Source organism: Streptomyces sp. NPDC040405 (genome assembly GCF_055595765.1).
Genome location: NZ_JBVIVI010000004.1, coordinates 115,344 through 228,988, shown reverse-complemented (window position 1 = coordinate 228,988; position 113,645 = coordinate 115,344). Strand labels below are relative to the sequence as shown.

Below are 113,645 nucleotides of genomic sequence, written 5' to 3'. Positions count from 1 at the left end.
CCCTCGCCGCCGCCTGGGGGCAAGAGCCGCTTGCCGAGGCTTCCGGCTGACGGAAGACCTGGAACCGCCCTCTTGCCGGAGGTGTATCCACACCACATTCTGTGGGCCGCACCGCGCTCCGAGCCGGAACACCCAACGCCCAAAGGGGGCGCCCGAAGTGACGACCGAGGACACCGCCGCGCGGGAGCCGACGGCCCGGCGCACCGGCTGGCAGCCGTACCACACGCTGTGGGCCATGCTGCTGGGCGGCTGGCTCTTCTCCTACGCCGACCGCACCCTCACCGGCCCGGTGGTCACCTGGCTGATCGAGAACGACCACGGCATGCTGGGTTCCGCCAGCCATCCGCATGCCCTCGGCGGGCTGATCGGCAGCCTGTTCTTCGCGGGCTACATGCTCACCCAGTTCCCCGGCGGCTATCTCGGGGACCGCTTCGGACACCGCACGATGCTCGCCGTGTCGCTGGTGTGGGCCGGGGTGGCGACCCTGGCCAGCGGAGTGGTGAGCGGGCTGATCGCGTTCGTCGTCCTGCGGGTGCTGACCGGGCTGGGCGAGGGCGTCTTCTACTCCAACGACCGCGCGCTGATCGCCCAGCGCACCCCGCCCGCGAAGACCAGCTTCGGCATGGGCGTCGCCATCACCGGGCTGTCGATCGGGCTGACGGTCGCGACCATCAGCACGCCCTATCTCATCGACTGGGGCGCCCAGGTGTTCGGCCACGAGGACGCCTGGCGGATGCCGTTCCTGGTGCTGGGCGGTGCCACGCTCGCGTTCGGCTGGATCACCACGGTCTATATGCGCCGCATCGGCGGCCCGCTGAAGGCCACCGGCTCCACGCTGCGGCTGCTGGGCATCTCGGCGGTGCTGTGCGCGGCCGTCATGGCGGTCTATCTGATCGCCGACGGCGCGGGGATGCCGAGCTGGGGCGTGGCCGTCCTGGAGTGCGTGCTCGCGTTCGTGCTGATCGGGGCGATCTTCGCCCGGCGCGGGTCGCGGCTCGGCGCCATCTCCCGCAACCGCAATGTGCTGCTGCTCAGCTTCGCCTTCATCGCGGTCATGTGGAACCTGTGGTTCTTCAGCTTCTGGTCGGTGTCGATCGTCGCCGACGCCGCCCACAGCTCCTTCCAGAACGCGGCGCTGGTCGCGACGTTCAACGCGGGCGCGGGCATCCTCGGCTTCCCCGTGGGCGGCCGGCTGTCGGACGTGGCGAAGGACCGGGGGTGGGGGCGGCGGCCGCTGCTGATCGCGTTCACCGTGGTCCAGGGCGTGCTGGTGCTGGTCTTCGCGGCCTATCTCCAGGCCCAGGAGAAGCCGTCCCTGCTGGTGATGTCCGTCCTGCTCTTCGTCACCAGCCTGTTCTTCAACGCCCTCCAGCCGATGGCGCACGCCCTGCTGAACGATGTGGTCGACGCGTCCGAGCGCGGCGCCGCCTTCGGCCTGTTCAACCTGGTCGGGGAGATAGGCGCGGTGATCAGCCCGGCGCTCAGCGGCACCCTCTTCGACCACTACGGCAGCTGGACGCTCGCCGTCTACATCGACGGCGCGCTGATGCTCACGAGTGCTGTTCTGTACGTCCTGGTACGCGAAACCACCGCCCGCTCATAGCCTGACCCCTGACGGAGCGGGACATACGGCGGCGAAGGGGCGGATCCGATGGCGGCAGCGCGGCGGATGGTGGTCATCGGGGGCGATGCGGCGGGGATGTCCGCCGCGTCCCGGGCGCGCAGGCTCAGCAAGCGGGGCGAGCTGGAGATCCTGGCCTTCGAGCGCGGCCACTTCACGTCGTACTCGGCCTGCGGCATCCCGTACTGGGCCGGGGGCCTGGTGAACGGGCCCGACGACCTCGTCGCCCGCACCCCGGAGGCACACCGCGGGCGCGGCATCGACGTCCGCCTCCGCAGCGAGGTCACCGAGATCGACCTCGCCGGGCAGCGGGTCCGGGTCCGGGAGCTGGACGCGACCGGCGGCGCCGAGCACTGGCACGGCTTCGACGAGCTGGTCATCGCCACCGGCGCCCGCCCGCGCCGCCCCGCCATGCCCGGCATCGACGCGCCCGGGGTGCACGGGGTGCAGACCCTGGACGACGGGCGGGCGCTGCTGGAGACCCTGGAGGGCCGGACGGTCGAGCGGGCGGTCGTGGTCGGCGCCGGATACATCGGGGTGGAGATGGCCGAGGCGCTGACCCGCCGCGGCTGCCGGGTCACCGTGCTGGAGCGCGGCGAACAGCCGATGGCCACGCTCGACCCCGACATGGGTCGGCTGGTGCGGGAGGCGATGACCGGGCTCGGCATCGACACCGTGACCGGGGCGGAGGTCGCCGAGGTGCTGACCGGCGAGGACGGCCGGGTGCGCGGGGTGGCCACCAAAGTCAGCGAATACCCCGCCGAGCTGGTCGTGCTGGGCCTCGGGGTGATCCCCGAGACAGGGCTCGCCCGGGACGCGGGGCTGCCGCTGGGCGATTCGGGCGGGCTGCTCACCGACCTGGCCATGCGGGTGCGCGGGCACGCCAACATCTGGGCGGGCGGTGACTGCGTCGAGGTGCTGGACCTGGTGTCCGGCCGCACCCGGCACATCCCGCTGGGCACCCATGCCAACAAGCAGGGCCAGGTCATCGGGACCAACATCGGTGGCGGCTATGCCACGTTCCCCGGTGTGGTCGGCACCGCGGTCAGCAAGGTCTGCGATCTGGAGATCTCCCGCACCGGGCTGCTGGAGGCCCAGGCGGAGGCGGTGGGGCTGCGCTTTCACTCCGTCACCGCCGAATCGACCAGCCGCGCCGGGTACTACCCCGAGGCCCGCCCGATGACAGTGAAGATGCTCGCCGAGCGCCGCACCGGGCGGCTGCTCGGCGTGCAGATCGTCGGCCGGGAGGGCGCGGGCAAGCGCGTGGACAGCGCGGCGGTCGCGCTGACCGCCGGGATGACGGTCGAGCAGGTGGCGTCGCTCGACCTGGGGTACGCCCCGCCGTTCTCCCCGGTGTGGGACCCGGTGCAGGTGGCGGCGCGCAAGGCGGCCGCCGTCGTACGGGAGGCGGCAGACCGGTAGGGCGACCGCCGCCCGGGGGTCAGCGCGCGGTGCGGGTGTGGACGTACTCGACGAGCCGGGTCAGGGCGTCCGGGTCGGTGGTGGGCAGCACCCCGTGGCCGAGGTTGAAGATGTGCCCCTCCAGACCCCGGGCCGCGTCCAGCACCTCGGCCGCCTTGGTCTCCACGGCCTCGCGCGGCGCGAACAGCACGGCGGGGTCGAGGTTGCCCTGCAGCGCCTTGCCGGGGCCCACCCGCCGGGCGGCCTCGTCCAGCGGCACCCGCCAGTCGGCGCCGACGACGTCCGCGCCCGCCTCGCCGAGCAGGCCGAGGAGTTCACCGGTGCCGACGCCGAAGTGGATGCGCGGCACCCCGTACCCGGCGACGGACTCGAAGACCTTCGTGGAGGCGGGCATCACGCTGCGGCGGTAGTCGGCCGGGGCCAGGGCGCCGACCCAGGAGTCGAAGAGCTGCACCGCCGAGGCGCCCGCCTCGATCTGCACCTTCAGGAAGGTGGAGGTGATGTCCGCGAGCCGGTCGAGCAGGTCCGCCCACAGCTCCGGGTCGCCGTACATGAGCGCCTTGGTGTGCTCGTGGTTGCGCGACGGGCCGCCCTCGACCAGATAGCTGGCGAGCGTGAAGGGCGCGCCCGCGAAGCCGATGAGGGGGGTGGCGCCCAGCTCGCCGACGAGCGACCCGACGGCCTCGGTGACGTACTTCACATCGTCGGGATCGAGCGGACGCAGCCGCTCCAGATCCGCCCGGCTGCGAATGGGACGCTCCACGACGGGGCCGACACCGGGTTTGATGTCGAGGTCCAGCCCGATCGCCTTGAGCGGCACCACGATGTCGCTGAAGTAGATCGCGGCGTCCACCCGGTGACGGCGCACCGGCTGCAGCGTGATCTCCGTGACCAGGTCGGGCCGCATGCAGGACTCCAGCATGGCGGTGCCCTCACGGACCTTCTTGTACTCCGGCAGCGAGCGCCCAGCCTGCCGCATGAACCACACCGGGGTATGCGGCACCGGCTCGCGCCGACAGGCCCGGAGGAAGGCCGAATCGGCGCACGGGTTCGCCGCCGGACGGCCGGTCTGGTGCTGGCCCGAGGGCCGCTCTGTGGCGCTCATGCACCAAATCTTCGCACGGGCCGAACGAGTGACCCGCCAACCCGGGTGTTCCTCCCCGGTTGGAGCCCTCACTGCGCCTAGTCTTCCGGGCATGGCAGCGGTTCAAGGACACCTCTCGAACGGTGCTGACGGTGCTGACGGCCCGGACGCGGGCGGGGAGGGCGCCCCGCTCGCCTTCCGGCGTGCGGTCGCCGGTCTGCGCGCGGTACGGGTGCGGCCCGAGGTGGAGCTCGACCCGACCCCACCGCCACGTCGGCTGGCACCGTTCTCGTACGCACTGGAAGCGGTGGTCGCGGACACCACCGCCGACGACGACGAGGAGCTGGCCGAGGGCCGGCTCATCCTGCTGCACGATCCGGCGGGCCACGACGCCTGGCGCGGCACCTTCCGGCTGGTCACGCTGATCCACGCCGACCTGGAGCCGGAGATCGCGGCGGATCCCCTGCTGCCGGAGGTGTGCTGGTCGTGGCTGACCGGCGCGCTGGACGCGCGCGGGCTCGGCTGCTCGGAGGCCAGCGGCACGGTGACGCGCGCCAGCTCGCACTACTTCGGCGGGATCGGCGAGCGGGAGCCCTCGACGCGGATCGAGATCCGCGCCTCCTGGACGCCGTCGGACCATCCGCCCCCCGAGCCGGCCCACCCGGAGCGGGCGGACGAGGCGGCGGCGGAGCCGCTGGGCGGACCGGACACCGGGGCGCACCTGGCGGCCTGGTGCGATCTGCTGTGCCAGATCGCCGGACTGCCCCCGGCCGGGACGACGGAGGCCGGTGTGGTCTCCCTCCCCCAGCGCCGCGGCCCCCAGCCCCGCTGAGCCGTCCCCGCTCCCGCTTAGCCGTCCCCGGCCCCGCCGACTGGTCCCCGGCGCACGGTCCCGCTGTGCGCTTCGGCCGCTCGGAGAACCCCGTCTGACCGAGATTGCCCGAATTGTTACTCACCAAATCGTGATCATTCCCTAAAGCTGGACCGTATCGGTGCCGAAGGAGTGGTGACCCGTCCCACCACTTCCCAGGAGGCCTGGTGTCTGTTCTCCTCGAGCAACCGTCCAGCCTGGTCGCCTATCGCCCGAACAAGCCGACGGCCATGGTCGTCGTCGCCGACCCCCGCGTTCGTTCCACCGTCACCCGTCACCTGTGGGCCCTCGGAGTGCGCGACGTCATCGAGGCGTCGTCCGTCGCGGAGGCCCGCCCCCGTATCGGCAACCCGCGCGACATCTGCGTCGCCGACGTCCACCTCCCCGACGGCTCCGGCCTCACCCTGCTGTCCGAGACCCGCGCCGCGGGCTGGCCGAACGGCCTGGCCCTCTCCGCCGCCGACGACATCGGCGCCGTGCGCAACGCACTGGCCGGCGGCGTCAAGGGCTACGTCGTCACCGGCACCCGCACCAACCTGGGCATCCCGGGCCGTCCCGGCGCCGCCCCCATCGGCGCCGCCGCCGCCCGGATGCACCGCCGCCCGCCGGGCGCCCCCGGTCACCCGGGCGGCTACCGGGAGCTGTCGGGACGCGAGGTCGAGGTGCTGAGGCTGGTTGCGGAGGGCCAGTCCAACAAGGCCATCGGCGTCTCGATGGGCCTGTCCGCACTCACCGTCAAGAGTCACCTCGCCCGGATCGCCCGCAAGCTCGGCACCGGCGACCGCGCCGGCATGGTCGCGGTCGCGCTGCGTACCGGCATCATCCACTGAACCGTAGGGCGGAGATCACCCGCCCCGCACCGCCCCGGCGCCCGTCGACGGAACGTTCCGTCGACGGGCGCCCTGTGTACCCCCCGTACACAGCTACCCTTGACAGGTGACCGACGCCCAAGAGACCGCAGCAGAGACGACACTGCGAACCACCGGGGGCGCTCCTCCGGACGACCTCCCCCCGGCGCCGGTCCCCTTGCTGGAGCCACGTGAGGGCATTCCGCCCGTCACCGCCGACCCGGACGCGCTCGCCGACGTCGTCGCGGCCTTCGCCGCGGGCCACGGCGCCGTCGCCGTCGACGCCGAGCGCGCCTCCGGCTACCGCTACGGACAGCGGGCCTATCTGGTCCAGCTGCGCCGGGCCGGAGCGGGGACCGCACTGATCGACCCCGTCGGCTGCCCCGACCTGTCGGGTCTGGGAGCCGCCATCGCCGACGCCGAGTGGGTGCTGCACGCCGCGACCCAGGATCTGCCCTGTCTGCGTGACATAGGCATGGTCCCGGACCGGCTCTTCGACACCGAACTCGCGGGCCGGCTAGCCGGGTTCGCCCGGGTGGGGCTCGGAGCCATGGTCGAGAACATCCTCGGCTATGCGCTGGAGAAGGGACATTCGGCCGTCGACTGGTCGACCCGCCCGCTCCCCGAGCCGTGGCTGCACTACGCCGCGCTCGACGTGGAGCTGCTGGTCGACCTGCGGGACGCGCTGGAGGAGGAGCTGACCCGGCAGGGGAAGCTGGAGTGGGCCCACCAGGAGTTCGCGGCCATCGCCGCGGCCCCGCCCGCCCCGCCCCGCAAGGACCCCTGGCGACGTACGTCGGGGATGCACAAGGTCAGACGACGACGGCAGATGGCCGTGGTGCGCGAGCTGTGGACGGCCCGGGACCGGATCGCCCAGCGCCGCGACGTGTCGCCCGGCAAGGTGCTGGGCGACGGGGCGATCGTGGAGGCCGCGCTGGCGCTGCCGGTGAACGCCCGGGCGCTGTCCGCGCTCAGCGGCTTCGGCCACCGGATGAGCCGCCGCCAGCTGGAGCAGTGGCAGGCCGCGGTGGACCGGGCCCGGGCGCTGCCGGAGGCCGAACTTCCGCAGCCCGGCCAGCCGGTGGCCGGTCCGCCCCCGCCGCGCGCGTGGGCCGACAAGGATCCGGCCGCGGCGGCCCGGCTCTCGGCGGCCCGCACGGCGGTGACCACGCTCGCCGAACGGCTGAATCTGCCGCAGGAGAACCTGATCGCCCCGGATACGGTCCGGCGGCTGTGCTGGGAGCCCCCGGCGGAGCCGACGACGGACGCGGTGGCGGACGTGCTCGCCGGTCATGGCGCCCGTCCCTGGCAGATCGACCAGGTGACGCCGGTCCTGACCGGCGCCCTGCGGGCGGCGGAGGGATGACCTCCGGCGCGATGTGACGCGCGTGGACCGGCGGCCTCGGCCGCCGGTCCGTTCCCACGCGGTTCCCCGCTGCGAACCTGTGACCTTCGACGCTACGGCGGCGAAGACTGGGCAGCATGGTTACTCATAAGTAGCATGAGGGTGTGGAGGCGCGCCGATGGCGTGCCCGCAGCAGTGCCATCCCGCACCTGGAGGAGAGCCAACGTGCCTCGTACCGCTAGGGACGTCGTCTTCGTCGACGGCGTCCGTACCCCGTTCGGCAAGGCGGGCCCGAAGGGCATTTACCACGAGACCCGCGCCGACGACCTGGTCGTCAAGTGCATCCGGGAGCTGCTGCGCCGCAACCCGGATCTGCCGCCGGAGCGCATCGACGAGGTCGCCGTCGCCGCGACCACCCAGATCGGGGACCAGGGCCTGACCATCGGCCGCACCGCGGGCATCCTGGCCGGGCTGCCGCAGTCCGTCCCCGGCTACTCGATCGACCGGATGTGCGCCGGTGCGATGACCGCCGTCACCGCCACCGCGGGCTCCATCGCCTTCGGCGCGTACGACGCGGTCGTCGCGGGCGGCGTGGAGCACATGGGCCGCCACCCGATGGGCGAGGGCGTCGACCCGAACCCGCGGTTCGTCTCCGAGAAGCTGGTCGACGAGTCGGCCCTCTTCATGGGCATGACGGCGGAGAACCTGCACGACCGGCTGCCGCACCTCACCAAGCAGCGCGCCGACGAGTTCGCGGTGCGCAGCCAGGAGAAGGCCGCCAAGGCGTACGCCAACGGCAAGATCCAGCAGGACCTGGTGCCGGTCTCGGTGCGCCGCACCACCCCCGAGGGCGGGGAGACCGGCTGGGGGCTCGCGACCGCCGACGAGCCGATGCGCCCGGGCACCACGCTGGCGAACCTGGCCACGCTGAAGACCCCGTTCCGGCCGCACGGCCGGGTCACCGCGGGCAACTCCGCGGGGCTCAACGACGGCGCCACCGCCTCCCTGATCGCCTCCGAGGAGTTCGCCCAGGAGCTGGGCCTGCCGGTCAGGATGCGCCTGGTGTCGTTCGCCTTCGCGGGCGTCGAGCCCGAGGTGATGGGCTACGGCCCGGTCCCGGCGACGAAGAAGGCCCTGTCCAAGGCCGGGCTGACGATCGATGACATCGGCCTCTTCGAGATCAACGAGGCGTTCGCCGTCCAGGTCCTGTCGTTCCTGGACCACTACGGCATCGCGGACGACGACCCGCGCGTCAACCAGTACGGCGGCGCGATCGCCTACGGCCACCCGCTCGCCTCCTCCGGCGTCCGTCTGATGACGCAGCTGGCACGGCAGTTCGAGGAGCAGCCGGAGGTCCGCTACGGCATCACCACCATGTGCATCGGCTTCGGCATGGGTGGCACCGTGATCTGGGAGAACCCGCACTTCGAGGGGAACAAGTGACTACCACCGCAGAGCTTCTCAAGGGAGCGGCCGAGCTGTTCCCGGACGAGGTCGTGACGCAGGCGCACGTCCGCCACCTCGACCTCCCCCAGGACGCGGGCCGCTTCGCGCTCATCACCCTGGACAACGGTCTTGACCACACCAAGCCCACCACCTTCGGCCCGGCCTCGCTCGCCCAGCTGGACGCGGCGATCGACCAGGTGGAGAAGGAGGCCGCGGACGGCGAGATCACCGGCGTCGGGGTCACCGGCAAGCCGTTCATCTTCGCCGTCGGCGCCGACCTCAAGGGCGTGGAGCTGCTGAAGCGCCACGAGGACGCGCTCGCCATCGGCAAGGGCGGCCACGACGTCTTCAAGCGGCTGTCCCAGCTCGCCGTGCCCACCTTCGCCTACTACAACGGCGCGGCGATGGGCGGCGGCGTCGAGGTCGGCCTGCACTGCGCCTACCGCACGGTCTCGGCCGCGCTGCCCGCGTTCTCGCTGCCCGAGGTCTTCCTGGGCCTGGTCCCCGGCTGGGGCGGCTGCACCCTGCTGCCGAACCTGATCGGCCCGGACCGCGCTGTCTCGGTGATCATCGAGAACTCGCTCAACCAGAACAAGCAGCTGAAGGGCAAGCAGGTCTACGAGCTGGGGATCGCGGACGCGATCTTCGAGGGCGCGGACTTCCTGGAGCAGTCGCTGATCTGGACCGCGTCCGTCCTCAAGGGCGAGATCGAGATCGTACGGCCCGAGATCGACCGCGGCGACGCCTGGCACGAGGCCGTGGTGCGCGGCCGCGCCATCGCCGACGGCAAGGTGCACGGGGCGGCCCCGGCCGCGTACCGCGCGCTGGAGATCATCGACGCGGCCCGCAACGGCGACCTGGCCCGCGGCTACGAGGCCGAGGAGAAGGCGCTCGCCGACCTCATCATGGGCAGTGAGCTGCGCAGCGGCATCTACGCCTTCAACCTGGTGCAGAAGCGCGCCAAGCGCCCGGCCGGTGCCCCGGACAAGTCGCTCGCCCGCCCGGTCTCCAAGGTCGGCGTGGTGGGCGCGGGGCTCATGGCCTCGCAGCTGGCACTGCTGTTCGCGCGCCGTCTGGAGGTGCCGGTCGTGCTGACCGACATCGACCAGGAGCGCGTCGACAAGGGCGTCGGCTACGTCCACGGCGAGATCGACAAGCTGCTGCTCAAGGGCCGTATCAACCAGGACAAGGCCAACCGGCTCAAGGCCGCGGTGACCGGCTCGCTGGACAAGGCCGCCGCCTTCGGGGACGCCGACTTCGTCATCGAGGCCGTCTTCGAGGAGATGGGCGTCAAGCAGCAGGTGTTCGCCGAGGTCGAGGCGGTCGTGCCGGAGCACGCCATCCTCGCCACCAACACCTCCTCGCTGTCGATCAGCGAGATGGCGTCCAAGCTCAAGCACCCCGAGCGGGTCGTCGGCTTCCACTTCTTCAACCCGGTCGCGATCCTGCCGCTGCTGGAGATCGTCCGCGGCGCGAAGACCGATGACGCGTCGCTGGCCACGGCCTTCGGGGTGGCCAAGAAGCTGAAGAAGACCGCCGTACTGGTCAAGGACGCCCCGGCGTTCGTCGTCAACCGGATCCTGACCCGCTTCATGGGCGAGATCCAGAACGTCATCGACGAGGGCACCCCGGTCGACGTCGCGGAGCGCGCGGTGGAGCCGCTCGGGCTGCCGATGTCCCCGCTGGTGCTGCTGGAGCTGGTCGGCCCGGCCATCGGCCTGCACGTCTCCGAGACGCTGCACGGCGCCTTCCCGGACCGCTTCACGGTCTCGGAGAACCTCAAGCGCGTGGTCGAGGCGGGCAAGCGCGGCTTCTACGTCTACGACTCCGGGAAGCCGGAGCTGGACCCGGAGGTCGCCGCGCTGCTCCAGCAGGGCGACGCGGTCCTGACGGAGGAGCAGGTGCGCGCCCGGGTGCTGGACGCCGTCGCGCAGGAGATCGGCCTGATGCTGGACGAGGGCGTCGTCGCCGAGGCGCAGGACATCGACCTGTGTCTGATCACCGGCGCCGGGTGGCCCTTCCACCTGGGCGGCCTCACGCCGTATCTGGACCGTGAGGGCGTCTCGGAGCGGGTGAACGGGAAGCGGTTCCTGGCCCCGGGGGTCGCGAGCGTCCCGGCGTAACGCCGTACGCCGCGCCGTTCATGGGCGCCGGGCGGGCCGATGGTCCGCCCGGCGCCCGTGCCGTTCCGCGCCCGTGCCGTTCCGCGCCCGTGCCGTTCCGCGCCCGTGCCGTTCCCGCGGCTACTTCCCGACCCGGGACCAGGCGCGCAGGGCCAGGCCCCGCTCGTCCGTCTTCTGACGCGCCACCAGCAGCCCGCCGTCCGGGGCGATCGCGGCCAGGACCACCAGCCCGCGCCCGTCGAGGGCCAGCGCCGGATGCTGGGCGCCGGGGTCGCCGGACGGGGTCCACCACACGCCCGCCGCCTCGTCCTGGGCCGGATACGCGGCGACGGCCAGACGGCCGCTGTCGGCGTCGCTGTGCGCCAGTACGGTGCAGTCGTGGCCGTCCACCGGGGCGCGCAGCGCCGCGACCGGCCCGGCGCCCGTCAGCCCGCCCAGCGGCGCGGGGGCCGGGGCGTCCGGCCGCCAGGCCAGGACCTCACCGCTGCGGACGTCACGCCAGTAGTGGGTGACGGTACCGGGGCTGGTCTCCACCGCGGACGCCGAATCCGGCTGGGCGTCGGCGGGGACGTCCTCGGCCCGCTTCGGGGCGGCGCCGGGCGTCGGCTGGTGCCAGCGCAGCGCGACGCCCTTCCAGGACGGTGCGAACAGTTCGAGACGGCCGTCGACCGTCACGGCCGCCGACAGACCGTCCAGCACGTGCGTGCCCTTCCAGTCGGTCCAGCGGTCCCACGTCCCCTTCTTGGGGTCCTGCCGCCGCGCGCACACCCCGCCCCCGGCGTTGCGGACGAAGACGCGGAGGGAGCCCGTGGAGTCCACCGCCGCGGCCGGTGCCCCGATCCGCGCCGCCTTGTCGCGGTCCTTGGGGTGCGGTGTGCCCAGGGAGTGCCATGCGGTGAGCACACGGCCGGTCTGGAACTGGGTGGCGTGGACGATGTCGGTCAGCGGGCCGTCCTTGCCGTCCCTGCGCCGCAGCCCCACCAGATGGGCGTACCCGTCGGCCCCCTGAGCGACCGTCACCCGGGACAGCCCGGGGACGGGTATCAGCCAGGGACCGGTCCAGTCCGGTCCGCCCGGCCGTTCCTCGGTCCACCGGGCGACACCCCCCGCCACCAGTCCATAGGCCGTGAGCCTGCCGTCCTTGCCGCGGAGCAACCGCAACGCCATGGCCCGCCGCCAACCTTCCCGCGTCGATCTTCCTGATCCCCGCCGCCCATAGTATTTTGCCTGGTCTATGAGTGATCTCGTCGGGCTCGTCGTCGTGGACGCAGCGAACGTGGTCGGCTCGGTACCGGACGGCTGGTGGCGCGACCGGCACGGGGCCGCCGAGCGGCTGCGCGACCGGCTCGGCGCGGTCGCGGTGAGCGGCGTCCCGGAGCGCCCGGGCGTCCCCGAATGGGCCCGTCAACCGCCCCTGGACATCGTCCTGGTGGTGGAGGGCGCGGCGCGCGCGGTGGAGCCGGTGGAGGGCGTACGGGTGGATGCCGCGCCCGGGAGCGCGGACGACCTGATCGTGGAGCTGGTGGCCGGGCGCGCGGCGGGGCGGCCCTGTCTGGTGGTCACGGCCGACCGGGAGCTGCGGGAGCGGGTGACGGCGCTGGGCGCGGAGGTCGTGGGCCCGCGCAGCGTCCGGGGGTAGACGGGGCGTCAGCGGCGGGTGCCCGCCTCGGTCACCCGGCTGTGCCCGCGCCCGTACAGGACGTAGATGACGACGCCCAGCGCCATCCACACCGCGAACCGCAGCCAGGTCTCGGCGGGCAGATTGAGCATCAGCCACAGCGACGCCGCCACGGACACGGCGGGCAGCACCGGAACCCACGGCGTGCGAAAGGCGCGCGGCAGGTCGGGGCGGGTGCGGCGGAGGACGACGACACCGAGCGCGACGACGACGAACGCGAAGAGGGTGCCGATGTTCACCAGGGCCGCCAGTTGCTTGATGCTGGTGAACCCGGCGACCACGGCGATGAGGACGCCCAGCAGGATCGTCGAGCGGTACGGCGTGCCGAACCGCGGATGCACCTTGGCGAAAACCCGGGGCAGCAGCCCGTCGCGGCTCATCGCGAAGAAGACCCGGGTCTGGCCCAGCAGCAGGATCATGCACACGGTGGTGAGCCCGACCGCCGCGCCGAAGCTGATGAGGCCCGCGTAGAAGGGGTGTCCGGTCGCCTTGAAGGCGTCGGCGAGCGGGGCGTCGATCGACAGCCGGGTGTACTTCTCCATGCCGGTGACCACGATGGACACCGCGACGTAGAGCGTGGTGCAGATGAGGAGCGAGCCGAGGATGCCGCGCGGCATGTCGTGCTGCGGGTTCCTGGTCTCCTCCGCGGCGGTGGCCACGACGTCGAAGCCGATGAAGGCGAAGAAGACCACGGCGGCGGCGGTGAAGATCCCGGCGACGCCGAAGGTCGTCGGGTGGTAACCGGCCATCAGCTGGATCAGCGGCGCCCGCAGCCCGGAGGCGGAGGGCGCGGCCTGGGGCTCGGGGATGAAGGGGCGGTAGTTGTCGGCGTCGATGAAGAAGGCGCCCGCGACGATGACGAGCAGCACGACGGTCACCTTCACCGCGACCACGACGGAGGTGACGCGCGCGGACAGCTTCATGCCGAGGACCAGGATCGCGGTCAGCACCAGCACCAGGGCGGCGGCGAGGACGTCGAAGGTGAAGCCGCTCGCCACGTCGGGGCCGGAGAGCACGTCGGGCAGCCGCCACCCGGCGTTGTCCATGAGCGAGCGTACGTAACCGGCCCAGCCGACCGCGACCACGGCGGTGCCGAGCGCGAACTCCAGCACCAGGTCCCAGCCGATGATCCAGGCGGGCAGCTCGCCGAGCGAGGCGTACGAGAAGGTGTACGCGGACCCGGCCACCGGCAAGGTCGAGGCGAACTCGGCGTAGCACAGCGCGGCCAGCGCGCACACCACGCCCGCGACCACGAAGGCCAGCGCGGTCGCGGGGCCCGCCTCCTGCTTGGCGACGGCCCCGGTGAGCACGAAGATGCCGGTGCCGATGATGACGCCGACGCCGAACACGGTGAGATCCAGCGCGGACAGCGACCGGGTGAGGGCGTACTCGGGCTCCTCGGTGTCCTGGATGGACTGCTCGATCGTCTTCGTCCGCAGAAAGGCGGGCCGGGCCTTGCCCCGGGGACCGCTCCGGCCTCCGTCGCCGCCTGGTTCCTCATCGCTCACCGGTGACACCTCCACGCCTGCCCCTGCGCGTCATGGTGTTGCCAACGACCCGGGAGCGAAGCGCCCACGCTCGGCGCCCTCGCCGATTCACCCGATGGGGGCTTTACGGGCGGGACGGGGCTGGGCCGGTCGGAGCAGGAAGCCGGTCGGGAGCGGACAGGGCCCCGGCCCGGACCTTCGTGGTCCGGGCCGGGGCCCTGTCACGCGGAAGCCGTCAGTCGCGCACCGGCTCGGCGGGGGTCGCCGGGCGCGTCGCGACGCCCTGCTCCTCCGTACCGGCCGACTCCTCGTAGCCGCCGCCGAGCCGCGACACCAGGCCGGTGATCTGGCGGGCGACGTCCGGTGCGGTCAGCCCGATCTCGGCCATGACCTCCTTGCGGGAGGCGTGCTCCAGGAAGCGCGGCGGGATGCCGAAGTCGCGGACCGGCATGTCGACGCCGGAGTCCCGCAGCGCCTGGGCGATGGCGGAGCCCACACCGCCGACCCGGCTGTTGTCCTCGACCGTGACGACGACGCGGTGGCGCTCGGCGAGCGCGGGAAGCTCCTCGTCCACCGGCTTGACCCAGCGCGGGTCGACGACAGTCGCCGAAATGCCCTGCTTGTCCAGAAGGTCCGCGATCTCCAGGCACATCGGGGCCAGCGCGCCGACCGAGACCAGCAGCACGTCCGGGGCGTCCCCCGCGCTCTCCGCGGGCTCGCGCAGCACGTCCATGCCGCCGATCCGGCCGACGGCGGCGACCTCCGGGCCGACCGCGCCCTTGGAGTACCGCACCACCGTCGGCGCGTCGTCCACCTCCACGGCCTCCCGCAGCTGGGCGCGGACCTGGCCCGCGTCGCGCGGGGCGGCGATCCGCAGCCCGGGGACGACCTGGAGCAGAGACATGTCCCACATGCCGTTGTGCGAGGGCCCGTCCGAACCGGTGATCCCGGCGCGGTCGAGGACGAAGGTGACGCCGCATTTGTGCAGCGCCACATCCATCAGCACCTGGTCGAAGGCGCGGTTGAGGAACGTGGCGTAGACCGCGAAGACCGGATGCAGCCCGCCGGTGGCCAGCCCCGCCGCCGAGACGGCGCCGTGCTGCTCGGCGATGCCCACGTCGAAGACCCGCTCGGGGAACCGTTTCGCGAACTCGGTGAGGCCCACCGGGTGCAGCATCGCCGCCGTGATCGCGACGATGTCCTCCCGCTCCTCGCCGAGCTTGACCATCTCCTCGCCGAAGACCGAGGTCCAGTCGGCGCCGCCCGCCGAGATCGGGAGCCCGGTGTCGGGGTGGATCGGGCCGATGCCGTGGAAACGGTCGGTCTCGTCCTGCTCGGCCGGGGTGTAGCCGCGGCCCTTCTCCGTGAGGCAGTGCACGATGACCGGGCCGCCGAAACGCTTCGCCCGCTGCAGCGCGGACTCCAGCGCCTCGATGTCATGGCCGTCGATCGGGCCGACGTACTTCAGCCCCAGGTCCTCGAACATGCCCTGCGGGGCGATGAAGTCCTTCAGCCCCTTCTTCGCGCCGTGCAGCGTCTCGTACAGCGGCCGCCCGACGACCGGGGTGCGCTCCAGGAGGTCCTTGCCGCGGGCCAGGAAGCGCTCGTAGCCGTCGGTGGTGCGCAGCGTGGCGAGGTGGTTCGCGAGACCGCCGATGGTCGGCGAGTACGACCACTCGTTGTCGTTCACGACGATGACGAGCGGGCGGTTCTTCGCGGCGGCGATGTTGTTCAGCGCCTCCCAGGCCATCCCGCCGGTCAGCGCGCCGTCCCCGATGACCGCGACCACATGGTCGCCGTTGCCGCGCAGCTCGTTCGCCTTGGCGATGCCCTCGGCCCAGCCGAGGACGGCGGAGGCGTGGCTGTTCTCGATGACGTCGTGCTCGGACTCGGCGCGCGACGGGTAACCCGAGAGCCCGCCCTTCTTCTTGAGCCGCGAGAAGTCCTGGCGCCCGGTGAGCAGCTTGTGGACGTAGGACTGGTGCCCGGTGTCCAGCAGCACCTTGTCCTTCGGCGACTCGAAGACCCGGTGCAGGGCGATGGTCAGCTCGACCACGCCCAGATTGGGTCCGAGGTGCCCCCCGGTCTTGGACACGGCGTCGACGAGAAAGGTGCGAATCTCCGCGGCCAGCTGGTTCAGCTGCTCCGGGGCGAGCCGGTCCAGATCGCGCGGTCCCCTGATGCCGGTCAGCAGCACCCGTGCCTCCTTGCTGTCGAGCGTCTCCATCGAGCCTTGCGAGTAGCCCCCGAGAGTCTAATGCTGCCCTACGGTAGGGCCCGGTTCGCCTCCGGGGCGGTTGGCCGGTGTCGGCCCTCCCCGCCCCGGAAGACGTCCCCGGAGAGGAGACGGTTTATCCCCGTCCCGCCGAGCGCTGTGTTCTCCGCGACACCGAGTCGATGACCACGGCGGCCAGCAGCACCGCGCCGGTGATCATGTACTGCAGGGAGTTCGCGACACCCAGCAGGTTCATACCGGATGAAATCGACCCGATGACCAGCATGCCGAGCATCGCCGACCACACCGAGCCGCGCCCGCCGAAGAGGCTGGTGCCGCCGATGACCGCGGCCGCGATGGCCTCCATGAGCAGGTTGCCGGTACCGGCCTGCTGGCTCGCGGAGCCGATCCGGGACGCGATCATGAGACCGCCGAACGCGGCCATGAGCCCGGACAGCGCGAACACCGAGATCCGCACGGCGACCACGTTGATGCCCGCGCGGCGGGCGGCCTCGACGCTGCCGCCCAGCGCGATCACCTTGCGTCCGTACGGGGTACGGCGCACCACGAAGTCGAGCACGACCAGCACCACCACGAAGATCACCAGGGCGAGCGGCAGGCCCATGTACTCGTTGAGCCGCCAGGCCGCCGCGTAGGCGATCACCGCGAGCACGGCGGTGCGCACCAGGATCTCGCTCAGCGGCCGGGAGGGCACGCCGACGGCCTTGCGGCGCCTGCTGTCCAGGAACTGGGCGAGAAAGAATCCGGCCACGGCGACGGTCGCCGCGCCGTAGGCGGCGACGAGCTGGGTGAAGTAGTGGTCGGTGAGCGTGCGCACGAAGCTGTCGTCGGCGATGCCGATGGTGCCGGTGGTGCCGAGCACCTGGAGCATCAGTCCGTTCCAGGCCAGCAGACCGGCCAGGGTGACGACGAACGCCGGGACGCCGATCCTGGCGAAGAAGAAGCCGTGCACCGCGCCCAGGGCGGCACCGGCGGCCAGCGCCGCGACCACCGCGATGCCCTCGGGCACGCCGTGGCGCACGTTGAGCACCGCGAGCGTGGCCGCCGCCAGACCGCTGAGCGAGCCCACCGACAGGTCGATCTCGCCGAGCAGCAGCACGAAGACGATCCCGACCGAGATCATGCCGGTGCCGCCGATGAGGATCGACAGGTCGGAGAGGTTCTTGGGCGAGAGGAAGGCGCTGTCCTTGTACTGGAAGACCGCCCAGATGATGGCGATGCCGACGATCACCGGCATCGCGCCGAGGTCGCCGCTGCGCATCTTGCGGACGAACTCGTTCAGGTAGCCCTTGAAGCCCTCCTGGCGCACCAGCAGCCGCGGGTCGACCACGGTGACGGCGTCCTTGGCGACCGGGCTGGCGTCGGCCGGTCCGGCCGGGGCCTTGTTGTCGGCCCCGTCCCCGCCGCCGGTGTCATGCGTCTTGTCGAGACGGGTGCTCACTTGGCGGCCTCCCCGCTGCGCGCCTTGCGGCGGGTCACGGCGTTGTCCGTGGCGCCGGTGATGGCGGAAATGATCTCTTCTTGAGAGGTGGTACGGACGTCGAACGTGCCGTTGTTGCGGCCCAGCCGCAGCACCGCGACCCGGTCCGCGACCGCCTTCACGTCGGCCATGTTGTGGCTGATGAGGATCACGGCGAGGCCGCGCTCGCGCAGCCGCTCGACCAGGTCGAGGACCTGTGCGGTCTGCTCGACGCCGAGGGCGGCGGTCGGCTCGTCCAGGATGACCAGCTTCGGTTCGCCCAGCATCGAGCGGGCGATGGCGACGGTCTGCCGCTGGCCGCCGGAGAGCGAGGCGATCGGGATCCGCACGCTGGGGATGCGGATCGACAGGGTGCTGAGCAGTTCGCGGGCGCGGCGCTCCATCTCGACCTCGTCCAGCACCCCGGCGCGCAGGACCTCGCGGCCGAGGAAGAGGTTGCCGACGACGTCGATGTTGTCGCACAGGGCGAGGTCCTGATACACCGTCGCGATGCCCAGGTCCTGGGCGTCGTGCGGGCGGGCGATCTCGACGGGCCTGCCCTGCCATTCGAGGACGCCCTCGTCGGCGGGGCCGACTCCGGCGATCGCCTTGACGAGGGTCGACTTTCCGGCGCCGTTGTCGCCCACCAGGGCGACGACTTCACCGGCGCGGACCTCCAGGTCGATGTCGGTGAGCGCCTGGACGGCGCCGAACCGCTTGGAGATCCCGCGCAACGCCAGCACGGGTTCGGATCCCACGATGGCCATCTCCGTTCCGGGCAGGGGCGATCCCTGCTGTGAGACGGAGGGGAGAGAACTCTCCCCTCGGGGGGTGTGAGAGGGGGCGACGGGCGGGCCGCCGGACACGTCACGGCGGCCCGCTCCGGTCCGGCAGGGGCTACTTGAGCCCGGCCGCGGCGCAGGCGGCCTTCAGCTTCGCCGTGCAGATCTGACCGACCGAGTACAGACCGTCCTTGACGACGGTGCTCTTGATCTTGTCCTTGGTCAGCGAGACCGGGGGGATGAGCGTGGCCGGGATGTCCTTGGTGGTCGGGCTGTCGACCGTGCTGGTCCCGGCGGCCTTCTCACCGCGGCCGAGGGCGATGGCCATCTTCGCGGCCGCGGTCGCCTCCTCCACGTAGGACTTGTAGACGCTCATGTACTGCTCGCCGCTCACCACCCGCTGCACACCGGCGAGTTCGGCGTCCTGGCCGGTGACCGGGGGCAGCGGCTTGACGCCGCCGCTCTTGAGCGCGGTGATCGCGCCGCCCGCCATGCTGTCGTTGGCCGAGTAGACGCCGATGATGTTGTTCTTGCCGACGGACGAAATGGCGCCCGTCATGGCCTTGTTGGCCTCCTCGGCCAGCCAGCGGTCGATGTCGTACGACTTGGCGATGTCCACCTTGCCCTTGAGGACCGACATCGCGCCCTTCTTGAACATGGCGGCGTTGGGGTCGGCCTCCCAGCCGTTGAGCATGACGACCTTGCCGTCCTTGGCCTTCTTCCCCAGTGCCTCCAGCAGCGCCTTGCCCTGGACCTTGCCGACCGTCTCGTTGTCGAACGACGTGTACGCGGAGACCGGGCCCTCGGCCAGCCGGTCGTAGGCGACGACCGGGATGTGCGCCTCGGCGGCCTTCTTCACCGAACCGCCGATGGACTTGGAGTCCACCGAATCCAGAATGATGACGTCGACCTTTTTGGTGATCATGGAGTCGACCTGCTGCTGCTGGACCGCGGGGTCCGACTTGGCGTTGGCGTAGTGAATCTCGCAGTCGGCGCAGTCGGCCAGGATCTTCTTCTTGAGCAGCGGCCGGTCGAAGTTCTCGTATCTCGCCGTCTGGTCCTCGGGCAGCAGGAGTCCGATGTTCAGCGGACCCGACTTCTTCTTCTTATCGCCCTTGTCATCGGCTTCCTTCGCCGAACCACAGGCGGCGAGCGAGGCGGCCATCGATACGACGGCGGTGGCAATGGCGACGCGACGCATCGTTGCGTTCATAACGGGGGTGACCTCCCTGACGAGGCCGCGTCATTGCGGCCGAGGTGGCGTGAAGTCAACTCCGGCCCCGTCATGACGTCAAGAAGTAAATCCTTAACGAGATGGCAACGGTGCCATTCGTTATCTGAGTGAACGCATCGGAGAGTTGCCCGAACGGGCAGGGAAATGCCCCCGAGAACAGGGAAACGGTCCTCGGGGGCACGAAGGGTGTCGGGGCGTCAGGGCTTACGGCGGCCCCGCGCCGGACGTACGGCGCGGGGCTCAGGCGAGCGCCGGGGTGCCCGCCGCCAGCGCGCCCTCCAGCAGCGTCGAGTCGCCCATCTCGCTCAGCACCAGCGCGAGGGCGCCCAGCACCTCGGCCCGGCCGCCGAGCGCTCCGGGCATCACGGCCAGCTGACGGGCGGCGCTCGGGATCGCGTACCGCGCGACCGACTCGCGGATCGGGCCCAGCACCAGCTCCCCCGCCTCGGCGAGGTGGCCGCCCAGCACCATGCGGCTGGGGTTGATCAGATTGCACAGGTTCGCCACGCCGCTGCCGATGTGGCGGCCGACGTCCGCGATCACCCGGCGGCAGCCGGGGTCGCCGTCCCGGGCGAGCTGCACCATGCGCTCGACGGTGAGGTCCGCGCCGTGGGCGGAGTGCAGCAGCGGCAGGATGTAGCGGGCCGCGGCGAAGGTCTCCAGACAGCCGCGGTTGCCGCAGCGGCACACCGGGCCCGACTCGTCGAGGGTGATGTGGCCGATCTCGCCCGCCGTGCCGCCCGGGCCGCGGTAGATCTGGCCGCTGATCACCAGCCCCGCGCCGACGCCGTCGGCGACCTTGATGTACGCGAGGTCGGCGACCCCGCGCCCGGAGCCCCACACCAGCTCGCCGAGCGCGCCCAGGTTGGCGTCGTTGTCCACGTGCACCGGCACCCCGAGCCGCTGGGCCAGGTCGTCGCGCGGGTTGGTGCCCGCCCAGCCCGGCAGGATCGCGGTCGAGCCGAGCGTGCCGGTCTCCACGTCTATCGGGGCCGGGACGCCGAGGCCGACGCCGACGACCTTGTCCTGGCTCAGCCCGGTGCCCGCGATCAGCCTGCTGACCAGCTGCTCCGCCCGGTCGAGGCCCTGCGCGGAGGAGGCGTCCACATCCAGCGGCTCCGCCTCCTCGGCCAGCACCTGATGGGCGAGGTTGCCGACCGCGACCCGGAGGTGCGTATGGCCGAAATCCACGCCCACGACGATGCCCGCGTCCCCGCTGAGCGAGACGCTGCGCGCCCGGCGGCCGCCCGCCGAGGTGGGCGTGACCTCGACCGTTCCGCCGTCCTTCAGCTCGCGGACGATGTTGGAGACGGTGGCCGCGGACAGCCCGGTGGACCGGGCGATCTCCGCCTGGGTCAGCGAGCCCGCCATGCGCACCGCACGGACCACCCGTTCGAGGTTGGCCCGGTGCAGCGACGACTGCGATCCCGGAGTCTCCACGCCCATCCACTCCCGCCTTGTCTCCAACATGTGAACTCTAAGCTGAGCCGTCCCGCTTGTGCCACGTCAAGACCTTGACATGACATTCGTTGCGTTCACATAAAAGACAGTATGCGGAATTTTATTTGAGTGCTCCCGCGGTCAGCCCGGTCTGGACCTGGCGCTGGAAGACGATGTAGGCCGCGAGCACCGGAAGCATCGCCAGCACCAGCCCGGCGAACAGCGCCGACCAGTCGCCCTTGTATTGCTGGCTGGCCGCGAGCTGCACCAGCCCCTGGGTGAGCACCCGCTTGTCCTCGTCCGTGTTGAGGACCGTGGGCAGCATGTACTGGTTCCACTGGCCGAGGAAATTGAAGATGCCGACGCTGATCATCCCGGGCTTCGCCATCGGCAGCATGACCTGGAAGAACGTCCGGGTGTGGGACGCGCCGTCGATCAGTGCCGCCTCCGCCACCGAGGTGGGCAGGGTCCTGAAGAAGGACGTGAGGAAGAAGACGGTGAACGGCAGCGAATAGGCGATATAGACCAGAATCAGCCCGTGGAAGGTGTTGAGCAGGCTCATGTTCTTCATGACGAAGAACAGCGGCACCAGCGCCAGGATGATGGGAAAGCTCATCCCGCCGACGAACATGAAGTAGATGACGCGCTTCCCGGGGAATTCGAACCGGGCCAGCACATACGCCGCCATCGCCCCCAGCAGCATCGTGCCGAGCAGTGAACAGCCCACCACCAGAACGGTGTTGAGGAAGAAATCGCCGATGTTCGACTTCCCCCAGGCGCGCGACCAGTTGTCGAAGTGCAGCGCGGAGGGCAGCCCCCAGGGCGAGGTGAAGATCTCCTTGTCGGTCTTGAGAGAGCTCATCAGCGCCCACAGCAGCGGCATGGTGACGAGCACTCCCCAGATCACCAGGATGCCGTGGGAGAAGACGTTGAGGACCTTGCCCTCACTGCCGAGCCGCCCCTCGGGGGTGAAGCGCGGCGGCCGCTCGGCGACGGGCGCGGCGAGCGGCGGCTCGTCGTCCTTGGTGACGCCGGGGAGTTCCGAGGGCTCTGCTTGCGAGGTCACTGTGGTCCCCCCAGGTCGGCGGTCGAGCGGTGGTGCGCGGTCACGGTCGCGGGCCCCGGCATCAGTACTCCAGCCGTTCGCGACGGCCGAGCCTGCCCACGACGACCGCGAAGATCAGGGTGACGATCAGCATCGCGACGCCGATCGTGGTCGCGCGTCCGGCCTGCCCGTCGTGGAAGGTCTTGGTGTACACGTAGTAGCCCAGAACCTGGGTGGAGTCGGCGGGTCCGCCCGGCCCCACCGTCATGATCTGCACGACGGCGAACGCGTCGAGGGCGATGATGCCCATGTAGATCCAGCCGGTCTGGACGGTGTCCCACAGCAGTGGCACGGTGATCCGGAAGAACGTATTCACGCGGTTGGCCCCGTCGAGCAGCGCGGCCTCGTAGTAGTCCTTCGGGATGGAGCTCATCCCGGCGGAGAAGAGGACGACGTAGAAGCCGACGTTGCTCCAGACCATCACGGCCATGAGGCACCACAGCGCGAGCTTCGGGTCGGCCAGCCACTGCTGCTGGAGCGCGTCCAGGCCGATTCCCCCGAGGAAGGCGTTGAGCGCGCCGTTGCGCGGGTTGTAGGTGAACTGGAACAGCAGGGCGACGATCGCGATCGACAGCACCTGCGGAAAGAAATAGATCACCTTGTAGACGCTCGAACCGCGCACCCCCGTGACGGCCGCGTTCTTTCGACTGCGGCCGCCCACGTTGAGCATGAAGGCGAAGAAGAGTCCGAGCCCGAGCGTCACCAGCGGCACGACAAGCAGCAGCAGGACATTGTGCCCGACCGCTTTCCAGAAGAGGTCGTCATGCAGCAGCCAGTCGTAGTTCTTGAATCCGACCATCTTGAAGTCGGAACTCAGGCCGGTCCAGTCCGTGAAGGAATAGTAGATGGCCTGAACGAACGGCGAGATCACGAAGACCGCGTAAAGGATCACCGGCAGGGCCAGGAACCCCGCGATGAACCGGTATTTACCATGCTGCATTTCTACCGACCTCGGACTTCCTCACGGATAATGCCGCCGGTGACGCATCGAAACCCATCAGATGTGCCTCGGTCAGACGTGCTTGTACTTCTTGACGGCGTCGTCCTTCGCCGTGGCGTCGGCGAACTTCTGGCACTTCTGCATCGCCTCGGCCGGAGTCATCCGGCCCGCCATCATCTCGCCCAGCACGCCCACGCCGATCTGCTGCTTCTGCAGCGTCACGTACCAGTCCTGGAGGCGCGGGTTGACGACGTTCTTGCCCGCCTTCTCCAGCACCTGCTGCGCGGACGACAGCCCCGACGGCAGGGTCAAGCCCTCGGTGCCGCCGTTGAGCGAGGAGAGTGAGGAGACCTGCTTGACGAAGTTCTTGGTCGACTTCTCGCCGAGCATGATCCGCAGCAGCTCCATGCCGCCCTGGGGGTTCTTGGCCGCCTTCGGCACGATGAAGGGCTCACCGCCGGAGGCCCAGAGGGTGCCGAACGGCATCTTGTCGCTCTTGTCGAGGCTGGAGGGCGCGCCCACCGCCATCTGGAAGTCCTTCGGCGTGGTCTTCTTCGCCTCGTTCTCCACCCAGGAGCCGTTCGGGATGAACAGCGCCTTCCCCTCGTTCCAGGCGGTCTGCGACTCGATGTGGGTCAGCCCCGGGGTGCCCTTGAGGATGTACCCCTTCTTGTACAGCTCGTAGTACGCCTCGAAGGCGGCCTTCACGGCCGGGTTCTTCCAGGCGTTCGGCTCCAGGTTGTCGATCGAGTCCAGGACGTCCCTGCCGCCGATCTTGGCGATGAAGGGGTACAGGCTGAACGGCAGGTAGTACGGGAACTTGCCCGGGTAGGTCCAGCCCGCGACGCCCTTCTTCTTCGCCTTCTCGCAGAGCTTGAGCATGTCGTCCCAGGTCTCCGGGTACTCCGCGTCGAGCTTCGCGAGGTTGGTCTTGGAGTACCAGACGCCGTAGACGGTGTACGCGTAGTAGAGGATCCAGACCGGCTTGCCGTCGAACTGGCCCATCTCCACGACGCCGGGGCGCAGCGTCTCGCGCACCGTCTTCTCCGGGTCGTCGAGGGAGGGCGAGTCGAGCAGCGGGGTGAGGTCGGTCAGCTGGTTCTTGCCGACCAGGGTGCCGAAGTCCATCTGCTCGGCACCGGAGTTGTCGACCAGGTCCGGCGGGGTGCCGCCGTTGAACCGCGGCTGGAGCACGGTCTGGATCTTCTGGGTCGCCGAGTGCTTGACCTTGCCCGCGGTCTTCGGGAACGCCTTGCTGTACTCCGCCTCGGCGTCCTTGGCGTACTGCTGGCCGAAGCCGCCGTCGAAGATGACGACGTCGAGCGGCGCGCTCGCGTTGACGGCGAGCGGGTTCTTGGCGCTCTTCTTGCCCTTGTCGACCTTCTTCTCACTGTCGCCGCCGCCACTGGCACAGGCGGAGAGCACACTCATCGCCGGCACGGTGATCAGTCCGAGGGCCGCCGACCGTTTGATCAGGTCACGCCGTCCGAAATCTGAGATGGATCCCATGCTCAAGTCCTCGCCTTCGTCAGGACTCAGGCGGTGTAACGGTTTCCCGTACATGCTCGCCTCCGGGCGAGGGGCCCGACACCGCGGGTCAGTTGAAGCGTGAAGCGGAATTGCTGGGTGTGCGCCGAGAGGGCTCAGAACCGCCGAGGCCAGCTCGGCACGGCCGCGGCACGGCCTTCCCCCTAAGGCGAAAGGTATAGTCCACTGGGCATCGAGAGGGCAAGATCGAGAGGTCATCGGGGTGGCATCTTTCCCGAGTTGAGACCTGTCCGACATACCGTGGGGGGCCCAGCCCGTACGGCATTCAGCCGTGCGCGCGCCCCATGAGAGGCGGTCCTCGTGCCCCGGAAGCAGCTCCCCCTCGCCACCAGTGTTGTCGTGGCCGCGACACTCGCGCTCTCCGCGGGCTGCGGGGCGGACAGAGGCGGCTCTCCGGCCGGGGACACCAAGGGCGGCTCCGCGATCGGCAAGGGCATGGCCCGGCTCCCGGTGGAACCGACGGAGGAGCCCACCGAGGAACCGACCGAGGACCCCACCGACGACCCGTCGGATACGCCGACCGGCGGCTCCGGCCTGATATCGGCGGACGCCAAGATGGGCACATGCGGCTGGAGCCCGGACGGCAAGCCGTACGCCAATGTGAAGATCAGCAACTCCAGCTCCTCCACGGCCTACTACTTCCTCCTCGTCGGGTTCGTGGACAGCACCGACGAGGTCGTGACCACGGGCACCGAGTCCGACGCCTCGGTGGCGGGGAACTCCGACAAGACCGTCAAGGTCTCCGGCCTCCAGGCGGACTCCTCCAAGAAGGCGAAGAAGTGCCGTCTGTCGATGGCCACCAAGTCCGACTCTCCCGGCTGATGGCTCGCTGATGGATTATTGACCGGCCGTCATGGACTGGGGCCGCATCCCGGCGCGGGTGCGGCCCGCGTCGCGCGGTCGCCACCCCAAGATCACTCGCATGGAGTGATCAATGGATTGATCATTGGAGTGATCACCCGCAGGGGGTGTGCACGGCAGTCACCTTGACACCACCCTCCCCTCAGCGCCCTACTTATCCTTGCCCCACCCAATCGACAACGTTGTCAGACTCGTTGAGAGGTCGAGTATGCGACAGAGACGGCTCAGACGCAGACCTCCGTTACGTCGAGCGGCCGCCCTGGTGGCGGCCGTTCTGCTGGCGGCGACCGCCCAGGGCGCGGCGACCGCGGTTCCCCGCGGACCCGCGGCGGCCGCGGACCGGGCCTCGGCCGCTTCGGAGTTTTCCTCGTCCTTCGAAGCGGCCGATCCGCGGCCCGACTGGCGCAACACCGTCGAGACCACCCCGGACGGCGCGAAGAAGGCCGACGGGGTCGACGGCGGCTACACCTCCGGCATCCCGGGGAACGTGACCGACAAGGTGACCGAGGTCCGGGCGAGCGGCGAGTACGCCGACGCGGGCGAGACCAAGGAGAACCTGGTCGACGGCGAGGTCACCACCAAGTGGCTCACGTTCGAGAGGACCCCGTGGCTCGAATTCGACCTCTCCGAGCCCGTCGACGTCGTCCGCTACGCCCTCACCTCCGCCAACGACGCCCCGGAGCGCGACCCGGCCGACTGGACGCTCAAGGGCTCCGCCGACGGCTCCGGCTGGACCATGCTGGACACCCGCACGGACGAGGTCTTCGGCAAGCGCCAGCAGACCCGGGAGTTCTCCGTCGAGGGCGCCGCCGCCTATCGCCACTTCCGGCTGGAGATCACCCGCAACAAGGGGGCGGACGCCACCCAGCTCGCCGAGACGCAGCTGGCGAACGGGGACACCACCCCGCCCGCCCCCGCCGACATGCGCAGTCTGGTCGACCGGGGCCCGTCCGGCTCCCCCACCGCCAAGGGGAACGCGGGCTTCACCGGCACCCACGCCCTGCGCTACGCGGGCACCCACAAGCCGGACGGCCGGGCGTACTCGTACAACAAGGTCTTCGACGTGAACACGGCCGTCACCCGCGACACCCTGTTCTCGTACCGGATCTTCCCGTCGATGACCGAGACCGATCTGAGCTACCCCGCCACCCATGTGTCGGTCGACCTCGCCTTCACCGACGGCACCTACTTGAGTGAGCTGCCCCGCGCGGTGGACCAGCACGGCGCCCGGATGAGCCCCCAGGGGCAGGCGGCGTCCAAGACGCTGTACGTCAATCAGTGGAACCACAAGGAGTCCCGGATCGGGTCCGTCGCGGCGGGCAAGACCGTCGACCGGATCCTCGTCGCGTACGACTCCCCGGGCGGCCCGGCGAAGTTCCGCGGCTGGGTGGACGACATCTCGCTCGCCCCCAAGGCGCCCGAGAAGCCGCTGAAGCACCTCTCCGACTACGCGGTGACCACGCGCGGCACGCACTCCAGCGGCAGCTTCTCGCGCGGCAACAACTTCCCCGCGACCGCCGTCCCGGGCGGCTTCAACTTCTGGACGCCGGTGACCAACGCGGGCTCCACCAGCTGGCTCTACGAGTACGCCCGCGCCAACAACGACGACAACCTGCCCACCCTCCAGGCGTTCGGCGCGAGCCATGAGCCGAGCCCGTGGATGGGCGACCGGCAGACGTTCCAGGTGATGCCGTCCGTCGCGGGCGGCACCCCGGACGCCTCCCGCACCGCCCGCGCGCTCCCCTTCCGCCACGACAAGGAGACCGCCCGGCCCTACGGCTACGGCGTGACGTTCGAGAACGGCCTCAAGGCCGAGATCGCGCCCACCGACCACGCGGCGGTCATGCGCTTCACCTATCCGGGCGAGGACGCGAGCGTCATCTTCGACAACGTCAACAACAACGGCGGGCTCACCCTCGACCCCGAGCACGGCGTCGTCACCGGCTACTCCGACGTCAAGAGCGGCCTGTCCACCGGCGCCACCCGGATGTTCGTCTACGGCGTCTTCGACAGCCCCGTCAGCGCGAGCGGCAAGCTACCCGGAGGCGGCGGACAGGACGTCACCGGCTACTTCCGCTTCCGCCCGGGTGCGGACCGCGCCGTCACCCTCCGGATCGCCACCTCCCTCATCGGCGTCGACCAGGCGAAGACGAACCTGGAGCGCGAAATCCCCGCCTCGACGTCGTTCGAGCAGGTCGAGCGGCGTGCCCAGAGCGCCTGGGACGACATCCTGGGCCGTATCGAGGTCGAGGGAGCGAGCCGCGACCAGCTCACCACGCTCTACTCCAGCCTCTACCGGCTGTACCTCTATCCCAATTCCGCTTACGAGAACACCGGGACCACGCGGAAGCCGCGCCACCAGTACGCGAGCGCCTTCTCGCCCGCCGCCGGGGAGAACACCCCGACCCGCACCGGCGCGAAGATCGTCGATGGTGAGGTGTACGTCAACAACGGCTTCTGGGACACCTACCGCACCACCTGGCCCGCCTACTCGCTGCTGACCCCGAAGCGCGCCGGGAAGATGGTCGACGGCTTCGTCCAGCAGTACAAGGACGGCGGCTGGATCTCCCGCTGGTCCTCCCCCGGCTACGCCGACCTCATGACCGGCACCAGCTCGGACGTGGCCTTCGCCGACGCGTACCTCAAGGGCGTCCGCTTCGACGCCGAGGCCGCGTACGAGGCGGCGCTGAAGAACGCCACCGCCGTGCCGCCTTCACCGGGTGTGGGGAGGAAGGGCATGTCCACCTCGCCCTTCCTCGGCTACACCAGCACCGAGACCCACGAGGGCCTGTCCTGGGCGCTGGAGGGCTACCTCAACGACTTCGGCCTGGCGAAGATGGGCCGCGCCCTGTACTCGAAGACCAAGAAGCCCCGCTACAAGGAAGAGTCCGACTACTTCCTGCACCGCGCCCAGAACTACGTCACGCTCTTCGACGACAAGGCGGGCTTCTTCCAGGGCCGGGACGCAGCGGGAAAGTGGCGCGTGCCGTCCGAGAAGTACGATCCGCGGATCTGGGGCTACGACTACACCGAGACCAACGGCTGGGGCTACGCCTTCACCGCCCCGCAGGACAGCCGGGGCCTGGCCAACCTCTACGGGGGCCGGTCGGGGCTGGCGAAGAAGCTCGACACCTACTTCTCCACCCCGGAGACCGCCTCGCCCGACTTCAAGGGCTCGTACAGCGGCGTCATCCACGAGATGACCGAGGCGCGCGATGTCCGGATGGGCATGTACGGCCACAGCAACCAGGTCGCCCACCACGCCACCTATATGTACGACGCGGCCGGACAGCCCTGGAAGACCCAGGAGAAGGTCCGCGAGGTGCTGGCCCGCCTCTACACCGGCAGCGAGATAGGGCAGGGCTACCACGGCGACGAGGACAACGGCGAGCAGTCCGCGTGGTACATCTTCAGCGCGCTCGGCTTCTACCCCCTGGTGATGGGCGGCTCCGAATACGCGATCGGCTCGCCGCTGTTCACCAAGGCCACGGTGCACCTGGAGAACGGCCGCGACCTGGTCATCAAGGCCCCGCGCAACAGCGCGCGGAATGTGTACGTCCAGTCCCTGCAGGTCAACGACAAGCCCTGGAACTCCACCGCCCTCCCCCACTCGGTCCTCGCCAGGGGCGGCACGCTGGAGTTCACGATGGGCGCCAAGCCGTCGAAGTGGGGCACGGGGGCGAAGGACGCCCCGTCCTCCATCACCCAGAACGACAAGGTGCCCACCCCGCGCCGCGATCTGACGGTGCCGAGCGGCGGCACGGCGCTGCTGGACGACACGTCGGGCACGGAGGCGGCGTTCGAGTCGGTGAACCTACCGGTCGGCGAGGCGGGCCGCGCGGTCCAATACACCCTCACCTCCGCCGACCGCACGAAGGCCCCCACGGGATGGGTCCTCCAGGGCTCGCCCGACGGCGAGAAGTGGCGAGATCTGGACCGGCGGTCGGCTGAGTCCTTCGCCTGGGACAAGCAAACCCGCGTCTTCTCCGTCCACACACCAGGCAGCTATGCGCACTACCGCCTGGTGCCGGACGACAAGTCGACACTGGCCGAGGTCGAACTGCTCGGCTGAGCCGTGGGGTGGGCCGGGTCCGGCGTCCGGACCCGGCCTGCCCGCAATCATTCGGTCGTCACGCGCTCACGTCGCGTCGTCCACCCAGAGCTGCCACTTACCGCTGCTGCTCTGTTTGCAGTCCCAGTCGGCGTAGGCGGAGTTCTGCCCGTCCCGGTAGCACGCCAGGTGGGTGGGGTAGGTGCCGACGTAGATCCACTTGGTGGCGCCGGGTACGACGGCCGTTGTCGTGGCGGAGGACGCGGGCGCCGCCTGCACGGTGGCGATGGTACCTCCGGTCAGGAGGGCGGCCCCCATCGCGGCGCCGGCGAGGACAAGTCGAGTTCGCATGTTTCCCCTTTTTCGTCGGAATCTTGCGGTCGGCATGAGCCTGGGGCAGGGCGGGACGCGAGGACAACAGGGATCGGGCGTCCTAGACACTCTTGGACTGTCCCGGACAGCCCGCTTGGTGTCCGCGCTGATCAGCGGCCTGTCCCGCGACCTTCTCGCGGTCGGCCGAAGCCGTGGCTCGTCGCGGGGAGCCGCGTACTCATGGCCATCGTGATTGGCGGGCTTCGTCACTGACGACTCATGAGTGGGACGCGACGCTCAAGTGCATGGAGAAACAAGGGTTGGGAACTTGGCGAGGCGGGTCGAGCAGTGGCTCCAGGCTCGGGAGCGAGGAGATTCGCGGGCGGACCGGAGTGCGTGTCCACGCCTTCCGGCGCCGGGTCGGCGCTGCTGAGCGGCCGCCCGGTCACGGCCCCCGATCTCTGCTTGACCGACGGACGAGTGCTCGACCGCCGGTACACCCCCTTGGTGGCCGTTCAGCGGCCGTGTGCCGAGGCGGCACCGCAGGCCACCAAACTGGAACCGATGGGCGGGGACACGTACCGGATCCAATGGCACCACCCCGACTACGGCAAGGGCTGTCTCGAAGCGCTCGCAAGAGTCCTCGTACAGCCGAGAGGGATCGGCCTGCCTCTACGTCGCCGCTCCCGCCCCCCACCACCATCGCGCTGCGGGAGAGCGACGAGCCGGACGTCATCCTCACCACCACGCCCGCCATGCTAGGCACCTTCATACGCGCGGCGAAGGTCGGGGCGTTCGACGGGCTCACCCAGGACCGATAGGGCGCCGTGCGCCCCAGAGTGCCAGGATGGACCGCATGGCTACCGTCCTGGCATTCCATGCCCACCCCGACGACGAAGCGCTGCTGACCGGCGGCACGCTCGCCCGGCTGGCCCACGAGGGGCACCGAGTGGTGGTCGTGGTCGCCACGGACGGTCTGATCGACGCCGCCCCGACGGAGGCCGAATCCCCGCGCCTGCACGAACTGCGCACCAGCGCGGCCGTGTTGGGCGTCGACCGCGTCGTCCACCTCGGCTACGCGGACAGCGGCCACGGCCCGATCCTCTACCCCGACCCGCCGGACCGCGCCCGCTTCGTCCGCGCGGACACGGAGGAGGCCGCCGAGCGGCTGGCCACGATCCTCCGCGACGAGGACGCGTCGATGCTGCTCCACTACGACCCCCACGGCGGCTACGGCCACCGCGACCACATCAAGGTCCACCAGGTCGGCCGCCGCGCCGCCGAACTGGCCAAGACCCCGAGGGTGCTGGAGGCGACGATGCCCCGCGACGCCGCCGAACGCCTGGTCCGCCTGGCCCACCGCCTGCGGATCCCCCTCGGGTTCGCCCCCGAGGAGCTGAGCACCCGCTTCAGCCCCCGGTCGGACATCACCCACCGCCTGAACGTCCGCCGCTACGCCCGCCAGAAGCAGGCGGCCCTGGCGGCCCACCGCTCCCAGATCAACGGCACGGGCCGCATGAGCGCCGTCATGCGGAAGATGATCCACCTACCGCCCCCACTCTTCGGCCTCCTGCTGGGCCGAGAGTGGTACATCGATGTCTCCCCCGTCCGACGGCCCCAGCCCTAACCCTCGGCGAACAGCTCCTCGGCGCGGGAGGCGGTCACGGCGCGGTCCAGCCAGACACCGAGGACGTCCAGATCTCTGCACGCCTCGATGCGCTGACGCGTCTCTCCGGTGACTTCAAGTCCCCGTTGGCCAAGGATCCGCACGATGTCCTCGGCGCGGCTCTCAATCCGGACATCGGTGAAGGCCCGCTGGCCAAGGTCGGAGCGGAAGAAAATGTTGGGCTCCACGTCGAGCATGTGGCACAGGTCCGTCACGGAAGACACCGTCAGAGCACCATCCAGCCAGTCCCCGAGCAACTCCAAGTCGGTACACAACTGAATGCGTTCCCGAGCCATGCCGACGACCTCAAAGCCCCGTCGGTCGAGGACCCGCAGAACATGTTCGCCGCGGCTCTCGGCCCGAACCTTGGCGAAGGCTACCTGCGAATGCTCGGAGCAGAAGAAGTTGAGCAGCGCGGACATCAGTCGAACAGATCCTCTACACAAGAGACGGTCCCGGCGCGGTCCAGCCAGGTGCCGAGGACGTCCATGTCCTTGCACGACTCGATGCGCTTACGTGTCTCGTCAGTGACCTCGAGCCCCCGAGCCGTGAGGACTCGAAGCAGAGCATCGGCGCGCACCTCTGCGAAGGCGTGCTGGGCTTGCTGGGAACGGAAGAAATTCATCAGCACGGGCATCAGGTCTCTCCAGATCTCTCGCGCCGGGGTGTTTCCGAGACCGGCCTCAACGAGTTCGGCGTACATGAACCCCTGAACGGGGTCGAGGCTGCTGAGTGTGGTCGCAAGCACTTTCAGTATGTCATCGATGCCTTCGCTTCTACTGTGCGTAATCGCAGAGAAGGCAGCGATCGGGATATCCCGGGCCACTTCTTTCGCATCCGTGACGACCGGAACGTTGCCAGGCCCGAGGACGAGTGGACGAACAGTCAGCGACGGGTGGCTCGGTAAGCCGAGGTTGATCGGCCGGGCGGCCCAGCGGGCCGTGGACTCGTCGGGGCAGAGCACGATCAGCACCGGCTGGTGCCGGAACTTCGCGTGCATGTACGAGAGGTAGTAAGCCCAGGCGGACGGCTTGTCGGGGTCCCTTCTGCTCTGCGACTCGATGGCGAACAGATACGTGCCGTGCTTCTCGGTCTCGACCTGGAGCAAGGTGTCCACACGTCTCTCGACGGGGGCGACCTCGGTGAGGTCGGGGCTGACGATGAACGCTCTGCTGGTATCCGGGAAGGGAACGCCAAGGAGTTTCCGGAGGGCCCGGACCATGGCCCCGGTGTCCTCCTGGAAAATTCTATGGAGGGCTTCATGCGAGGAACTGACCATGCGTGGAACACTAAAGACGCGAGGGCAAGTGCCAACGGCATTTGCCCTCGCGTCACCCGAACGAATGCAGCCGCTAATGACGTTGACGCTGGGCGGCCAGCACCGCCGCCTCCCTCTCCGGCGCAAGGCCCACCGCCGAGCGCTCCGCACGCTGCGGCGCCCGGCCGCCCAAGCCCCGCAGCCAGGCCCACGTATCGCTCACCGTCTCCCCGACGGGACGGCACCGCAGACCGGCCGCTACCGCCTTCGAGACGTCGGCGGCGTGCAGCGTGTCGTACAGCTCGCCCGGGGGGATCCAGATCGGGAGGTCGGTCCAGGGGGCGATGTCGGCGGCCAGGATGCGGTCCGGGTCGGTCCAGCGGAGTTCGGCGGGCGCGCCGGTGGTGCGTACGCAGGTCTCCAGCAGTTCGCCCATCGTGGTGTGGCCCTGCGGGCTGACCGTGTTGTACGGGCCGCCGAGGCCGCGTTCGGTGGCGTCCAGGAGCCAGGTGGCCAGGTCGCGGGCGTCGATGTACTGCAAGGGCAGGTCGCGCGGGCCGGGGGCGAGGACCGGGCCGCCGCGGGCGATGCGGGTCAGCCACCAGGGCAGGCGGCCGACGTTCTCGTACGGGCCGATGATCAGCCCGGCGCGGGCCAGCAGCGCGCGGTCGCCGAAGGCGGAGAGCGCGGCGAGTTCGCCGCCCCGCTTGGCGCGGGCGTAGTCGGTGTCATCGGTGTCGTCGGGGGACGCCTCCACCACCGGGCCGTCCTCGGCGAGTCCGGCGGGCGCCGGGTAGGCGTAGACGGAGCGGGTGGAGACGTAGGCATACGAACGGACGCGGTCGGCGAGGAGGCGGGCCATGTCGCGTACGGCGGACGGGGCACCGAACCAGGTGTCCACGACGGCGTCCCATACGCCGTGTTCGAGGGCGGCGAGCCCGCCGGGCGCGGTGCGGTCGCCGCGCAGCACGGTGACCCCCGGCGGCGGGGCGTGCCGACCGCGGTGGAACACCGTGACCTGCCAGCCGCGGGCCACGGCCGCCTCGGTGACCGCACGCCCTACGAACTCCGTTCCGCCCAGCATCAGAAGCCTCATGACGGAGAGTCTGCCCGCCCAGCACCGGATGGGCCCGGCGGGTCGGCTCTCAGCAGATTCCGCGCCATGATGGAACGCATGATCCTCCGCCAGCTACGTGACACCGAGGAGGACGCCGAGGCGGTCTGGGAAGTGGCCGCTGCCGCCTTCGGCGACTCCGATGCCCTCGCGGGTGAGGCCGACAGCTTGTTGGCTCCGCAGTATGTGACCGCCGTGCGCAGCCGTTACCGCCATCTGGCCGCCACCGACCCCGGCGGCTGCTGGATCGCCGTGGACGACGGGGGCATGCCGGTCGGGGCGGTGCTGTCCTCGCGGCGCGAGGGGACGTGGGGGCTGTCGATGTTCGCGGTGCTGCCCCGGGCGCAGGGGCGGGGCGTGGGCAAGGAACTGCTGGCGGCGGCGCTCGCCTATGGGCGGGCGTGTCTGCGCGGGATCATCGTCGGGTCGGAGAACACGCGTGCCGCGGCCACGTACCGGCAAGCCGGGTTCACCCTGCACCCGGCGATGCGGTTGCGCGGGACCATCGACCGCGACACCAAGGCACGCCTCTCGCCGCCCGACGGCGCCGTGCACGAGGGACTTGCCCGGCACCGGGACTTGATGGACTCCGTGGACCGCCGTCTCAGGGGCGGGGCGCACGGGCCGGATCACGAGCTGCTCTGCCGCCAGCGGCATCTCCTGGTCGTGGACGACCTGGCGGGCAGCGGGTACTGCTACGTGGCCGAGGACGGCAAGGTCGAGTTGGTGGCCGCCACCTCGCGGCGGCTGGCGAAGCGGCTGCTGACCGCCGCGCTGCTGTGCCTGCCGGAGGGCACCGACGTGCGCGTACCGAGCCTGACGGCCGAGCAGCAGTGGGCGGTGGACGTCGGCCTCGAGGCGGGTCTTGAGGTGTCCACCGGGGGCTATGTGTGCTTGCGCGGGATGCGGCCGCCGGAGCCGTACGTCCCGTCCAGCTCGTTCCTCTGAAGGCGTCGCGGAGCCGATACGGCGGACGGGCCGCACCCCTTGCGCGGGGGTGCGGCCCGTCCGTGACGTGCGAGCGTCCTACTTGCGGATCAGCGACCGCAGCACGAACTGCAGGATGCCGCCGTTGCGGTAGTAGTCCGCCTCGCCGGGGGTGTCGATGCGCAGCTTGGCGTCGAACTCGACGTCGCCCGCAGTGACCTTGACGGTCTCGGGGATGCCGCCGTCGTTCAGGCCGGTGACGCCGGTGACCGAGAAGGTCTCCTCACCGGTCAGACCAAGCGACGCGGCCGAGGCGCCCTCGGGGAACTGCAGCGGCAGAACGCCCATGCCGATGAGGTTCGAGCGGTGGATGCGCTCGTACGACTCGGCGATGACGGCCTTGACGCCGAGCAGCGCGGTGCCCTTGGCCGCCCAGTCGCGGGACGAGCCGGAGCCGTACTCCTTGCCCGCCAGGATGACCAGCGGGGTCCCGGCCGCCTGGTAGTTCTGCGACGCGTCGTAGATGAAGGAGACCGGCCCGCCGTCCTGGGTGAAGTCGCGGGTGAAGCCGCCCTCGGTGCCCGGCGCGATCTGGTTGCGCAGGCGGATGTTGGCGAAGGTGCCGCGGATCATGACCTCGTGGTTACCACGGCGCGAGCCGTAGGAGTTGAAGTCGCGACGCTCGACGCCGTGCTCGGTGAGGTACTTACCGGCCGGGGTGTCGGCCTTGATCGCACCGGCCGGGGAGATGTGGTCGGTGGTGACCGAGTCGCCCAGCTTGGCCAGGACGCGGGCGCCGGCGACGTCCTCGACCGGGGCCGGGTCCATGGTCATGCCCTCGAAGTACGGGGGCTTGCGCACGTAGGTGGACTCGCCGTCCCACTCGAAGGTGTTGCCGGTGGGGATCGGCAGCGCCTGCCACTGGGCGTCACCGGCGAAGACGTCCTGGTAGGACTTGTTGAACATGTCCTCGCCGATGGCGTTGGCCACGACGTCGTTGACCTCGGCCTCGGTCGGCCAGATGTCCTCGAGGAAGACCGGCTTGCCGTCCTGGTCGGTGCCCAGCGCGTCCGTGGTGATGTTCACCTTCATCGAACCGGCGATGGCGTACGCGACGACCAGCGGCGGGGACGCCAGGTAGTTCATCTTGACGTCGGGGTTGATCCGGCCCTCGAAGTTCCGGTTGCCGGAGAGCACCGAGGTGACGGCGAGGTCAGCCTCGTTGACGGCCTTGGAGACCTCGTCCGGCAGCGGGCCGGAGTTGCCGATGCAGGTGGTGCAGCCGTAGCCGACGAGGTTGAAGCCGACCTTGTCGAGGTAGGGGGTCAGACCCGCCTTGTCGAAGTAGTCGGTGACGACCTTCGAGCCCGGGGCCAGCGTGGTCTTGACCCACGGCTTGCGGGTCAGGCCCCGCTCGACCGCCTTCTTGGCCACCAGGGCGGCGGCGACCATGACGTACGGGTTCGAGGTGTTGGTGCAGGAGGTGATCGCGGCGACGGTCACGGCGCCGTGGTCGATCTCGTACGTCGAACCGTCGGGGGCGGTGACCAGGGTCGGCTTGGTCGGCACGCCGTTGGAGACGGCCGGGGCGTCGGAGGCCGGGAAGGACTCCTTGCCCGCCTCGTCCTCCTCCGCGTCGGCGACGTAGTTACGGACGTCCTGGGCGAACTGCTGCGCCGCCTCGGCGAGCACGATGCGGTCCTGGGGCCGCTTGGGACCGGCGATCGAGGGGACGACCGTCGCGAGGTCCAGCTCCAGCTTCTCGGAGAAGTCGGGCTCGGCCGCCGGGTCGAGCCAGAGGCCCTGCTCCTTGGCGTACGCCTCGACGAGCGCGACCTGCTGCTCGCTGCGGCCGGTGAGCTTGAGGTAGTTCAGGGTCTCGTCGTCGATCGGGAAGATCGCGGCGGTGGAGCCGAACTCCGGCGACATGTTGCCGATGGTGGCGCGGTTGGCGAGGCTCGTGGCCGCCACACCCTCGCCGTAGAACTCGACGAACTTGCCGACGACACCGTGCTTGCGCAGCATCTCGGTGATCGTCAGGACGAGGTCGGTGGCGGTGGTGCCGGGCTTCAGCTCACCGGTCAGCTTGAAGCCGACGACCCGCGGGATGAGCATCGAGACCGGCTGGCCGAGCATCGCGGCCTCGGCCTCGATGCCGCCGACGCCCCAGCCGAGCACGCCGAGGCCGTTGACCATGGTGGTGTGCGAGTCGGTGCCGACGAGGGTGTCCGGGTATGCCTGGCCATTGCGGACCATGACCGTGCGGGCCAGGTGCTCGATGTTGACCTGGTGGACGATGCCGGTGCCGGGCGGGACGACCTTGAACTCGTCGAACGCGGTCTGGCCCCAGCGCAGGAACTGGTAGCGCTCCTTGTTGCGCCCGTACTCCAGCTCCACGTTCTGGCTGAAGGCGTCGTTGGTGCCGAACTTGTCGGCGATCACGGAGTGGTCGATGACCAGCTCGGCCGGGGCCAGCGGGTTGATCTTCGCCGGGTCGCCGCCCAGCTCCTTGACGGCCTCGCGCATGGTGGCGAGGTCGACCACGCACGGCACACCGGTGAAGTCCTGCATGATCACACGGGCCGGCGTGAACTGGATCTCCTGGCTCGGCTGGGCCTGTGAGTCCCAGCCGCCGAGCGCTCGGATGTGGTCGGCGGTGATGTTGGCGCCGTCCTCCGTGCGGAGCAGGTTCTCCAGCAGGACCTTCAGGCTGTAGGGGAGGCGGGCGGCCCCCTCCACCTTGTCCAGCCTGAAGATCTCGTACGACTCGTCGCCCACCTGCAGGGTGCTGCGGGCATCGAAGCTGTTCGCCGACACGACAGTCTCCTTCATGCATGAATTACGCGCGTACCACCGCAATGCTGCCGCGACATGCCCGCGCCGATCCGCTAAGGTAGGGCTAAGTTAGGTAACCCTTACCGGTGCGGCGCGACGGTGCGCCCGTCGACAGATATCTCGATGTCGAGATAACTCTAATACATGGGCCTCGCGGCGGTCAGGTCAGCCCTGCCACCGGGGCACCGTCATGCCGTGACGATTCGGACATCACGGTGCCCGTCGTGATGTCCGGACCTCGCGAACCGGCCCTGCCGAGCCGCGATACTTGTCCCCATGGATCCGCATCTGCTCCGCACCTTCGTCTCCGTGGCCCACTGCGGCTCCTTCACCGACGCCGCCCACCAGCTCGGTTCCACGCAGTCGGCCGTCTCCCAGCAGATCGCGACCCTCGAAGCCGATCTGCGCACCCCGCTGCTGACCCGGCGGCCGGTGACGCTCACCACTGCCGGGGCGCGGCTGCTGGAGCACGCGGGTCCGCTGCTGCGGCGGCTGGAGGCGGCCCGGGCGGACGTCGAGCGGCTGGCCGGACCCGCCGCCGCGGGACTGGTCCTCGGCGCCGCACCGCTGGCCATGACGCTTAACGTCGCGGCGGCCCTGGACGAGACGCGCCGCGCCTGCCCGGACGCGGGCACCGCCGTACGGATCCTCGGCCGCCGGGAGATCCCGGCGGCCGTCGCGGCCGGGGCGCTGGACCTGGGGCTACTCGACGGCCCGGCCGCCCCCGGCGACCCGCTTCCGCTGCCCGCCGCCGGACCGCTGCCTGCTGGCGGGACGCAAACCGATGGCGGGCCGCAGGCCGATGGCGGGACGCAGGCCGATGGCGGGACGCTCACCACGGTCGCGGTCGCGGAGACACCGCTGGTCGTGGTCCTGCCGCACGGCCACCCGCTGGCCCGGCGGCTCGGCCTGCGGCTGACCGACCTCGCCGACGCCCGCTGGCTGGACGCCCCGGACGTCGCGGTGCCGCTCGGCGCCCTGCGCGCCGCGAGCGGCACCGGCGGCTTCCGCGCCTCGCTGACGTACGCGGGGACGGACGTACGCGCCCTCCTCGCCCTGGCCGCGGCCGGACACGGCCTGGCGCTGCTCCCGCACACGGCCGCCGAGGATGCCCCCGGCATCGCCTCGATCCCGCTGACCGCACCCCGCCTGGTCCACCGCACCGAACTCCTCCACGGCCCCGCCGTGGACGGCCCGGCCCGCACGCTGGCGGCGGTGCTGACGGGAGACGGTCACCGGTACGGGTAGGACACCGCCGCACACCCTTGACGCGCCCGCCGCCAACGGCTCAGTCGCCCGCCAGCCGGGCGCGCACCAGGGACAGGACCTCCTCGTCCGACAGGCCGAGCGCCCGGGCCTCCTCCACCAGATGCTGGACGCCCTCCAAGAGCCGCGCCCGGGCGGTGGGCTGTTCGCCGGTGACCACGGCGCCGCGGCCGCGGCGCAGGTCGATCAGGTCCTCCTCGCGGAGGCGCTGGTACCCGCGGAGCACCGTGTGGACGTTGACGCCGAGGGAGTCGGCCAGGGTGCGGGCGGCGGGCAGGCGCTCGCCGGGGCGGAGGGTGCCGTCGGCGATGGCACCGCGGACAGAGGCGGCGATCTGGTCCCCCAGGGGGACCGGCGAGCCGAGGTCGACACGGAAGAGCATGGTCAGCCCCGCGCTCCGGTCGCGGCCGGGCCGCGCTCGACCAGGGTATTGAGCAGGGCGGCCGCGGTGGCGGCGTCGTCCACCGTCACCACGAACTCCTTGCCGGTGACCAGCCGCAGGAACAGCGCGTCGCCCGAGCGCAGCACCAGGGCCCTGCGCCCCGGCTGGATGCGGTAGCCCCAGCCGCCCAGGCCGAGGGCCCGGGCCTCACGGCTGGTCGCCTTCGCGATCCGCTCCAGCGGTATCCGCAGCCGCGGGCGCGGGGCGAACCACGGCGCGATGAAGAGGCCGCGCCGGTCGACGGTGACCCGGCAGCGGGACAGCGCCGCGGAAATCAGTCCGACGACGATCAGCGCCGCTTGCGCCCTCGCGTCCGTGGTCAGGATGAGCACCACGCCCAGCAGGGTGGTGCCCGCTCCCACGACGGCCAGCACCGGCGATCCGACGCTGCGCGTCCAGACGGCGGCCTCGCCCTCGGCGAGCGGCAACCGGGGTGATCCGGCCGCCGCGTCGGGCTCGTCGTCGGGGGCGGCGCCCCGGCCCGCCAGCAGCCACGCCGCCCAGCCGACGGCCCCGGCGGCGGCGAAGGACACGGCCAGGTGCCACAGGGAGAAGGTCACGTCGGCGGCGCGGGCGGCCGAGGCGTTGGCGCTCAGCAGCGCGACGAAGTCGTAGCCGAGCATCGCGGCCGTCCCGTACGCCAGGGCGACCAGCATCCGCTGGGCGCTGAGCGGCATCGGCGCGCGGTGCGCGACGACGCCCACGACGAGGCCGAACAGCAGCAGAAGGGTGGTCGCCACCGGGAGGAAGGCACCCAGACCGGTGAATCCGTCGGCCTGCCCGCCGGAGCCGATATGCGTGGCCATCGGATCCGGCAGCCGGTCCCGCAGCACGAGGAAGGCGGCCAGAACCGCAGCCCAGGCCAGCACAAAGGGCAGAGCGACGACGACCGCGCGCCGCCAGGGACGGTTCACATCAACCTCCATTGTTCGCGTACTACTAGAACAATACCCGAGTGGACAGCCCGTACACCTCCCCTCACTGCGGTCGCGTGCGCATCTCATATCTGAGATAGCCTCTACTTCATGACTGACGACTACCTCTCCCGCATCGGCAAGCTCATCCGTGACGCCCGACAGCACCGTGGCTGGACCCAGTCACAGCTCGCGGAAGCGCTCGGCACCAGCCAGAGTGCCGTCAATCGCATTGAGCGCGGGAATCAGAACATCAGCCTTGAGATGATCGCCCGTATCGGTGAGGCGCTGGACAGCGAAATCGTCTCCCTCGGTTACGCGGGCCCGATGCATCTGCGCGTGGTCGGCGGCCGTCGGCTGTCCGGCGCCATCGACGTGAAGACGAGCAAGAACGCGTGCGTGGCGCTGCTGTGCGCCACCCTGCTCAACGCGGGCCGCACCACGCTGCGGAGGGTCGCCAGGATCGAGGAGGTCTACCGCATCCTCGAGGTGCTGGGCAGCATCGGCGTCCGCGCCCGCTGGATCAACGACGGGAACGACCTGGAGATCGTGCCGCCCGCCGAGCTGGACCTCGGCTCCATGGACACCGAGGCCGCCCGCCGCACGCGCAGCGTCATCATGTTCCTCGGTCCGCTCCTGCACCGGATGGACCGCTTCCGGATCCCCTACGCGGGCGGCTGCGACCTCGGCACCCGCACCGTGCAGCCGCACATGACCGCGCTGCGCCCCTTCGGCCTCGAAGTGACCGCCACCGACGGCATGTACCACGCCCGTGTGGACCGCTCGGTCTCCCCCGGCCGCGCGATCGTACTGACCGAGCGCGGCGACACCGTCACCGAGAACGCGCTGCTCGCGGCCGCCCGGCACGACGGCGTCACGGTGATCCGCAACGCCTCCTCCAACTACATGGTCCAGGATCTGTGCTTCTTCCTGGAGGAGTTGGGCGTCAAGGTCGAGGGCGTGGGCACCACGACGCTGACCGTCCACGGCGTCACCCATATCGACCGCGACGTCGACTACGCGCCCTCCGAGGACCCGGTGGAGGCGATGAGCCTGCTCGCCGCCGCCGTCGTCACCGAGTCGGAGCTGACGATCCGCCGGGTGCCGGTCGAGTTCCTGGAGATCGAGCTGGCCGTCCTGGAGGAGATGGGACTCGACCACGAGCGCAGCGCGGAGTACGCGGCGGACAACGGCCGCACCCGGCTGATCGATCTGACGGTCCGGCCGTCCAAGCTCCAGGCGCCCATCGACAAGATCCACCCGATGCCGTTCCCCGGCGTCAACATCGACAACGTGCCCTTCTTCGCCGCCATCGCGGCCGCCGCCCAGGGCTCGACGCTGATCCACGACTGGGTCTACGACAACCGCGCCATCTATCTGACGGAGCTGAACCGCCTCGGCGCCCACGTCAAACTCCTCGACCCGCACCGGGTCCTGGTCGAGGGCCCCACCCGCTGGCGCTCCTCCGAGATGATGTGCCCGCCCGCCCTGCGCCCCGCCGTGGTCGTCCTCCTGGCGATGATGGCCGCGCCCGGCACCTCGGTCCTGCGCAACGTGTACGTGATCAACCGGGGTTACGAGGACCTGGCCGAGCGGCTGAACTCGATCGGCGCGCAGATCGAGACGTTCCGCGACATCTGAGCCGAGCCGGACGGGGGGCGCAGCGGCACCGCGCGCCCCCCGCCTCAGGACTCAGGGCTCAGGACTCAGTGCTCAAGACTCAGGCCGCGGCGTCGAGGTCGTCGAGCAGGCCGGTGGTGAGCGGGTCGACCGGCAGGGTCTCGGTGCTGAAGGTGTTCGTCATCATCACCACCGCCGTTCCGCTCTTCCGCCGGAACGCCGCACAGGTGGTGAAGCCGCCGGTGCCGCCGTTGTGCCAGGTCATGGTGCGGCCGCTGGGCATCGGGCTGAGGTGCCAGGCGAGGCCGACCCGCAGGTCGCGGCCGGCGGTGAAGCGGGGGCGCTGGGTCAGTTCGATGGCGGCCCGCAACGGGGAGCGCTCGGGGTGGAGTTGGGCGGCCAGGTACCGCAGCATGTCGTCGGCCGTGCTGTACATGGAGGAGCCCGCGGCGCTGAGCACGTGGTCGTGCCAGTCGGGCACCGGCTTGCCCTCGTAGTGGCCCACGGCCTTGCGGAGCAGCATGTCAGGGCGCAGGGTCGTCGTGGTGTCGGTCAGCCGCAGCGGCGCGGCCACCCGGTGCCGCAGCATCTCGTCCACGCGGTCGAAGGCCAGGGCCTGGCCGAGGAGTCCGAAGCCGAGGTTGGAGTAGGCGTACGTGCTGCCCGGCTCGGTGGCCAGGGTGGTCTTGCCGAGCCCGGTGGCCAGGTCGTCCAGCGTGTAGTGCGCGTACGGGTCGTACGGGTCCGCGCCGTCGAGGAGGCCCTCCGGCAGCCGGGGCAGGCCGGAGGAGTGGGTCGCGAGGTCGGCGAGGGTGATGCGGCGGGGGCCCTTGCGGGGGATGGGGAAGCGGGCGGGCAGGGTGAGCGGTGCGTCGAGGCGGGTCTCGCCCGCGGTGACGGCGCGGGCGAGGGCGGTGGCGGTGAGCGTCTTGCCGATCGAGCCGAGCTGGAAGACGGTCCGGCCGTTCGGCGTCCGCTTCCCCTTTGCGGCCGCGCCCGCCACGTACGTCCGGCCGCCCCGGATGACGCCGCACACCGCGCTCGGCGCCCCGGCGGCCAGCAACTGGTCCAGGGCGTGCCGCACCTGTGCGGGCAGGGTGTCGTCGGCCGCGGCGGCGGTGCCGGTGCCGGTGCCGGTGCCGGTGAGCAGGGAGGCTCCCGTCGCCGCGGTCGCCATGGTCAGGAACTTACGTCGGTTCATGCGTCATTCCCCCGTTGTCGGATTGCCTGGTGGCACCACCGCGGACAGCAGCACGAGCAGCGGTACGACCCGGCCCGCGGGCACCTGGTAGTGGCCGCGGCCCTCGGCCTGGAGCCAGCCGGTCGCCGTGAGCTGCTTGAGGTGGTGGTAGAGCTGGCCGGTGGTGTTCAGCCCGGCGGTCTCCTGGAGTTCGGCCGCGGAGCGGGTGCCGCCCAGCACGGCGCGCAGCAGGGTGAGCCGCACCGGGTGGCCCAGCGCGGCGTAGGGCGCGGCGTGTTCGGACCAGTCGGCGTCCAGCAGCCCGTCGGTCGTGGCGCCCTGCTGCCATTCGTAGTGCTTGCCGGTGGGCAGCTCGACCGCACCGGTGAACAGCACCTGCCCGTGTCCCGCGCTCCGTCGGCGCAGCCCCTCCAGGGCCCAGAACACCTCGTTGCGCGGGGTGTCGGGCGCCGCGGACTCCAGTCGCGCCACTCGTTCTTCGAGCGCGGCGACGCGTTCGGGCAGGGACTCGTCGGCCATGGCCCGGAGATTACGTTATTCCGGAATAACGGAGCAAGCCCCGAAGTCTTACGGCAGCACCGCGATGCCGTCCAGTTCGACCAGCGCCTCCTCGTCCCACAGCCGGACGACGCCGATGACCGCCATCGCCGGATAGTCGCGACCGGCCATCTCCCGCCAGATCCGGCCGAGTTCGGGGGCGCACTCGCGGTAGGCGGGGACGTCGGTGGCGTAGACGGTCAGCCGGGCGATGTCGGCGGGGCTGCCACCGGCGGACCCCAGGGCGGTGAGCAGATTGGTGAGCGCCCGGCGGAACTGGGCGGGAAGGGTGTCCCCGACGACCTTGCCGTCCTGGTCCAGCGCCGTCTGACCGGCCAGGAAGACCAGTTGCCCGCCGGTTGCGGTGACGGCGTGGCTGAATCCGGTGGGCGGGGACAGTTCGGCGGGGTTGATCCGCTGCAGGGGTTCGGTCATCGGTACAGCTCCTTCGCGATGATCGTGCGCTGGACCTCGGTGGCGCCCTCGTAGATCCGGGGCGCGCGTACCTCACGGTAGAGGTGTTCCAGCGGATGGCCACGGCGCAGGGCGCGGGCGCCGTGGATCTGGACGGCCGCGTCCACGACGTACTGCGCGGTCTCGGTGGCCAGCAGCTTGGCCATGGCCGAGCTGCGGGCGATGCCGGGTTCGCCGTCGTCGTACGCCGCGGCCGCCGCGTACACCAGCAGCCGGGCGGCCTGGGTGCGGGTGGCCATCTCGGCGAGCTGATGCGAGACGGACTGGAGGTCCTTGAGCGGCCCGCCGAAGGCGGTACGGCTTCCGGCGTGCGCCAGCGAGGCGTCCAGCGCCGCCTGCGCCATGCCGACGGCGAACGCGCCCACGCTCGGCCGCAGCAGGTTGAGGGTGCGCATGGCGACGCGGAAGCCCGCGTCGGGCACGCCCAGCACGTCGTCGGCGGTGACCGGGACCCCGTCGAAGACGAGGCGGCCGATGGGGTGCGGGCTGAGCATCTCCAGGGGTTCGCCGCCGAGTCCGGGGCGGTCGGCGGGTACCAGGAAGGCGGTGACGCCGCGTGAGCCCGCGCCCGGGGTGGTGCGGGCGAAGACGGTGGTGACGTCGGCCTCGGGCGCGTTGGAGATCCAGCACTTCTCGCCGGTCAGCCGCCAGCCCCCGGCCCCGTCCGGGTCGGCCCGCAGAGTGAGCGCGGCCGCGTCCGACCCGGCGTCCGGCTCGCTCAGCGCGAAGGCGGTGACGGTGCGGCCCGCGCGGATTCCGGGCATCCAGCGCTCGTACAGCTTCTCGCCGCCGGACAGCACGATCGGGTACCCGCCGAGCCCCTGGAGGGCGAGCGCGGTCTCGGCCTCGGTGCACTCCATGGCCAGCGACTCGCGCAGCAGGCACAGATCGAGCGCCCGGACCGGCCCGTCCTCCGGGAACAGCCGCTCCAGCAGGCCCAGTTCGCCCAAGCAGGCGGTCAACGGCCGGTTGATCCGCCCCGGCGTACCGGCGTCCGCGAGCGGGCGCAGCCGGTCGCGGGCCAGCGTGCGCAGCCGCGCGCACCAGCGCCGCTGCTCCGGATCCAGTGCGAATGACGGCATCGGGGCCCCTCCCTCGACACAACCCTTATCGCGGCATATTGACTGTCGTCACCATCACGTTACGCTGACAATGCGGCTTCAGACAGCCATCCGGCAGGCACATCGGGCAGGCAGGGGGCGCATCCTCGATGGAGCTCAGGCCGTCGGCACACGTCGACACCTTCGCCCGTGACCATCTCCCGCCCGCCGACCAGTGGCCCGGGCTCCTCCTCGACCTGCCGGGGCCCCGCCGCCCCGACCGGCTCAACTGCGGGGCGGAGCTGCTGGACCGGACCATGGAGCGCTACGGCCCGGAGCGGACCGCCGTGCGCGACGGCTCCGGCGCGGTGTGGACGTACGCCGAATTGCGCGCGCACGTCGACCGCATCGCGCACACCCTCACCACCACGCTCGGCGTCGTCCCCGGCAACCGGGTGCTGCTGCGCGGCCCCACCTCCCCCTGGCTGGCCGCCTGCTGGCTCGCCGTCATGAAGGCGGGCGCGGTCGCGGTGACCGTCCTGGCCGCCCAGCGCTCCCGCGAACTGGCCACGATCTGCGACATCGCCCGGGTCGGGCACGCGCTGTGCGACGCGCGGTGCGCGGAGGATTTACTCAAGGCCGGGGTGCCGGGGCTGCGCACCCTCACCTACGGCGGTGACGCGCCCGACGACCTGCTGCGGCTCGCGGCCCGCGCGCCCGCGTCGTACGAGGCCGTGCCGACCTCCGCCGACGACGTCGCCCTCATCGCCTTCACCTCGGGAACCACCGGTCGGCCCAAGGGGTGCATGCACTTCCACCGCGATGTGCTCGCCATCGCCGACACCTTCTCGGCCCAGGTGCTGCGGCCCGCCCCCGACGACGTGTTCGCGGGCAGCCCGCCGCTCGGCTTCACCTTCGGTCTCGGCGGTCTCGTCGTCTTCCCGCTGCGCGCCGGGGCGTCGGCGCTGCTGACCGACCGGGGCGGGCCGGAGCGGCTGCTCGGCGACATCGCACGGCACCGGGTGTCCGTGCTGTTCACCGCCCCGACCGCCTACCGGGCGATGCTGAACCGGCTGCGCACCGACCCCGGGGCGTACGACGTCTCCTCGCTGCGCCGCTGCGTCTCCGCCGGGGAGAACCTGCCCGCCGCCACCTGGCACGACTGGCACGAGACCACCGGGCTGCGCATCATCAACGGCATCGGCGCCACCGAACTGCTGCACATCTTCCTGTCCGCCGCCGACGACGCGATCCGCCCGGGCACCACGGGCGTTCCGGTGCCCGGCTTCGAGGCCCGGGTGGTCGACGCCGACCTGCGCCCCGTCCCCGACGGCGAACCGGGCCTGCTCGCCGTGCGCGGCCCGACCGGCTGCCGCTATCTGGCGGACGAGCGCCAGCGCGGCTACGTACGCGACGGCTGGAACCTCACCGGCGACACCTACATCCGCGACCCGGACGGCTACTTCCGCTATGTGGCCCGCGCCGACGACATGATCATCTCGTCCGGGTACAACATCGCGGGCCCCGAGGTCGAGGACGCCCTGCTGCGCCACCCCGATGTGGTCGAGGCCGCGGTCACCGGAGCGCCGGACGCGGAGCGCGGCACGATCGTCGTCGCCCATGTGGTGCTGCGCGCGGGCGTCCCGCGCACCGAGGAGACCGTGGCCGCCCTGAAGACCCACACCACCGCCGAGCTCACCCCCTACAAGTGCCCGCGCCGCTTCGTCTTCCTCGACGAACTCCCCCGCACCGCCACCGGCAAGCTCCAGCGCTACCGTCTCCGCGACGGCGCTCTGCAGTGACCGCCTTACAGTGACCTCGTGAACGGCCAGCACACCCCGCGCTCCCTCATCGTCACCCACTACGGCGCCCACGGGCGCGGCACCCCCGGCCGCCCGGCCGGGCCGGTGCCCGTCGCCGCCCTCATCCGGCTGCTGGGCGCGGTCGGCGTCGACCCGCCCTCGGTGCGCTCCGCCGTCTCCCGGCTCAAGCGGCGCGGCCTGCTGGTCGCCGACCGCACCGCCACCGGCGCAGCCGGGTACGCCCTGTCCGCCGACGCCCGCCAGCTCCTCGACGACGGCGACCACCGCATCTACCCCCGCCCCGCACCCGCACCCGACCGGTGGCTGCTCGCCGTCTTCTCCGTCCCCGAACAGGAGCGCAACAAGCGCCATCTGCTCCGCTCCCGCCTGGCCCGCCTCGGCTTCGGTACCGCCGCCCCCGGCGTCTGGATCGCCCCGGACCGCCTGTACGACGAGACCCGCCACACCCTGCAGCGCCTCGGCCTCGCCTCCTACGTCGACCTCTTCCGGGGCGACCACGCGGGCTTCACCCCCACCGCCGAGGCGGTCCGCCGCTGGTGGGACCTGGACGAACTGGCCGCCCTCCACCACGACTTCCTCACCGCCCACGCCCCCGTCCTCGCCCACTGGACGCACCACATCCCCACCCCCGAAGCGGCCTACCGCGACTACCTCCTGGCCCTCGACTCCTGGCGCCACCTCCCCTACGCCGACCCCGGCCTCCCCCCATCGCTCCTCCCCGCCGACTGGCCCGGCGCCCGCTCCGCCGAGGTCTTCACGGCGCTGCACGAGCGGTTGCGCGACGCGGCCGCGGACTACGCGGAGGCCGCCCTGCACGGGGCGGCGGTGAGACCGGCCTGATGGCACTCGCAGCCCTGGGGTTCGCCCTCATGCCGTGGTTATGGCCCTCGCCGCCACCGTCCCCTTCCGCCAGACCCGAACCGGCCTGCTCTGGGCCCTCCTCCACCTGTCCGCCACCGGTGCCCTCCTGCTGTGGCTACGCGCTCACGCGGGCGGGGAGACGGCAGCTCTGGCGAAGCTCCTCGCCCCGCCGCTGCTCGCCGGCGGCGCGAGGCTCGCGTACGAGATCCACCACCACCTCACCATCGTCCTCTTCATCCTTCTCGGCGGCCTCTTCGTGCTCGGGCTGTGACCGTCCCGGCGCGGCGGACCTGCTCAACGCCGTGGTCCTGGTCACCGCCCTCTCCTGCCTCAACTCCGGTCTCCACACCGCCTCGCGCATGCTGGGCTCGACACGGGTCGAATGTCGGCCACCCATCCTAAACCCGTTGATTTAATAAGACGGTCGCCTTACGGTGCTCGGAGGTCCCCGACACCGGAGGAGTCCCCCCATGACCGAGACCGTTCCCGACTACCCGTTCGAGCAGCCCAATGTGCTGGAGCCCCCGCGGGAGTGGGCCGAGACGCGGGCCGCGTGTCCTGTGGCGCACGTGCGGATGCCCAGTGGGGATGTCGTCGGCCTGCTGACCGGGTACGAGGAGGTCCGCGGGCTGCTGACCGATCAGCGGTTCAGCCGCAACCTCGACCGGGAGGGCGCGGCGCGCATGTCGACCACCGAGGACGGCGGCATGTTCAGCCGGCCGTCGCAGGGGCAGGTGGACAACAAGGAGGGGCCGGGGCACCGGCGTTGGCGGCGGCTGATCAGCCGCGCGTTCACGGTGAAGAAGATGGAGGCGTGGCGGCCGCGCGTGCAGGAGATGGCCGACGGGCTGGTGGACGGCATGGTGGCCAAGGGGTCGCCCGCGGATCTGCGCGCGGCGCTGGCGCTTCCGCTGCCGGTACGGGTCATCTGCGCGCTGCTGGGCGCGCCGAGCGAGGACCAGGACAAGTTCGCGCGCTGGTCGGAGGTGCTGCTGACGCTGACCCGCTACACCCAGGCCGAAGTGGACGAGGCTCAGCGGGACTTCCACGCCTACGCGTCGGATCTGGTCGAGCGCAAGCGGGCGGAGCCGGGCGACGACCTGCTCAGTGAGCTGACGCAGATCTCCGACAGCGAGGACGGGCGGCTCAGCCACGACGAGCTGATCTCCACCGCGGTCGGCCTCCTGCTGGCGGGGCACGAGACCACCTCCAACATGATCCTGAAGATGACGGCGATGCTGCTGTCGGAGCGGGAGCGCTACGAAGCGGTGGTCGCCGATCCCGGGCTGGTACCGGGTGTGGTGGAGGAGGCCCTGCGGATGGACGCCAACGGCGGGGTGGGCATCCCCCGGTTCATCACCGAGGACACGGAGGTCGGTGGGGAGCCGGTGGACGCCGGGAGCACGCTGTTCGTCAATCTGCACGCCGCCAACCGGGACGAGCGCAAGTTCCCCGAACCCGACCGGTTCGATCCGCGCCGCGAGAACAGCGCCCAGCACCTCGCCTTCGGCGCGGGACCGCACTTCTGCGTCGGCCAGACCCTCGCCCGCGTGGAACTCCAGGTGGTTCTGGAGACGTTCGTCAGGCGGCTGCCCGAGCTGCGGCTGCGGGACGCTCCGGAGTCGCTCCGCATCCGCGAGGGAGTCGCCGCGGGCGGTTTCGAGGACATGTGGGTCACCTGGTGACGGACGGCGAGGAAGGTAGCATGAAGATCACTGCTGACGAGGGAGTCTGCTGCGGCAGCGGGATGTGCGTGGCCAGGGCCGACCAGGTCTTCGACCAGCGGGAGGAGGACGGGATCGTGGTCGTACTGGACGACGCTCCGCCGCCGGAGTTCCACGAAGCCGTCCGTGAGGCCGCCGCGGTGTGCCCGACCGGGGCCATCAGCGTGACGGAATGACACCCTCCAACAGAAGTACCTCCAACAGAACGACCTCTTCAGCGGCATGACGCTTCCCGGCCCGGCCGCCCCGCCGTCCGCGCGCTCGGCGCTCGCGCGGGACAAACTGATGCGCACCGCCGAGCGGCTCTACGCCGAGCGCGGCTTCGCGGGCGTATCGGTGCGGCAGATCAGCGAGGCGGCCGGGCAGCGCAACAACTCGGCGGTGCAGTACCACTTCGAGAGCCGTGACGGGCTGATCAGGACGATCCTGTCGCACCACACCGCCCTCGTGGAGAAGCACCGCATCGCCATGGTGGAGGCGCTGCGCGGGCAGGGCGCGGTGTCCCTGGAGGACCACTACCGCTGCCTCATCGTGCCGACGGTCCGGACGCACATCGAGGCGGGCACCCCCACGTGGTACGCGCGCTTCTTCGCCCAGACCGTGGTCGAGCCCGCGCTGCGCGACCACGTCCTGCGGGAACACCTCGACACCCCGTCCCTCCGCCTCCTGCACGAGATCGGCGCCGTGCGCCGGGACGACATCCGCCCCGACCTGCTGGCCCGGCACGACGCCATGGTGCGCCAGCTCTCGGTGCACGCCTTCGCCGAGCTGGAGTACGACCTGACCAACGGCCGCGTCGACCCGGCCAGGGCGGAGGAGTCGTGGCACGTCCTGGGCGAGGACCTGGTCACGGCACTGTGCGGGCTCACCACCGCCCTGCTGGGCTTGTAGCGCTACAGCGCGAGGCGCGGCTTGGGGGCGTCGGTGCGGCCGGTGGGCGGTGTGCGGCTGCCCGCCCGGTACGGGAGGGGCCAGGGCGCGGCGGGGCCGGTGTAGTTCTGGTCGGCGGCGGCGTGCAGGGTCCAGTGGGGGTCGTAGAGGTGGGGGCGGGCGAGGGCGCAGAGGTCGGCGCGGCCCGCCAGGATCAGGGAGTTGGCGTCGTCCCAGGAGGAGATGGCGCCGACCGCGATGACGGGGACGCCGAGTTCGTTGCGGATGCGGTCGGCGTAGGGGGTCTGGTAGGAGCGGCCGTAGTCGGGGGCCTCGTCGGGGACGACCTGGCCGGTGGAGACGTCGATGGCGTCGGCGCCATGGGCGGTGAAGGCGGCCGCGATGGCGACGGCGTCGTCGGCCGTGGTGCCGCCGTCGGCCCAGTCGGTGGCGGAGATGCGGACCGTCATGGGGCGGTCGTCGGGCCAGACGGCGCGGAGGGCGTCGAAGACCTCCAGCGGGTAGCGGAGGCGGGCGTCGAGGGAGCCCCCGTAGGCGTCGGTGCGGTGGTTGGTGAGCGGGGAGAGGAAGCTGGAGAGCAGATAGCCGTGGGCGCAGTGGAGTTCGAGGAGGTCGAACCCCGCGCGGGCGGCGCGTTCGGCGGCGCGGACGAACTGGTCGCGGACTGCGGCGAGGCCGGTGGCGTCGAGGGCCCGCGGGGTCTGGTTGACGCCGGGTCGGTACGGGAGGGGCGAGGGCGCGACGAGCGGCCAGTTGCCGTGCGGGAGCGGGGTGTCGATGCCCTCCCACATGAGCCGGGTGGAGCCCTTGCGCCCGCTGTGGCCGAGCTGGACGCCGACGGCCACGCCCGGGGAGTGGGTGTGGGCGAAGTCGGTGACGCGGCGCCAGGCGGTTTCGTGGGCGTCGGCGTAGAGGCCGGTGCAGCCGGGGGTGATACGGCCCTCCGGGCTGACGCAGACCATTTCCGTCATCACCAGCCCGGCCCCGCCGAGCGCCCGGCCGCCGAGGTGGACGAGGTGGAAGTCGCCGGGGGTTCCGTCCTGGGCGGCGGAGTACATGTCCATGGGGGACACGACGACGCGGTTGCGCAAGGTGAGATCGCGGAGGCGGAACGGGGTGAACATGGGCGGCGTCGCGGCGGGGACGGCGGCCTCGCGCTCCACCGTCTCCACGAATTCCGTGTCGCGCAGCCGCAGGTTGTCGTGGGTGACCCGGCGGCTGCGGGTGAGGAGGTTGAAGGCGAACTGCCGGGGCGGCTGGTCCAGATACAGCTCCAGATTCTCGAACCACTCCAGGCTGGCGCGAGCCGCGCGCTGGGTGGATTCGACCACCGGGCGGCGTTCGGCCTCGTACGCGGCGAGCGCGTCGGGGAGTGCGGAGTGTTCTTCGAGGACGGCGGCCAGCGCGAGGGCGTCCTCGACGGCGAGTTTGGTGCCGGAGCCGATGGAGAAGTGGGCGGTGTGCGCGGCGTCGCCGATGAGGACCGTATTGCCGTGTGACCAGCGCTCGTTGACCACCGTACGGAAGGCGGTCCACTGGGAGCGGTTGCCGCGCAGGGGGTGGCCGCCGAGGGCGTCGGTGAAGAGCTTGGCGCAGCGCTCGGTGGACTCGCGCTCGCCGCACCGGTCGAGTCCGGCGCGTCGCCACACCTCTTCCCGCGTCTCGATGATGACGGTGCTGGCGTCCGGCTCGTAGGGATAGCCGTGGAGCTGCATGACGCCGTGCTCGGTCTCGGCGATCTCGAAGCGGAAGGCGTCCAGGGCGATGTCGGCGGCGAGCCAGATGTAGCGGCAGCGGTGCGTGGTGACGCGGGGGCGGAACGCGTCGGCATAGGTCTGACGGATGGCGCTGCCCGCCCCGTCGGCCGCGACGACCAGGTCGTACGTACGGGACAGCTGCTCGGCGGGCGGCGCCTGGGTGCGGGTACGCAGCCGTACGCCGAGGGCCCGGCAGCGCTCGTGGAGGATCCGCAGCAGCCGACGGCGGCCGACGGCGGCGAAGCCGTGGCCGCCGGAGGTGAGCACATGGCCGCGGTGGGCCACGTCGATGTCGTCCCAGCGGACGAACGCGTCGCGGAGGGCGGTGTAGACGACCGGGTCGGCGTGTTCGATGCCGCCGAGGGTCTCGTCGGAGAGGACGACACCGAAGCCGAAGGTCTCGTCGGGGGTGCCCCGCTCCCAGACGGTGATCTCGCGCCGCGGGTCGAGGCGGGCGAGCAGCGCCGCCGCGTAGAGGCCGCCGGGGCCGCCGCCGACGATGGCGATACGGAGGGGGCGGCCGGGGCCCGTGGTCATCGCCCCTGCCACAGGGGGGCGCGGCGGGCGGTGAACGCGGCGTGGAACTCGGCGTAGTCCGCACCGGTCATCAGCAGCGCCTGGGTCGACGCGTCCATCTCGATCGCGGCGGACAGCGGCATGTCGAGTTCGGCGGTGAGCAGCGCCTTGGTCTGGGCGAGGGCGAGGGAGGGCCCGTCGGCCAGCCTCCGGGCGAGCGCCGCCGCCTCGGCCCCGGCCTGCCCCTCGTCGGCCAGCACGCTGATCAGGCCGATGCGCTCGGCCTCGGGGGCGCGGACCGGTTCGCCGAGCATCAGCAGCCGGGTGGCGTGGCCGAGCCCCACCACGCGGGGCAGCAGATAGGCGGCGCCCATGTCGCCGCCGGAGAGCCCGACCTTGGTGAAGAGGAAGGAGAAGCGGGCGGACGGGTCGGCGACCCGGAAGTCGGCGGCCAGGGCGAGGACGGCGCCCGCGCCCGCCGCGGCGCCGTGCACGGCGGCCACCACGGGGAAGGGGCACTCCCTTAAGCCGCGGACCACCTGCCCGGTCATCCGGTTGAAGTCGAGCAGCTGGCGGGTGTCCATGGCGAGGGTGGCGCCGATGATCTCGTCGACGTCGCCGCCGGAGCAGAAGCCGCGGCCCTCGCCGCCGAGCACGAGGGCCCGTACGGAGCCGTCGCGGGCCAGCTCGGCGAGGAGGTCGCGCAGATCGGCGTAGGCGCCGAAGGTGAGCGCGTTGAGCCTCTCGGGGCGGGCGAGGGTGACGGTGGCGACGCCCTTGTCGAGGGTGAGGCGGAGGTGCTGCCAGTCCTCGGTGCGGGGCGCGGAACCGGTGAATGGACTCATGGGGGCCATGGCCTCCTTCAGCCGGACGGCTGGGTCTGCCTGGTGCCTGCCGGGATGATGCCTGCCGGGGTGCCTGCCCTTCGAAGTTATCACCGCTGTGTGACTGTCGTCACGAGTGCGCGATAGAGCGAGACCATGATCGGTGAGGACATAAGTCCTCCCAAGAGTGGTCCATGGCCCCTTCCGGCACTATCGTCCGCTTCATACCGTCAAGGGCTGCGGTATACCGCTCCACGCCGACCGACTGGACCTGTACGTGCCCGAACCCCTTCACGCCGCCACCTGGCGCTTCGCACTGCCGCACACCACAGCCGCCGTGCCGCTGGCCCGTGCGCTGATCCGCAACACGCTGGCGGACATCGGCGCGCCCGTGGACGGCGACACGGCGGAGCTGCTGACGGCCGAGCTGGTGGCCAACGCGGTGCAGCACACGGCCGGGGACGAGCCGATAGAGCTGGTGGTGGAGCTGGTGCCGACCGGCGGCTGGCAGGTGGAGGTGCACGACATGGACCCCACCCCGCCCGGCGGGTTCAGCGGCCCGGACGGCCAGGGCCCGGGCCGTGCGCGGGAAGGCGTACGGGACGGCGCGCGCGAAGATGTACGCGACGGCGCGCGCGAATCCGACGGGCCCGGCCGCCCCGAGGGCCCCAAGAGACCCGACACCCTCGCCGAACGGGGACGCGGCATGCTGCTCATCCGGGCCCTCAGCGCGGACACCGGCTACCGCCCCACCCCCTACGGCAAGGCGGTCTGGTTCACCCTTCCCCCGGCGGAAGCCGCGGAGGGGTGACAGCCGCGGCTACCGGCCGAGCGTCGCGACCAGCACCGCCTTGATGGTGTGCATCCGGTTCTCCGCCTCGTCGAAGACGACCGAGTGCTCCGACTCGAAGACCTCCTCGGTGACCTCCAGCTCGGTCAGCCCGTGCCGCTCGTAGATCTCCCGGCCCACATCGGTGCCCAGGTCGTGGAAGGCCGGGAGGCAGTGCATGAACTTCACGGCGTCGTTGCCGGTGGCGCGCAGCACGTCCATCGTCACCGCGTACGGCCCCAGCAGCGCTATCCGCTCGTCCCACACCTCCTTCGGCTCACCCATCGAGACCCAGACGTCGGTGGCGATGAAGTCCGCGCCGCGCACGCCCTCGGAGACGTCCTCGGTGAGCGTGATCCGGGCGCCGGACGCCGCGGCCATCTGACGCGCCAGCTCCACGATGGTGTTGTCCGGCCACAGCAGCTTGGGCGCGACGATCCGGACGTCCATGCCCAGCAGGGCGCCGGTGACGAGGTAGGAGTTGCCCATGTTGTACCGGGCGTCGCCGAGGTAGGCGTAAGCGATCCGGTCCAGCGGCTTGTCGCTGTGCTCGGCCATGGTGAGGACGTCGGCGAGCATCTGGGTGGGGTGCCACTCGTCGGTGAGGCCGTTGTAGACCGGCACTCCGGCGTGCGTGGCCAGCGCCTCGACCACGCCCTGACCGTGCCCGCGGTACTCGATCGCGTCGTACATCCGGCCGAGCACCCGCGCCGTGTCCTTGACCGACTCCTTATGGCCGATCTGCGAGCCGGTCGGGTCGAGGTACGTGGTCGAGCCGCCCTGGTCGGCGGCGGCGACCTCGAAGGCGCAGCGGGTGCGGGTGGAGGTCTTCTCGAAGATCAGGGCGATGTTCCTGCCCTGGAGCCGACGCGTCTCGGTGCCCGCGCGCTTGGCCGCCTTCAGCTCGGCCGACAGGTCGACCAGGTGCCGGAACTCCTCCGCGGTGAAGTCCAGCTCCTTGAGGAAGTGGCGGCCGGTGAGGTCAATCGCCATGGGGTGGGCTCCTAGATCGCGGCGGTCGAGCGGGTCGAGCGGTCGGACAATTTATGGAAGTGTATACGAGCCACTGTATATATATGGAGGCGCCCGGGTAACCCCGCCGTGACGACTCCGCGGCTACGGCTCCGTGGCCATGACTCCCTGGCTACGACTCCACCGCGTCCCGCTCGACCGGGCAGCTCATGCAGCGCGGCCCACCCCGGCCGCGGCCCAGCTCGCTGCCCGGGATGTCGATGACCTCGATGCCGCGCTTGCGCAGGAACGTATTGGTCGTCGCGTTCCGCTCGTAGGCGACCACCACGCCCGGCTCGACCGCGAGCACATTGCAGCCGTCGTCCCACTGCTCGCGCTCCGCCGCGTGCACGTCCTGGGTGGCGGTGAGCACCCGGATGGCGTCCAGGCCGAGGGCCGCGGCTATGGCCCGGTGCATGTGCTCCGGCGGATGGTCGGTGACCTTCAGCTCCCGGCTGCCCGCGCCCGGCTCGATGGTGTACGAGCGGAGCATCCCGAGCCCCGCGTACTGGGTGAAGGTGTCCCCGTCGACCATCGTCATCACCGTGTCGAGGTGCATGAAGGCGCGCCCCTTGGGCATGTCGAGCGCCACGATCGTACGGGCGGAACCGGCCTCGAAGAGCCGGTGCGCCAGCATCTCCACCGCCTGCGGAGTGGTCCGCTCGCTCATGCCGATCAGCACCGCGCCCCTGCCGATCACCAGCACGTCCCCGCCCTCGATGGTCGAGGGGTAGGCGGCCTGGCCCTCCGACCAGACGTGGAAGTCGTCGTTCGCGAACAGCGGGTGGTGGCGGTAGACGGCCTCGTAGTGCACCGTCTCGTGCCAGCGGGCGGGCCAGCGCATCGCGTTGATGGCCACCCCGTCGTACACCCAGGCGGAGGCGTCCCGGGTGAAGAGGTGGTTGGGGAGCGGGTTCACCAGGAAGTCGTCCGGCTCCATGGCGTGGAAGCGGATGGAGACCGGCTCCGCGAACCGCGCCAGATACTCGCGCTTCGTCATGCCGCCGATCAGCGCCTCGGCCAGCTCCGGTGCGGTCAGCTCGTCGAAGGCCGCGCGCAGCGGGTCGGTGGCCAGCGGGCCGTACTCCTTCTCGTCGAAGACCCGGTCCAGCACCAGGGACCGCGCCTCGGCGAGGGCCAGGCTCTCGGCCAGCAGGTCACCGAAGAGATGGACCTCGACGCCCCGGTCGCGCAACACGTCCGCGAATCCGTCGTGCTCCTGGCGGGCCCGGCGCACCCAGAGGACGTCGTCGAAGAGGAGTGCGTCCCGGTTGGTGGGTGTGAGCCGCTTCAGCTCCAGGTCGGGACGGTGCAGAATGACGCGGCGCAGCCGCCCGGCCTCCGAATCCACATGGAATCCCATGATTCCATCTTCGCCGCTTCGGGCCCGCCGCGGATGTCCCGCGACACAAGTCGTGACCAAGGACCTCTGCCCGGGCCTCTGCCTGGGCCGTGGCCTAGGCGACGGCCAGGACGACGATCAGGACCAGGGCCACGGCCAGGAAGCCCAGCAGGGCCGAGACCCACAGCTGACCGGGCTGGAGGTCGATACGGCCGCCGTCCTCGGTGCCGCGGCGGCGGAGGGGCCGCCACCGTGCGGGCCACCTGGCGGAGCGGTCGGCGCCGCGGGCGACGGCCGCGGCCCGCTCCCGGCACTCCTCATGCTCCCGGCACTCCTCGGCCAGGCCGCCGAACAGCGCCTTCCAGCCCTTCTCCCCGAAGCCGGTGACCGGCCGGGTGGCGGCGATACGGCGCACCACCTCGCGCCCCGCGCCGTCGCCCGCCGCCCACAGCCCGGGCAGGACGCACGCCATCAGCTCGGGGACGGCGCCCCGGTCGGCGTACGGGCGCACCAGGCCCTCGTACAGCATCAGCGCGTTGCGCACCCGGAGGCGACCGCTCCCGCCCGGCTGATCGAGGTAGAGATGGGCAGCCAGCACCTTCTCGCAGACCGCGTCGGCGAGCCGCGGCCCGCGCTCGGGAGCGCGGCGCACCAGCTCGACGACGACGCGGGTGACCCGGTCGGCGGGCAGCCCGGCGTCGAGCGCGCTCAGCAGCAGCCCGTCGTCGGCCTCGCGCAGCGCCGCGGGGAGGGCGTCGCCGCCGTGGCGCAACGCCTCGCGCAGGGTCCGCATGGTGCGTACGGCGCTCACCGGCGCCCGGGGCGGGCCGCTCTCCGTGCCGTGTCCCCGCTCTGTGTTCTGGGTGTTCTGGGTGTTGTAGGTGTACTCCGCGTCCTGGGTGTACTCCGTGTCCTTCACCATCGACGTCCTTCTCCTCACAGCGCTTCCAGCACCTCCCGGATCCGGGTGGCCGCCCGTACGTCGAGCGGTTCGTCACCGTCGTGCGCCAGCCGGGGCAGGAAGCCGTACAACACCGCCAGCTGGCGGTCGTCGCGGGCGGCCCGCTGGATCCAGCCGACCAGCGCGTCTTCGGCCGCGGCCGCCGAGCGGGCCCAGGTCAGGGCGGCGCGCAGCAGTTCGGCGAGCCGCGGTGCGCTGCCCGGGCGGGCAGCCAGCAGCGCGGTGGCCAGCGGCCAGGCGGCGTACGGTTCCAGCTCCGGCACCTCGCACAGTCCCCACAGATGCGAGGTGCGAGTGGTGACGGCGCGCAGCACCGTCAGCAGCGCGAGGTCCCGGCGCGGCTGCCGGGTGTCGTGCAGCCAGTGGGTGAGCCCGGCGAGCGCGGCCTCCGGTTCCGTTCCGGCCAGCAGCCGCAGCACGCTGTACGAGGTGATCCGGCCGTCGTCCGCGTACGCCAGCCCGGCCAGCTCCTCCAGGGACGCCCGGACCGAGCCCGCGGCGAGGCCGTAGCCGTGGGCGAGGACCGCCGTCTCGCGCTCGCGTTCGTCGTCGCCGAGGGCCCAGCCGCGCAGCAGGCCGTCCACAGCGGGCCGTACGCCGTCGTCGCGGGACGCCTCGGCGAGTGCGGTGGCGGCCGCCATCCGCTGCACCGGGCTGTCGGCGCGGGCCAGCGGCAGCAGCAGTTCGACGAAGCCGTACAGATAGTCGCGGGCGCAGAGCACGCCCGCGGCGACCGCCGCGCGCACCCACACCTGGGGGCGCGGGTCGTCGCACAGGGCGCGCAGCCAGCGGGCCATCGGGCCGCGGACGTTGTGGTGGCCGTCCCATGCCTCGTACAGCACCGCGGACGCCAGCCGCCGCCCCTGGAACCGGACGGCGCGCACCGGGACCGACGCGTCGCCCAGGTCCTCCACGCCGTCGCAGCACACCGCGCGCGCCGCGGCGAGCCCGGCCCCGGGGCGGGCGGCGAACAGCGGGCGCCCGGGCGCGTACTGGGGGTCGAGCGTGACGGCCAGTTCCCAGGTCAGCAGCTCTGCGGCCTCGGCGGTGAGGCTGTGCGCGGAGCCGTCGAAGACGGCGAGCGCGATCCGCAGCGCCGCCGTACGCAGGGCGGGCAGCGCGGCGGGCAGGGTTCCGGCGCGGCCCGCGCCGTCGAACCACGCGCGGGCCTGGTCCGGGGCGAAGGCCCGGCAGCGCTCCCGCAGCCCTTCGTCGGACAACCGGCCCTCGGCGTGGGCGGCGAGGTGCCGGGCGAGCCGGGCGGCCTCCGCGGGACGCGGCTCGTCCAGTCCGAGGGCGTCGGCCACATCGGGGCGGGCGGCGGTGGCGCGGGCGAGGTCCAGCAGCTCGGCGGGCTTGTCGGCGAGCAGGTCGGACAGCCGGCGGTCCAGCACCTCGGCGGCGGCCGGGGGCTCGTACGGCACGGCGTGGCGGCGGGCGCTCAGCAGCCGGTCGGCGGCCGGACCGTCCGGGACCACGATGACGCCGAACGCCGCGTGCTCGGCGAAGTGGGCGCGCAGCCGGTCCAGGAGAGGCCCGGGGTCGGTTTCGTCGGCGGGCATTTCGAGGAGGTAGCCGTGGCCGCGCTCGGTCTGCCACTCGGCGGGGAGGGCGGCGGGGCCGAGCCGGACCACCTGGCCGCCCGCCGCTTCGTCTCCTTCCGTCGATTCGGCGAGGAGCGCGAGCCCCGTCCAGGCGCGGCCGGTGCCGGGTTCGCCGCACAGGGCGAGGAGATGGGTGCGCCGCAGCCGCTCCCGCATCCCGGCGTAGCCGGGGACGGGCCGGTAGACGCGGCGCAGCAGCGCCAGCTCCTCGCCGGCGACCGGCCCTTCGGGAAGCGGACGGTGCTCGTCCGCCTCGGGCGGACGCGGCGGGCAGCAGTCGGTGAGGCGCAGATGCGCGCGCGCCTCGCGGGCCGTGCGGGCGCCGCCCGCCTCCCCCGCGCCGTCCAGCGGGCCGCCCCTCGGGATGTCCAGCCGCCGCGGGCCCGGGTCCGCCGGGATGCCGATGCCGTCCGGTCCGTCCATCGCCCGCCGCCCTTCAGCCGTGGCCGTTTCGGGGGTGGCGTTTCTCGGAGGGGCCCGAAGCGGGCGGCGGAACCTCTCCCTCGATCCGCCCCGCCGCCCCTCTCCGGTGCCAGGCGCTGGGCCGTGTGCACCCCCGTCGCACACGGTCCCGTTCACCCGCGCCTCCACCAGAGTGGGCCGGGGACGGAGCGCGGGCTGTAGCCGTTTACACAGTCGCGCGCATTCGCGGGGCGTGCGCGCCCGCGCTCATTCGCAGGGGCGCGCCGGAATGTGCTCCCCGGTCGCGCGCCCCTCGGCCAACAGCCGCAGCAGCCCGATGTCCCGCACCTCGAAGCGGCGCGAGGCGGTCCGTACGACGCCCTGGTCGCGCAGCAGCCGCAACGCCTTGGCGACGGCCTCCCGGGTCGAGCCCACCGCGGCCGCGATGTCGTGCTGCGGCAACTGCAGATCGACGGCGATGGCCCCGCCGGGACCGGCGCGCCCGGTGCGTTCGGCGATCTCGACCAGCCGCGCGGCCAGCCGCTGGAGCACCTTTTCGGAGGCCAGGGAGCGCCGTTCGCCGTCGGAGCTGCGCAGCCGGGAGCTGAACTGACGCATGATCAGCACGGTGGCCACCGGCCGCGCCGCCAGATAGGCGCGGAACCGGTCACCGGAGACCACCACCGCCTCCATCCGGCCGAGCGCGGTGACGGTGGCACTGCGCGAGCCATGGTCCACCGCGGCCTGGTCCCCCACCACCTCGCCCGCACCGCGCAGCGCGAGGATCAGCCGCACCCCGCGTTCGGTCTCCACGGAGACGGTGGCCCAGCCGGAGACGATCGCGACGACGAAGGTGGTGCGGTCGTGCTCCCGCAGAACCACCTCGGAGGGGTCGTACGTCCGCGCGCTCCCGAGCGCGAGCAGGGCACGCCGGTCGTCGGCGGGAAGCGCGTGCAGAAAGGGCCGACCGTCCTCGAAGAGACTCATCCGCCCTCCCGCTTCACTGGTGGCTCGTCAGGTTGCGGAGAACCGATGGATGACGAGCACGCTAGGCAGGTGGCACGGGCACGTCAATGGGGCCGGACGGAACCGGTGTCCACGGGCGGACCTGCGGCGAAATCCGTTCGAACACCCCTGCAATCCCCCGTCCGCCCTTCGGAATGGGCGCCTCTGTCGGAGTCGGTGCCCCCGCGAAGGGCCGTCGCCGCGAGCACGGCGAGCCCCGCGGTCGCCGCGGCGAAGACCCAGCCCCCGCGCAACGCCCCCACATCCGGCCGGTCGACGCCGCCTGTGATCACGACCAGCGCCGCCACCCCCAGGGCCGAGCCGCCCTGCCGGGACATCATCAGCACGCCCGAGCCGAGGGACAGCTGACGAGCCGGAAGCAGTCCGGCGGCCGCGAACATGACCGGCTGATAGAGCCCCGCGCCGGTCCCGATGAGCACCAGCCCCGGCATGAACGCCACGGCGTAGCGCCCGCCGTCGCCACCGGCGAACAGCAGCCACCACACCGGCCCGGCAGCGAAGCACAGCGCGCCGAGCGCGGCGACGCGCCGCTCCCCCAGGGCCCGTACGAGCCGTCCCGACAGCACCGAGACCACCAGCACCGCCAGCGGCCAGGGCGTGATGGCCAGGCCCGCGCGAACCGTGGACCAGCCCCAGGCACCGGTGAACAGGAGGGTCGAGGCGAGCACCATGGCCGCGTAGGCGAGGAAGTAGCTGAACAGGCCGAGGGTGGCCGCGGTGAACGCGCGGGTCCGGAACAGCTCCGGGTCCACCACCGGGTCGGGGTGGCGGCGCATGTGCGCCACCGCCAGCCCGCCCATCGCCACGCCCCCCGCCAGAAAGCCGAGGGTGGCCGGTGCGCCGTAACCCCAGTCCGGGGCCTCGACACAAACGGTGGTCAGGGCGCCGGTGGCCAGGAGCACCAGCAGGGTGCCGAGCGGATCCAGGCGGCGGCGCTCGCCGTGCGCGCGGCCGGTACGCGGCAGCAGCCGCAGACCCGCCACCCAGGCGACCAGCACCACGGGCACGTTGATCAGGAAGATCCACCGCCAGTCGGAGGCGGCGAGCAGACCGCCCGCCACCGGCCCCGAACTGGCCGCGACCGCACTGACCGCCGTCCATACGCCGACCGCCGTGGGCCGTTCACGCGCGGGGAAGGCGGGCAGCGCCAGCGCCAGGGAGGTGGGCACCAGAACGGCCGCCGCCGCGCCCTGTACGACGCGTGCCCCGACGAGCGCGCCGAGCCCGGGTGCCGCCCCGCAGGCGACCGAGGCCAGCCCGAACAGCACCATGCCGGTCAGGAACGAGCGCCGCCCGCCGATCGCGTCGGCCAGCCGCCCGGCCGGGACCAGCAACGCCGCCAGCATGATGGTGTAGGCGTTGAGCACCCAGGACAGCTCGGCGGTGGTGGCCGAGCGGAAGTCCGCGCCGATCGCGGGGAAGGCGATGTTGACCGCGATCATGTCGAGCACGGCGAGGAATTGGGCCACCGACGCGATCGCGAGGATCAGCCAGCGCCGGGGGTCCGGGGATGTGGGCGGCGGAGTGGGCGCACCACTCCCCGGTGCCTTCGCGGAAGGAATCGTCATGTCCACCCAGCATCGGCGGTGCGGTCCTCCACCACGAGCGGCAAGAACGACAGCACACGCTACATTCTTGCCATGCGCCGCTCGATAGCCCTCGCGGTCACCGAAGGCATGCCGATCTTCGATCTGGCCGTCCCCTGCCATGTCTTCGGCGCCGACCGCCCCGAACTCCCCGACGACTGGTACGACCTGCGGGTCTGTGCGATCGGCCCGGAGTCTGGACGGGCCGGGGCCCCGGTGGCCACCCGTTCCTGGTTCGCCGCGCACACACCGTACGGGGCGGCGGAGCTGGTCAGCGCCGACACGGTGATCGTCCCGGCCTCCGCCGACGTACGCGGCGACCCGCCCGCGGAGCTGATCGAGGCGCTGTGCGAGGCGCACGGGCGCGGTGCCCGCATCGTGTCGCTGTGCTCGGGCGCGTTCACCCTCGCCGCGACCGGGCTGCTCGACGGCCGCACGGCGGCCACCCACTGGATGTACGCGGCACTGTTCGCCGAGCGCTATCCGGCCGTACGCCTCGATCCGTCGGTGCTGTACGTCGACCACGGCGACGTCCTCACCGGGGCGGGCTCGACCGCGTGCATCGACGTATGCCTGCACCTGGTGCGCGAGGACTTCGGCAGCGAGGCGGCGAACACCGTGGCCCGGCAGCTCGTGGCGCCCGCCCACCGGCCCGGCGGCCAGGCCCAGTACATCGAGACGCCGCTGCCCGAACGAACCGACGACTCGCTCGCCCCGCTGCTGCACTGGGCCGCCGAGCACCTCGCGGAACCCTTGACCCTCGCGGACCTCGCCCGCCGCGCCCACACCAGCCCGCGCACGCTGGCCCGGCGCTTCGAGGCCGCCACCGGGACGACGCCGCTGTGCTGGCTGCGAGGCCAGCGCATCGCGCGGGCCAGGGTCCTGCTGGAGGGCGGCGACCTGCCGATGGACCGGATCGCGGAGCTGTGCGGACTGGGGACACCGGCCAACCTACGGCGCCACTTCACCCGGGCGGTGGGCGTACCACCCCACGACTACCGCCGCGCGTTCCGCGCCCGAACGACGGCGTCGGCCACCGTCTGACCCGCCGCCCACGCCGCGGGCCCGGGCCCGGGCCCGCGGCGTGGGCGGCGGGTTCGCCCGGGGCTACAGGCGTGGGTCGACGGGGGCTACAGGCGTGGGTCGACCGGTTCCGACTCCAGGGCCAGCACCGCGAATACCGCCTCGTGCACCCGCCACAGCGGCTCCCCGTCGGCCAGCCGGTCCAGCGCTTCCAGGCCCAGCGCGTACTCCCGCAGGGCGAGCGAGCGCTTGTGGCCGAGGTGGCGCTGGCGGAGCCGGTCCAGGTTGTCCGGGCGGGTGTACTCCGGGCCGTAGACGATCCGCAGGTACTCCCGGCCCCGGCATTTGACGCCCGGCTGGACCAGGCGGCCGTCGCCCTTGCGGACGAAGCCCTGGAGCGGTTTGACGACCATGCCCTCGCCGCCCGCCTCCGTCAGCTCCAGCCACCATGCGACGCCCTCGGCCACCGACGCGTCGTCCTCGGTGTCGACGATCAGGCGGCGGGTGGGGGCGAGGAGGGGGCCGCCCTCCGACCCCGGTTTCTCGGCCTCGATCATGCGGTCGATCAGGGCGAGCTGCCGGTCGTGCGGGAGCGCGGCCAGGCTGCGGCCCTGGGCGGCGAGGATCTGGAAGGGCGCCATCCGTATGCCGTTCAGCCCGTCGACCGGCCAGCAGTAGCGCCGGTACGCCTCGGTGAACGCGGCCGCGTCCACGGCCCGCCCGCGCTGCTTGTCGAGGAGCGCGGACACCTCGACGCCGCGTGCCGCCGCGGCCTCCAGCGCCGAGAGCGCCCCCGGGAAGACGGCCCCCGAGGCCGCGCCCACCGCCGCGTACTGGTTGCGCAGCAGCCCGGCGGCCTTGAGCGACCACGGCATCAACTCGGCGTCCAGCAGCAGCCAGTCGGTCTCCAGCTCCTGCCACAGACCGGCGCCCTCGATGCCGCCGCGCACCGCGGCCAGGACGGACTCGGTCAGCAGCGGGTCGTCGAAGAACGGCCGCCCGGTGCGGGTGTGCACCATGCCGGATACGCCCTCGGGCGCCCCGAAGCGCTCCTTCGCCACCTCGGGGTCGCGGCAGACCAGCGCCACCGCCCGGGAACCCATGTGCTTCTCCTCGCAGATCACCTGGCGCACCCCGTCCGCACGGTAGGCGGCGAACGCCTCCGCCGGGTGCTCCAGATAGCCTTCCTCGGCGGAGGTGGCGGCGGGCGCCATGGTGGGCGGGAGGTAGGCGAGCAGCCGAGGGTCGACGGCGAAGCGGCTCATGACCTCCAGAGCCGCCGCCGCGTTCTCCTCCTTGACCGCGATCCGGCCCATGTGCCGGGTCTCGACGACACGGCGGCCGCGCACATCGGCGAGGTCGAGCGGACGGCCGTCGGCGCCGCCGGGGGTCTCGTCGCCCAGCGGTCTGACCGGCTCGTACCAGACCCGCTCGGCCGGGACGTCCACGATCTCGCGCTCCGGCCAGCGCAGCGCGGTCATCCGGCCGCCGAAGACGCAACCGGTGTCCAGGCAGAGGGTGTTGTTGAGCCAGGACGCCCGAGGGGTGGGGGTGTGGCCGTAGACGACCGCGGCGCGGCCCCGGTAGTCCTCGGCCCACGGGTAGCGCACCGGCAGACCGAACTCGTCGGTCTCCCCGGTCGTCTCCCCGTACAGCGCGTGCGAACGCACCCGGCCCGATGTGCGGCCGTGGTACTTCTCGGGCAGCCCGGCGTGACAGACCACCAGCGCGCCGCCGTCCAGCACATAGTGGCTGACCAGCGACTCGATGAACTCCCGCGCCCGGTCGGCGAACTCCGGGTCCGCAGTGTGCTCGCGGTCCAGCTGCTCGACGGTCTCGGCGAGGCCGTGGGTGAGCTGGACCTTGCGGCCCTTGAGGTAGCGGGCGAGCTTGTTCTCGTGGTTGCCGGGCACGCAGAGCGCCGCCCCGGAGGCGACCATGCCCATCACCAGGCGCAGCACCCCGGGGCTGTCCGGCCCGCGGTCGACGAGGTCGCCGACGAAGACGGCGGTGCGCCCCTCGGGGTGGACGGCGTCGACCGGGCGGCCCTGCGCGTCGCGGCGCAGGCCGTACCCGAGCTTGCCGAGCAGGGTCTCCAGCTCGGAGCGGCAGCCGTGGATGTCGCCGATGATGTCGAACGGGCCGGTGAGGTGGCGCAGATCGTTGTAGCGGCGCTCGGTGGCGATCCCCGCGGCCTCGGCCTCTTCGGCGCCGCGCAGGATGTGCACCTTACGGAACCCCTCGCGCTCCAGGGACTTCAGGGAACGGCGCAGCTCGCGGCGCTGGCGCGGGATGACGTGGCTGGGCAGACCGGCCCGGTCGGGGCGGGCCGCGTTGCGCCGCGCGCATTCGCCCTCGGGGATGTCGAGGACGATCGCGACCGGGAGGACGTCGTGCTCCCGCGCCAGCTGGATCAGACCGCGGCGGGCCTCGGGCTGGACGTTGGTCGCGTCGACCACGGTCAGCCGCCCGGCCGCCAGCCGCTTGCCCACGATGTAGTGAAGGAGGTCGAAGGCGTCGGGGGTGGCGCTCTGGTCGTTCTCGTCGTCGGCGACCAGGCCCCGGCAGACGTCGGAGGAGACGATCTGGGTGGGCAGGAAGTGGCGCCGGGCGAAGGTGGACTTGCCGGAGCCGGTGGTGCCGACGAGGACCACGAGGGACAGGTCGGGCACGCCGAGGCTGCGCCGGTCGAGCGTCGTGGTGTCGGTCATGCGGCGGCCTCCTTCGATGTCGGGGCAGTGCTGGTCGTCGTACGGGTCTCCCCGGGCTCCTGCCGGAAGAGGGCGAGCTGAGTCGGCGGGCCGACCTCGGGGTCGTCGGGGCCGACGGGGCGGAACTCCACGGCGTAGCCATGCCGTTCGGCGACTCCCCGCGCCCAGTCGCGGAACTCCTCGCGCGTCCACTCGAAGCGGTGGTCGGGGTGGCGGACCTGCCCGGCGGGCAGGGTCTCCCAGCGCACGTTGTACTCGACGTTCGGCGTGGTCACCACGACGGCCGCGGGCCGGGCGGCGCCGAACACCGCGTACTCCAGGGCGGGCAGCCGGGGCGGGTCCACATGCTCGATCACCTCACTGAGCACCGCCGCGTCATAGCCGGTCAGCCGGGAGTCGGTGTACGCGAGCGAGCCCTGCGTCAGCTTGAGCCGCGCCGACTGCCGCTCGGGCATCCGGTCCAGCCGCAGCCGCCGGGCCGCCACGTTCAACGCCCGTATCGACACATCGACACCGACGATCTCGGTGAACCGCGCGTCCTTGAGCAGATCACCCAGCAACTGGCCCTGGCCGCAGCCGAGATCGGCCACCCGGGACGCCCCGACTTCCCGCAGGGTGTCGAGGATCGTCTCGCGCCGCCGCACGGCCAGCGGCACCGGCCGCGCCGTGCGGCCCTCCTCCGGTTCCACTCCCCCTCGCCCCCCTTGCTCCGCCTGCTCTTCTTCCTCGGCGAAGTCGGCGGCGGACTCCTCCACCGCGTTGTCGATCTCCTCCGCCTCGGCGTCGTCCGTCTCCGCGAGCCGCGCCAGCTCCAGCCGCTCCAGCGCGCTGCGGGTCAGCGACCAGCGGCGGGCCAGATAGCGGTTGGTGATCAGCCGCTGCTCGGGGTGGTGCTCCAGCCAGCCCTCGCCGGAACGCAGCAGCTTGTCCACCTCGTCCGGCGCGACCCAGTAATGCTTCGCGTCGTCCAGCACCGGCAGCAGCACATACAGCTGGCGCAGCGCGTCGGCCAGCCGCTGCTCGCCCTCCAGCACCAGCCGTACGTACCGCGAGTCGCCCCACTGCGGGAACCGCTCGTCCAGCGGCACCGGCTCGGCCGTCACCGCCCAGCCCAGCGGCGCGAAAAGCCGCTCGACCAGGGCGGCGCCGCCGCGGGCGGGCAGCGCGGGCACCTCGATCCGCAGCGGCAGCGGTCGCTCCGGCAACTCGGGCCGCGCCTTGCAGTGTCCCCTCAGGGCGCTGGAGAAGACGGTGCTCAGCGCGACAGCCAGCAGCGAGGAGGCCGCGTACGGACGGTCGTTGACGTACTGGGCGAGCGCGGAGTCGGGCGCGCCGCCCCGCCCCTTCCCCCGGCCCCGCCGCACCAGCGCGACGGGGTCGACCTCCAGCAGCAGCGCCACCGTGCAGCGCTCGGTGTCCGCCTCGGGGTAGAGGACGTGCGCGGTGCCCTGGGAGGTCGAGAACCGCTGCGCCTTGTCGGGGTGCTTGTGCAGCAGAAACCCGAGGTCGGTCGCGGGGCGCTCGCTGGTGCCGGTGGTGGTTATCGTCAAGAACACCCGTCCGAGTATCGCCGGGTGAACGCCCCCTCACCTAATGGTTTCCCACCACGCCCGCCAGCTCGGCGATCCGGTCCGGACCCACCCGGCAGCAGCCGCCGATGAGCCGCGCCCCGGCATCCCGCCATGCCTTCACCCGCGCCGGGTCGAAGGTCGACCGCCCGCGCCAGCTCCGGGCCGTCGCGTCCCATTCCTCTCCGCTGTTCGGATACACCACCACCGGCTTTCCGGTGGCCTCGGCCGCGATCTCCACGGCCCGGTCCGCGTCGCCCGGCTCGCAGCAGTTGACGCCGACGGCGATCACCTGGTCGTTCCCGGCGGCGACGGCGAACGCGTTCCGGAGCGGCTGCCCGGCCCGGGTGGCCTCCCCCGCGATGCTGTACGTCAGCCAGACCGGCACCCCGCAGCCCTCGACGGCCCGCAGCATGGCCGCCGCCTCGTCGGCGTCCGGCACGGTCTCCAGGGCGAGCACATCGGGCCCGGCCGCGGCCAGCGCCTCGATCCTCGGCCGGTGGAACCGCTCCAGCTCGGCCACGCTCAGCCCGTACCGCCCCCGGTACTCGCTGCCGTCGGCCAGCATCGCCCCGTAGGGCCCCACGGAGGCCGCCACCCACACCGGGGCGGCCGGGTCGGCCGCTTCCCCGGCCGCGCCGCGCGCCAGCTCGACACTGCGCCCCAGCAGCGCCGTGGCGTCCTCGCGCGCCACGCCCCGGTGGGCGAAGCCCTCGTAGGTGGCCTGGTAGCTGCTGGTGATGAGCACCCGCGCGCCCGCCCGCACATACGCGGCGTGCGCCGCCTGGATCTGCCCCGGGTCATCGGCGAGCAGCCGGGCCGACCACAGTTCGTCGGAAAGGTCGCAGCCCTGGGCCTCCAACTGGTTGGACAGCCCGCCGTCGAGGACGAGCGGCCCGCTTTCCAGAGCGGTGGCCAGTGGCGTAGGGGGGACGGACATCACGGGTACTCCTGGTGGTTCGGTGAGCCACGCGGCTCGGTCGGCCCGGTGGCCGTGCCGGGCCGACGGGTCGGTCGGGCCGCTGGCCGGTCGGACCGGCCGAGCGGCTGAAGGGCCGGTCAGCCCAGCTGGGCCTGGACCTGGGAGGAAATCAGCTCAAGGTGATCGAGGTCGTCGAGGTCCATGATCTGGAGGTAGATCCGGGACGCCCCGGCCTCCCGATAGCGGCCGATCTTCTCGACCACCTCGGCCGGGGAGCCCGTCAGCCCGTTCTCCTTCAGCTCCGGGACCTCGCGGCCGATCGCCGCGGCCCGGCGGGCGACCTCGGCGTCGTCCTTGCCCACGCAGGCGATCAGCGCGTTCGAGTACACCAGGTCGTCGCCCTTGCGCCCGGCCTCCTCGGCGGCCGCCCGCACCCGGCCGAACTGGGCCTCGCTGTCCTCGACCGACGCGAACGGCATGTTGAACTCGTCCGCGAACCGCGCGGCCAGCCGCGGCGTACGGCTCGGCCCGTGACCGCCGATCAGCACCGGCACCCGGCTCTGGGCGGGCTTGGGCAGCGCGGGCGAGTCGGTGAGCTGGTAGTGCGCGCCGTCATGGCTGAAGGTCTCGCCGACCGGCGTCTTCCACAGGCCGGTGACGATGGCCAGCTGCTCCTCCAGCCGCGCGAACTTCTCCTTCGGGAAGGGGATGCCGTACGCGGTGTGCTCCTCCTCGTACCAGCCCGCGCCCAGGCCCAGCTCGACTCGTCCACCCGACATCTGGTCGACCTGCGCGACCTGGATCGCGAGGACGCCCGGCAGCCGGAAGGTGGCGGCGGTCATCAGGGTGCCCAGCCGGATCCGCTTGGTCTCGCGGGCCAGCCCTGCCAGGGTGAGCCACGCGTCGGTCGGGCCCGGCAGCCCGTCGACATCCCCCATGCTCAGATAGTGGTCGGAACGGAAGAAGGCATCGAAGCCGAGGTCTTCGGTGGCCTTCGCGACCGACAGCAGAGTGTCGTAGGTCGCCCCCTGCTGGGGCTCGGTGAAAATGCGGAGATCCATGCTCCCCATCCTGCCTTCTCATGCCGCACCACCCCACTCCCCACCCCACTCCAGCCCCGTGAGATGCCCCAGCATCCCGAGCACCCGGTCCCTCGCCTCGTCCGCCGCGTCGATCGCCTCCACGCACTGCCAGTACAGCGCCTCCTCCTCCGTGCTGGAGGCGACGCCCACCAGCGCGAATCCCGCCTCCGCCAGCAGATCCCCCAGCGCCAGCAGCACGCCCCTGGGGTCCCGCACCTCCGATAACTGCGCCGCCCGTAACCCCCCGCCGCGCAGCGCGGGATGGTGCAGCGCCGGGTGAAACAGCGCCCCGCGCGCCCTGCCGCCCGCCTCGCACAGGCCGCGCGCCTCCGCTCGCGCCGCCGCCGGGCCGCTCACCATGAAGTATCCGCCGACCGCTTCCGCCAGCGCCTGGACCTGCCAGGCCTCGGCCACGATGTCATGCACACTCCCGGCCTTCGCCAGGGCGTGCCGGGTGACACCGATCAGCCGCATCGCGTCCATGCCCCGAACCCCTCTCAACGGACTTTCCGCACCCGTCACTCCTCCACTACCCAGAGTGATGACTAACAGGCCAAAAAGCTAGGGGAATTCAGGAATCTGTTGACAACAGTTGCGTTGTGGATAACCTCGCCACTACTAAGAGTGACGAACGGGGCTTCCGGACGCCGCGGCCGGGAACCGGCCCTCGTTGCGGTCGATCTTCGCGGCCAGCGCCGCGAGCGCGTCGATCCCCAGCACCTCGCAGAACTGGAGCAGATACGCCAGCACATCGGCGACCTCGTCCTCGACCCGGGCCGCGCTCCCCGGCTCCTCCATCACCCGCGCCGACTCCTCCGGCGTCAGCCACTGGAAGATCTCCACCAGCTCCGACACCTCGACGCTCAGCGCCGCCGCGAGGTTCTTCGGGGTGTGGTACTGCTGCCAGTCGCGCACCGCAGCGAAGGCCGCCAGCCTGCGCTGCAGGCCCGCCACATCAAGGTCGTCGGATCGTCGTTCACACGCGGCGGAACGCACACCGGACTCGGGTTCAAGAGACTCGCTCACGCTCCAGGTTTACCACCGTGACGGGGGCGTCCCCGACCGCCCCCGTCACGTCCCCCACCGTCCCCACCAGCCGGATGTGCCCCCGTGCGCACATCCGGACCGCCACCCCCAGCAGCTCCCGCGCCTGCCGCCGGTCCAGACACCGGTCGAAACCGTCGGCCAGGACCGTCAGCACCTGCCGCGCGGGAAGCACATCCGCGACCGGGTCCATCGCCAGCACCCCCGGCCCGGTCAGCAGCACCAGCGCGAGCGCCAGATAGCGCAACTCCCCGTCGCCCAGCCGCTCCACGGGCATCGCGCCCAGCTCCCCCTGCTCCACCAGGGCCCGCACCCCGCCGCCCCCGGCCCCCTCGGTCACCAGGCCCTTCACCGGCCCCGCGCATCCCGCCCGCACCGCGGCCACCAGCGCCGCGTGCCGGGAGACGCACTCCCGGCTGGTGCGCCGCAGCACCGCCGCCAGGTTCTCGCAGCCCCCGCGCAGCTGCCCGTCGCGCGGCGCCGCCGGTGCCCGCATCCGATCCGGCCGCGGATCGCAGGCGAACACCGAACGCAGCGCGATCACCACCTGCTCGGCGGCGGCCAGCGCCAGCCGCTGCCCCTCGGTGATCCCGGCCACCCGCAGCGGCAGCACCGACGTCGCCAGCCGGTCGTCGGGCAGCGGAGCCCGGGTGACCGCGACCGCCCCGGCCGTATGCCAGGCGGCCTGGACGGAGCGCCGCTCCGGGTCGCGCAGCGCCGTCTCCAGCAGGGTCTCCCCCGCCCCCGTCAACCGCTCGCCCACGATGCGCAGTTCGGGCTCGGCCTGTACGGCGACATCGAGCCGCACCGGCCCCACCGGGCCGTCCACGGTGCACCCGATGCGGAAGCCGCGCCGCCCCTGCCGGTCCGGCCGCGCCCGGCGCGGGATGTACGACGCGGGCTCGCGGAACACCTCCGCGAGCTGGGCGCCGCCCGCCAGGCGCGCGAGCGCCGCGTACGCCTCCAGCACGCCCGATTTACCGCTCCCGCTCGGCCCGGCGAAGAGAGTCAGCGGCCCCAGGGAAAAGACCGCACGTCGATGGGACTTGAAGGCGGACAGCCTCAACTCGGTCACGGCGGGCCGCAGCCCGGATGCGCTCATGCCCGGAACATATCTGTGGGACATACCGCCGAACCGTTACTCCTTCCGTATCTTCCTACCATCGGGGGATGGTGATGGTGACCGAAGATGACCGAGGGGAAGCGAGCGCGCGCATGAACGGGGCAACGGCGAGGGACGGCCGTGATGGCTGACAGCACGTTCTGGATCGCCGCCCTCACCGGTGGCACCGCCGTCCTGGCCAGTTGGGTCACCAGCCGCGGCAACACCCGCGCCGCCCAGATCCAGGCCGACACCGCGGCCCGGGCCCAGCAGGCTGAGCGGCTGCGCGACAGCAGGCGCACCGCGTACCTCGAATTGATCGAACAGGTCCACCGCATGGGCGAGTTCTACTGGGAGATCTCCGAGTTCCAGCGGAGTGGCGAATTCCGGCGCCGCGCCGCCCTGTTGGACGAAACGCTGATCCGCGAGCGGGACCACTACGGGAAGCTGCGGCACTGTGCGCGGGTGGTCGAGCTGGAGGGGCCCGCCGCCGCGGGCGGGGCGGCGCACGCGCTGCAGAAGGCGACCGGACGGTTCCACCGCTCGCTGGAGGCCATGGCCGCCGACGACCCGGAGGCGATACGGCGCTTCGACGACTCCTACAGCCCGTTCTGGGCCGCCCTCACGGACTTCGTGGACGCCGCGAAGACGTCGCTGCAGCAGCCGTAGCCCCGGTCAGCGGTCCCAGGCTCCCGCCGCGGCGGCCCGTACGACGTAGTCCTCGAAGGTCCGCGGCGCCCGTCCCAGCAAGGTGGCGAGGTCATCCGTCGTCGCGGCGATCACCCCGCGTTCCATCAGTACGAACATCTCGGCGACGTGGTGGGCGTCCTCCTCGCTCAAGCCCTCCTCGACCAGCGTCGCCGCGTACTCGGCGGGCGAGATCCGCCGGTAGGTCAGCGGCCGCCCGGACACCCGGGCGATCAGCTCGACCGCCTCGCCGAAGGTGAGCGCACGCGGTCCGGTCAGCTCGTAGATCCGTCCGGCGTGCCGGCCGTTCTCGGTCAGCACCCGGGCCGCGGCGTCGGCGACGTCCTCTACGTCGATGAACGGCTCGGGAACCGCCCCGGCCGGAAGCGCCAGTTCCCCGGCGAGCAGCGGGGCGCGGAAGACGTCCTCGTCGAAGTTCTGGGCGAAGTTCGACGGGCGCAGGACGGTCCACTCCAGCGCCGAGCCGCGTACGGCGTCCTCGGCCGACCGCATGTCCAGTCCGAACGCCGAGTCGCCCCAGGTGTCGGCGCCGTGCCCGGAGAGCAGGACCAGCCGCCGCACTCCGGCGGCCTCGGCCCGGGCCACGAACTCGTGCACCGGGCCCGGCACGCGCGGGGCCACCACGTAGGCGACGTCGACACCCTGCAGGACCGCGTCCCAGCCGCCGGGGTCGGACCAGTCGAACCGGGTGCGGCTCGATCGGGAGGCCGTACGCACCGGCGTGCCGTGCAGCCGCAATCGGGCGACGATCCGGCGGCCGGTCTTGCCGGTCGCGCCGAGGACCAGAGTGGTGTCGTTGCTCATGACGTCGATTGAACACGGCCGCTTCGGACGGACCCATAGGTCAGAGGCCGGATCACATGTGTGTTCGTCCGGCATTCGGCTACCCTCGCCGAGGTGGACGCGTTCAGTGATCTGATCCGGGGGGTACGAGCCCACGGCTCGTTGTTCGGCAGCTCGACCCTGTCCCCGCCCTGGGCGCTGCACTTCGTGGACGGCGCGCCGCTGACCCTGTGCACCGTCCTCACCGGGGCGGGCTGGATCGTGCCGGAGCACGGCCCGCCCGAGCCGCTTCGCGCCCGCGAGACGATCGTCGTACGCGGCCCCGCGACGTTCACCTTCGTCGACGCGGTCGACACCCGGGCCGAGCCGATCGCGTGCGGCGAGCACTGCGCGACGCCCGAACAGGGCGGGACCCGGCACCGGCTCGGCTGGAGCGACCACGCCGAGAACGAGCACGGCGAGAACGGCGGCGACGACGGCCCCGGCGCGACGACCCTGATCGTCGGCGCCTATCCCGTGCGCGGCGAGATCAGCCGCCGACTGCTGGACGCGCTGCCCGTCGTACTGCGCGTGGACTCCGGGGACACGTCCGACCCCGTGCTGGACCACCTCGCCGCCGAGGTCGCCGTCGACACACCGGGCCAGCAGGTGGTGCTCGACCGGCTGCTGGACTGGATGCTGGTCTGCACCCTGCGCGAGTGGTTCGACCGGCCCGGCGGCGAGCCCCCGGCCTGGTGGGCCGCCCAGCGGGACCCGGTGGTCGGCGACGCGCTGCGCCTGCTGCACGCCGAACCGGCGGCGCCATGGACGGTCGCCGCGCTCGCCGACCGCACCGGGGTGTCGCGTTCGACGCTGGCCAAGCGGTTCGCCGACCTGGTCGGCGAACCGCCGCTGACCTACCTCACCCGCTGGCGCATGACACTCGCGGCGGACCTGCTGGTCGAGCAGGAAGCCGCGACGATCGCGGACATCGCCCGCACCGTGGGCTACTCCGACGCGTTCGGGTTCAGCGCGGCGTTCAAACGGGTCCGGGGCGCCAACCCGAGCGAGTTCCGGCGCCTCGCGACCACGGCCACGCCGGCAGGCCCGGCCAGTTGAGGGGGGGCAACCTTCAACGTGCCCCACCGGTCTATCCGCAGTGAGCCACGGCGTCTGATTTCTGAAATCCAGGGGGATTCCGCATGATGCGCACCATACGCACCGCCACCTTATCCGTTGCCCTCACCGGCCTCGTACTGGCCCTGTCCGCCTGTACGGAGGAGCAGGCCATCAACGCCGTGGACAAGGCGGTGGACGAGACGTACGAGGTCACCTACGAGGTGACGGGGAAGAACGTCGACGCGATCGAGTTCGACTCGGGCGGCGGCAAGGCCACGAACCCCAAGACCACCACCGTGAACAAGCCCACGCTGCCCTGGAGGAAGACGGTGACGCTGCGGGGCATCAGGCCGTCGTCGGTGGTGCCGGTCTCCCTCGGTTCCGAGGTGGCCTGCAGGATCCTGCACAAGGGCAAGGTCATCGCCGAGGAGAATGGCGAAAGCCTGAGCAGCGTCGGTGGCTGCGTCGCGGAGTCGCCGATCGGCAAGTAGCGCCGGGCGGTTCGCTCGGGTTCCACTCCGGTGACTCCGCCACCACGACACCCAGGTGGTGCCGCCGGTTACTTCACGAGCTCCAGTACCGCCACGCACTCCACGCAGATCGCAACGAACGATCGATGAAGTGCTCAGGCTTGTGCCGACCGAGCAGGAGACGGTCGAGCGCCAGGCGCATTGCCTGGCCGGACGAGGCGGAGCAGTGCGCGCTGTCCAGCGGGCGCCTGACCCCGTATGCGGACGGCAAGGGAGCGTGACCGCTGCAGCTCACGCTTGTGGCAGGCCCGGTCGGTCCTTTCCCACGCGTCCACGGACGACCGCGGGACGTTAGACGGGGGCCGACACCGTCAGCGGGGCAGGCCCCGTTCGGTTCGGGCGGTTCTCACTCTCCGACAAGCGCTCCGGCAAGGTGCGTGGCCAGCGCTTCGGCCATGGGCCGCACCCCCATGCCGCGCGGGAGCACGTGATCGTCGTAGTCGCCGTCCTCGATGGACTCCTGGTTGTTGAACAGGACACGCACATCGGGATCAAGCATCGCGACGAACCAGGCCATGAATTCGGCCGCGTCCAGGGCCGCGTAACCGCGCAGACTCACACCTGAGCGGGGATGATAACTCCCAGACCTCTGCGCACCGTTGCTGAAGGTCATAGCAAACCGAACTCGCGTAGCGGTTCCGGAGTCGTCCTCGATCAGACGCGTCGTGCAGTCGGGCCACCGGTCCCTCGCTGCTTCCGCGAAATACTCGGGGGTGACCTGCCATCGCTCACCTTCGATCGGGGCGAAGTAGTAGTTGGTGATGACGAGCGCGGCTTCATCAGGAGTCATTGGCTACTCTTTCCTCAGTCGTTCCTTCAGGGGTGGTACCGGACACTACCCGGCACTCCCTCTTTTGCCATCAGGTACTGCCAGTACGCCATGGTTTCCGGGCCGTTCGTAATGATCTCCAATCCCCTGACCTTGCTGCCATCAGCATTTATCGCGCGGCCGTAGTCCTGGATCTCAACTTCGTCATCTTCATGCGGTCCCTGCTCCCACGGCTTCTTCTCGTCTTCGGGAAGTTGGAGCTTTTCCAAAGTACGCGGCGTCTTGCAGGAGTCCGGCTCTTTGACGTGCTTTGCATCGAGGGCGTACCCATCCTCTGAACGCAGCCCATCCGCTTGCTGGATGCCCTTCTCGCCCTCCATGGGCGGCAGAGGCAGGTCGTATTCGGGGTAGCCCGCGGTATCGGCTTGGTAGCGATTGGGCGGGTCTTTCTCGGTCCGATTGTTGGCGAAGTCATGTTGATGCAGGCCGGACATCCACTTGCGGAAGTCGGCCTGCTCCTTGGCGCTCAGCCGAGTCCCGCCCGGTTCAGGAGGCAGCGGCCCCTTGGGGTTGACACCAGGGCGTGGTGGACCTGGGCTCGGAGTTTGGCGATTTCCGTAGAAGGCAGCGAAGATGCCGCTCGTTCCTGATGAAACGGGCGCCTTCGCCACCACGGGAACGGAGGGCATCGGCACACGCAAGGGAACCGCCGGGAAGATCGACGGGAGGCCCGGGTCCCAGGGGCCCGACGGCTCGGGCAGCTTCGCCTTGCGCCCCGAGCCGTCGAGGACACCGGGGATGCGCCCGAGCCCGTTGATGCGCGTGTCGCCGCAGACAGCGTCGTTGAGGCCGTGATCGTTGTCGTTGTCCAGCAAGGAGTCACCGAGGGACATCCCACCGGCCATCCAATCGGCCTTGGCATCCTCGACATGCCCCGCGTAGGCGTCGCAGGCACCAGCAATCTCGTGACAAGCCGTGGCCAAGTTCGCCAACAACGCCTCACCCTCAACAGTTTCACCCGAGCGGTCTCCGGCCCCTATGAACATGTCGAAGTAGTCCACGAACCCCGTGACAGCTCGCCCGGCCCAGTCCCTGACCAGCAATCGCTGCCCTGTCTGCGCGCTGACACGTGTGTCATCCAGCAGCTCCCCCGCTTTACGCCAAGCCTTGCCCGCTTCCTTGGCCTTGCCTGCGTCTCCGCGTGGCCCCTGGGTGTTGAAATCATCGAGCCAGTCTTCTTTGGCCACGACTTCCGGAAGGTCGTCCTCGCTGCCCACGGGATTGCACTCGCTGTTTGTGGCAGGCCCCCTGAGCATGTTGATGGCTTCGTCCGGCGAGAACTTCCCCATCATCGATGCCGCGATCTTGCTATCCGTCGCGAGGAAGTCGAAGGCCATCTCCATCACCGTGGCGGAAAGGTTCCCCATGGTGTACGTGGAGAAGGACATCTGGGCCACGGCTTCACGGGCAGCACCCTGGTACACCTTCGCGAAGTTGCGTCCGCCCTCGTCGTCGCCGGCCATGCCCTTGGATGTCTCCAACGCCACAACCAGAGCGTTGACGACCTCCACCAGGAAGTTCATGTGCGTACTGAAACCACCGGATATGCCCACCAATTGATCCGATTTGACACGCACGTCCGCCATTTACCGCCCCTCCCCCTGAACAGGTCCCGGCCCGCGCCGAACAGCCTATTGACAACAACGCTCAAGCGTGCGGAGCGACTTCTTGCCCCGGAAGCCGCGCCATCCGGGATCGGGGAATGGGTGCTGCCGACTGCGGGCGCCCCGTCAGCGTGGCAGGTCCAGTTCGGCGCGGACGGTTTCGCCGATGGGCGCGCCGTCCAGCACGGCCCAGCGGCCGGCGAGAGTATCGACCAGGAGGAGCCCACGCCGGGTCTCGGAGAGGGTCGGCGGGGCGGCGACCTCCGAGGCCCGGGGGCCGCTTCTCGCGCTCCGCCGTCCTCGCGCTCCTGCAAATCGGACAGCTCACGGCACAAGTACAGCTCAGCCGTACGTGACGTCAGCGACCGACGTAGAGAAATCGCAAGTAGCACGCAAACGACAGTCCACGCTGCCGGAGCCTGGCAGCCTCAACGGAGGCGCTCAGTGTCCCGTGGAGCGCGCTGTTCTGCTGGAGCGCGACCGTACGCCGACTGAACTCCTGCCGCTGCTGTCGGGCCTGATCGCCCGCAAGGGTGTTCTCTCGGTTGAGCCGTTCCTGTCCGTCCTCCATCTGCTTCCGTGCCTTCACACGCAACGCATCGGTCTCAGGCTCCACCGCCTTGCGCTGGTCAGTGAGAGGCGACCAGGTGTTTGCGCCACCATCGAGGGCGATGGCCTTGGCCTCGCCGATACCGTGGACGTCGACGGCACGGCCGCTGCTCAGCACGATCACGGCGCCGGTGCTGTTGTAGTGGGTGTTCTGCCCAGACCGGTACCCGGTGAAGTCGGCTGCCGTACGGATGCCCTTCCCAGCCAGCCGAGCGGCGAGCGTCGATCCGATGCCGTGCGGCGGGGACTGAGCGATCAGCCGTCGGCCCAGCTGATCCCCGCACATACGCGGACTGCTTGTCGGTGAGTGCCTTGGCCAGGGCTCTATGGGACTGGGCAGCGCCCACGCCCCGGCCGGACGTCAGGCGCCCTTAGCCACCGGTTCCAGCACCGCCACGCACTCCAGATGTCGTCGGCCAAGGCGGGACGTCCGTACGCGTACGGTGCCAGCGGCGTCGGTAGGGTCCTCTCGTGACGTACATAGTGACCCTCACCCCGGGCCAGGTGGCCGACAACGAAGACGACTGGCTCGTTTCGGAGCGCTTCACGAAAGGACTGCCCACCGGGCTCGACACGTCCGACACCGGTACCCGGTTAGCGTTCCTGGTCTGCGACAACCAGGCGCGTTCCGCGAACAGCGGCCGCAATGGGCTCGCCGAACACGGCCGCTTCATCATCTGGATGGGGTCGGTCCAGCGCATCAATACCGTGGGGCCGGTCGACAGAAGCATCACTATCGAGCCCATGCGCAGATGTCCGAAGCCAGTGCCCCTGGACGGTCCCGACGGAATCCTCGCATCCCTGTCCTCGACACACCGGGCTCATGTGGAGCGGGCTCTTTCCGGAAGCGTGGGTCACTGCGGCATGGCGACCTGGCAGGCTTTGCGGGAAGCACTTCTGAGACGTCACCCCGAGTTGTCCCGGTACATCGACTGGTTGCTCGCCCAGCTCAACCCGCTCGTCTTCAACGTCGAGGACCCGGCGGACCGTGCGTGGCAGGAACAGAGGGACGCTGCTCAGTCCCTCACTCGCGTGACCGACTTCCCGCACTCCGCGCTGTCGGCCTGGGGACGCCCCGCGTCCCGGGACGAGCCATATCTGGCGGGACTCATTCCGGACCCGGTGGAGAACAGCCTGATCGACCATGACGTACGGGCCGGGCTGAGCGGCGAAGCACCCCTTTTCGACGACTGGCGACAGCGCGGCGACCTGCGATGCGACATCCACGTGCTGGAAGACTCCACAGGACGTCGTCTAGAGGTCGTCAACGTCAATGCCACCCGGGTAGAGAGCCGACTGGGCACGGACATGATCTACTACCACCACCCCACGCACAGCTTCGTCCTCGTCCAGTACAAGCGCTTGGAATCCCGGCACAAGGAATACCGAGTGGACAAGCAGCTCCTGGACCAGATGGATCGCTTGGAACAGGTTTCACGGCTCAGTTCAAAACCCGCCCGCTCTCACGAGTGGCGCCTCTCCCCGGACGCGTGCTTCCTGAAGTTCGCACACTGGCGGAACGGGGCGGCTTCCAGTACCGAGTTGGCCCACGGCATGTACATCCCCCTTTCCTACGCCCGCGTGCTCTTGGACGACGACTGCACGCTCGGACCCAGGGGTGGGCGCATTTTCAGCTACGAGAGAGCGGTCAGCTACCTCACCGGCTCGGAGTTCGCGGAGCTGGTGAAACTCGGCCGGGTAGGAACCGTGGGGACCAGCGTTGAGCAGTTGAGGGACTTCGGGCTGCAGCGTGCCCACGAGGGGTACAGCGTCATGATGGGGTTCGAAACGAGCGACGAGACACCTCGCGAACGGGCCGTACGCGTCCGCAGTCGCAGCGCGAAGAAGAGGCCGAAGGTGAACTCCTATTCCCCGCCCACCTCGCAGCAGCAGTGAACGTTCGCGATCTTCGAACGTGCCGGTCGGAGTGGCTGGGGCGACGCTCCATGAGCGTGCTCATGCGGGTTGCGGGCGGGATTCCGGGGTCTTGGTCGTCTGTTTTCGCAGTTGACCGCGGTAGAGGCAATCATGACGGAGGTCAACGCGACGGCTCTGACTGCATGATGACGCGCTAGGGTTGTGCAGTTCACGCGACATCGTCCACAGATGTGCTGGTTCTGAAGTCACCGTGATGAGACGTCAGCGGGCTGGTCCGAACGCGGCAATCTGGCTGGACGCGGAAGTATCTGGGGGGGAACTCGACATGACCGAAGCTCCGATTGACGCTGCCGGCACCGGCGACGATGCCGACCGCAAGGTTGTCGAGCAGGGGCAGGACGAGATACGAGAGTTCGTCAAAGGGCTGAGCTCAGACGACATCAAGTCGGGCAACTGGTTCACCAAGCTCAGCGCTCATGCTCTGAATTCCTACACCAACAAGGCCGACTGGCAGTACTTCCAAGATCGGTATGCGGGCGTACCCGCGGACGCCATCGTCGATCAGCGGATCAAGATGGCGACTCGGTACGCGGCGCTCGAAGGCGGTCTCTCTGCCGGAGCCTACACGGCGACCGTCGCCGCCACCCTCGGAAGCCTTGGAGGTGCCTCGCCGGCGACTGTCCCGGCCGCCGTCGCGACCCTGATGGTCGATGTCGCATTCACCACCCGGCTCCAGCTCCGCCTGGCGCACGACATCGCAGTCCTCTATCGGGTCCCGCTCGACCTGTCCGACCCCGATGACATGTGGAAGCTCATTCGAGTGGCCTTCACCATCAAGAGCGGCGAAGTGGTTCGGGAAAGCGTGGTCAAGGCGATCCCGCTCATAGTGCGGCCGGTGATCAAGCGCTTCTACTCCAAAGCGGTACTGACCGCCGCGAAAGGGCTCCCCTTCGTCGGAAAGTTTCTCCTGCAACGCAACGTCATCAAGATCGGTATCCCGGTGGTCGGCGTTCCCCTTGCGGTGGTGTTGAACCGCTACACAACGCTGCTCGCGGGGCGGCACGCGCAAGCCGTCTTTCGGAACGAGGCGCGGGTGATCGAACTCGCCGAGAACCTGAGCGAGCAGAGTCAGCACCCTCAGTTGATGCTGTGGGTCACGTGGCTCGTCATTAGGGCGAACTATAAGATTACCGACGATGAGACGCTGTTGATGCGTCATCTGGTGCGGCTGGTCCGGGAGCAGCATCAGGTCGTTGACGAACAGCTCGCTCACCTTGTCGATATCGACCCCGCCGAGGTGTGGCGGCGCATAGACGCCGAGCCAGGGGATCTGAGCGACATTCTCGACCTGGCCGACAGGGTGGCCACTGTGGACGGTGCCGCCAACGCACGCGAGAAGGCCGTCATCTCCGAGCTTGGAGACCGTTGCCGCCACCGAGTCTGACGCCCCGTGATGCGCCACGTACGGCGACTCCCATACGTGGCGAGCCACCGGGATCCGGCGCCTCACCGCTTCGAGAGCTCGCAGGGCATCTGTGCGCCCCTGGCAGTTCGACTTCGGGCTGGCGGAACGACAGCAACCTCTCAAAGTGCCACCGCTCCGTCGGGTATGCAAGTTGAGGTCAACCGATCCCGTAGAGGCCCGGCAGGTCGACCAGGAGCAGATCGTCGCGGCGGGCTGCGGACTCGATCAGGTCCGGGTAGAAGCCGTGCAGGGAGAATAGAGCCAGGGTGGTGCCCGTGGTGTCGTAACCCTGGTCGGTGAGCAGGCCTCGGATGTGCTCCAGGCGTTGCAGGTCGCCGGTGCCACGGCGGGCGGCGGTGGCCTTGGCCTCGCCGATGAGGGCGATCCTGGCTCGGGGAGCTTGCGGGCGCTCGCCCAGGGTCAGGGCGATGACGTCGACCTCGTGCCTGGTGCGGGCCGCCGGGTCGGCCACCTCAGTGGTACCGACCGGGCCGGGCAGGCCGCCCGGGAGCAGGGTGTGGGCGTACCGGCGAGTGAAGGTGCGGGCGAGGTCCTCGAAGTGCGGGCCGAGGATCTTGGAGTTGAAGGTCGGTGCAGCGGCCTGCCATGCCTGTTCGGCGAAGCCCTGCTCGACGGTGGCTGCCTGCGGCAGCGTGATGAGCTGGTTGAAACGGATGACGGGGTCGGCCAGGGTGATGACGGGGTGGCGGGGGCGCAGGATGTCCTGCTCGCGCTGGATGTAGCCGGTGGATTCCAGGACCTCGAGCGGGTGGGTGACGGCGTTACGCTGGCGCTCCAGCGCCGCGCCGATCTTGGTGGGGGTGGAGGCGCCGTGGGCGATCGCGGTGAGAATGTCGTAGTACAGGGTGTGCTGGGTGATCCGCGGATCCTCGCGCAGCAGGTACTCCGTCTCAGTGCGCGAGTAGACCGCCCGGCCGGGGTCCAGGAGCGTCCGGGCCAGCCAGGAGACGAAGCCGTCGTTCGGGTGCGGACGAGCGGCCACCGGCCTGTACCCGGGAGCCCCACCAAGGACGGCGTGGACCTTCAAGGCCGTCAGCGGGTCCTCGATCTGCCAGAAGTCACGCGCGGCTCGGTAGTCGAAGGCGCCCAGCCGCAGATCGATCACCGCGCGGCCGCGCAACGGCTTCGTCCCCGACAACAGTTCATGCATGACGCTCATCGCGGAGCCACACAGGATCACCCGAGGCCCGGGGCCTGAACCGGTGCCCCGCTGACGCTCGTCGTAGAGCTGCTGGAGCAGGCCCGGGATCTCGGGAGAGTGCTGGAGGAGATACGGCAACTCGTCGACCACCAGCAGCGGGGTGTTCGAACGAGCCGTCACGTCGAGGGCGTTGGACAGAACCTCCCGCCAGTCGGTCAACCTCAGGGTCCCTGGCCGCAATCCAGCATGGGCCGCGATCGCGTCACTGAACCGCTGGATCGCCGGCAGCCGCCCCTCTTCCCGCACCGCCGTGACGTACAGACCACCGACACGCTCGGACAGGGCCTGCAGGAGATAGGACTTCCCGTGCCGCCTGCGCCCCGACACGATCCCGAGGCGCATCGCAGGATCCGGGTCGGTGACGAACTCGGTGAGCAGATCCCACTCACGATCACGGTCGACCACGTCGTCGGGCTTGGCAAGCATGCTCTCGGCCACCGGTCCTCTCCCTCGCCCTGATCCAATACCTGTTGTCTAACTCTACCTAGACAGAATTTGCCTAGCCCCACTTACTCAACATCGGGAGTACCGAGTCCAACAATTACCGGAGGGGGATCGCAACAGCGCCGCGTCAGCGGGTTCCAGACAAGGCCATGACAGGCATCGCGAACTCCCCCTCAGCCGGCCTCACCGGCAGAGCATGAGCGTCATACGAGCGTCAAAAGCACCGAAAGCCGAGCGCCCGTCCTGCCGCCCCACCCGTCACTCCACGCAAAAACCGCAGGTGAGCCCGTAGCGAGGAGCTCGACCTGTTGGACACGGTGAAACAGGTCGAGAAACGCCCCTAAACAGGAAATCGCAGCTCAGGCACCCTTCGCGACCGGCTCCAGCACCGCCACGCACTCCACGTGGTGCGTCACCGGGAACAGGTCGAACGCGCGCAGGCGGCGCGGGGCGTAGCCCGCTTCGCGGAAGTAGGCGAGGTCGCGGGCCAGGGCGGCCGGGTCGCAGGCTACGTAGGCGATGCGGCGGGCGCCGAGGGAGGCGAGGTGGGCGACCGTGTCCTTGCCCGCGCCCGCGCGGGGCGGGTCGAGGACGATCAGGTCGGCCTCGGTGATGCCGGTGCGGGGCAGCACCTGCTCGACCTTGCCGTGTTCGATGCGGACGCGGTCCAGGTCCTGGAGGTTGTGCCGGGCGTCCTCGGCCGCGCGCTTGCCGGACTCGATGCCCAGCACCGCGCCGCGCTCGCCGACCCGCTCGCCGAGGGCGCCCGCGAAGAGGCCGACGCCGCAGTAGAGGTCGAGCGCTGTGTCGCCCTTGCGCGGCATGAGGCCCTGCATGACGGCCTCGACCAGCAGGTCGGCGGCCTGGTGGTGGACCTGCCAGAAGCCGCCCTCGCCGACGCGCCAGGTGCGGCCCGCGGCGCGTTCGCGGACGAAGGGGCGGCCGTGGACGCGGTGCACGAGGCGGTGCCGCTCGCGGCCGCGGGACTCCCCGACGCGCAGGACGGAGACCGGGCGGTCGAGTTCCACGATCGGCAGGCGGCCGCCGGGGCGGGGGGTGAGGACGACCTGGCGGTCGGAGGAGCCGGTGGCGGCGATGGCCTCGATGGATTCGATCTGCGGCCACTCCCGCTTCTCGATGCCGAGTTCGGTGACCCCGGGCGCGGCGATCAGGCAGTGGTCGACGGGTTCCACCTCGTGCGAGCGGTGGCGGCGCAGCCCCGGGTGGCCCTGTGCGTCCACCGCGTACTGGACCCGGGTGCGCCAGGCCGGGACCTCGCCCCGGGGCACCTTGTCGCCGGGGGCGGGCTCGACGGTGCCGTCCCAGCGGGCGTCCTCGGGGGTGAGTCCGGCCAGCCGCTGGAGCTGCTCGGTGATCACCTCGGCCTTGAGCCTGCGCTGGGCGCCGGGGGCGACGTGCTGCCAGTCGCAGCCGCCGCACCGGCCGGGGCCGGAGAACGGGCAGGGGGCTTCCACCCGGTCCTTGGCGGGGTCGAGGATCCGCACCGCGTCGGCGCGCAGGAAGCGCGCGCCCTCCTCGCCCTCGGTGACCCTGGCGACGACCCGCTCGCCGGGCAGGGTGTGGCGTACGAAGAGCACCTGGCCCTCGGCGGTCCGGGCGATGCAGTGGCCGCCGTGCGCCACCGGGCCGACCTCGACCTCGTACTCCTCGCCGACCATCGACGCCTTGGGTTCACTTTGCATGGCGGGTTCGGCTCCAGAGGGGGTGAGGGGACGTACGGGGCGGGGCAACAGCAGCCGACCAGTCTACGTCCCCGCACCCCCGGCCCCCACCAATGGGCGGCGGCTACCGGCCCGACGTACGGACGCCCGCCTTGTCCGCCTTGCGCTCGCCCTTCGGCCGCTGCTGCACCACGGGACCGCGCCGGACCGCGCCCGGGGCGTTCCACTCGGCGCGCTTGCGGGCGCGCTTGCGGGCCAGCTCCGAGGAGTCCAGCTGCCAGGGCACGGAGGTCACCATCACGCCCGGGGTGAACAGCAGCCGTCCCTTGAGCCGCAGCGCGCTCTGGTTGTGCAGCAGGTGCTCGTACCAGTGGCCGACCACGTACTCGGGGATGTAGACGGAGACCACGTCGCGCGGGCTCTCCCGGCGCAGCCCCTTGACGTAGTCGATGACCGGCCGGGTGATCTCGCGGTACGGCGAGTCGAGGATCTTCAGCGGGACGTCGATGCCGCGCTCGCCCCACTCCGCCTGCAGCGCCTTGGTCTCGGCGGGGTCGACGTTGATACTCAGCGCCTCCAGCCGGTGCGAGCGCATCAGCTTGGCGTAGGCCAGGGCGCGCAGCGTCGGCTTGTGGATCTTGGAGACGAGGACGATGGAGTGCACCCGGGAGGGGCGGACCTCGTCCTCGTCGTGCTGCTCCTCGGCCGCGGCCAGCTCCTCGGAGACGCCGTCGTAGTGCCGCCGGATCGCGGACATGGTGATGTAGAAGACGGCCATGCCGAGCAGCGCCACCCAGGCGCCGTGGGTGAACTTGGTGAGCAGCACGACGACCAGGACCAGCCCGGTGAAGAAGGCGCCGAAGGTGTTGATCGCGCGGGCGCGGACCATGCGGCGGCGGGCGGCCGGATCGCGCTCGGTGGCCAGGTGGCGGTTCCAGTGCCGCACCATGCCGGTCTGGCTGAGGGTGAAGGAGACGAAGACGCCGACGATGTAGAGCTGGATCAGCCGGGTCGAGTCCGCGCCGTAGATGTAGACCAGGACCGCGGCGGCCCCGGCGAGCAGCACGATGCCGTTGGAGAAGGCGAGCCGGTCGCCACGGGTGTGCAGCTGGCGCGGCAGGTAGCGGTCCTGGGCGAGGATCGAGCCGAGTAGCGGGAAGCCGTTGTACGCGGTGTTGGCGGCCAGGAACAGGACCAGCGCGGTGGCCGCGGCGAGCACCACGAACAGGAACGATCCGTCGCCGAAGACGGCGGCCGCGACCTGCGAGATCACCGGGTTCTGGGTGTATCCGGAGCCGAGCGCGGCGCCGTCCTTGAACAGGTCGCGCGCCGGGTCCTCGGCCATCTTGACGTTGGTGACCAGGGCGAGGGTGATGATGCCGACGAACATGGCGACCGCGAGCCCGCCCATCAGCGCCAGCGTCGTCGCCGCGTTCCGGCTCTTGGGCTTGCGGAAGGCGGGCACGCCGTTGCTGATGGCCTCGACGCCGGTGAGCGCGGCGCAGCCGTCGGAGAAGGCGCGCAGCAGCAGGAAGACCAGCGCGAAACCGGCCAGCCCGGTCTGTTCGGCGTGGACCTCGAAACCGGCGGTGGGGGCCTTCATGTCGTCGCCGAGGACGAGCCCGCGGTAGGCGCCCCAGAAGATCATCACGAAGACGCCGCCGACGAAGACGTACGTGGGGATCGCGAAGAGCTTGCCCGACTCCCGGACACCGCGCAGGTTCATCAGGGTGAGCAGCAGGATGATCCCGACCGCGACGAGCGTCTTGTGCTGGACGATGAAGGGGACGGCGGAGCCGAGGTTCTCCACACCGGAGGAGATCGACACGGCAACCGTCAGGATGTAGTCGACCAGCAGGGCGCTGGCGACGGTGAGTCCCGCCTTGGGGCCGAGGTTGGTGTTGGCGACCTCGTAGTCACCGCCTCCGCTGGGATACGCGTGCACGTTCTGGCGGTACGAGGCGACCACCGTGAACATGAGCACGATGATCGCGATCGTGATCCACGGAGAGTAGTGGTAGGCCGACGCACCCGCCACGGAAAGGACGATCATCACCTGCCCTGGCGCATACGCGACGGAGGACAGGGGGTCGGACGCGAAGACGGGGAGCGCGATGCGCTTCGGGAGGAGAGTCTCCCCCAGCTTGTCGCTGCGCAAGGCCCGCCCGATCAGGATCCGTTTCGGGAGGTCGGTCAGTTTGGACACGCTGAGGATCGTAAAGGGTGGGCGGGGCGCCCGCCCACCCGCCTGCCCGCCCGGAACCGGGCGGGCGGCGGGGCGGCCCGTACGACGGTCAGGACAGCCGCACCGGCAGGCTGCGGTGGCCGTTGGAAATGAACGATTCCATGGGCTCCAGCGCGTCCTGCCCGGACGCTAGCGAGAGTCGAGGGAAGCGGTCGAACAGGGCCGGGAGTGCGATCATGGCCTCCAGCCGGGCCAGGGGCGCGCCGACGCACAGATGGACCCCGTGCCCGAAGGCGAGATGGCTCTTGATCTGCCGGGTGACGTCGAAGGTGGCGGCGTCCTCGCCGTGGATCTCGGGGTCGCGTCCGGCGGCCGCGTAGGCGGCGACGATCGCGTCGCCCTTGCGCAGCACCACCCCGTCCGCCAGCTCGATGTCCTCGACGGCGTAGCGCAGCGGCAGGTTGGCGACCGGGGCGGAGTGCCGCAGCGACTCCTCGATCACGTCGTCCCACGAGGCCCGGCCCTCGCGCACATGGGCGAGCTGCTCGGGGTGCGTGATGAGCGCGTGGATGGCGTTGTCGAGGAGGTTGACCGTGGTCTCGTGACCGGCCGAGAGGAACAGCGCGAGGGTGTCGGTCAGCTCCTTCTCGCTGAGCTTGGAGTCGTCCCCCTCGCCCTGCACCGCGAGCAGCCCGCTGGTCAGGTCGTCGCCCGGCTGCTCGCGCTTGGTGGCCACCAGCTCGCCGAGGACGGAGTACAGCTCGGTGTAGGTGGCGGTGACCTCCTCCGGGGTGGCGGAGGTGTGGAAGATGCTGTCCACGACCCGGCGCATCCGGTCGCGCAGGCGCTCGTCGTCCATCCCGAACAGCTCGGAGATGACCTGGATCGGCACCGGGTACGCGTACATCTCGCGCAGGTCGACCACCTCACCCGGCGGGGTGGCGGCCAGCGTGTCCAGGAGTTCGGCGCACATCTCCTCGATGCGCGGCCGCAGGGCGGCGGTGCGCCGGTGGGTGAACGCCTTGGAGATCAGCGTGCGCAGCCGCCGGTGGTCGGTGCCGTAGGCGGTGAACATGTTCTCGACGGCGACCCAGGTGATCAGCGGCCACTGCTGCGATATCTCACCGTTGATCCAGGCGGGCCAGTGCTGCCGGGGGTCCTTGGAGACGCGGGGGTCGGTCAGCAGCCGTTTGAGCGTGCTCTGGGTGCTTATTGCCCACGCCACCACGCCGTGAGGAAGCTCAACAAGCGTCGCTTCGCCGCCTGCGGCGACTCGGGCTGCCTCTCCGACGATGTCTCGGCCGGTGGGATCGAGGACGATGGGACGGGTTTCCATGGGGTGTCTCCAGGGTTCTCGTCGAATCGGGCTGACTCGGGTGCGGACGCTGCGAACGGTTCGGCGTGAGTCGCCAATTGGGCGGGGAAGCGCACCGGCAGGGAGGCCAGGGCGCGGTGGAAGGGGCCGGTCCGCCACGTCAGCTGTTCGACGGGGACGGCCAGCTCCATGTCCGGGAGACGGTCGAGCAGTCGCTCGATGGCGACGGTGGCGATCAACCGGGCGGGCCGCTCCGCGGGGCACCGGTGGGCACCGGCGCTCCACGCCAGATGGGCCCGGTTGCCGGACCGCCGGTCGGAGGCGCGGGCGGCGTCCTGGTTGGCGGCGGCGTAGCTGATGAGCACCGGCTCGCCCTTGCGCAGCCGTACGCCCGCGACGTCGCAGTCGTAACGGGGGAAGCGGGTACCGTAGTTGGCCATCGGCGGGTCGTTCCACAGGACCTCGTCGATGGCGTCCTCCACGGGCATGCTGCCGCCGGACAGTTCACCGGCGAAGCGGTCGTCCGACAGCAGCAGGCGCAGCGAGTTGGCGATCAGGTTCTGCTGGGGGTCGGTGCCGGCCGCCATCATCAGGATGATCTGCTGCATCAGCTCGTCGTCGGCCAGCTGCGAGGGGTGCGCGATCAGCCAGGAGGTGACGTCGGCCGAGGGCTGCTGGCGCTTGCTCGCCACCAGGCCCGAGATCCAGCGGAGCAGGTCCTCGTTGGCCTGGGCGGCTTCCTCACCGCTGTCGAAGAGCTTCATCATGGTCTCGACCAGCTTCGGCCCGTCCGCGGCGAGGGCGCCGAAGAGCTGGTTGAAAACCAGCAGCGGGAGCACCGAGGCGTACTCGATGAGCAGATCGGCCTCGCCCCGGGAGGCGAAGGCGTCGATCAGGGTCTCCGCGCTGCGCTCGACGTACTCGCTGAGCGCGTGCGGGTCCACCCGGTCCAGGCTGTCGGTGATCGCGCCGCGCAGCCGGGCGTGCGCCTCGCCGTCGCAGAACAGGGCGTTCGGCCGGTACATCATCATGGGCGCGACCGGGCTGTCCTGCTGGACGGTTCCGTCGTGCACCGCCCGCCAGCCGCGCGGGTCCTTGGCGAACCGCTCGGTGTCGCGCAGGACCTCGAGGCCGAGCTGATAGCTGGTGACGAGCGAGCCGTACACCCCCGGCGACAGCTCCACCGGCGCGATCGGCCCGTGGACGGTGCGCATCCGCTCGTAGGCGGCGTGCGGGTCTGCGGCGAAGTCGGGCCCGTACATCGGCATCGTGCCGCGGCTGCCCACGGTGGCACCCGTGCGAACGGGGCAGACCGGTGGTGGTGCGCTTCCGGAGACTGCCTCGAGGTCTGGACGGTTGGTCACACATTCTCCTGAGCGCTACGGGTGTGGCGGGTCTGCAGATACTGGACGAGGGCGATCAGGGCGTGGGTGGAGGAGATCCGGTCCCGGGCGTCACAGGTGACCAGTGGGGTCTCCGGCAGCAGATCGAGGGCCTCCCGGACCTCCGTCTCGGCGAAGCGGGGCGCGCCCTCGAAGTGGTTGACGGCGACGGCGTACGGCAGCCCCTGCTCCTCCAGGACGGCCATCACCGGGAACGACTGCTCCAGCCGACGGGTGTCGGCGAGCACCAGCGCGCCCAGCGCGCCGCGCGTCATGTCCTTCCACACCCGGGTGAAGCGCTGCTGTCCGGGGGCGCCGAAGAGGTACAGGACGAGGGACTCGCTGAGGGTGAGGCGGCCGAAGTCCATGGCGACCGTGGTGGTCGTCTTCTCCTCGATACCGGCGAGGTCGTCGACGAGCGCACCGGCCTGAGTCATCGTCTCTTCGGTGCGCAGCGGGCGGATTTCGGACAGCGAGGCGACGAAGGTCGTCTTGCCGACCGCGAAATGCCCGACGACCAGCAGCTTGGCGGCGGTCCGTACGGTCTGGGGGAGATAGACCGCACCGCGGTCAGAGGCGAGCACGGAGTCCATCGAGCACCTCCTGGAGCAGCTGGGTCTCGGGGAGTTCGGCGCGGGGGATGGGGGCCCGGGTGCTGATGTGGCCGCTGTCGACCAGATCGCTCAGCAGGACCTTGGTGACGCTCACCGGCAGCTCCAGATATCCGGCGACCTCGGCGACCGACAGCGCGCCGCCGAGGCAGAGTTCCATGACCGCCCGCTTCTCCGGGCTGAGACCGGCGAGCGGCCGGTCGGGGTGGGCCATGACCAGGGTCACCAGGTCGAAGGTGTTGCGGCTCGGGTAGGCACGGCCGTCGGTCACGACATACGGCCGTACCAGTCCTCGTTCGCGCCTGCCCGGACTCATGCGGGGCTGCCGATCCCCTGCCAGGCCACGCCCTCTCGCGGCGGGCTGGTCAGCTCCTTGCCGAGCCGGTCGACCAGCTTCTGCATCCGGTAGCTGACCGCCTCCATGTCCACGTTCTCGGTGGCGGAGACGGCCAGGTACGCGCCGGGGCCGGCGGCGATGAGGAAGACGTAGCCGCCGACGAACTCGACCAGCGTCTGCTGCCAGGGCGTCTCGTCGCGGTCGCAGAACTCGGAGGTGCTGCGGCTGATCGACTGCAGCCCGGAGAGCGCCGCGGCCTGGCGCTCGGCCTCGTCACGCGCGATGCCCTTGGAGTGTGCCCGCAGCATCCCGTCGGCGGAGAGCAGGATCGCGTGCCGCGCCTCCGGCATCTTGACCACCTCGTCGAGCATCCAGCCGAGCTCGTTGTTCATGTGGTCGTTCATGCCTGGCGATTCCCTTCTTCGGAGTGAGGGGCGGCGTCCTGTGTCCTGCCACGGCCGGAGCGCGTACCGCGCGCGAACGCGCCCATGCGCTTGGCGGTCTCTTCGGCCGAGCGGGCACGGTGCGAGCCCGTTTCGGGTTCGGTGGCGCCGGACGGCTGTCCGGGCGCGGTGGGCCCGGCGTCCACCGGAGCGGCACCGGTGGGCTGCCGACGGCGGCGCTTGGGCAGACCCCCCGCGGTCTCCCCGTACACGCGTGCCGCCTCGTCGTCCGGGTGGTCCGCGGCGGGCGCCGGAGCGGGCGCGGCGGCCTGGGCGTGAGCGGGCGCCGGGGCGGGCGCGGCGGCCGGGGCGGGCGCCGGGGCCTCCGCGGGGGCCTGGGGCGCGGCCCTGCGGCGGGTCGGGCGGGAGGGGAAGCTGCGCAGCGGGGCGGCCTCGGCCTCGTACGGGTCGTGGGCCGCCGGGGCGGCGGGCGCGTCCGCGTCGATGTGGGTGAGCAGCGCGCTGGGGAGGAACAGAACGGCGCGCACACCGCCGTACGGGGACCGGGTGTCCACCGAGACGCTGAAGCCGTACCGGGCGGCGAGCAGGCCCACCACGGCGAAGCCGAACTGCGGCGGGTCGCCCAGCCGCGAGACGTCCACGGCGCGCTGGCCGGACAGCAGCCCGGCGGCCCGCTGGACCTCCAGGCCGTCCATGCCGACCCCGGCGTCGTCGATCACGATGCAGGCGCCGTTGTGCACCGGCTGCAGGCTGACCTCGACGCTGGTGTTGGGCTGGGAGTGCCGGGCGGCGTTGTCCAGCAGTTCGGCGACCGCGAGCACCACGGGCTCCACCGTGCGGCTCACCACGCCGATGTCGATCAGGGCGTGCACCTGGACCCGGCGGTAGTCGCGGATGCGCGACTTGGCGCCCCGGACCACATCGGTCATCGGGGAGGCGGTGCGCTGACGGCCGGGCCAGGAGCCGCACAGCACGGCGATGGCCTGGGCGCGACGGCCGAACTGGGAGTTGGCGTGGTCGATCTCCAACAGGTCGCGCAGCACGTCGGGGTTGTCGTGCCGGTCCTGCATCTCCGAGATGGAGACCTGCTGCTCGTTGGCGAGGCCCTGGAGGGCGCGCATCGACGCCTTGAGCGCCGCCTTGGCGGAGGCGTCGGCCCGCGACTGCGCCCTGTCCACCGCCCGCGCGAAGTGCTCCATGACCGCGTGCAGGCTCTGTGCGTAGGCGGTCCCGGCCAGCTTCTCGTCCCGCAGCCCGGGCAGCGGGGTGGGCTGGCTCAGCGCGTCCGCGATCGCCGGGAGGCGGACCGCGACCAGATGCTGCACTTCCTCGTCACGGGCGCGCAGGCTGTCCTCGAGCGCGGCGTTACGCCTGCGCACTCCGGCGGTGATCCGCCGCTGGCGCATCAGAAGCACCAGGACGACGAGGAGGACGACGGCCAGGCACCAGCTCACCGCCTCCGTTATGTGATCTGTCATCAGGAACCTCGTGCAGAGAACGCGGGCGTGGAAGGAACGATTCAGTGCCCTGATGTCCCGTCCGGAAACGGATACGGTCGATCATCTTAGCCACGCCGTGACCGAGTGTCCGACAGCCGTAACAAAGTTCGAACTCACGGGACTCTATTGCCCTTTACCGTGACCGTTCAGTGAAGATCCTGGATATCGGGCAAAGATGAGGGAGCACCCCCCGACTGCGGTCATCGGCACCCGCCCCTCACGGTAGCCGCCGGGCCGCCCGCGCACCACGTTTCCTCCCGGCCGGGTGCGCTCGGGCAGGGAATCGCCCCATGGGTATGGATACGGTGGGAACAGACGCCGTGGCGGACGACCCCCGTCGCCGTGCGGCACCGGCATCGGGGCTCTCGCCCCGCTGTCACCCCGTAGGTCCTGGAAGGAAGATGTGAGCAGGGTGTTTGCGCAGGTCAGCACGGTCATCAGGAGTGCGGGGTAAGACGCATGCATATCGTGATCATGGGCTGTGGCCGGGTGGGTGCGGCGCTCGCCCAGACCCTGGAGCAGCAGGGACACACGGTCGCGGTCGTCGACCAGGACCCCACGGCCTTCCGCCGCCTCGGCGCGGGCTTCGGCGGCCGCCGGGTGACCGGCGTCGGATTCGACCAGGACACGCTCCGCGAGGCGGGCATCGAGGAGGCCGGGGCCTTCGCCGCGGTCAGCAGCGGCGACAACTCCAACATCATCGCGGCCCGGGTGGCCCGCGAGATGTTCGGCGTGGAGAACGTGGCGGCCCGGATCTACGACCCGCGCCGGGCCGAGGTCTACCAGCGTCTGGGCATCCCGACCGTGGCCACCGTGCGGTGGACCGCCGACCAGATGCTGCGGCGGCTGCTGCCGTCCGGCGCCGAGCCGCTGTGGCGGGACCCGAGCGGCGGGGTGCAGCTCGCCGAGGTGCACACCTCCCCCGCGTGGGTCGGCCACAAGGTCAGCAAGCTGCAGGAGGAGACCGGGGTCCGGGTCGCGTTCCTGACCCGGCTCGGCGAGGCGATGCTGCCGACCTCGCAGACGGTGCTGCAGGAAGGCGACCTGGTGCATGTGATGATGCGCACCGACGAGGTCGAGAAGGTCGAGGCGGCCTTCGACGAGGGGCCCGAGGAGGGTGTCCGATGAGGGTTGCCATTGCCGGGGCGGGCGCCGTGGGGCGCTCCATCGCGGGTGAGCTGCTGGAGAACGGGCACGAGGTCCTCCTCATCGACAAGGCGCCGACCGCCATCTCGGTGGAGCGGGTGCCGCAGGCCGAATGGCTGCTGGCCGACGCGTGCGAGATCACCTCGCTGGACGAGGCGGCGCTCCAGCGCTGCAACGTGGTCATCGCGGCCACCGGGGACGACAAGGTCAATCTGGTCGTGTCGCTGCTCGCGAAGACCGAGTACGCGGTGCCGCGGGTGGTCGCCCGGGTCAACAACCCCAAGAACGAGTGGCTGTTCAACGAGGCGTGGGGCGTCGATGTCGCCGTCTCCACGCCGCGGCTGATGTCGGCGCTGGTCGAGGAGGCGGTGAGCGTCGGCGATCTGGTGCGGCTGCTGCGTTTCAGCCACGGCGACGCGAACCTGGTGGAGCTGACGCTGCCTCCGGAGGCGGCTCTGGTCGGCACCCGGGTCGGCGACGTGGAGTGGCCGGAGGACACCACGCTGGTCACGATCATCCGGGGCACCCGGGTGCTCACCCCGAACAAGGACGACATCCTGGAGGCGGGCGACGAGCTGCTGTTCGTCGCGGCGCAGGCGCGCGAGGAGCAGCTGGAGCAGCTGCTGTCCGTCCAGCGCCAGGACTCGGCGGGCCAGGCCACGTAGAACGACGGCCACGCGGAGCGACGGCCACAGCGACGGCCACGCGGAAGGCCCCGGGTTCCCTGTGCGGGATCCCGGGGCCTTCTCCGGTCGTCGTCAGTGCCGGGGCGGGCGCCGGTCGGCCGACTCGGTCCGGGCCTCGTCCACGATCTGGTCGGTCCACTCCGTCAGCAGCGGTTCGGCGATCCGCTCGGCCGCTTCGGCCTCCCGCTTCGCGCTCTCGCGCTCCCGCTCCGCCTTCTCCTCGGCCTCCATCTCGGCGATCACGTCGATCGGCGGCGGAGCCTTGGCGAGGAAGATCCACGTCAGATAGACGCAGAGCAGGAACGGCGGAATGCCGAGCGCGACCTTCACCCAGCCGAGCTGGGTGACGTCCCCCCACCAGTAGAGCGGGAAGAGGATCGCCGACTTGGCGAGCAGGATCAGCCCCCACGCCCAGGTGGACCGGGTGTACGCGCGGAACCGGCCGGGGTTGCGGGTGCGCCAGGAGAGGTTCTCCTTGAGCATCGGCCCGAGCAGCACGCCGATCAGCGGATAGCGGAAGATCGCCGAGAGGATGTACGCGACCGCCAGGCCGAGCGTGTAGAGCATGCCCGGCAGGTAGAAGTTCTTGGCGTCGCCGGACATCATCGCGAAGATCGCGCCGAACGCGACCCCGAAGACCCCGCTGAAGGCGTGCTTCAGCGTCTCCTTGCGCGCCAGCCGGGTCAGCCCCAGCAGCACGGTCAGACCGAGCGCGGCGATCGCGGCCAGGTGGATGTCGCGCTTGATGGTGTACAGCAGGACGAAGACCAGCCCGGGGACGGTGGTGTCCACCATGCCCTTCACCCCGCCGAACGCCTCCAGGAGCGCGGTGTCCGCCGCCGCCCTGCTCTGCGTGTCGGCGGCGTCCTGATGGTCGGTCGGGGTCGTCTTGTCGTCAGACGTCACCGGCTACTCCTGTCCGAGTGGTCGGAGTTCGTACTTCGGATTGAACAGCACCCGGCGCCCGTGGCTCATGGAGATCCGGCCGGTGGCGATCAGCTTGCGGCCCGGTTCTATGCCGATGATGGAGCGGCGGCCCAGCCACACCACGTCGAGGGCGGCCGTGCCGTCGAAGAGTTCCGCCTCCAGCGCGGGCACTCCGGCCCGCGGCCGCAGCGTGACCGTGCGCAGTGTACCCGTCACCTTGACGATCTGACGGTCGCCGCAGTCGCCGATCTTGGTACAGCCCGCGTCCTCCGCGTCCTGCTGCAGCTCGGCGGAGTGCAGCTCCTCCTGGGAGCTCGACAGCCGGTCGATCATCCGCCGGAAGCGGCCAACCGGCTTGTCACGCTTCCCGGGGGGTTGGGGTACGGAACTCATACGGCCAGCGTACCGGTGAGCCCCGGCCGAAACCCCGCGCCGCCGCGGGCCCGCCCCGCCGCTCACCGTCCGAGGACGTACCTCACGTTCGAGGACGTACCTCACCGTTCGAGGACGGACGCACCTCATCGCTCGAACCGGTACCCCATCCCCGGCTCGGTGATGAAGTGCCGCGGATGCGAAGGGTCGTTCTCCAGCTTGCGCCGCAACTGCGCCATATAGACGCGCAGGTAGTTGGTCTCGGTGCCGTACGAGGGCCCCCAGACCTCCTGGAGCAGCTGCTTCTGGCTGACGAGGCGGCCCTCGTTGCGCACCAGCACCTCCAGCAGATGCCATTCGGTGGGCGTCAACCGGACGTCGCGGCCGTCGCGGTGCGCCTTCTTGGCGGCCAGATCGACGCTGAACCCGTCGGTCACGACGACCACCGCGGCGTCCGAAGGACCGGACGGCTCGGCGCGGCGGACCGCGGCGCGCAGCCGGGCCAGCAGCTCGTCCATGCCGAACGGCTTGGTGACGTAGTCGTCGGCCCCGGCGTCCAGCGCCTCGACCTTCTCATCGGAGGTCTGCCGGGCCGAGAGCACCAGGATCGGGACCCGGGTCCAGCCCCGCAGCCCCTTGATCACTTCCACGCCGTCCATGTCGGGCAGCCCCAGGTCGAGCACGACCACATCGGGGTGACGGGCGGCGGCGAGCTTCAGGGCGGTCGCGCCGTCGCCCGCGGCGTCGACCTCGTACTTGCGCGCCTTCAGGTTGATCACGAGGGCGCGTACGATCTGCGGCTCGTCGTCCACCACGAGCACCCGGTTCATCAGACGGCCTGCCTTTCCGTTGTGCCCTGCGGTTCGTGCCGCGGGCGGCCGGGGGCGGCCCGCAGGGTGAGCACCATGGTCATCCCGCCTCCCGGGGTGTCCTCGGCGGCCAGCGATCCGCCCATCGCCTCCACGAAGCCGCGGGCGACGGCGAGTCCGAGGCCGACCCCGGAGCCGCGCGGGGCGTCGCCGTAGCGCTGGAAGGGTTCGAAGATACGGTCCTTCGCGGCGTCCGGGACACCCGGGCCGCCGTCGGCGACGCGCAGTTCGACCCGCTCGCCGAGCGCGCTCGCGGAGACCAGCACGGGCCGGTCCGGCGGGCTGTACTTCACCGCGTTCTCGACGATGTTGGCGACGCTGCGCTCCAGCAGCCCCGGGTCGACCTCGACCATCGGCAGATCCTCGGGGATCTCCAGAGTGACGCCGCTCTCCGGTACGCCGACGAGCGCCATCGGCACGACCTCGTCCAGGTCGATCTCCCGGATGAGGGGGGCGACGGTGCCGGTCTGGAGCCGGGACATGTCGAGCAGGTTGCCGACCAGGTGGTCGAGGCGGTCGGCGCCGTCCTCGATGGCCTCCAGCAGCTCGGCCTCGTCCTCCGGCGACCAGGCCACGTCGTCCGCGCGCAGGGACGACACGGCCGCCTTGATGGCCGACAGCGGGGTGCGCAGGTCGTGGCTGACGGCGGCGAGCAGGGCGGTACGGATGCGGTTGCCCTCGGCCAGCTCACGGGCCCGCTCCGCCTCCCCCACCAGCCGCTGGCGGTCCAGCACCACGGCGGCCTGGGCGGCGAAGGCGGCCAGCACCCGGCGGTCCTCGGCGGGCAGCACCCGGCCGGACAGCGCGAGCGCCATGTGGTCGCCGACCGGCATGTCCACGTCCGCGTCGTCGGGCCGCTCCGGCGGCGGCGCTCCCGCGGTGCCGCCGACGCTGCCCGCGCGGGTCCAGGGCGCGACATCGCTCTCCCGCTCCAGCAGGGCCACCGTGTCCATGCCGAAGGTCTCGCGGACCCGCTCCAGCAGCGCCTCCAGACTGGTCTCCCCGCGCAGCACGCTGCCCGCGAGGAAGGACAGCACCTCGGACTCGGCGCGCAGCCGGGCGGCCTGGTGGGTGCGGCGCGCGGCCAGGTCGACGACGGAGGCGACGCTGACCGCCACCGCCAGGAAGATCACTATGGCGACGATGTTCTCGGGGTCGGCGATGGTCCAGGTGTGGGTGGGCGGGGTGAAGTAGTAGTTGAGCAGCAGGGAGCCGACGGCCGCCGAGGCGAGGGCGGGCAGCATCCCGCCCAGCAGGGCCGCCAGCACATTGAGGAACAGGAACAGCAGCACCTCGTTGGCGAAGCCGGGACCGGCGTCCGCGGTGAGCGTGGCCCCCGTACCGGTGAGCGCCAGGGTGAGCAGCGCGGGCCCGGCGACGCCGACCAGCCAGCCCGCGATCAGCCGGGCGCGGCCGAGCCGGGCACCGCGCGCGACCGGCAGTCCGCGCCCCTTGGCGACCTCGTCGTGGGTGACGATGTGCACGTCCAGATCGGGCCCGGAGTCACGGGCGACGGTCGCGCCCACTCCCGGCCCGAAGACGTACTGCCACGCCTTGCGGCGGCTGGAGCCGAGCACGATCTGGGTGGCGTTGACGCCGCGCGCGAACTCCAGCAGCGCGCCCGGGATGTCCTCCCCGATGACGTGGTGGAACGTGCCGCCCAGGTCCTCGACCAGGGTGCGCTGGACCGCCAGCTCCTTCGGGGAGGCCGAGGTGAGGCCGTCGCTGCGGGCGATGTAGACGGCCAGGATCTCGCCGCCGGAGCCCTTGGCCGCCATCCGGGAGGCGCGCCGGATGAGCGTGCGCCCCTCGGGGCCGCCGGTGAGCCCGACGACGATGCGCTCGCGCGCCTGCCAGGTGGAGCGGATGCTGTGCTCGTCGCGGTACTGCTGGAGGTACTCGTCGACCCGGTCGGCCGTCCACAGCAGGGCCAGCTCGCGCAGCGCGGTGAGGTTCCCTGGCCGGAAGTAGTTGGACAGCGCGGCGTCGACCTTGTCGGGCGCGTAGATGTTGCCGTGCGCCATGCGGCGGCGCAGCGCCTGGGGCGACATGTCGACCAGCTCGATCTGGTCGGCGCGGCGCACCACCTCGTCGGGCACGGTCTCCCGCTGCCGTACGCCCGTTATCGACTCGACCACGTCCCCCAGCGACTCCAGATGCTGGATGTTGACGGTGGAGACGACGTCGATCCCGGCCTTCAGCAGCTCCTCGACGTCCTGCCAGCGCTTGGTGTTGCGCGAGCCGGGGACGTTGGTGTGGGCCAGCTCGTCGACGAGCGCGACGCCGGGGCGGCGGGCGAGCAGCGTGTCCACGTCCATCTCGGTGAACGTGCCGCCCCGGTACGCCAGCTCCCGGCGCGGCACCTCCTCCAGACCGGCCATCATCACCTCGGTGCGGCGGCGGCCGTGGTGCTCCACGAAGCCGACCACGAGGTCGGTGCCCCGCTCGACCCGCCGGTGGCCCTCGGACAGCATCGCGTAGGTCTTGCCGACGCCCGGCGCCGCGCCGAGGTAGATCCGAAGCTTGCCGCGTCCCATGCCCCTATTTTCCCTGTTCGCTCATTTTTGCTGTCCGGGTTCGCCGCGGTGTCAGCGGCGGGCGAGCCGCTGGAGCGCGATGTTCAGCTCCAGCACGTTGACGTGCGGCTCGCCGAGGAAGCCGAGGGCGCGGCCGTCGGTGTGGGCCTTCACCAGCCGCGCGACCTCGGCGCGGGGCAGATCGTTGGCCCGGGCCACGCGGGTCACCTGGAGGGCGGCGTACGCGGGCGAGATGTCCGGGTCGACGCCGGAGGCGGAGGCGGTGACCGCGTCCGGGGGTACGGCGGCCGGAGAGACCCCGTTGAAGGCGGCGATCTGCGCCCGGCGGTCCTTGATCTGCTGGAGCAGCACCGAGGAGTCGGCGGCGAGGTTGGACCCGCCCGAGACGATGATCTTGTACTGGGTGTTGACGGTGTTGGTGCCCGCCGCCGAGGGGCGGGGCTGGAAGTACGTGGGGTCCGGCAGCGGGTTCCCGGCCTTGTCCTTCCGGTCCAGGGTGTACGTCTGGCCGATGAGCGAGGAGCCCGCGGTCCGGCCGTCCGCCCGCACCTCGGAGCCGTTCGCCCGGTGCGGGAAGGCGGCTTGCGCGATGCCGGTGACGGCGAGCGGATAGAGCACCCCGCAGAGCACCGTGAGGGCGAGCAGGGCGCGCAGTGCGGCGCCCGCCAGCCGGGCGGTGGAGCGTGCTGTGCCGTTGAGAAGGGTCATGGTCGTCACGTCACCCGAGGCCCGGTATGAGGGAGAGGAGCAGGTCGATGAGTTTGATGCCGACGAACGGGGCGATGAGCCCGCCCAGCCCGTAGACGGCGAGGTTGCGGCGGAGCATCCGGTCGGCGCTCATGGGGCGGTAGCGCACGCCTCTGAGGGCGAGCGGCACCAGCGCGACGATGACCAGCGCGTTGAAGACGACCGCGGACAGGATCGCCGACTGGGCCGAGGCCAGCCGCATGATGTTGAGCGCGTCCAGGCCCTGGTAGCCCGCCACGCCCGCGAACATCGCCGGGATGATCGCGAAGTACTTCGCGACGTCGTTGGCGATCGAGAAGGTGGTCAGCGCGCCGCGGGTGATCAGCAGCTGCTTGCCGATCTCCACGATCTCGATGAGCTTGGTCGGGTTGGAGTCCAGGTCGACCATGTTCCCGGCCTCCTTGGCGGCCGAGGTGCCGGTGTTCATGGCCACGCCGACGTCGGCCTGGGCGAGGGCCGGGGCGTCGTTCGTGCCGTCCCCGGTCATCGCCACCAGCTTGCCGCCCGCCTGCTCGCGCTTGATGAGCGCCATCTTGTCCTCGGGCGTGGCCTCCGCCAGGAAGTCGTCCACGCCCGCCTCGTCGGCGATGGCCCGGGCGGTCAGCGGATTGTCGCCCGTGATCATCACGGTCTTGATGCCCATCCGGCGCAGCTCGTCGAACCGCTCCCGCATGCCCTCCTTGACGACGTCCTTCAGATGGATCACGCCGAGCACGCGCGCGCCCCTGTCGTCGTCGATGGCCACCAGCAGCGGGGTGCCGCCCGCCGCCGAGATCGCGTCGGTCTTCTCCTGGGCGTCGTCCGAGACCCGGCCGCCCCGTTCGGCGACCCAACCGGTGATCGCGGCCGCCGCGCCCTTGCGCACCCTGGTGCCGTCCACGTCGACGCCGGACATCCGGGTCTGGGCGGTGAACGGCACGAAGCCGGCGTCGCTCAGCTCGCCCTCGTGGCGGGCCCGCAGGCCGTACGCCTCCTTCGCGAGGACCACGATCGAGCGGCCCTCGGGCGTCTCGTCGGTGAGCGAGGACAGCTGGGCCGCGTCCGCCAGCTCCGCTTCGGTGGCCCCGTTGACGGGGACGAACTCGGCGGCCTGCCGGTTGCCGAGCGTGATCGTGCCGGTCTTGTCGAGCAGCAGCGTCGACACGTCGCCCGCCGCCTCGACCGCGCGGCCGGACATGGCGAGGACGTTGCGCTGCACCAGCCGGTCCATGCCCGCGATGCCGATGGCGGAGAGCAGGGCGCCGATGGTGGTGGGGATGAGGCAGACCAGCAGCGCGGTGAGCACGACCATCGTCTGCTCGGCGCCCGCGTGGATCGCGAACGGCTGCAGGGTCACCACGGCGAGCAGGAAGACGATGGTGAGGGAGGCCAGCAGGATGTTGAGCGCGATCTCGTTGGGGGTCTTCTGCCGGGCCGCGCCCTCGACCAGGCTGATCATCCGGTCGATGAAGGTCTCACCGGGCCTGGTCGTGATCTTGATGACGATGCGGTCGGAGAGCACCTTCGTCCCGCCGGTGACCGCACACCGGTCGCCGCCGGACTCGCGGATGACCGGCGCGGACTCCCCGGTGATGGCCGACTCGTCGACGGACGCCACGCCCTCCACGACGTCCCCGTCGCCCGGGATGGTGTCGCCCGCCTCGCAGACCACGAGGTCGCCGACGCGCAGCGCGGTGCCCGGGACGCGCTCCTCGCCGCCGTCCGCGAGCCGCCGGGCCTCGGTGTCGGTCTTGGCCTTGCGCAGGGTGTCGGCCTGGGCCTTGCCACGGCCCTCGGCGACGGCCTCGGCGAGATTGGCGAAGATCACGGTCAGCCAGAGCCAGGCCGCGATGGCCCAGCCGAACCAGTCGCCCGGGTTCATGGCGGCCAGCACGGTGGTGAGCACCGAGCCGATCTCCACGACGAACATCACCGGGGACTTCGCCATCACCCGCGGATCGAGCTTGCGGAGGGCGTCCGGCAGCGAGGTGAGGAGCTGGCGGGGGTCGAAGAGGCCCCCGGAGACCCGGCTGCCGCCCGCGTCGTGCTGGTGCGGGCGCTCACCGCCGGGGGCGGGGCGTACGGGGGTGGTGGTGCTCATGAGAGTCCCTCCGCCATCGGGCCAAGGGCCAGGGCCGGGAAGTAGGTGAGACCGGTGACGATGATGATCGCGCCGACCAGCAGCCCCGCGAAGAGCGGCTTCTCGGTGCGCAGGGTGCCCGCCGTCTCGGGGACGGGCTTCTGTTCGGCGAGCGAACCGGCCAGCGCCAGGATGAAGACCATCGGCAGGAAGCGGCCGAGCAGCATCGCCAGGCCGAGCGTGGTGTTGTACCAGTCGGTGTTGGCGTTCAGGCCCGCGAAGGCGGAGCCGTTGTTGTTGGCGCCGGAGGTGAAGGCGTACAGCACCTCGGAGAAGCCGTGCGCGCCACTGTGGCCCGCCGCGTTCCCCGCGGTGTTGAGGATCGAGTGCGGCGGGGTGGACAGCACCACGGACAGCGCGGTGAAGCACAGCGCGAGCGCCGGGGTGACCAGGATGTAGCAGGCGGCGAGCTTGATCTCGCGGGAGCCGATCTTCTTGCCCAGGTATTCGGGCGTACGGCCGACCATGAGCCCCGCGATGAAGACCGCGATCACGGCCATGACGAGCATGCCGTAGAGGCCGGAGCCCACCCCGCCGGGGGCGATCTCGCCGAGCATCATGCCCAGCAGCGCGATGCCGCCGCCGAAGCCGGTGAGGGAGGAGTGCATGGCGTCCACGGCACCGGTCGAGGTCAGCGTCGTACTCGTCGCGAAGATCGAGGACGCGCCGGCGCCGAACCGCTGCTCCTTGCCCTCCATCGCGCCGCCCGCGGCCTGGAGCGCCGGGCCGCCGTGGTGGAACTCGCTCCACATCATCAGCGCCGTGAAGCCGAGCCAGATCAGGCCCATGGCGGCGAGGATCGCGTAGCCCTGCCGGACGTTCCCGACGAGCACGCCGAAGGTGCGGGTCAGCGAGAACGGGATGACGAGGATCAGGAAGATCTCGAAGAGGTTGGTGAAGGCGTTCGGATTCTCGAACGGGTAGGCGGAGTTGGCGTTGAAGAAGCCACCGCCGTTGGTGCCGATCTCCTTGATGGCCTCCTGTGAGGCGACCGCCCCGCCGTTCATCTGCTGGCTGCCGCCGGTGAGCTGCCCGACCTCGTGGATGCCCGCGAAGTTCTGGATCGCGCCGCACGCCACCAGCACGACCGCGGCGATCACCGCCATCGGGATCAGGACGCGGACGGTCGTGCGCACCAAGTCGGCCCAGAAGTTGCCCAGTTCTCCGGTACGGGAGCGGGCGAAGCCCCGGACGAGCGCGATGGCCACCGAGATGCCGACGGCCGCCGACAGGAAGTTCTGCACCGCGAGCCCGGCCGTCTGGACGACATGGCCCATGGACTGCTCGCCCGCGTAGCTCTGCCAGTTGGTGTTGGAGACGAAGGACGCGGCGGTGTTGAACGCCTGCGCCGGGGTGATCGAGGAGAAGCCGAGCGAGAGCGGCAGCGCGCCCTGGACGCGCTGCAGCAGATACAGGAAGAGGACGCTGACGCCGGAGAAGGCGAGCACCCCGCGCAGATACGCGGGCCAGCGCATCCGGGTGTCCGGATCGGCGCCGATACAGCGGTAGATCCACCGCTCGGGGCGCAGATGGTTCCCGGAGCGGTAGACGGCGGCCAGGTAGTCGCCCAGCGGCCGGTACGCCAGGGCGAGCGCGCCGATGAGCGCGGCGAGCTGGAGCACCGCGGCGAGTTCGGAACTCATGACGCCCTCAGAACCTCTCGGGGAAGAGAAGGGCGAGGACCAGATAGCCCAGCAGCGCGACGGCCACGACCAGGCCGACGACGTTCTCGGCGGTCACAGCTTCGTCACCCCTTTGGCGACGAGGGCCACCAGCGCGAACACCGCGAGCGTGGCGACGACGAAGGCCAGATCGGCCATCGTGGGCTCCTAGAGGATCGGTGGAGAGCTGACCTCTAGAGCAAAACCCCTGTTCGGGGCGCGGAGCCCGCCGTTGACGGCTCCCTTACGGCGGCGGGCACCCTCTTGACGCCTCCCTGACGCCGGGGCCCGCGGACGCCGGGGCCCGCGCACGCGAAATAGCCGGTGGGCCGTACTCCGCAGAGAAAAGTACGGCCCACCGGTAGAACGCTCACATCAGCCGGGCCTTACGCCGGGGACTCAGCCGGATGCGAGCGAGCAGCCCGCCAGAGCGTCAAGACCGGAGGGGGCGGTCGAGCCCTGACGGGAGAATGAGATCTTGATGCGGTCGATCGTGGACTTCCGCTTGTCCGCCAGCGGGCCCAGGATCGCGTTCTGCACGAAGTTCGGGCCGCCCTGGCCCACGGAGCTCGCGAGTCTCTTGTTGGCCTCGCCGAGCTGGGTGTCCAGCAGCGCGAGGTTGCGGTCCACCTCCGCCTGGGCGGCGGCCGGGACATCGCCGACCTCCCCGGCGACGTCCGGGCAGCTGATCGTCTGGCCGGAGCCCGCGCCCGCGTCCGCACCCTCGTCCGCTCCGGCGCCGGTGTCGGCACCGGACTCCGCCGCGGGGTCGGCCGAGGCCGCGCCGCTGGCGGCGGCCGTCGGGTCCGCCCCGGCACCCGCGTCGGCACCCGCCCCGGCACCGCCGCCGGACAGCGTGCACTCGGCGAGCGCGTCCAGGCCGGTCGGCTTCTCGGCCCGGCGCCCGATGGAGATCGCGATGCGGTCGAGAGTGGACTTCCGCTTGTCCGCCAGCGGACCGAGGATCGCGTTCTGCACGAAGTTCGCGCCGCCCTCGCCCTGGCTGGTGCTGAGCCGCTTGTTCGCCTCGGCGAGCTGGGTGTCCAGAAGGGCGAGGTTGCGGTCCACCTCCGCCTTGGCCTCCGCGGGAATCTCCGGAAGGGATCCCTCAACGGCGGGGCAGCTGATGGAGGACGCCGCCTTGACCGACGCCTTCCCGCTGCCGCTGCTGTCGTCCTGACCCGCCATGGCGGCTCCCACCGCGACGGACGCACAGGTAATACCGCCGATCACACCAGCGACGACGATCCGCCGACGGTGAAGTAACGGAAGCCCTCGGGACATTGATCACTCACCTCGTTGAGGTTGGACAGGGGATATGCCCGTCGCGCCCGCTCTCCCACTGCGGCGGGCGCGCCGGGGGTCTCTCGCCCATCAGTACGCCCCGGGCGGCACGCATGTTCAACGTGATGCGAAAAAAAGCCGAAGGGGCCCGGGAAGTCTCCCCGGGCCCCTTCGGACCTGGCATTTCGTGACGCGGGCGCGGCCTTCGGTCAGCGCACCTCGGTGATCTCCGGACCGCGCTGGAGCTGGTCGGCGCCGCCCGCGAACCGCGAGCCCTGCGCCTCGTCCTGCTGCACCCCGTCGGGCACCATCTGCGCGTCGTTCGGCAGCTTGAGCACGATCGGGTCGCGCGGGGCCATCGGGCCCTCGCCGCGCACCACGACCGTGTCCTGGAAGATCGCCTCCAGCAGGCTGCCGGTCTCGGGCTGCACGGCGCCCTGGCCGGAGATCACTCCGCGCAGGAACCAGCGCGGCCCGTCGACGCCGATGAAGCGCACCACCTGGACGCCGTTCTTGCCGTCCGGCAGCTGCACCGGAACCTGGGCCCGCAGCTCCCAGCCGAGCGGGCCCTCGACCTCGTCCACCACACCGCCCTGCTGGGTGATGCCGGTGGCGATCTCGTCCCGCACCTCGCCCCAGATGCCTTCCTTCTTGGGCGCGGCGAACGCCTGAAGCTGCACGGCGCTGTCCCGCAGCACCACGGTCGCGGCGACGATCGCGTCCCCCGCGACCTCCACCCGCAGCTCCATGCCCTCGACACCGGGGACGAACATGCCGCCGAGGTCCACCCGGCCCTCGCCGGGCTCACGCACCTCGGACACGTCCCACGGGCCGTCGGGGCGCGGCGCGGGGGGCAGGCTCACCCTGGTGGCCTCCGCGTCCCCCTCGTCGACGGGATCCGCCGCGTCCTCCGCATCCTCGGCCAACTCCTCGGAGGTCACGTCGAGCGACTCGACGTCCTCCTCGCTGCGCTTGCGGCGACGTCCGAACACGTCATCGTCCTTCCCGGTCGGAACCGACCGAAGCGTATCCATTCCCACCCGTTGTGCCGTCCACGGCGGCATGACCGCCGGTGGACCCGAAGCCCCCTTCGGCCCGCGCCGACCCGGGAAGCTCCGCCACCTCCTGGAAGCGCACCTTCTCGACCTGCTGGACGACCATCTGGGCGACCCGGTCGTAGCGCTCGAACCGCACGCTCTCGCGCGGGTCGAGGTTGACCACGATCACCTTGATCTCTCCACGGTACCCGGCATCGATGGTCCCCGGCGCATTCACCATGGCGACCCCGCAGCGGGCGGCTAGTCCGGACCTCGGATGCACGAAGGCGGCATACCCCTCCGGGAGCGCGATAGACACTCCGGTGGGCAGAACCGCGCGCTCCCCCGGGGCCAGCTCCGCCGCCTCGGTGGTGACGAGATCGGCACCGGCGTCCCCCGGGTGGGCATACCCCGGGATCGGCACCTGGGGGTCCACCCTGCGGATCAACACGTCCACCGGTACGGGAGTCACGGATTCACCTCGAATGCGCGCGCGACCTTCACCTGATCCGGGTCGGCGAGCGCCGCGTTGATCTCCTCCGACCGGCCGTTCTTGATGAAGTGGTCGACCCGCACCTCTATGAAGAGGGCGTCCGCGCGCACCGCGACGGGCCCCTCGGGGCCGCCGATACGGCCCGTGGCCGCACAGTAGATCTTGCGGCCGTGCACGGCGGTCACCCGTGCCTCCAGGTGCAGCACGGTGCCGACCGGCACCGGCCGGACGAAGTCCGTCTCCAGCCGCCCGGTCACCGCGATCACGCGCTGCAGCCAGTTGAGCGCCCCGAGCGTCTCGTCCAGCGCCGCGGTCAGCACTCCGCCGTGGGCCAGGCCGGGCGCGCCCTGATGGGCGGTGCCCACCGTGAACTCGGCCGTGAGGCCGACGCCCTCGCCCGCCCGCACCCGCAGGCGCAGGCCGCCTTCCCGCTCGCCGCACCCGAAGCACTGGTCGTAGTGCGCGCCGAGGAGCTCCCCGGGCGCGGGCGCGTCGGGGTGGCGCACGGGTGCCGTGGCGCCGTCCGGCGGCTTCAGCACAGTCGTTCTTCCACTCACAACGGCTGACCTTACCCGCGAGAACAGCCCCGGCAGGCGGCCATGCCAAGCTGATACGCATGCAGCCTTACGACGAACGTCTCACCGCGCCCCGTTCCTGGTGGTTCATCGCGCTTCTGATCGGGGTCGGCACGGCGTTGATGGTGCTGCCGTTCGGCACGCTGCCGATGCTCGGCGGCCTGATCGGCGGCGCGGCGCTGGCCTGTGTCGTGGTGAGTTCGTACGGGTCGGCGCGGGTGCGCGTGGTGGCGGGCTCGCTGGTCGCGGGCGAGGCCAGGATCCCGGTGTCGGCCCTCGGGAACGCCGAGGTGCTGGACGCCGACGAGGCGGCCGCCTGGCGGACGTACAAGGCCGATCCGCGGGCCTTCATGCTGCTGCGGAGCTACATCCCGACCGCGCTGCGGATCGAGGTCACCGATCCACAGGATCCGACGCCGTACGTGTACGTCTCCACCCGGGACCCCGAGGGCCTGGCGGCGGCGCTGACGGCCGTACGCGCCTAGGAACGGGGAAGGACGGGGTACGCGCCCTGGAACGGCCGTACAGCGTCTAGGAGGCGTCTTCCGGGCCCGGCAGCGGGGGCTGCGGGGGCGGCAGCTCGCCCGGGGCACCGGGCGGCTCGACGGGGGCGTCCGGGGAGGGGGGAAGCGCATCCCAGGGCACCTGTCGGTCGCGCAGGTCCTTGCGGATCTTGCGCGCGAGTCTCTTGGTGTCGCGCCGGTTCATCGAGGCGCCGACGGCCGCGCCGACCATGAAGGGCGCGAGGACGGGCAGGTTCCGGAAGCTCCGTCTCAGCACCTGCTGGCGCAGCTCGCGCTTCATCCGGACGTTCAGCGCGGCGTTGAGGCTGCTGGGGACTGTGGGGTCGAAGCCGCGCTCCTCCGACCACGCGCTGAGGTAGACGGTGGCCCGCTGCCGCACGGTCCCGGGCGCCCGCAGCCCGTAGACCTCGTGCAGCTCGGCGATGAGCTTGAACTCTATGGACGCCACGCCGACGATCTCGGCGGCCAGCTCGGTGGGCATGGCGGGCGGGGTGGGCAGCATCGCCGCGGCACCGACGCCCGCACCCACGGTGGAGGTGCCGTGCGCCGCACCCGCCACCAGTTTGTCCGCGATCTCCTCCGGGCCGAGCCCGGGGAACTGCTTGCGGAGGGCCGCGAGGTCGCGGACCGGAACGCGCGGAGCGTTTGCCGCGATCCGGTCGGCGACCGCGAACACCCCCGCCCGGGCACGGTCACCGCCCTGTCTGACGCCGCGTCCGAGGGCGGCCGCGAGCGAGGCCGCCCGGCCTCGCTCGACATGCGTCGCCTCGTCCCCGCCGCCGGACTCCGCGTCCACGCCTGGCCTGCGGCTCAGGCCGCGCAGTCGCGGCAGATCGGCTGGCCGTTCTTGGTCTCGGCGGCCAGCTGGCTGCGGTGGTGCACGAGGAAGCAGCTCATGCACGTGAACTCGTCGGCCTGGCGGGGAAGCACCCGCACGGACAGCTCCTCGTTGGAGAGGTCCGCTCCGGGCAGCTCCAGGCCCTCGGCCTGCTCGAACTCGTCGACGTCGACGGTGGACGCCGACTTGTCGTTCCGCCGGGCCTTGAGTTCCTCGATGCTGTCCTCGTTGACGTCATCGTCGGTCTTGCGTGGGGTGTCGTAATCCGTTGCCATGTCGCTCTCCCCCTCTGGGTGTCTGCGGTGTCTCAGCGCTCGTAACGCGTGAGAGGCCGGACTTGTGCCCGACCTGAGGCGGAGATTTTGCCTCACATCAAGGTCTGTTACTCAATCGACACCCAACCGCACCCCTGAAGAGGTGATCGGGTTGGATGGCCATCGGGACCGTACACGGTCCGAATGTCGCACTCTCATGCGCCATGACGTGTACTTCCCGTGATCACGGTGCCTGAAAACCCGGATTTTTACGGCTTTCCGGCAACCGGCACGATCACGGAGAGTGTATGGCTTGAAAATCGCCCATGTGATCGATCACACACGAAATTGGCGGTGGGCGGATCACGAAAATTCCGCCCAAAGCGAACACCCCACGAGGGTACCCCTGCTTTCGCCTTTCCGCGCTCAGACCGGGAGCACCACCCGCATCACCAGGCCACCGCCCTCCCGCGGCTCCGCCGCGATGCGGCCGCCGTGGGCGCGCGCCACCGAGCGGGCGATCGAAAGCCCCAGGCCCACGCCCTTGTCGCTGCCGGTGCGCTCGGTGCGGAGCCTGCGGAACGGCTCGAAGATGTTGTCCATCTCGTACGCCGGGACCACCGGTCCGGTGTTCGCGACCACCAGCACCGCCTGTCCCTGCCGCACCTCGGTCGTCACCTCCACCCAGCCGTGGTCCGGGACGTTGTAGCGCACCGCGTTCTGCACCAGGTTCAGCGCGATCCGCTCCAGCAGCACCCCGTTGCCCTGGACCACCGCGGCCGCCCGGTCGCCCCGGACCTCCACTCCCTTGGCCTGGGCCTCGGCCCGGACCTGTTCGAGCGCCTGGGAGGCGACCTCGGCGAGGTCCACGGGCTTGCGGTCGACGATCTCGTTGTCGCTGCGGGCCAGCAGCAGCAGACCCTCCACCAGCTGCTCGCTGCGCTCGTTGGTGGACAGCAGCGTCTTGCCGAGCTGCACCAGCTCCGGGGACGCCTGCGGATCGGACAACTGCACTTCCAGCAGCGTGCGGTTGATCGCCAGCGGGGTGCGCAGCTCGTGCGAGGCGTTGGCGACGAACCGCTGCTGCGCGGTGAACGCCCGGTCCAGCCGCTCCAGCATCTCGTCGAAGGTGTCCGCCAGCTCCTTCAGCTCGTCGTCCGGCCCGTCCAGCTCGATCCGGCGGGACAGGTCGGAACCCGCCACCTGACGCGCCGTACGCGTGATGCGGCCCAGCGGCGAGAGCACCCGCCCGGCCATGGCGTACCCGAACGCGAACGCGACCACGGCCAGCCCCAGCAGCGCCAGCAGCGAGCGGCGCAGCAGCCCGTCGAGGGCGTAGTCGCGCTGCTGGGACATGCACTGGGCCACCGCCCGGTTGAACGCGTCGTTGTTGCCCTGGCTGGGCAGATGGCACGTGTCGGAGGGCTTGTAGTCGATACGGACGATCTGCAGCGGGAACTCGCTGCCCCGGCGGATGGCGTCCGCCGCCAGCAGATAGATGATTGTCAGCAGCACCACACCGGCGATCAGGAACATCCCGCCGTACAGCAGGGTGAGCCGTATCCGGATGGTGGGGCGCAGCCAGGGGTTGGGCGGCGAGCTGTGCTGCGGGTCCCAGCTGGGCTTGGGCGGTGCCGCCGGGGGGAGCGGGGTCGTGGCCATGCCGGTCAGATCCGGTAACCCGAGCCGGGGACCGTGACGATCACGGCCGGCTCGCCGAGCTTGCGGCGCAGCGTCATGACGGTCACCCGGACGACGTTGGTGAACGGGTCGGTGTTCTCGTCCCAGGCCTTCTCCAGCAGCTGCTCGGCGGAGACCACGGCACCCTCGCTGCGCATCAGTACCTCCAGCACCGCGAACTCCTTCGGCGCCAGCTGGATCTCCTTGCCGTCCCGGAACACCTCGCGGCGGTTCGGGTCCAGCTTGATCCCGGACCGCTCCAGGACCGGCGGCAGGGCGACGGTGGTACGGCGCCCGAGCGCCCGCACCCGGGCGATCAGCTCGCTGAAGGCGAACGGCTTGGGGAGGTAGTCGTCGGCGCCGATCTCCAGCCCCTCGACGCGGTCACTGACGTCACCGGAGGCGGTGAGCATCAGGACGCGGGTCGGCATGCCGAGTTCGACGATCTTGCGGCACACGTCGTCACCGTGGACGAGCGGCAGGTCACGGTCGAGGACCACGACGTCGTAGTCGTTGACGGCGATGCGCTCCAGGGCGGCGGCACCGTCATACACGACGTCGACAGCCATGGCCTCCCGGCGCAGTCCGGTGGCCACCGCGTCGGCGAGCAGCTGCTCGTCCTCGACGACGAGTACACGCACGTCGTTCGTCCTTTCCTCATGGCCGCGGCGGGCTCTCATGCGCCACAGCGTTCGGCGCCTCCATCCTGCCTCGAAGTCTCATAAACCGGCGGTAAGAGGGGCCGCGGCCCGGAGGGCCTCCCCGGGGCCTCACTTCAAGATCGCTTCACGGTCACTTCAAGATCGTTGAGAAACTTTTGGCGCCGGAGGTTTCCGCTCCGAGTAGGGCGGGGAGGACGACTGCACACCCCGCGATCACGCCCTGTATGTGGCTATCCATTGACGCCGCTGCCACCCTCAGGGATTCACGTACGTGATCGCTCCCGCCGTCGGCACACCCCGTGCCACCGACCCACGACGAGGGGGCGCACCATGGACGCGTTCACCGCAGGCATTCTGCAGCGTATAGAGACCACCCAGTCCGACCTCACCCGCGCCCGTGAGACGGGCGACGAATTCCTCGCCGACGTGGAGCTGGCGGAGCTGGAAGACCTCCGTCGGCTTGCCGCCGAGCACGGCGTGGAAGTAAGCGCCGCCTGATCCAGGTTGCTTGATCCAAGTTGCTTGATCCAGTGCGCCGCCGGTTTCCGTCGGCGGCTTGATCACCCGGTGTGACGGAGACCGATCCAGATCCGGTACGCCGATTCATGAGCACGACCGGCACAATCCACGCCGAAGCGCCCCGGTGCCCTCCTGGCACCGGGGCGCTTCGCGTGCCCGGGGGTGGTGGCGGTCCCGGCTCAGTCGTGCCAGGCGCCCAGGTCCTCCAGCAGGGCCTGCATCGGCTCGAAGAGACCCGGAGCGGCGGCGATGGTCAGCTCCGTCGAGGCGGGGACGCCCGGCCGTCCGCCGGTGAGCGCGCCCGCCTCGCGGGCTATCAGGGCACCGGCCGCGTAGTCCCAGGGGTTGAGCCCGCGCTCGTAGTACGCGTTGAGCCGACCGCAGGCCACGTCGCACAGGTCGATGGCGGCCGACCCGCCACGCCGGATGTCGCGCACCTGGGGCAGCAGTTCGTGGAGGACCCTGGCCTGCCCGATGCGGCGCTCGCGCACATAGCCGAAGCCGGTGCCGATCAGCGCCTGCTCGAAGGGGGGCGCGGAGCGCACCCGCACCCGCTCCCCGTCCGCGTACGCGCCCTGGCCGAGCGCCGCGTGGTACGTCTCGCCGCGCATCGGCGCCGCCACCACGCCGACGACCGGCTCGCCGTCCCGTTCGACGGCGATGCTGACCGCCCAGGACGGGAGGCCGTAGAGGTAGTTCACCGTGCCGTCGATCGGGTCGATCACCCAGCGGACACCGCTGCTGCCCTCGCTGCTCGCGCCCTCCTCGCCCAGGACGCCGTCCTCGGGGCGGTGCTGCGCGAGGAAGTCGGTGATCAGCTTCTCGGAGGCGACGTCCATCTCGGTGACGACGTCGATCGGGCTGGACTTGGTGGCGGCCACGCCGAGGTCGGCCGGGCGGCCGTCGCGCAGCAGGTCCCCGGCCCTGCGGGCGACCTCCAGGGCCAGTTCGAGCAGTTCGGCGTTGAGCGAGTCGGTCATCGTGCTCCTTAGCTGATTACCCGTGCGTGCTGCGTAGCTGCTTACCCATGCGTGCTGCGTATTCGACGGCCGTGGAAAGCGTCGGAACGGAACTAGTCGACCCCGGCGGCGGCAGGCCGCGGCGAGCGGGCCGGACAGCAGCCCGCCGGGCAGAGGTCGTGGCTGGGGCCCAGCGCGCCCAGCGCACAGCGCTCGGGCGCCGCCGGGGCGTCCCCGGCGGCGAACCGCTCGGCGGCCGCGCGCTCCAGCAGCAGGTCGCGCACCGCCGCCGCGAACCGCGGATCCGCGCCCACGGTGGAGGCCCGGGCGACCGGCAGGCCGAGGTCGGCGGCCTTGGCGGCCGCCTCGGTGTCGAGGTCGTACTTGACCTCCATGTGGTCCGAGACGAACCCGATCGGGACCATCACGGCGGCGGGCACGCCGTCGCCGTGCAGCTCCTCCAGGTGGTCGCAGATGTCCGGCTCCAGCCAGGGGATGTGCGGGGCGCCGCTGCGGGACTGGTAGACCAGCCGCCAGGGATGCTCGGCGCCGGTCTCCTCGCGCACCGCCTCGGCGATCAGCCCGGCGACGTCGAGGTGCTGGTCGACGTACGCACCGCCCTCTCCGTGGTCCTCGGCCGGGCCGGAGGTGTCCGCGGCGGCGGTCGGGATGGAGTGGGTGGTGAAGGCGAGATGCGCGCCCGCCCGCAGCCCCTCGGGCAGCTCGGCAAGGGCTGCGAGCGTCGCGTCCACCATGGGCCGGACGAAGCCGGGGTGGTTGAAGTAGTGCCGCAGCTTGTCCACGCGCGGCAGCGGCAGCCCCTCGCCCTCCAGGTCGGCGAGCGCGTCCGCGAGGTTCTCGCGGTACTGGCGGCAGCCCGAGTACGAGGCATACGCGCTGGTGGCGAGCACCGCGATGCGGCGGTGGCCGTCGCCGACCATCTCGCGCAGGGTGTCGGTCAGATACGGCGCCCAGTTGCGGTTGCCCCAGTAGACCGGCAGGTCGAGACCGTGCTCGGCGAAGTCCTTGCGCAGGGCGCCCAGCAGCTCGCGGTTCTGCGCGTTGATCGGGCTGACGCCGCCGAACAGGAAGTAGTGCTGCCCGACCTCCTTGAGCCGCTCCCGGGGGATGCCCCTCCCCCGCGTGACGTTCTCCAGGAACGGCACGACGTCCTCCGGGCCCTCGGGCCCGCCGAAGGAGAGCAACAGCAGGGCGTCGTACGGAGCGGGGGATGTCACTGGCTGTCCGGGCATGGTCCCGATCCTGCCACCAGCCCCGGAGCGGCGGGAAATGCCCCTGCGCGGGTCCTGAGGCGACCGTAAGCTGTATCAGCTTCAACATTCCTTACTCCGCCGCCCCGGCGACCTGCCCTCTT

General features: G+C 71.1%; 100 protein-coding genes (1 of these 100 only partly in view). 32 read left to right on the top strand and 68 right to left on the bottom strand.

From position 1 onward, the window contains the following. The 3 genes from ACZ59A_RS18795 to ACZ59A_RS18785 form a co-directional block, all read left to right on the top strand. Positions 1-50, top strand: the 3' end of a protein-coding gene (locus ACZ59A_RS18795; protein ID WP_470960009.1) for an IclR family transcriptional regulator. It extends 793 nt beyond the left edge of the window; 50 of the gene's 843 nt are visible here — the last part of the coding sequence; its start codon lies off the left edge, out of view; its stop codon occupies positions 48-50. A gap of 107 nt (positions 51-157) precedes the next feature. Next, positions 158-1,603 (top strand): MFS transporter, encoded by a 1,446-nt coding sequence (locus tag ACZ59A_RS18790; RefSeq protein WP_470960007.1) that lies wholly within the window; start codon positions 158-160, stop codon positions 1,601-1,603. A 48-nt stretch (positions 1,604-1,651) separates the two neighbouring features. Beyond that, positions 1,652-3,043 carry an FAD-dependent oxidoreductase gene (locus ACZ59A_RS18785; protein ID WP_470960005.1) on the top strand — a complete coding sequence of 464 codons (1,392 nt, stop codon included), beginning with the start codon at positions 1,652-1,654 and terminating at the stop codon, positions 3,041-3,043. A 19-nt stretch (positions 3,044-3,062) separates the two neighbouring features. On the opposite strand, the gene hemE is transcribed toward ACZ59A_RS18785, so the two are convergent. Beyond that, complete coding sequence (gene hemE, locus ACZ59A_RS18780) at positions 3,063-4,148, bottom strand: uroporphyrinogen decarboxylase (RefSeq protein ID WP_470960003.1); 1,086 nt, start codon at positions 4,146-4,148, stop codon at positions 3,063-3,065. A 91-nt stretch (positions 4,149-4,239) separates the two neighbouring features. Between hemE and ACZ59A_RS18775 the strand changes: the two genes are divergently transcribed. The 5 genes from ACZ59A_RS18775 to ACZ59A_RS18755 all read left to right on the top strand — a co-directional run bounded on the left by ACZ59A_RS18775 (position 4,240) and on the right by ACZ59A_RS18755 (position 10,760). Next, positions 4,240-4,959, top strand: a complete 720-nt coding sequence (locus ACZ59A_RS18775) for a DUF3000 domain-containing protein (RefSeq protein ID WP_470960001.1) — start codon at positions 4,240-4,242, stop codon at positions 4,957-4,959. 206 nt (positions 4,960-5,165) lie between these two features. Then, positions 5,166-5,828: a response regulator transcription factor gene (locus ACZ59A_RS18770; RefSeq protein WP_063730929.1), complete on the top strand. Its 663-nt coding sequence runs from the start codon at positions 5,166-5,168 to the stop codon at positions 5,826-5,828. 106 nt (positions 5,829-5,934) lie between these two features. Next, positions 5,935-7,212, top strand: a complete 1,278-nt coding sequence (locus tag ACZ59A_RS18765; RefSeq protein WP_470959998.1) for a ribonuclease D — start codon at positions 5,935-5,937, stop codon at positions 7,210-7,212. Between the two features lie 204 nt (positions 7,213-7,416). Continuing rightward, a complete protein-coding gene (locus ACZ59A_RS18760; protein WP_468047694.1) occupies positions 7,417-8,634 on the top strand; it encodes a thiolase family protein in 1,218 nt (405 codons plus the stop codon). Then, entirely contained in the window at positions 8,631-10,760 is a 2,130-nt protein-coding gene (locus ACZ59A_RS18755; protein WP_470959996.1) for a 3-hydroxyacyl-CoA dehydrogenase NAD-binding domain-containing protein, read from the top strand. Before ACZ59A_RS18760 ends, ACZ59A_RS18755 begins: the two co-directional genes overlap by 4 nt. A gap of 120 nt (positions 10,761-10,880) precedes the next feature. Here the strand turns inward: ACZ59A_RS18755 and ACZ59A_RS18750 are convergent, their stop codons facing one another. After that, on the bottom strand, positions 10,881-11,927 hold the full coding sequence (locus ACZ59A_RS18750) for a PLL family lectin (RefSeq protein WP_470959995.1): 1,047 nt from the start codon (positions 11,925-11,927) through the stop codon (positions 10,881-10,883). 67 nt (positions 11,928-11,994) lie between these two features. Between ACZ59A_RS18750 and ACZ59A_RS18745 the strand changes: the two genes are divergently transcribed. Then, positions 11,995-12,399, top strand: coding sequence for an NTP pyrophosphohydrolase (locus ACZ59A_RS18745; protein ID WP_470959993.1), 405 nt, complete (start codon positions 11,995-11,997; stop codon positions 12,397-12,399). An 8-nt stretch (positions 12,400-12,407) separates the two neighbouring features. Here the strand turns inward: ACZ59A_RS18745 and ACZ59A_RS18740 are convergent, their stop codons facing one another. The 9 genes from ACZ59A_RS18740 to ngcE form a co-directional block, all read right to left on the bottom strand. After that, positions 12,408-13,877 (bottom strand): amino acid permease, encoded by a 1,470-nt coding sequence (locus tag ACZ59A_RS18740; RefSeq protein ID WP_470960624.1) that lies wholly within the window; start codon positions 13,875-13,877, stop codon positions 12,408-12,410. Positions 13,878-14,160: 283 nt separating this feature from the next. Then, positions 14,161-16,152 (bottom strand): 1-deoxy-D-xylulose-5-phosphate synthase, encoded by a 1,992-nt coding sequence (dxs, locus tag ACZ59A_RS18735; RefSeq protein WP_470959991.1) that lies wholly within the window; start codon positions 16,150-16,152, stop codon positions 14,161-14,163. Between the two features lie 124 nt (positions 16,153-16,276). Next, a complete protein-coding gene (locus tag ACZ59A_RS18730) occupies positions 16,277-17,602 on the bottom strand; it encodes a sugar ABC transporter permease (protein WP_470959990.1) in 1,326 nt (441 codons plus the stop codon). Further along, positions 17,599-18,387: an ATP-binding cassette domain-containing protein gene (locus ACZ59A_RS18725; RefSeq protein ID WP_468047705.1), complete on the bottom strand. Its 789-nt coding sequence runs from the start codon at positions 18,385-18,387 to the stop codon at positions 17,599-17,601. Before ACZ59A_RS18725 ends, ACZ59A_RS18730 begins: the two co-directional genes overlap by 4 nt. A 130-nt stretch (positions 18,388-18,517) precedes the next feature. Continuing rightward, positions 18,518-19,615, bottom strand: coding sequence for a substrate-binding domain-containing protein (locus ACZ59A_RS18720; RefSeq protein ID WP_470959988.1), 1,098 nt, complete (start codon positions 19,613-19,615; stop codon positions 18,518-18,520). A 261-nt stretch (positions 19,616-19,876) separates the two neighbouring features. Next, the gene (locus tag ACZ59A_RS18715; RefSeq protein ID WP_470959986.1) at positions 19,877-21,076 is read right to left on the bottom strand and encodes an ROK family transcriptional regulator; all 1,200 of its coding nucleotides are present in this window, start codon (positions 21,074-21,076) and stop codon (positions 19,877-19,879) included. 121 nt (positions 21,077-21,197) lie between these two features. Continuing rightward, the gene (locus ACZ59A_RS18710) at positions 21,198-22,142 is read right to left on the bottom strand and encodes a carbohydrate ABC transporter permease (RefSeq protein ID WP_468047709.1); all 945 of its coding nucleotides are present in this window, start codon (positions 22,140-22,142) and stop codon (positions 21,198-21,200) included. A 61-nt stretch (positions 22,143-22,203) separates the two neighbouring features. Continuing rightward, a complete protein-coding gene (locus tag ACZ59A_RS18705; protein ID WP_470959984.1) occupies positions 22,204-23,121 on the bottom strand; it encodes a carbohydrate ABC transporter permease in 918 nt (305 codons plus the stop codon). A 72-nt stretch (positions 23,122-23,193) separates the two neighbouring features. Beyond that, positions 23,194-24,630: an N-acetylglucosamine/diacetylchitobiose ABC transporter substrate-binding protein gene (ngcE, locus tag ACZ59A_RS18700; protein ID WP_470959982.1), complete on the bottom strand. Its 1,437-nt coding sequence runs from the start codon at positions 24,628-24,630 to the stop codon at positions 23,194-23,196. 339 nt (positions 24,631-24,969) lie between these two features. Between ngcE and ACZ59A_RS18695 the strand changes: the two genes are divergently transcribed. Beyond that, positions 24,970-25,491 (top strand): hypothetical protein, encoded by a 522-nt coding sequence (locus ACZ59A_RS18695; protein ID WP_470959980.1) that lies wholly within the window; start codon positions 24,970-24,972, stop codon positions 25,489-25,491. A gap of 247 nt (positions 25,492-25,738) precedes the next feature. Further along, the gene (locus ACZ59A_RS18690) at positions 25,739-29,602 is read left to right on the top strand and encodes a GH92 family glycosyl hydrolase (RefSeq protein WP_470959978.1); all 3,864 of its coding nucleotides are present in this window, start codon (positions 25,739-25,741) and stop codon (positions 29,600-29,602) included. A gap of 66 nt (positions 29,603-29,668) precedes the next feature. Here ACZ59A_RS18690 and ACZ59A_RS18685 read toward each other — a convergent pair whose 3' ends face one another. Then, the gene (locus ACZ59A_RS18685; RefSeq protein WP_470959976.1) at positions 29,669-29,932 is read right to left on the bottom strand and encodes a hypothetical protein; all 264 of its coding nucleotides are present in this window, start codon (positions 29,930-29,932) and stop codon (positions 29,669-29,671) included. An 817-nt stretch (positions 29,933-30,749) separates the two neighbouring features. Here ACZ59A_RS18685 and ACZ59A_RS18680 point away from each other — a divergent pair. Further along, the gene (locus tag ACZ59A_RS18680) at positions 30,750-31,520 is read left to right on the top strand and encodes a PIG-L deacetylase family protein (RefSeq protein WP_468047728.1); all 771 of its coding nucleotides are present in this window, start codon (positions 30,750-30,752) and stop codon (positions 31,518-31,520) included. Here ACZ59A_RS18680 and ACZ59A_RS18675 read toward each other — a convergent pair. The 3 genes from ACZ59A_RS18675 to ACZ59A_RS18665 all read right to left on the bottom strand — a co-directional run bounded on the left by ACZ59A_RS18675 (position 31,517) and on the right by ACZ59A_RS18665 (position 33,913). Further along, a complete protein-coding gene (locus ACZ59A_RS18675) occupies positions 31,517-31,981 on the bottom strand; it encodes a hypothetical protein (RefSeq protein ID WP_470959974.1) in 465 nt (154 codons plus the stop codon). The genes ACZ59A_RS18680 and ACZ59A_RS18675 overlap by 4 nt on opposite strands. Next, on the bottom strand, positions 31,981-32,838 hold the full coding sequence (locus tag ACZ59A_RS18670) for a hypothetical protein (RefSeq protein WP_470959972.1): 858 nt from the start codon (positions 32,836-32,838) through the stop codon (positions 31,981-31,983). Before ACZ59A_RS18670 ends, ACZ59A_RS18675 begins: the two co-directional genes overlap by 1 nt. 73 nt (positions 32,839-32,911) lie before the next feature. Beyond that, entirely contained in the window at positions 32,912-33,913 is a 1,002-nt protein-coding gene (locus ACZ59A_RS18665) for an NAD-dependent epimerase/dehydratase family protein (RefSeq protein ID WP_470959970.1), read from the bottom strand. A gap of 78 nt (positions 33,914-33,991) precedes the next feature. On the opposite strand from ACZ59A_RS18665, the gene ACZ59A_RS18660 reads away from it, so the two are divergent. Continuing rightward, the gene (locus ACZ59A_RS18660) at positions 33,992-34,879 is read left to right on the top strand and encodes a GNAT family N-acetyltransferase (RefSeq protein WP_470959968.1); all 888 of its coding nucleotides are present in this window, start codon (positions 33,992-33,994) and stop codon (positions 34,877-34,879) included. A gap of 78 nt (positions 34,880-34,957) precedes the next feature. Here the strand turns inward: ACZ59A_RS18660 and acnA are convergent, their stop codons facing one another. Next, positions 34,958-37,675 (bottom strand): aconitate hydratase AcnA, encoded by a 2,718-nt coding sequence (gene acnA, locus ACZ59A_RS18655; protein WP_470959966.1) that lies wholly within the window; start codon positions 37,673-37,675, stop codon positions 34,958-34,960. Positions 37,676-37,969: 294 nt separating this feature from the next. Here acnA and ACZ59A_RS18650 point away from each other — a divergent pair, with 294 nt between their 5' ends. Further along, positions 37,970-38,941, top strand: coding sequence for a LysR family transcriptional regulator (locus ACZ59A_RS18650; RefSeq protein ID WP_470959964.1), 972 nt, complete (start codon positions 37,970-37,972; stop codon positions 38,939-38,941). Between the two features lie 40 nt (positions 38,942-38,981). Here ACZ59A_RS18650 and ACZ59A_RS18645 read toward each other — a convergent pair whose 3' ends face one another. Further along, positions 38,982-39,341: a GntR family transcriptional regulator gene (locus tag ACZ59A_RS18645; RefSeq protein WP_468047737.1), complete on the bottom strand. Its 360-nt coding sequence runs from the start codon at positions 39,339-39,341 to the stop codon at positions 38,982-38,984. Between the two features lie 2 nt (positions 39,342-39,343). Next, a complete protein-coding gene (locus ACZ59A_RS18640; protein ID WP_470959962.1) occupies positions 39,344-40,315 on the bottom strand; it encodes a hypothetical protein in 972 nt (323 codons plus the stop codon). 111 nt (positions 40,316-40,426) lie between these two features. Between ACZ59A_RS18640 and ACZ59A_RS18635 the strand changes: the two genes are divergently transcribed. After that, positions 40,427-41,956, top strand: a complete 1,530-nt coding sequence (locus tag ACZ59A_RS18635; protein WP_470959960.1) for a helix-turn-helix domain-containing protein — start codon at positions 40,427-40,429, stop codon at positions 41,954-41,956. 79 nt (positions 41,957-42,035) lie between these two features. Here the strand turns inward: ACZ59A_RS18635 and ACZ59A_RS18630 are convergent, their stop codons facing one another. From ACZ59A_RS18630 to ACZ59A_RS18615, 4 genes are read right to left on the bottom strand one after another with little or no spacing between them, the layout of a single operon-like run. After that, positions 42,036-43,136: a serine hydrolase domain-containing protein gene (locus tag ACZ59A_RS18630; RefSeq protein ID WP_470959958.1), complete on the bottom strand. Its 1,101-nt coding sequence runs from the start codon at positions 43,134-43,136 to the stop codon at positions 42,036-42,038. A gap of 3 nt (positions 43,137-43,139) precedes the next feature. After that, a complete protein-coding gene (locus ACZ59A_RS18625; protein ID WP_470959956.1) occupies positions 43,140-43,655 on the bottom strand; it encodes an ArsR/SmtB family transcription factor in 516 nt (171 codons plus the stop codon). Between the two features lie 48 nt (positions 43,656-43,703). Continuing rightward, on the bottom strand, positions 43,704-44,108 hold the full coding sequence (locus ACZ59A_RS18620) for a RidA family protein (protein WP_468047747.1): 405 nt from the start codon (positions 44,106-44,108) through the stop codon (positions 43,704-43,706). Further along, positions 44,105-45,229 carry an acyl-CoA dehydrogenase family protein gene (locus ACZ59A_RS18615; RefSeq protein ID WP_470959954.1) on the bottom strand — a complete coding sequence of 375 codons (1,125 nt, stop codon included), beginning with the start codon at positions 45,227-45,229 and terminating at the stop codon, positions 44,105-44,107. Before ACZ59A_RS18615 ends, ACZ59A_RS18620 begins: the two co-directional genes overlap by 4 nt. Before the next feature lie 128 nt (positions 45,230-45,357). Here ACZ59A_RS18615 and ACZ59A_RS18610 point away from each other — a divergent pair, with 128 nt between their 5' ends. The 6 genes from ACZ59A_RS18610 to ACZ59A_RS18585 all read left to right on the top strand — a co-directional run bounded on the left by ACZ59A_RS18610 (position 45,358) and on the right by ACZ59A_RS18585 (position 50,486). Then, the gene (locus ACZ59A_RS18610; RefSeq protein WP_470959952.1) at positions 45,358-46,989 is read left to right on the top strand and encodes an AMP-binding protein; all 1,632 of its coding nucleotides are present in this window, start codon (positions 45,358-45,360) and stop codon (positions 46,987-46,989) included. Between the two features lie 18 nt (positions 46,990-47,007). After that, positions 47,008-47,850: a PaaX family transcriptional regulator gene (locus tag ACZ59A_RS18605; protein WP_470959950.1), complete on the top strand. Its 843-nt coding sequence runs from the start codon at positions 47,008-47,010 to the stop codon at positions 47,848-47,850. Positions 47,851-47,890: 40 nt separating this feature from the next. Further along, complete coding sequence (locus tag ACZ59A_RS18600; protein WP_470959948.1) at positions 47,891-48,142, top strand: hypothetical protein; 252 nt, start codon at positions 47,891-47,893, stop codon at positions 48,140-48,142. Between the two features lie 199 nt (positions 48,143-48,341). Beyond that, positions 48,342-49,556, top strand: a complete 1,215-nt coding sequence (locus ACZ59A_RS18595) for a cytochrome P450 (RefSeq protein ID WP_470959946.1) — start codon at positions 48,342-48,344, stop codon at positions 49,554-49,556. A 20-nt stretch (positions 49,557-49,576) separates the two neighbouring features. After that, the gene (locus ACZ59A_RS18590) at positions 49,577-49,771 is read left to right on the top strand and encodes a ferredoxin (RefSeq protein ID WP_470959944.1); all 195 of its coding nucleotides are present in this window, start codon (positions 49,577-49,579) and stop codon (positions 49,769-49,771) included. 46 nt (positions 49,772-49,817) lie between these two features. Continuing rightward, positions 49,818-50,486 carry a TetR/AcrR family transcriptional regulator gene (locus ACZ59A_RS18585; protein WP_470959942.1) on the top strand — a complete coding sequence of 223 codons (669 nt, stop codon included), beginning with the start codon at positions 49,818-49,820 and terminating at the stop codon, positions 50,484-50,486. 2 nt (positions 50,487-50,488) lie between these two features. Here the strand turns inward: ACZ59A_RS18585 and ACZ59A_RS18580 are convergent, their stop codons facing one another. Together ACZ59A_RS18580 and ACZ59A_RS18575 are read right to left on the bottom strand one after the other, a co-directional pair. Then, the gene (locus tag ACZ59A_RS18580) at positions 50,489-52,780 is read right to left on the bottom strand and encodes a bifunctional salicylyl-CoA 5-hydroxylase/oxidoreductase (protein ID WP_470959940.1); all 2,292 of its coding nucleotides are present in this window, start codon (positions 52,778-52,780) and stop codon (positions 50,489-50,491) included. Further along, complete coding sequence (locus tag ACZ59A_RS18575; protein WP_470959938.1) at positions 52,777-53,604, bottom strand: enoyl-CoA hydratase family protein; 828 nt, start codon at positions 53,602-53,604, stop codon at positions 52,777-52,779. The genes ACZ59A_RS18580 and ACZ59A_RS18575 overlap by 4 nt, the downstream gene beginning before the upstream one ends. Before the next feature lie 256 nt (positions 53,605-53,860). Between ACZ59A_RS18575 and ACZ59A_RS18570 the strand changes: the two genes are divergently transcribed. Beyond that, positions 53,861-54,394 (top strand): ATP-binding protein, encoded by a 534-nt coding sequence (locus ACZ59A_RS18570; protein ID WP_470959936.1) that lies wholly within the window; start codon positions 53,861-53,863, stop codon positions 54,392-54,394. 9 nt (positions 54,395-54,403) lie between these two features. Here the strand turns inward: ACZ59A_RS18570 and argF are convergent, their stop codons facing one another. From argF to ACZ59A_RS18540, 6 genes are all read right to left on the bottom strand, one after another. After that, on the bottom strand, positions 54,404-55,405 hold the full coding sequence (argF, locus tag ACZ59A_RS18565; protein ID WP_468047767.1) for an ornithine carbamoyltransferase: 1,002 nt from the start codon (positions 55,403-55,405) through the stop codon (positions 54,404-54,406). 151 nt (positions 55,406-55,556) lie between these two features. Further along, entirely contained in the window at positions 55,557-56,786 is a 1,230-nt protein-coding gene (locus ACZ59A_RS18560; RefSeq protein ID WP_470959933.1) for an arginine deiminase, read from the bottom strand. A gap of 94 nt (positions 56,787-56,880) precedes the next feature. Next, positions 56,881-57,687: a hypothetical protein gene (locus ACZ59A_RS18555; protein WP_470959931.1), complete on the bottom strand. Its 807-nt coding sequence runs from the start codon at positions 57,685-57,687 to the stop codon at positions 56,881-56,883. A gap of 14 nt (positions 57,688-57,701) precedes the next feature. Then, the gene (locus ACZ59A_RS18550) at positions 57,702-59,753 is read right to left on the bottom strand and encodes a hypothetical protein (protein ID WP_470959929.1); all 2,052 of its coding nucleotides are present in this window, start codon (positions 59,751-59,753) and stop codon (positions 57,702-57,704) included. 246 nt (positions 59,754-59,999) lie between these two features. Then, positions 60,000-60,719, bottom strand: coding sequence for a Crp/Fnr family transcriptional regulator (locus ACZ59A_RS18545; RefSeq protein WP_470959927.1), 720 nt, complete (start codon positions 60,717-60,719; stop codon positions 60,000-60,002). An 83-nt stretch (positions 60,720-60,802) separates the two neighbouring features. Further along, positions 60,803-62,326 (bottom strand): MFS transporter, encoded by a 1,524-nt coding sequence (locus ACZ59A_RS18540; RefSeq protein WP_470959925.1) that lies wholly within the window; start codon positions 62,324-62,326, stop codon positions 60,803-60,805. A 72-nt stretch (positions 62,327-62,398) separates the two neighbouring features. On the opposite strand from ACZ59A_RS18540, the gene ACZ59A_RS18535 reads away from it, so the two are divergent. Beyond that, a complete protein-coding gene (locus ACZ59A_RS18535) occupies positions 62,399-63,388 on the top strand; it encodes a GlxA family transcriptional regulator (protein ID WP_470959923.1) in 990 nt (329 codons plus the stop codon). A gap of 86 nt (positions 63,389-63,474) precedes the next feature. Here the strand turns inward: ACZ59A_RS18535 and ACZ59A_RS18530 are convergent, their stop codons facing one another. The 7 genes from ACZ59A_RS18530 to ACZ59A_RS18500 form a co-directional block, all read right to left on the bottom strand. Beyond that, the gene (locus ACZ59A_RS18530) at positions 63,475-66,078 is read right to left on the bottom strand and encodes a polynucleotide kinase-phosphatase (RefSeq protein WP_470959921.1); all 2,604 of its coding nucleotides are present in this window, start codon (positions 66,076-66,078) and stop codon (positions 63,475-63,477) included. Next, positions 66,075-67,634 carry a 3' terminal RNA ribose 2'-O-methyltransferase Hen1 gene (locus ACZ59A_RS18525; RefSeq protein ID WP_470959919.1) on the bottom strand — a complete coding sequence of 520 codons (1,560 nt, stop codon included), beginning with the start codon at positions 67,632-67,634 and terminating at the stop codon, positions 66,075-66,077. The genes ACZ59A_RS18530 and ACZ59A_RS18525 overlap by 4 nt, the downstream gene beginning before the upstream one ends. Positions 67,635-67,668: 34 nt before the next feature. Beyond that, a complete protein-coding gene (mmuM, locus tag ACZ59A_RS18520; protein WP_470959917.1) occupies positions 67,669-68,586 on the bottom strand; it encodes a homocysteine S-methyltransferase in 918 nt (305 codons plus the stop codon). A gap of 119 nt (positions 68,587-68,705) precedes the next feature. Continuing rightward, positions 68,706-69,629, bottom strand: a complete 924-nt coding sequence (locus ACZ59A_RS18515; RefSeq protein WP_470959915.1) for an LLM class F420-dependent oxidoreductase — start codon at positions 69,627-69,629, stop codon at positions 68,706-68,708. Positions 69,630-69,647: 18 nt separating this feature from the next. Continuing rightward, positions 69,648-70,133: a DUF6099 family protein gene (locus tag ACZ59A_RS18510; RefSeq protein ID WP_470959913.1), complete on the bottom strand. Its 486-nt coding sequence runs from the start codon at positions 70,131-70,133 to the stop codon at positions 69,648-69,650. Between the two features lie 135 nt (positions 70,134-70,268). Next, positions 70,269-70,646, bottom strand: coding sequence for a nucleotide pyrophosphohydrolase (locus tag ACZ59A_RS18505; protein WP_470960623.1), 378 nt, complete (start codon positions 70,644-70,646; stop codon positions 70,269-70,271). A gap of 13 nt (positions 70,647-70,659) precedes the next feature. After that, a complete protein-coding gene (locus ACZ59A_RS18500; protein WP_470959911.1) occupies positions 70,660-71,796 on the bottom strand; it encodes an AAA family ATPase in 1,137 nt (378 codons plus the stop codon). Between the two features lie 144 nt (positions 71,797-71,940). On the opposite strand from ACZ59A_RS18500, the gene ACZ59A_RS18495 reads away from it, so the two are divergent. Further along, a complete protein-coding gene (locus ACZ59A_RS18495) occupies positions 71,941-72,465 on the top strand; it encodes a hypothetical protein (protein ID WP_470959909.1) in 525 nt (174 codons plus the stop codon). Positions 72,466-72,471: 6 nt separating this feature from the next. Here ACZ59A_RS18495 and ACZ59A_RS18490 read toward each other — a convergent pair whose 3' ends face one another. Further along, positions 72,472-73,308, bottom strand: coding sequence for an NAD(P)H-binding protein (locus ACZ59A_RS18490; protein ID WP_470959907.1), 837 nt, complete (start codon positions 73,306-73,308; stop codon positions 72,472-72,474). 93 nt (positions 73,309-73,401) lie between these two features. Between ACZ59A_RS18490 and ACZ59A_RS18485 the strand changes: the two genes are divergently transcribed. Next, the gene (locus tag ACZ59A_RS18485) at positions 73,402-74,385 is read left to right on the top strand and encodes a cupin domain-containing protein (RefSeq protein ID WP_470959905.1); all 984 of its coding nucleotides are present in this window, start codon (positions 73,402-73,404) and stop codon (positions 74,383-74,385) included. 83 nt (positions 74,386-74,468) lie between these two features. Then, entirely contained in the window at positions 74,469-74,876 is a 408-nt protein-coding gene (locus tag ACZ59A_RS18480; RefSeq protein WP_470959903.1) for a hypothetical protein, read from the top strand. 385 nt (positions 74,877-75,261) lie between these two features. On the opposite strand, the gene ACZ59A_RS18475 is transcribed toward ACZ59A_RS18480, so the two are convergent. The 3 genes from ACZ59A_RS18475 to ACZ59A_RS18465 all read right to left on the bottom strand — a co-directional run bounded on the left by ACZ59A_RS18475 (position 75,262) and on the right by ACZ59A_RS18465 (position 78,243). Further along, the gene (locus ACZ59A_RS18475) at positions 75,262-75,705 is read right to left on the bottom strand and encodes a hypothetical protein (RefSeq protein WP_470959901.1); all 444 of its coding nucleotides are present in this window, start codon (positions 75,703-75,705) and stop codon (positions 75,262-75,264) included. Between the two features lie 26 nt (positions 75,706-75,731). Continuing rightward, entirely contained in the window at positions 75,732-77,330 is a 1,599-nt protein-coding gene (locus ACZ59A_RS18470; protein ID WP_470959899.1) for a restriction endonuclease fold toxin-2 domain-containing protein, read from the bottom strand. A 376-nt stretch (positions 77,331-77,706) separates the two neighbouring features. Then, positions 77,707-78,243, bottom strand: a complete 537-nt coding sequence (locus ACZ59A_RS18465; RefSeq protein ID WP_470959897.1) for a hypothetical protein — start codon at positions 78,241-78,243, stop codon at positions 77,707-77,709. A gap of 185 nt (positions 78,244-78,428) precedes the next feature. On the opposite strand from ACZ59A_RS18465, the gene ACZ59A_RS18460 reads away from it, so the two are divergent. Both ACZ59A_RS18460 and ACZ59A_RS18455 read left to right on the top strand, forming a co-directional pair. Beyond that, positions 78,429-79,853 (top strand): hypothetical protein, encoded by a 1,425-nt coding sequence (locus ACZ59A_RS18460; RefSeq protein WP_470959895.1) that lies wholly within the window; start codon positions 78,429-78,431, stop codon positions 79,851-79,853. A gap of 307 nt (positions 79,854-80,160) precedes the next feature. After that, positions 80,161-81,279, top strand: a complete 1,119-nt coding sequence (locus tag ACZ59A_RS18455; RefSeq protein WP_470959893.1) for a hypothetical protein — start codon at positions 80,161-80,163, stop codon at positions 81,277-81,279. Between the two features lie 178 nt (positions 81,280-81,457). On the opposite strand, the gene ACZ59A_RS18450 is transcribed toward ACZ59A_RS18455, so the two are convergent. The 9 genes from ACZ59A_RS18450 to ACZ59A_RS18410 all read right to left on the bottom strand — a co-directional run bounded on the left by ACZ59A_RS18450 (position 81,458) and on the right by ACZ59A_RS18410 (position 92,360). Then, on the bottom strand, positions 81,458-82,948 hold the full coding sequence (locus ACZ59A_RS18450; protein WP_470960622.1) for an AAA family ATPase: 1,491 nt from the start codon (positions 82,946-82,948) through the stop codon (positions 81,458-81,460). A 377-nt stretch (positions 82,949-83,325) separates the two neighbouring features. Further along, complete coding sequence (locus tag ACZ59A_RS18445) at positions 83,326-84,669, bottom strand: class I SAM-dependent RNA methyltransferase (RefSeq protein ID WP_470959892.1); 1,344 nt, start codon at positions 84,667-84,669, stop codon at positions 83,326-83,328. 103 nt (positions 84,670-84,772) lie between these two features. Beyond that, a complete protein-coding gene (locus ACZ59A_RS18440) occupies positions 84,773-86,854 on the bottom strand; it encodes an APC family permease (protein ID WP_470959890.1) in 2,082 nt (693 codons plus the stop codon). Between the two features lie 88 nt (positions 86,855-86,942). Then, complete coding sequence (locus ACZ59A_RS18435; RefSeq protein ID WP_470959887.1) at positions 86,943-88,061, bottom strand: cytochrome P450 family protein; 1,119 nt, start codon at positions 88,059-88,061, stop codon at positions 86,943-86,945. Beyond that, positions 88,043-89,410, bottom strand: coding sequence for a cytochrome P450 (locus ACZ59A_RS18430; protein ID WP_470960621.1), 1,368 nt, complete (start codon positions 89,408-89,410; stop codon positions 88,043-88,045). The genes ACZ59A_RS18435 and ACZ59A_RS18430 overlap by 19 nt, the downstream gene beginning before the upstream one ends. Before the next feature lie 98 nt (positions 89,411-89,508). Next, positions 89,509-90,123, bottom strand: a complete 615-nt coding sequence (locus ACZ59A_RS18425; RefSeq protein WP_470959885.1) for a GTP-binding protein — start codon at positions 90,121-90,123, stop codon at positions 89,509-89,511. After that, positions 90,101-90,457 carry a DUF742 domain-containing protein gene (locus ACZ59A_RS18420; protein WP_470959883.1) on the bottom strand — a complete coding sequence of 119 codons (357 nt, stop codon included), beginning with the start codon at positions 90,455-90,457 and terminating at the stop codon, positions 90,101-90,103. Before ACZ59A_RS18420 ends, ACZ59A_RS18425 begins: the two co-directional genes overlap by 23 nt. Beyond that, a complete protein-coding gene (locus tag ACZ59A_RS18415; protein WP_468047807.1) occupies positions 90,454-90,882 on the bottom strand; it encodes a roadblock/LC7 domain-containing protein in 429 nt (142 codons plus the stop codon). Before ACZ59A_RS18415 ends, ACZ59A_RS18420 begins: the two co-directional genes overlap by 4 nt. Then, entirely contained in the window at positions 90,879-92,360 is a 1,482-nt protein-coding gene (locus ACZ59A_RS18410; protein ID WP_470959881.1) for an ATP-binding protein, read from the bottom strand. The genes ACZ59A_RS18415 and ACZ59A_RS18410 overlap by 4 nt, the downstream gene beginning before the upstream one ends. Positions 92,361-92,840: 480 nt before the next feature. On the opposite strand from ACZ59A_RS18410, the gene ACZ59A_RS18405 reads away from it, so the two are divergent. Continuing rightward, positions 92,841-93,509, top strand: coding sequence for a potassium channel family protein (locus ACZ59A_RS18405; protein WP_468047811.1), 669 nt, complete (start codon positions 92,841-92,843; stop codon positions 93,507-93,509). Next, entirely contained in the window at positions 93,506-94,192 is a 687-nt protein-coding gene (locus ACZ59A_RS18400; protein WP_470959879.1) for a potassium channel family protein, read from the top strand. Before ACZ59A_RS18405 ends, ACZ59A_RS18400 begins: the two co-directional genes overlap by 4 nt. A 93-nt stretch (positions 94,193-94,285) precedes the next feature. On the opposite strand, the gene ACZ59A_RS18395 is transcribed toward ACZ59A_RS18400, so the two are convergent. From ACZ59A_RS18395 to ACZ59A_RS18340, 12 genes are all read right to left on the bottom strand, one after another. After that, positions 94,286-95,119 carry a DUF3159 domain-containing protein gene (locus ACZ59A_RS18395; protein ID WP_470959877.1) on the bottom strand — a complete coding sequence of 278 codons (834 nt, stop codon included), beginning with the start codon at positions 95,117-95,119 and terminating at the stop codon, positions 94,286-94,288. A gap of 3 nt (positions 95,120-95,122) precedes the next feature. Beyond that, on the bottom strand, positions 95,123-95,533 hold the full coding sequence (locus ACZ59A_RS18390) for an OB-fold nucleic acid binding domain-containing protein (protein WP_184503503.1): 411 nt from the start codon (positions 95,531-95,533) through the stop codon (positions 95,123-95,125). A gap of 125 nt (positions 95,534-95,658) precedes the next feature. Then, positions 95,659-96,342, bottom strand: a complete 684-nt coding sequence (locus ACZ59A_RS18385; protein ID WP_470959875.1) for a response regulator — start codon at positions 96,340-96,342, stop codon at positions 95,659-95,661. Next, positions 96,342-98,918 (bottom strand): DUF4118 domain-containing protein, encoded by a 2,577-nt coding sequence (locus ACZ59A_RS18380; protein ID WP_470959873.1) that lies wholly within the window; start codon positions 98,916-98,918, stop codon positions 96,342-96,344. Before ACZ59A_RS18380 ends, ACZ59A_RS18385 begins: the two co-directional genes overlap by 1 nt. A 51-nt stretch (positions 98,919-98,969) precedes the next feature. Continuing rightward, positions 98,970-99,626 carry a potassium-transporting ATPase subunit KdpC gene (gene kdpC / locus ACZ59A_RS18375; RefSeq protein ID WP_470959871.1) on the bottom strand — a complete coding sequence of 219 codons (657 nt, stop codon included), beginning with the start codon at positions 99,624-99,626 and terminating at the stop codon, positions 98,970-98,972. A gap of 10 nt (positions 99,627-99,636) precedes the next feature. Continuing rightward, positions 99,637-101,745 carry a potassium-transporting ATPase subunit KdpB gene (gene kdpB / locus ACZ59A_RS18370; protein WP_470959870.1) on the bottom strand — a complete coding sequence of 703 codons (2,109 nt, stop codon included), beginning with the start codon at positions 101,743-101,745 and terminating at the stop codon, positions 99,637-99,639. Next, positions 101,742-103,427, bottom strand: a complete 1,686-nt coding sequence (gene kdpA / locus ACZ59A_RS18365; protein WP_470959869.1) for a potassium-transporting ATPase subunit KdpA — start codon at positions 103,425-103,427, stop codon at positions 101,742-101,744. Before kdpA ends, kdpB begins: the two co-directional genes overlap by 4 nt. 7 nt (positions 103,428-103,434) lie before the next feature. Next, positions 103,435-103,524: a K(+)-transporting ATPase subunit F gene (gene kdpF, locus ACZ59A_RS18360; RefSeq protein ID WP_037817630.1), complete on the bottom strand. Its 90-nt coding sequence runs from the start codon at positions 103,522-103,524 to the stop codon at positions 103,435-103,437. Positions 103,525-103,844: 320 nt separating this feature from the next. Further along, positions 103,845-104,729 (bottom strand): hypothetical protein, encoded by an 885-nt coding sequence (locus ACZ59A_RS18355; protein WP_470959866.1) that lies wholly within the window; start codon positions 104,727-104,729, stop codon positions 103,845-103,847. A 209-nt stretch (positions 104,730-104,938) separates the two neighbouring features. Continuing rightward, entirely contained in the window at positions 104,939-105,721 is a 783-nt protein-coding gene (locus ACZ59A_RS18350) for a DUF3710 domain-containing protein (RefSeq protein WP_468047829.1), read from the bottom strand. Between the two features lies 1 nt (position 105,722). After that, positions 105,723-106,238, bottom strand: a complete 516-nt coding sequence (dut, locus tag ACZ59A_RS18345; RefSeq protein WP_009714533.1) for a dUTP diphosphatase — start codon at positions 106,236-106,238, stop codon at positions 105,723-105,725. Beyond that, positions 106,235-106,816 carry a PaaI family thioesterase gene (locus ACZ59A_RS18340; protein WP_470959863.1) on the bottom strand — a complete coding sequence of 194 codons (582 nt, stop codon included), beginning with the start codon at positions 106,814-106,816 and terminating at the stop codon, positions 106,235-106,237. Before ACZ59A_RS18340 ends, dut begins: the two co-directional genes overlap by 4 nt. A 59-nt stretch (positions 106,817-106,875) precedes the next feature. Between ACZ59A_RS18340 and ACZ59A_RS18335 the strand changes: the two genes are divergently transcribed. Next, positions 106,876-107,319 (top strand): DUF3093 domain-containing protein, encoded by a 444-nt coding sequence (locus ACZ59A_RS18335; protein WP_470959861.1) that lies wholly within the window; start codon positions 106,876-106,878, stop codon positions 107,317-107,319. 46 nt (positions 107,320-107,365) lie between these two features. Here ACZ59A_RS18335 and ACZ59A_RS18330 read toward each other — a convergent pair whose 3' ends face one another. From ACZ59A_RS18330 to ACZ59A_RS18315, 4 genes are all read right to left on the bottom strand, one after another. Beyond that, positions 107,366-108,154: a hypothetical protein gene (locus tag ACZ59A_RS18330; protein WP_470959859.1), complete on the bottom strand. Its 789-nt coding sequence runs from the start codon at positions 108,152-108,154 to the stop codon at positions 107,366-107,368. Positions 108,155-108,168: 14 nt separating this feature from the next. After that, on the bottom strand, positions 108,169-108,471 hold the full coding sequence (locus tag ACZ59A_RS18325) for a DUF4193 domain-containing protein (protein WP_009714537.1): 303 nt from the start codon (positions 108,469-108,471) through the stop codon (positions 108,169-108,171). Positions 108,472-108,876: 405 nt separating this feature from the next. Then, the gene (locus ACZ59A_RS18320; protein ID WP_468047836.1) at positions 108,877-110,112 is read right to left on the bottom strand and encodes a sensor histidine kinase; all 1,236 of its coding nucleotides are present in this window, start codon (positions 110,110-110,112) and stop codon (positions 108,877-108,879) included. 5 nt (positions 110,113-110,117) lie between these two features. Then, entirely contained in the window at positions 110,118-110,771 is a 654-nt protein-coding gene (locus tag ACZ59A_RS18315) for a response regulator transcription factor (protein ID WP_358620699.1), read from the bottom strand. 351 nt (positions 110,772-111,122) lie between these two features. Here ACZ59A_RS18315 and ACZ59A_RS18310 point away from each other — a divergent pair, with 351 nt between their 5' ends. After that, complete coding sequence (locus tag ACZ59A_RS18310) at positions 111,123-111,290, top strand: hypothetical protein (RefSeq protein WP_167542486.1); 168 nt, start codon at positions 111,123-111,125, stop codon at positions 111,288-111,290. Positions 111,291-111,490: 200 nt separating this feature from the next. Here the strand turns inward: ACZ59A_RS18310 and ACZ59A_RS18305 are convergent, their stop codons facing one another. Beyond that, entirely contained in the window at positions 111,491-112,291 is an 801-nt protein-coding gene (locus ACZ59A_RS18305; protein WP_470959856.1) for an inositol monophosphatase family protein, read from the bottom strand. A gap of 92 nt (positions 112,292-112,383) precedes the next feature. Further along, positions 112,384-113,523 carry a ferrochelatase gene (locus ACZ59A_RS18300; RefSeq protein ID WP_470959854.1) on the bottom strand — a complete coding sequence of 380 codons (1,140 nt, stop codon included), beginning with the start codon at positions 113,521-113,523 and terminating at the stop codon, positions 112,384-112,386. Positions 113,524-113,645 lie beyond the last annotated feature (122 nt).

Excerpts from the sequence above, each read along its gene's own strand:
- ACZ59A_RS18785 (WP_470960005.1), top strand. The coding sequence starts at position 1,652 with ATGGCGGCAGCGCGGCGGATGGTGGTCATCGGGGGCGATGCGGCGGGG.
- hemE (WP_470960003.1), bottom strand. The coding sequence starts at position 4,148 with ATGAGCGCCACAGAGCGGCCCTCGGGCCAGCACCAGACCGGCCGTCCG.
- ACZ59A_RS18775 (WP_470960001.1), top strand. The coding sequence starts at position 4,240 with ATGGCAGCGGTTCAAGGACACCTCTCGAACGGTGCTGACGGTGCTGAC.
- ACZ59A_RS18750 (WP_470959995.1), bottom strand. The coding sequence starts at position 11,927 with ATGGCGTTGCGGTTGCTCCGCGGCAAGGACGGCAGGCTCACGGCCTAT.
- ACZ59A_RS18745 (WP_470959993.1), top strand. The coding sequence starts at position 11,995 with ATGAGTGATCTCGTCGGGCTCGTCGTCGTGGACGCAGCGAACGTGGTC.
- dxs (WP_470959991.1), bottom strand. The coding sequence starts at position 16,152 with ATGGAGACGCTCGACAGCAAGGAGGCACGGGTGCTGCTGACCGGCATC.
- ACZ59A_RS18725 (WP_468047705.1), bottom strand. The coding sequence starts at position 18,387 with ATGGCCATCGTGGGATCCGAACCCGTGCTGGCGTTGCGCGGGATCTCC.
- ACZ59A_RS18720 (WP_470959988.1), bottom strand. The coding sequence starts at position 19,615 with ATGAACGCAACGATGCGTCGCGTCGCCATTGCCACCGCCGTCGTATCG.
- ACZ59A_RS18705 (WP_470959984.1), bottom strand. The coding sequence starts at position 23,121 with ATGCAGCATGGTAAATACCGGTTCATCGCGGGGTTCCTGGCCCTGCCG.
- ngcE (WP_470959982.1), bottom strand. The coding sequence starts at position 24,630 with ATGGGATCCATCTCAGATTTCGGACGGCGTGACCTGATCAAACGGTCG.
- ACZ59A_RS18690 (WP_470959978.1), top strand. The coding sequence starts at position 25,739 with ATGCGACAGAGACGGCTCAGACGCAGACCTCCGTTACGTCGAGCGGCC.
- ACZ59A_RS18685 (WP_470959976.1), bottom strand. The coding sequence starts at position 29,932 with ATGCGAACTCGACTTGTCCTCGCCGGCGCCGCGATGGGGGCCGCCCTC.
- ACZ59A_RS18680 (WP_468047728.1), top strand. The coding sequence starts at position 30,750 with ATGGCTACCGTCCTGGCATTCCATGCCCACCCCGACGACGAAGCGCTG.
- ACZ59A_RS18675 (WP_470959974.1), bottom strand. The coding sequence starts at position 31,981 with ATGTCCGCGCTGCTCAACTTCTTCTGCTCCGAGCATTCGCAGGTAGCC.
- ACZ59A_RS18670 (WP_470959972.1), bottom strand. The coding sequence starts at position 32,838 with ATGGTCAGTTCCTCGCATGAAGCCCTCCATAGAATTTTCCAGGAGGAC.
- ACZ59A_RS18665 (WP_470959970.1), bottom strand. The coding sequence starts at position 33,913 with ATGAGGCTTCTGATGCTGGGCGGAACGGAGTTCGTAGGGCGTGCGGTC.
- ACZ59A_RS18660 (WP_470959968.1), top strand. The coding sequence starts at position 33,992 with ATGATCCTCCGCCAGCTACGTGACACCGAGGAGGACGCCGAGGCGGTC.
- ACZ59A_RS18650 (WP_470959964.1), top strand. The coding sequence starts at position 37,970 with ATGGATCCGCATCTGCTCCGCACCTTCGTCTCCGTGGCCCACTGCGGC.
- ACZ59A_RS18645 (WP_468047737.1), bottom strand. The coding sequence starts at position 39,341 with ATGCTCTTCCGTGTCGACCTCGGCTCGCCGGTCCCCCTGGGGGACCAG.
- ACZ59A_RS18635 (WP_470959960.1), top strand. The coding sequence starts at position 40,427 with ATGACTGACGACTACCTCTCCCGCATCGGCAAGCTCATCCGTGACGCC.
- ACZ59A_RS18630 (WP_470959958.1), bottom strand. The coding sequence starts at position 43,136 with ATGAACCGACGTAAGTTCCTGACCATGGCGACCGCGGCGACGGGAGCC.
- ACZ59A_RS18625 (WP_470959956.1), bottom strand. The coding sequence starts at position 43,655 with ATGGCCGACGAGTCCCTGCCCGAACGCGTCGCCGCGCTCGAAGAACGA.
- ACZ59A_RS18620 (WP_468047747.1), bottom strand. The coding sequence starts at position 44,108 with ATGACCGAACCCCTGCAGCGGATCAACCCCGCCGAACTGTCCCCGCCC.
- ACZ59A_RS18615 (WP_470959954.1), bottom strand. The coding sequence starts at position 45,229 with ATGCCGTCATTCGCACTGGATCCGGAGCAGCGGCGCTGGTGCGCGCGG.
- ACZ59A_RS18610 (WP_470959952.1), top strand. The coding sequence starts at position 45,358 with ATGGAGCTCAGGCCGTCGGCACACGTCGACACCTTCGCCCGTGACCAT.
- ACZ59A_RS18600 (WP_470959948.1), top strand. The coding sequence starts at position 47,891 with ATGGCCCTCGCCGCCACCGTCCCCTTCCGCCAGACCCGAACCGGCCTG.
- ACZ59A_RS18595 (WP_470959946.1), top strand. The coding sequence starts at position 48,342 with ATGACCGAGACCGTTCCCGACTACCCGTTCGAGCAGCCCAATGTGCTG.
- ACZ59A_RS18590 (WP_470959944.1), top strand. The coding sequence starts at position 49,577 with ATGAAGATCACTGCTGACGAGGGAGTCTGCTGCGGCAGCGGGATGTGC.
- ACZ59A_RS18585 (WP_470959942.1), top strand. The coding sequence starts at position 49,818 with ATGACGCTTCCCGGCCCGGCCGCCCCGCCGTCCGCGCGCTCGGCGCTC.
- ACZ59A_RS18580 (WP_470959940.1), bottom strand. The coding sequence starts at position 52,780 with ATGACCACGGGCCCCGGCCGCCCCCTCCGTATCGCCATCGTCGGCGGC.
- ACZ59A_RS18575 (WP_470959938.1), bottom strand. The coding sequence starts at position 53,604 with ATGAGTCCATTCACCGGTTCCGCGCCCCGCACCGAGGACTGGCAGCAC.
- argF (WP_468047767.1), bottom strand. The coding sequence starts at position 55,405 with ATGGCGATTGACCTCACCGGCCGCCACTTCCTCAAGGAGCTGGACTTC.
- ACZ59A_RS18560 (WP_470959933.1), bottom strand. The coding sequence starts at position 56,786 with ATGGGATTCCATGTGGATTCGGAGGCCGGGCGGCTGCGCCGCGTCATT.
- ACZ59A_RS18555 (WP_470959931.1), bottom strand. The coding sequence starts at position 57,687 with ATGGTGAAGGACACGGAGTACACCCAGGACGCGGAGTACACCTACAAC.
- ACZ59A_RS18550 (WP_470959929.1), bottom strand. The coding sequence starts at position 59,753 with ATGGACGGACCGGACGGCATCGGCATCCCGGCGGACCCGGGCCCGCGG.
- ACZ59A_RS18545 (WP_470959927.1), bottom strand. The coding sequence starts at position 60,719 with ATGAGTCTCTTCGAGGACGGTCGGCCCTTTCTGCACGCGCTTCCCGCC.
- ACZ59A_RS18540 (WP_470959925.1), bottom strand. The coding sequence starts at position 62,326 with ATGACGATTCCTTCCGCGAAGGCACCGGGGAGTGGTGCGCCCACTCCG.
- ACZ59A_RS18535 (WP_470959923.1), top strand. The coding sequence starts at position 62,399 with ATGCGCCGCTCGATAGCCCTCGCGGTCACCGAAGGCATGCCGATCTTC.
- ACZ59A_RS18530 (WP_470959921.1), bottom strand. The coding sequence starts at position 66,078 with ATGACCGACACCACGACGCTCGACCGGCGCAGCCTCGGCGTGCCCGAC.
- mmuM (WP_470959917.1), bottom strand. The coding sequence starts at position 68,586 with ATGTCCGTCCCCCCTACGCCACTGGCCACCGCTCTGGAAAGCGGGCCG.
- ACZ59A_RS18515 (WP_470959915.1), bottom strand. The coding sequence starts at position 69,629 with ATGGATCTCCGCATTTTCACCGAGCCCCAGCAGGGGGCGACCTACGAC.
- ACZ59A_RS18510 (WP_470959913.1), bottom strand. The coding sequence starts at position 70,133 with ATGGACGCGATGCGGCTGATCGGTGTCACCCGGCACGCCCTGGCGAAG.
- ACZ59A_RS18500 (WP_470959911.1), bottom strand. The coding sequence starts at position 71,796 with ATGAGCGCATCCGGGCTGCGGCCCGCCGTGACCGAGTTGAGGCTGTCC.
- ACZ59A_RS18495 (WP_470959909.1), top strand. The coding sequence starts at position 71,941 with ATGGCTGACAGCACGTTCTGGATCGCCGCCCTCACCGGTGGCACCGCC.
- ACZ59A_RS18490 (WP_470959907.1), bottom strand. The coding sequence starts at position 73,308 with ATGAGCAACGACACCACTCTGGTCCTCGGCGCGACCGGCAAGACCGGC.
- ACZ59A_RS18480 (WP_470959903.1), top strand. The coding sequence starts at position 74,469 with ATGATGCGCACCATACGCACCGCCACCTTATCCGTTGCCCTCACCGGC.
- ACZ59A_RS18475 (WP_470959901.1), bottom strand. The coding sequence starts at position 75,705 with ATGACTCCTGATGAAGCCGCGCTCGTCATCACCAACTACTACTTCGCC.
- ACZ59A_RS18470 (WP_470959899.1), bottom strand. The coding sequence starts at position 77,330 with ATGGCGGACGTGCGTGTCAAATCGGATCAATTGGTGGGCATATCCGGT.
- ACZ59A_RS18465 (WP_470959897.1), bottom strand. The coding sequence starts at position 78,243 with ATGTGCGGGGATCAGCTGGGCCGACGGCTGATCGCTCAGTCCCCGCCG.
- ACZ59A_RS18455 (WP_470959893.1), top strand. The coding sequence starts at position 80,161 with ATGACCGAAGCTCCGATTGACGCTGCCGGCACCGGCGACGATGCCGAC.
- ACZ59A_RS18450 (WP_470960622.1), bottom strand. The coding sequence starts at position 82,948 with ATGCTTGCCAAGCCCGACGACGTGGTCGACCGTGATCGTGAGTGGGAT.
- ACZ59A_RS18445 (WP_470959892.1), bottom strand. The coding sequence starts at position 84,669 with ATGCAAAGTGAACCCAAGGCGTCGATGGTCGGCGAGGAGTACGAGGTC.
- ACZ59A_RS18430 (WP_470960621.1), bottom strand. The coding sequence starts at position 89,410 with ATGTACGGGCCCGACTTCGCCGCAGACCCGCACGCCGCCTACGAGCGG.
- ACZ59A_RS18425 (WP_470959885.1), bottom strand. The coding sequence starts at position 90,123 with ATGGACTCCGTGCTCGCCTCTGACCGCGGTGCGGTCTATCTCCCCCAG.
- ACZ59A_RS18420 (WP_470959883.1), bottom strand. The coding sequence starts at position 90,457 with ATGAGTCCGGGCAGGCGCGAACGAGGACTGGTACGGCCGTATGTCGTG.
- ACZ59A_RS18415 (WP_468047807.1), bottom strand. The coding sequence starts at position 90,882 with ATGAACGACCACATGAACAACGAGCTCGGCTGGATGCTCGACGAGGTG.
- ACZ59A_RS18410 (WP_470959881.1), bottom strand. The coding sequence starts at position 92,360 with ATGACAGATCACATAACGGAGGCGGTGAGCTGGTGCCTGGCCGTCGTC.
- ACZ59A_RS18405 (WP_468047811.1), top strand. The coding sequence starts at position 92,841 with ATGCATATCGTGATCATGGGCTGTGGCCGGGTGGGTGCGGCGCTCGCC.
- ACZ59A_RS18400 (WP_470959879.1), top strand. The coding sequence starts at position 93,506 with ATGAGGGTTGCCATTGCCGGGGCGGGCGCCGTGGGGCGCTCCATCGCG.
- ACZ59A_RS18390 (WP_184503503.1), bottom strand. The coding sequence starts at position 95,533 with ATGAGTTCCGTACCCCAACCCCCCGGGAAGCGTGACAAGCCGGTTGGC.
- ACZ59A_RS18385 (WP_470959875.1), bottom strand. The coding sequence starts at position 96,342 with ATGAACCGGGTGCTCGTGGTGGACGACGAGCCGCAGATCGTACGCGCC.
- ACZ59A_RS18380 (WP_470959873.1), bottom strand. The coding sequence starts at position 98,918 with ATGGGACGCGGCAAGCTTCGGATCTACCTCGGCGCGGCGCCGGGCGTC.
- kdpC (WP_470959871.1), bottom strand. The coding sequence starts at position 99,626 with ATGACCCTTCTCAACGGCACAGCACGCTCCACCGCCCGGCTGGCGGGC.
- kdpB (WP_470959870.1), bottom strand. The coding sequence starts at position 101,745 with ATGAGCACCACCACCCCCGTACGCCCCGCCCCCGGCGGTGAGCGCCCG.
- kdpA (WP_470959869.1), bottom strand. The coding sequence starts at position 103,427 with ATGAGTTCCGAACTCGCCGCGGTGCTCCAGCTCGCCGCGCTCATCGGC.
- ACZ59A_RS18355 (WP_470959866.1), bottom strand. The coding sequence starts at position 104,729 with ATGTCCCGAGGGCTTCCGTTACTTCACCGTCGGCGGATCGTCGTCGCT.
- ACZ59A_RS18335 (WP_470959861.1), top strand. The coding sequence starts at position 106,876 with ATGCAGCCTTACGACGAACGTCTCACCGCGCCCCGTTCCTGGTGGTTC.
- ACZ59A_RS18325 (WP_009714537.1), bottom strand. The coding sequence starts at position 108,471 with ATGGCAACGGATTACGACACCCCACGCAAGACCGACGATGACGTCAAC.
- ACZ59A_RS18320 (WP_468047836.1), bottom strand. The coding sequence starts at position 110,112 with ATGGCCACGACCCCGCTCCCCCCGGCGGCACCGCCCAAGCCCAGCTGG.
- ACZ59A_RS18310 (WP_167542486.1), top strand. The coding sequence starts at position 111,123 with ATGGACGCGTTCACCGCAGGCATTCTGCAGCGTATAGAGACCACCCAG.
- ACZ59A_RS18305 (WP_470959856.1), bottom strand. The coding sequence starts at position 112,291 with ATGACCGACTCGCTCAACGCCGAACTGCTCGAACTGGCCCTGGAGGTC.
- ACZ59A_RS18300 (WP_470959854.1), bottom strand. The coding sequence starts at position 113,523 with ATGCCCGGACAGCCAGTGACATCCCCCGCTCCGTACGACGCCCTGCTG.